At 42.8% G+C, this 115,343-nt stretch carries 78 protein-coding genes, 25 pseudogenes and 1 other annotated feature (2 of these 104 only partly in view); of the genes and pseudogenes, 61 read left to right on the forward strand and 42 right to left on the reverse strand.

The window, feature by feature from the left end; translation table 11 throughout:
- On the reverse strand, nucleotides 1-1,086 hold the 5' portion of the coding sequence (locus N4T56_RS02515; RefSeq protein WP_261732109.1) for an NAD(P)/FAD-dependent oxidoreductase. Its footprint begins 222 nt before the window's first position; the window shows 1,086 of its 1,308 coding nt (coding positions 1-1,086); its start codon is at nucleotides 1,084-1,086; the stop codon falls past the left edge of the window.
- Between the two features lie 246 nt (nucleotides 1,087-1,332).
- Between N4T56_RS02515 and N4T56_RS02520 the strand changes: the two genes are divergently transcribed.
- The 16 genes and pseudogenes from N4T56_RS02520 to N4T56_RS02590 all read left to right on the forward strand — a co-directional run bounded on the left by N4T56_RS02520 (nucleotide 1,333) and on the right by N4T56_RS02590 (nucleotide 22,357).
- A complete protein-coding gene (locus N4T56_RS02520) occupies nucleotides 1,333-1,881 on the forward strand; it encodes a cupin domain-containing protein (protein ID WP_261732110.1) in 549 nt (182 codons plus the stop codon).
- Nucleotides 1,882-2,332: 451 nt separating this feature from the next.
- Nucleotides 2,333-3,097 carry a gamma-glutamyl-gamma-aminobutyrate hydrolase family protein gene (locus tag N4T56_RS02525; protein ID WP_261732111.1) on the forward strand — a complete coding sequence of 255 codons (765 nt, stop codon included), beginning with the start codon at nucleotides 2,333-2,335 and terminating at the stop codon, nucleotides 3,095-3,097.
- Between the two features lie 2 nt (nucleotides 3,098-3,099).
- Nucleotides 3,100-4,455, forward strand: a complete 1,356-nt coding sequence (locus N4T56_RS02530) for a glutamine synthetase family protein (RefSeq protein ID WP_261732112.1) — start codon at nucleotides 3,100-3,102, stop codon at nucleotides 4,453-4,455.
- 119 nt (nucleotides 4,456-4,574) lie between these two features.
- Nucleotides 4,575-5,327, forward strand: coding sequence for an aminotransferase class III-fold pyridoxal phosphate-dependent enzyme (locus N4T56_RS22335; RefSeq protein WP_315902997.1), 753 nt, complete (start codon nucleotides 4,575-4,577; stop codon nucleotides 5,325-5,327).
- Between the two features lie 43 nt (nucleotides 5,328-5,370).
- The gene (locus N4T56_RS22340) at nucleotides 5,371-5,961 is read left to right on the forward strand and encodes an aminotransferase class III-fold pyridoxal phosphate-dependent enzyme (RefSeq protein ID WP_315902998.1); all 591 of its coding nucleotides are present in this window, start codon (nucleotides 5,371-5,373) and stop codon (nucleotides 5,959-5,961) included.
- A 264-nt stretch (nucleotides 5,962-6,225) separates the two neighbouring features.
- Nucleotides 6,226-7,326 carry a polyamine ABC transporter substrate-binding protein gene (locus tag N4T56_RS02540; protein WP_261732113.1) on the forward strand — a complete coding sequence of 367 codons (1,101 nt, stop codon included), beginning with the start codon at nucleotides 6,226-6,228 and terminating at the stop codon, nucleotides 7,324-7,326.
- Nucleotides 7,327-7,476: 150 nt separating this feature from the next.
- Nucleotides 7,477-8,613 (forward strand): polyamine ABC transporter ATP-binding protein, encoded by a 1,137-nt coding sequence (gene potA / locus N4T56_RS02545; protein WP_261732114.1) that lies wholly within the window; start codon nucleotides 7,477-7,479, stop codon nucleotides 8,611-8,613.
- A complete protein-coding gene (locus N4T56_RS02550; protein WP_261732115.1) occupies nucleotides 8,610-9,509 on the forward strand; it encodes an ABC transporter permease subunit in 900 nt (299 codons plus the stop codon). Before potA ends, N4T56_RS02550 begins: the two co-directional genes overlap by 4 nt.
- A pseudogene (locus tag N4T56_RS02555) lies at nucleotides 9,506-10,320 on the forward strand (ABC transporter permease subunit). Before N4T56_RS02550 ends, N4T56_RS02555 begins: the two are co-directional and overlap by 4 nt.
- Nucleotides 10,321-10,503: 183 nt before the next feature.
- Nucleotides 10,504-11,790, forward strand: a complete 1,287-nt coding sequence (locus N4T56_RS02560; protein ID WP_261732116.1) for an NAD(P)/FAD-dependent oxidoreductase — start codon at nucleotides 10,504-10,506, stop codon at nucleotides 11,788-11,790.
- A 72-nt stretch (nucleotides 11,791-11,862) separates the two neighbouring features.
- Nucleotides 11,863-13,310 (forward strand): annotated as a pseudogene (gene gabD / locus N4T56_RS02565) (NADP-dependent succinate-semialdehyde dehydrogenase).
- A gap of 11 nt (nucleotides 13,311-13,321) precedes the next feature.
- Complete coding sequence (gabT, locus tag N4T56_RS02570; protein ID WP_261732117.1) at nucleotides 13,322-14,596, forward strand: 4-aminobutyrate--2-oxoglutarate transaminase; 1,275 nt, start codon at nucleotides 13,322-13,324, stop codon at nucleotides 14,594-14,596.
- 127 nt (nucleotides 14,597-14,723) lie between these two features.
- Complete coding sequence (locus N4T56_RS02575; RefSeq protein ID WP_261732118.1) at nucleotides 14,724-16,841, forward strand: methyl-accepting chemotaxis protein; 2,118 nt, start codon at nucleotides 14,724-14,726, stop codon at nucleotides 16,839-16,841.
- A gap of 84 nt (nucleotides 16,842-16,925) precedes the next feature.
- The gene (locus N4T56_RS02580) at nucleotides 16,926-17,585 is read left to right on the forward strand and encodes an RluA family pseudouridine synthase (protein WP_261732119.1); all 660 of its coding nucleotides are present in this window, start codon (nucleotides 16,926-16,928) and stop codon (nucleotides 17,583-17,585) included.
- A 74-nt stretch (nucleotides 17,586-17,659) separates the two neighbouring features.
- Entirely contained in the window at nucleotides 17,660-18,382 is a 723-nt protein-coding gene (locus tag N4T56_RS02585) for a DUF599 domain-containing protein (protein WP_261732120.1), read from the forward strand.
- 1,134 nt (nucleotides 18,383-19,516) lie between these two features.
- Nucleotides 19,517-22,357, forward strand: coding sequence for an FAD-binding and (Fe-S)-binding domain-containing protein (locus N4T56_RS02590; protein ID WP_261732121.1), 2,841 nt, complete (start codon nucleotides 19,517-19,519; stop codon nucleotides 22,355-22,357).
- A 744-nt stretch (nucleotides 22,358-23,101) separates the two neighbouring features.
- Here N4T56_RS02590 and rpoD read toward each other — a convergent pair.
- The 4 genes from rpoD to rpsU form a co-directional block, all read right to left on the reverse strand.
- A complete protein-coding gene (gene rpoD, locus N4T56_RS02595) occupies nucleotides 23,102-24,943 on the reverse strand; it encodes an RNA polymerase sigma factor RpoD (protein WP_229786295.1) in 1,842 nt (613 codons plus the stop codon).
- 151 nt (nucleotides 24,944-25,094) lie between these two features.
- The gene (gene dnaG / locus N4T56_RS02600; protein ID WP_261732122.1) at nucleotides 25,095-26,822 is read right to left on the reverse strand and encodes a DNA primase; all 1,728 of its coding nucleotides are present in this window, start codon (nucleotides 26,820-26,822) and stop codon (nucleotides 25,095-25,097) included.
- An 89-nt stretch (nucleotides 26,823-26,911) separates the two neighbouring features.
- Nucleotides 26,912-27,355 carry a GatB/YqeY domain-containing protein gene (locus N4T56_RS02605; protein ID WP_188916897.1) on the reverse strand — a complete coding sequence of 148 codons (444 nt, stop codon included), beginning with the start codon at nucleotides 27,353-27,355 and terminating at the stop codon, nucleotides 26,912-26,914.
- Between the two features lie 7 nt (nucleotides 27,356-27,362).
- Nucleotides 27,363-27,578 carry a 30S ribosomal protein S21 gene (gene rpsU, locus N4T56_RS02610; RefSeq protein ID WP_006080725.1) on the reverse strand — a complete coding sequence of 72 codons (216 nt, stop codon included), beginning with the start codon at nucleotides 27,576-27,578 and terminating at the stop codon, nucleotides 27,363-27,365.
- A 309-nt stretch (nucleotides 27,579-27,887) separates the two neighbouring features.
- Between rpsU and tsaD the strand changes: the two are divergent.
- Nucleotides 27,888-28,901 (forward strand): annotated as a pseudogene (gene tsaD, locus N4T56_RS02615) (tRNA (adenosine(37)-N6)-threonylcarbamoyltransferase complex transferase subunit TsaD).
- Nucleotides 28,902-28,942: 41 nt separating this feature from the next.
- On the opposite strand, the pseudogene plsY reads toward tsaD, so the two are convergent.
- A pseudogene (plsY, locus tag N4T56_RS02620) lies at nucleotides 28,943-29,546 on the reverse strand (glycerol-3-phosphate 1-O-acyltransferase PlsY).
- Nucleotides 29,547-29,814: 268 nt separating this feature from the next.
- Here plsY and folB point away from each other — a divergent pair.
- From folB to N4T56_RS02640, 4 genes and pseudogenes are all read left to right on the forward strand, one after another.
- Nucleotides 29,815-30,166, forward strand: a pseudogene (gene folB, locus N4T56_RS02625) (dihydroneopterin aldolase).
- A 40-nt stretch (nucleotides 30,167-30,206) separates the two neighbouring features.
- Nucleotides 30,207-30,732, forward strand: a pseudogene (folK, locus tag N4T56_RS02630) (2-amino-4-hydroxy-6-hydroxymethyldihydropteridine diphosphokinase).
- 26 nt (nucleotides 30,733-30,758) lie between these two features.
- Nucleotides 30,759-31,557, forward strand: a pseudogene (locus N4T56_RS02635) (undecaprenyl-diphosphate phosphatase).
- 96 nt (nucleotides 31,558-31,653) lie between these two features.
- The gene (locus N4T56_RS02640; RefSeq protein WP_261732123.1) at nucleotides 31,654-32,493 is read left to right on the forward strand and encodes a putative RNA methyltransferase; all 840 of its coding nucleotides are present in this window, start codon (nucleotides 31,654-31,656) and stop codon (nucleotides 32,491-32,493) included.
- A gap of 272 nt (nucleotides 32,494-32,765) precedes the next feature.
- Here the strand turns inward: N4T56_RS02640 and N4T56_RS02645 are convergent, their stop codons facing one another.
- Nucleotides 32,766-33,032, reverse strand: coding sequence for an Lpp/OprI family alanine-zipper lipoprotein (locus tag N4T56_RS02645; RefSeq protein ID WP_124017059.1), 267 nt, complete (start codon nucleotides 33,030-33,032; stop codon nucleotides 32,766-32,768).
- A 278-nt stretch (nucleotides 33,033-33,310) separates the two neighbouring features.
- A pseudogene (locus tag N4T56_RS02650) lies at nucleotides 33,311-34,542 on the reverse strand (multifunctional CCA addition/repair protein).
- Nucleotides 34,543-34,672: 130 nt separating this feature from the next.
- Here N4T56_RS02650 and N4T56_RS02655 point away from each other — a divergent pair.
- Together N4T56_RS02655 and N4T56_RS02660 are read left to right on the forward strand one after the other, a co-directional pair.
- Nucleotides 34,673-36,349, forward strand: coding sequence for an ExeA family protein (locus tag N4T56_RS02655; protein WP_261732124.1), 1,677 nt, complete (start codon nucleotides 34,673-34,675; stop codon nucleotides 36,347-36,349).
- Entirely contained in the window at nucleotides 36,349-37,350 is a 1,002-nt protein-coding gene (locus N4T56_RS02660) for a general secretion pathway protein GspB (RefSeq protein WP_261732125.1), read from the forward strand. Before N4T56_RS02655 ends, N4T56_RS02660 begins: the two co-directional genes overlap by 1 nt.
- Nucleotides 37,351-37,424: 74 nt before the next feature.
- Here N4T56_RS02660 and nhaD read toward each other — a convergent pair.
- The 4 genes and pseudogenes from nhaD to N4T56_RS02680 all read right to left on the reverse strand — a co-directional run bounded on the left by nhaD (nucleotide 37,425) and on the right by N4T56_RS02680 (nucleotide 43,618).
- A pseudogene (gene nhaD, locus N4T56_RS02665) lies at nucleotides 37,425-38,671 on the reverse strand (sodium:proton antiporter NhaD).
- A gap of 325 nt (nucleotides 38,672-38,996) precedes the next feature.
- Nucleotides 38,997-40,283 carry a glutamate-1-semialdehyde 2,1-aminomutase gene (gene hemL, locus N4T56_RS02670; protein ID WP_261732126.1) on the reverse strand — a complete coding sequence of 429 codons (1,287 nt, stop codon included), beginning with the start codon at nucleotides 40,281-40,283 and terminating at the stop codon, nucleotides 38,997-38,999.
- 26 nt (nucleotides 40,284-40,309) lie between these two features.
- Nucleotides 40,310-41,329, reverse strand: a complete 1,020-nt coding sequence (locus N4T56_RS02675; RefSeq protein WP_261732127.1) for an aspartate carbamoyltransferase — start codon at nucleotides 41,327-41,329, stop codon at nucleotides 40,310-40,312.
- 549 nt (nucleotides 41,330-41,878) lie between these two features.
- A complete protein-coding gene (locus N4T56_RS02680) occupies nucleotides 41,879-43,618 on the reverse strand; it encodes a chloride channel protein (RefSeq protein ID WP_261732128.1) in 1,740 nt (579 codons plus the stop codon).
- 50 nt (nucleotides 43,619-43,668) lie between these two features.
- On the opposite strand from N4T56_RS02680, the gene N4T56_RS02685 reads away from it, so the two are divergent.
- Both N4T56_RS02685 and erpA read left to right on the forward strand, forming a co-directional pair.
- Nucleotides 43,669-44,442 carry a DUF6776 family protein gene (locus N4T56_RS02685; RefSeq protein ID WP_261732129.1) on the forward strand — a complete coding sequence of 258 codons (774 nt, stop codon included), beginning with the start codon at nucleotides 43,669-43,671 and terminating at the stop codon, nucleotides 44,440-44,442.
- Nucleotides 44,443-44,463: 21 nt separating this feature from the next.
- A complete protein-coding gene (gene erpA / locus N4T56_RS02690; protein WP_055024237.1) occupies nucleotides 44,464-44,814 on the forward strand; it encodes an iron-sulfur cluster insertion protein ErpA in 351 nt (116 codons plus the stop codon).
- 55 nt (nucleotides 44,815-44,869) lie between these two features.
- Here the strand turns inward: erpA and N4T56_RS02695 are convergent, their stop codons facing one another.
- The 4 genes from N4T56_RS02695 to N4T56_RS02710 form a co-directional block, all read right to left on the reverse strand.
- Nucleotides 44,870-45,331, reverse strand: coding sequence for a hypothetical protein (locus N4T56_RS02695; RefSeq protein WP_261732130.1), 462 nt, complete (start codon nucleotides 45,329-45,331; stop codon nucleotides 44,870-44,872).
- Between the two features lie 24 nt (nucleotides 45,332-45,355).
- The gene (locus N4T56_RS02700) at nucleotides 45,356-45,742 is read right to left on the reverse strand and encodes a DUF2750 domain-containing protein (protein ID WP_188916871.1); all 387 of its coding nucleotides are present in this window, start codon (nucleotides 45,740-45,742) and stop codon (nucleotides 45,356-45,358) included.
- A 91-nt stretch (nucleotides 45,743-45,833) separates the two neighbouring features.
- Complete coding sequence (locus N4T56_RS02705; RefSeq protein ID WP_261732131.1) at nucleotides 45,834-46,949, reverse strand: anhydro-N-acetylmuramic acid kinase; 1,116 nt, start codon at nucleotides 46,947-46,949, stop codon at nucleotides 45,834-45,836.
- Nucleotides 46,950-46,986: 37 nt separating this feature from the next.
- Nucleotides 46,987-48,519 (reverse strand): peptidoglycan DD-metalloendopeptidase family protein, encoded by a 1,533-nt coding sequence (locus N4T56_RS02710; RefSeq protein ID WP_261732132.1) that lies wholly within the window; start codon nucleotides 48,517-48,519, stop codon nucleotides 46,987-46,989.
- Between the two features lie 125 nt (nucleotides 48,520-48,644).
- Here N4T56_RS02710 and tyrS point away from each other — a divergent pair, with 125 nt between their 5' ends.
- Nucleotides 48,645-49,841, forward strand: a complete 1,197-nt coding sequence (tyrS, locus tag N4T56_RS02715) for a tyrosine--tRNA ligase (protein WP_261732133.1) — start codon at nucleotides 48,645-48,647, stop codon at nucleotides 49,839-49,841.
- A gap of 59 nt (nucleotides 49,842-49,900) precedes the next feature.
- Here the strand turns inward: tyrS and N4T56_RS02720 are convergent, their stop codons facing one another.
- The 14 genes and pseudogenes from N4T56_RS02720 to N4T56_RS02785 all read right to left on the reverse strand — a co-directional run bounded on the left by N4T56_RS02720 (nucleotide 49,901) and on the right by N4T56_RS02785 (nucleotide 65,551).
- Nucleotides 49,901-50,377 carry a nuclear transport factor 2 family protein gene (locus N4T56_RS02720; RefSeq protein WP_261732134.1) on the reverse strand — a complete coding sequence of 159 codons (477 nt, stop codon included), beginning with the start codon at nucleotides 50,375-50,377 and terminating at the stop codon, nucleotides 49,901-49,903.
- 1 nt (nucleotide 50,378) lies between these two features.
- Entirely contained in the window at nucleotides 50,379-51,005 is a 627-nt protein-coding gene (locus N4T56_RS02725) for a trimeric intracellular cation channel family protein (protein ID WP_261732135.1), read from the reverse strand.
- Nucleotides 51,002-51,394 (reverse strand): DUF2721 domain-containing protein, encoded by a 393-nt coding sequence (locus N4T56_RS02730; RefSeq protein ID WP_188916859.1) that lies wholly within the window; start codon nucleotides 51,392-51,394, stop codon nucleotides 51,002-51,004. The genes N4T56_RS02725 and N4T56_RS02730 overlap by 4 nt, the downstream gene beginning before the upstream one ends.
- A gap of 308 nt (nucleotides 51,395-51,702) precedes the next feature.
- Nucleotides 51,703-52,599 carry a cobalamin biosynthesis protein gene (locus N4T56_RS02735; RefSeq protein WP_261732136.1) on the reverse strand — a complete coding sequence of 299 codons (897 nt, stop codon included), beginning with the start codon at nucleotides 52,597-52,599 and terminating at the stop codon, nucleotides 51,703-51,705.
- A gap of 117 nt (nucleotides 52,600-52,716) precedes the next feature.
- Complete coding sequence (locus tag N4T56_RS02740) at nucleotides 52,717-53,409, reverse strand: 5'-methylthioadenosine/adenosylhomocysteine nucleosidase (protein WP_261732137.1); 693 nt, start codon at nucleotides 53,407-53,409, stop codon at nucleotides 52,717-52,719.
- 168 nt (nucleotides 53,410-53,577) lie between these two features.
- Nucleotides 53,578-54,666: a methyl-accepting chemotaxis protein gene (locus tag N4T56_RS02745; RefSeq protein WP_261732138.1), complete on the reverse strand. Its 1,089-nt coding sequence runs from the start codon at nucleotides 54,664-54,666 to the stop codon at nucleotides 53,578-53,580.
- Nucleotides 54,667-54,835: 169 nt separating this feature from the next.
- Entirely contained in the window at nucleotides 54,836-55,648 is an 813-nt protein-coding gene (locus N4T56_RS02750; protein WP_261732139.1) for a sterol desaturase family protein, read from the reverse strand.
- Complete coding sequence (locus N4T56_RS02755) at nucleotides 55,645-56,307, reverse strand: CDP-alcohol phosphatidyltransferase family protein (protein WP_261732140.1); 663 nt, start codon at nucleotides 56,305-56,307, stop codon at nucleotides 55,645-55,647. The genes N4T56_RS02750 and N4T56_RS02755 overlap by 4 nt, the downstream gene beginning before the upstream one ends.
- 71 nt (nucleotides 56,308-56,378) lie before the next feature.
- Nucleotides 56,379-57,044, reverse strand: coding sequence for an ATP-binding cassette domain-containing protein (locus N4T56_RS02760; protein WP_261732141.1), 666 nt, complete (start codon nucleotides 57,042-57,044; stop codon nucleotides 56,379-56,381).
- A gap of 8 nt (nucleotides 57,045-57,052) precedes the next feature.
- A pseudogene (locus tag N4T56_RS02765) lies at nucleotides 57,053-58,707 on the reverse strand (ABC transporter permease).
- A gap of 50 nt (nucleotides 58,708-58,757) precedes the next feature.
- The gene (locus tag N4T56_RS02770; RefSeq protein WP_261734737.1) at nucleotides 58,758-59,984 is read right to left on the reverse strand and encodes an ABC transporter substrate-binding protein; all 1,227 of its coding nucleotides are present in this window, start codon (nucleotides 59,982-59,984) and stop codon (nucleotides 58,758-58,760) included.
- Nucleotides 59,985-60,036: 52 nt separating this feature from the next.
- Nucleotides 60,037-60,880 (reverse strand): annotated as a pseudogene (locus N4T56_RS02775) (DUF547 domain-containing protein).
- 143 nt (nucleotides 60,881-61,023) lie between these two features.
- Nucleotides 61,024-63,178 (reverse strand): annotated as a pseudogene (locus N4T56_RS02780) (FAD-dependent oxidoreductase).
- An 11-nt stretch (nucleotides 63,179-63,189) separates the two neighbouring features.
- A pseudogene (locus N4T56_RS02785) lies at nucleotides 63,190-65,551 on the reverse strand (TonB-dependent receptor).
- Nucleotides 65,552-65,787: 236 nt separating this feature from the next.
- Here N4T56_RS02785 and N4T56_RS02790 point away from each other — a divergent pair.
- Entirely contained in the window at nucleotides 65,788-66,141 is a 354-nt protein-coding gene (locus N4T56_RS02790; protein WP_261734738.1) for a hypothetical protein, read from the forward strand.
- Nucleotides 66,142-66,470: 329 nt separating this feature from the next.
- Nucleotides 66,471-67,049: a flagellar brake protein gene (locus N4T56_RS02795; protein ID WP_261732142.1), complete on the forward strand. Its 579-nt coding sequence runs from the start codon at nucleotides 66,471-66,473 to the stop codon at nucleotides 67,047-67,049.
- 215 nt (nucleotides 67,050-67,264) lie between these two features.
- Here the strand turns inward: N4T56_RS02795 and N4T56_RS02800 are convergent.
- Together N4T56_RS02800 and gltB are read right to left on the reverse strand one after the other, a co-directional pair.
- Nucleotides 67,265-68,672 (reverse strand): annotated as a pseudogene (locus N4T56_RS02800) (FAD-dependent oxidoreductase).
- Between the two features lie 2 nt (nucleotides 68,673-68,674).
- Nucleotides 68,675-73,124 (reverse strand): annotated as a pseudogene (gltB, locus tag N4T56_RS02805) (glutamate synthase large subunit).
- Nucleotides 73,125-73,643: 519 nt separating this feature from the next.
- Here gltB and N4T56_RS02810 point away from each other — a divergent pair.
- The 3 genes from N4T56_RS02810 (at nucleotide 73,644) to oxyR (ending at nucleotide 76,262) form a co-directional block, all read left to right on the forward strand.
- The gene (locus N4T56_RS02810) at nucleotides 73,644-74,609 is read left to right on the forward strand and encodes a TIGR01212 family radical SAM protein (protein ID WP_261732143.1); all 966 of its coding nucleotides are present in this window, start codon (nucleotides 73,644-73,646) and stop codon (nucleotides 74,607-74,609) included.
- Nucleotides 74,610-74,825: 216 nt separating this feature from the next.
- Nucleotides 74,826-75,191 carry an Hpt domain-containing protein gene (locus N4T56_RS02815; RefSeq protein ID WP_261732144.1) on the forward strand — a complete coding sequence of 122 codons (366 nt, stop codon included), beginning with the start codon at nucleotides 74,826-74,828 and terminating at the stop codon, nucleotides 75,189-75,191.
- 147 nt (nucleotides 75,192-75,338) lie between these two features.
- Nucleotides 75,339-76,262 carry a hydrogen peroxide-inducible genes transcriptional activator OxyR gene (oxyR, locus tag N4T56_RS02820; RefSeq protein WP_261734739.1) on the forward strand — a complete coding sequence of 308 codons (924 nt, stop codon included), beginning with the start codon at nucleotides 75,339-75,341 and terminating at the stop codon, nucleotides 76,260-76,262.
- A 5-nt stretch (nucleotides 76,263-76,267) separates the two neighbouring features.
- On the opposite strand, the pseudogene N4T56_RS02825 reads toward oxyR, so the two are convergent.
- Both N4T56_RS02825 and mutH read right to left on the reverse strand, forming a co-directional pair.
- A pseudogene (locus N4T56_RS02825) lies at nucleotides 76,268-77,290 on the reverse strand (adenylate/guanylate cyclase domain-containing protein).
- Nucleotides 77,291-77,522: 232 nt separating this feature from the next.
- Nucleotides 77,523-78,191, reverse strand: a complete 669-nt coding sequence (gene mutH, locus N4T56_RS02830; protein WP_261732145.1) for a DNA mismatch repair endonuclease MutH — start codon at nucleotides 78,189-78,191, stop codon at nucleotides 77,523-77,525.
- Between the two features lie 820 nt (nucleotides 78,192-79,011).
- On the opposite strand from mutH, the gene rppH reads away from it, so the two are divergent.
- From rppH to N4T56_RS02845, 3 genes and pseudogenes are all read left to right on the forward strand, one after another.
- Nucleotides 79,012-79,530: an RNA pyrophosphohydrolase gene (rppH, locus tag N4T56_RS02835; RefSeq protein ID WP_238102616.1), complete on the forward strand. Its 519-nt coding sequence runs from the start codon at nucleotides 79,012-79,014 to the stop codon at nucleotides 79,528-79,530.
- 24 nt (nucleotides 79,531-79,554) lie between these two features.
- Nucleotides 79,555-81,793 (forward strand): annotated as a pseudogene (ptsP, locus tag N4T56_RS02840) (phosphoenolpyruvate--protein phosphotransferase).
- Between the two features lie 65 nt (nucleotides 81,794-81,858).
- Nucleotides 81,859-82,659 carry a sulfite exporter TauE/SafE family protein gene (locus N4T56_RS02845; RefSeq protein ID WP_261732146.1) on the forward strand — a complete coding sequence of 267 codons (801 nt, stop codon included), beginning with the start codon at nucleotides 81,859-81,861 and terminating at the stop codon, nucleotides 82,657-82,659.
- 346 nt (nucleotides 82,660-83,005) lie between these two features.
- On the opposite strand, the pseudogene N4T56_RS02850 reads toward N4T56_RS02845, so the two are convergent.
- A pseudogene (locus N4T56_RS02850) lies at nucleotides 83,006-83,856 on the reverse strand (thymidylate synthase).
- A gap of 205 nt (nucleotides 83,857-84,061) precedes the next feature.
- Between N4T56_RS02850 and nhaA the strand changes: the two are divergent.
- From nhaA to N4T56_RS22640, 5 genes and pseudogenes are all read left to right on the forward strand, one after another.
- Entirely contained in the window at nucleotides 84,062-85,246 is a 1,185-nt protein-coding gene (nhaA, locus tag N4T56_RS02855) for a Na+/H+ antiporter NhaA (RefSeq protein ID WP_261732147.1), read from the forward strand.
- Nucleotides 85,233-85,619 carry a hypothetical protein gene (locus N4T56_RS02860; RefSeq protein WP_261732148.1) on the forward strand — a complete coding sequence of 129 codons (387 nt, stop codon included), beginning with the start codon at nucleotides 85,233-85,235 and terminating at the stop codon, nucleotides 85,617-85,619. Before nhaA ends, N4T56_RS02860 begins: the two co-directional genes overlap by 14 nt.
- A 119-nt stretch (nucleotides 85,620-85,738) precedes the next feature.
- Nucleotides 85,739-86,661, forward strand: a pseudogene (gene nhaR, locus N4T56_RS02865) (transcriptional activator NhaR).
- Between the two features lie 89 nt (nucleotides 86,662-86,750).
- A pseudogene (locus N4T56_RS02870) lies at nucleotides 86,751-86,998 on the forward strand (FAD assembly factor SdhE).
- Nucleotides 86,979-87,458, forward strand: coding sequence for a protein YgfX (locus tag N4T56_RS22640; protein WP_390904002.1), 480 nt, complete (start codon nucleotides 86,979-86,981; stop codon nucleotides 87,456-87,458). Before N4T56_RS02870 ends, N4T56_RS22640 begins: the two are co-directional and overlap by 20 nt.
- Nucleotides 87,459-87,745: 287 nt before the next feature.
- On the opposite strand, the pseudogene nadB reads toward N4T56_RS22640, so the two are convergent.
- Nucleotides 87,746-89,364 (reverse strand): annotated as a pseudogene (gene nadB, locus N4T56_RS02880) (L-aspartate oxidase).
- 233 nt (nucleotides 89,365-89,597) lie between these two features.
- Here nadB and rpoE point away from each other — a divergent pair.
- The 12 genes and pseudogenes from rpoE (at nucleotide 89,598) to N4T56_RS02940 (ending at nucleotide 99,859) form a co-directional block, all read left to right on the forward strand.
- Nucleotides 89,598-90,177, forward strand: a pseudogene (gene rpoE / locus N4T56_RS02885) (RNA polymerase sigma factor RpoE).
- 26 nt (nucleotides 90,178-90,203) lie between these two features.
- The gene (locus N4T56_RS02890; RefSeq protein WP_261732149.1) at nucleotides 90,204-90,812 is read left to right on the forward strand and encodes a sigma-E factor negative regulatory protein; all 609 of its coding nucleotides are present in this window, start codon (nucleotides 90,204-90,206) and stop codon (nucleotides 90,810-90,812) included.
- 39 nt (nucleotides 90,813-90,851) lie between these two features.
- Nucleotides 90,852-91,784, forward strand: a complete 933-nt coding sequence (locus tag N4T56_RS02895; protein WP_261732150.1) for a MucB/RseB C-terminal domain-containing protein — start codon at nucleotides 90,852-90,854, stop codon at nucleotides 91,782-91,784.
- Nucleotides 91,785-92,036: 252 nt separating this feature from the next.
- Nucleotides 92,037-92,459, forward strand: a complete 423-nt coding sequence (locus N4T56_RS02900; protein WP_261732151.1) for a SoxR reducing system RseC family protein — start codon at nucleotides 92,037-92,039, stop codon at nucleotides 92,457-92,459.
- Between the two features lie 208 nt (nucleotides 92,460-92,667).
- Nucleotides 92,668-94,458 (forward strand): translation elongation factor 4, encoded by a 1,791-nt coding sequence (lepA, locus tag N4T56_RS02905; protein ID WP_188916804.1) that lies wholly within the window; start codon nucleotides 92,668-92,670, stop codon nucleotides 94,456-94,458.
- Nucleotides 94,459-94,646: 188 nt separating this feature from the next.
- Nucleotides 94,647-95,561: a signal peptidase I gene (lepB, locus tag N4T56_RS02910; protein ID WP_261732152.1), complete on the forward strand. Its 915-nt coding sequence runs from the start codon at nucleotides 94,647-94,649 to the stop codon at nucleotides 95,559-95,561.
- Nucleotides 95,561-96,241, forward strand: a complete 681-nt coding sequence (gene rnc / locus N4T56_RS02915; RefSeq protein WP_261732153.1) for a ribonuclease III — start codon at nucleotides 95,561-95,563, stop codon at nucleotides 96,239-96,241. The genes lepB and rnc overlap by 1 nt, the downstream gene beginning before the upstream one ends.
- Nucleotides 96,238-97,242 carry a GTPase Era gene (gene era / locus N4T56_RS02920; RefSeq protein ID WP_188916798.1) on the forward strand — a complete coding sequence of 335 codons (1,005 nt, stop codon included), beginning with the start codon at nucleotides 96,238-96,240 and terminating at the stop codon, nucleotides 97,240-97,242. Before rnc ends, era begins: the two co-directional genes overlap by 4 nt.
- A 45-nt stretch (nucleotides 97,243-97,287) precedes the next feature.
- Nucleotides 97,288-97,998 (forward strand): DNA repair protein RecO, encoded by a 711-nt coding sequence (gene recO / locus N4T56_RS02925; RefSeq protein ID WP_261732154.1) that lies wholly within the window; start codon nucleotides 97,288-97,290, stop codon nucleotides 97,996-97,998.
- 94 nt (nucleotides 97,999-98,092) lie between these two features.
- Nucleotides 98,093-98,830 (forward strand): pyridoxine 5'-phosphate synthase, encoded by a 738-nt coding sequence (pdxJ, locus tag N4T56_RS02930; protein WP_261732155.1) that lies wholly within the window; start codon nucleotides 98,093-98,095, stop codon nucleotides 98,828-98,830.
- On the forward strand, nucleotides 98,830-99,210 hold the full coding sequence (acpS, locus tag N4T56_RS02935; protein WP_261732156.1) for a holo-ACP synthase: 381 nt from the start codon (nucleotides 98,830-98,832) through the stop codon (nucleotides 99,208-99,210). Before pdxJ ends, acpS begins: the two co-directional genes overlap by 1 nt.
- Before the next feature lie 127 nt (nucleotides 99,211-99,337).
- Entirely contained in the window at nucleotides 99,338-99,859 is a 522-nt protein-coding gene (locus N4T56_RS02940) for an Mpo1 family 2-hydroxy fatty acid dioxygenase (protein WP_261732157.1), read from the forward strand.
- Nucleotides 99,860-99,934: 75 nt separating this feature from the next.
- Here the strand turns inward: N4T56_RS02940 and N4T56_RS02945 are convergent, their stop codons facing one another.
- Together N4T56_RS02945 and N4T56_RS02950 are read right to left on the reverse strand one after the other, a co-directional pair.
- Nucleotides 99,935-101,221, reverse strand: a complete 1,287-nt coding sequence (locus tag N4T56_RS02945) for an HlyC/CorC family transporter (protein WP_261732158.1) — start codon at nucleotides 101,219-101,221, stop codon at nucleotides 99,935-99,937.
- A gap of 150 nt (nucleotides 101,222-101,371) precedes the next feature.
- Nucleotides 101,372-102,160, reverse strand: a complete 789-nt coding sequence (locus N4T56_RS02950) for a cytochrome C assembly family protein (RefSeq protein ID WP_261732159.1) — start codon at nucleotides 102,158-102,160, stop codon at nucleotides 101,372-101,374.
- Between the two features lie 295 nt (nucleotides 102,161-102,455).
- On the opposite strand from N4T56_RS02950, the gene ffh reads away from it, so the two are divergent.
- The 8 genes and pseudogenes from ffh (at nucleotide 102,456) to N4T56_RS02990 (ending at nucleotide 109,707) form a co-directional block, all read left to right on the forward strand.
- The gene (gene ffh, locus N4T56_RS02955; RefSeq protein WP_261732160.1) at nucleotides 102,456-103,829 is read left to right on the forward strand and encodes a signal recognition particle protein; all 1,374 of its coding nucleotides are present in this window, start codon (nucleotides 102,456-102,458) and stop codon (nucleotides 103,827-103,829) included.
- Between the two features lie 229 nt (nucleotides 103,830-104,058).
- Entirely contained in the window at nucleotides 104,059-104,310 is a 252-nt protein-coding gene (gene rpsP, locus N4T56_RS02960) for a 30S ribosomal protein S16 (protein WP_160053063.1), read from the forward strand.
- A gap of 25 nt (nucleotides 104,311-104,335) precedes the next feature.
- Nucleotides 104,336-104,866, forward strand: a complete 531-nt coding sequence (gene rimM, locus N4T56_RS02965; protein WP_188916774.1) for a ribosome maturation factor RimM — start codon at nucleotides 104,336-104,338, stop codon at nucleotides 104,864-104,866.
- Nucleotides 104,867-104,881: 15 nt separating this feature from the next.
- Nucleotides 104,882-105,629, forward strand: a pseudogene (trmD, locus tag N4T56_RS02970) (tRNA (guanosine(37)-N1)-methyltransferase TrmD).
- A gap of 33 nt (nucleotides 105,630-105,662) precedes the next feature.
- Complete coding sequence (gene rplS / locus N4T56_RS02975; RefSeq protein ID WP_261732161.1) at nucleotides 105,663-106,016, forward strand: 50S ribosomal protein L19; 354 nt, start codon at nucleotides 105,663-105,665, stop codon at nucleotides 106,014-106,016.
- 985 nt (nucleotides 106,017-107,001) lie between these two features.
- Nucleotides 107,002-108,092, forward strand: a pseudogene (locus N4T56_RS02980) (3-deoxy-7-phosphoheptulonate synthase).
- Nucleotides 108,093-108,103: 11 nt separating this feature from the next.
- Nucleotides 108,104-109,243, forward strand: a complete 1,140-nt coding sequence (gene tyrA, locus N4T56_RS02985) for a bifunctional chorismate mutase/prephenate dehydrogenase (RefSeq protein ID WP_261732162.1) — start codon at nucleotides 108,104-108,106, stop codon at nucleotides 109,241-109,243.
- 116 nt (nucleotides 109,244-109,359) lie between these two features.
- Complete coding sequence (locus tag N4T56_RS02990) at nucleotides 109,360-109,707, forward strand: hypothetical protein (protein ID WP_261732163.1); 348 nt, start codon at nucleotides 109,360-109,362, stop codon at nucleotides 109,705-109,707.
- A 395-nt stretch (nucleotides 109,708-110,102) separates the two neighbouring features.
- On the opposite strand, the gene pheA is transcribed toward N4T56_RS02990, so the two are convergent.
- Complete coding sequence (gene pheA / locus N4T56_RS02995) at nucleotides 110,103-112,046, reverse strand: prephenate dehydratase (protein ID WP_261732164.1); 1,944 nt, start codon at nucleotides 112,044-112,046, stop codon at nucleotides 110,103-110,105.
- A gap of 57 nt (nucleotides 112,047-112,103) precedes the next feature.
- Nucleotides 112,104-112,225, reverse strand: a sequence feature (Phe leader region).
- A gap of 115 nt (nucleotides 112,226-112,340) precedes the next feature.
- Nucleotides 112,341-112,694, reverse strand: a complete 354-nt coding sequence (gene hpf, locus N4T56_RS03000; RefSeq protein ID WP_261732165.1) for a ribosome hibernation-promoting factor, HPF/YfiA family — start codon at nucleotides 112,692-112,694, stop codon at nucleotides 112,341-112,343.
- 457 nt (nucleotides 112,695-113,151) lie between these two features.
- Between hpf and N4T56_RS03005 the strand changes: the two are divergent.
- Nucleotides 113,152-113,819, forward strand: a pseudogene (locus N4T56_RS03005) (cytochrome b/b6 domain-containing protein).
- 362 nt (nucleotides 113,820-114,181) lie between these two features.
- On the opposite strand, the gene N4T56_RS03010 reads toward N4T56_RS03005, so the two are convergent.
- On the reverse strand, nucleotides 114,182-114,631 hold the full coding sequence (locus N4T56_RS03010; RefSeq protein ID WP_188916757.1) for a c-type cytochrome: 450 nt from the start codon (nucleotides 114,629-114,631) through the stop codon (nucleotides 114,182-114,184).
- Nucleotides 114,632-114,851: 220 nt separating this feature from the next.
- On the opposite strand from N4T56_RS03010, the gene trpR reads away from it, so the two are divergent.
- A complete protein-coding gene (trpR, locus tag N4T56_RS03015; RefSeq protein ID WP_188916755.1) occupies nucleotides 114,852-115,130 on the forward strand; it encodes a trp operon repressor in 279 nt (92 codons plus the stop codon).
- 28 nt (nucleotides 115,131-115,158) lie between these two features.
- Here trpR and N4T56_RS03020 read toward each other — a convergent pair whose 3' ends face one another.
- Nucleotides 115,159-115,343: the end of a hypothetical protein gene (locus N4T56_RS03020; RefSeq protein ID WP_261732166.1), read on the reverse strand. The gene runs 193 nt beyond the window's last position; the window shows 185 of its 378 coding nt (coding positions 194-378); its start codon lies beyond the right edge, outside the window — the gene reads right to left on this strand; its stop codon occupies nucleotides 115,159-115,161.

The raw sequence follows: 115,343 nt of genomic DNA on the forward strand, positions 1-115,343 counted from the left end.
TAATCGGCCAATTTGTGGCATACGGTTAGCACCGATGCCCATCATGCCACCCCATTCATAATCAATCTTAATGCCTTTTAGTTGTGGGAATACCTTTTCAAGATTTGGCCTTAAGGCGGCTTCAATGTCTTTAGGATCTTTACCTGAATAGGTACATAAACCACCGAATAATAAACGGCGATCGGCAGATAAGTGGAAATAATCTAAGGCAACGCGCATGTCGGCAAAAGCCATATTTTGCGGAATGATACTGGCACATTGCTGCTCAGTTAATGGCTCTGTGGCGAGTAAATAAGTGCCTGTTGGTAATACTTTACCGCCTAAATAGGGGCTGAGTTTATTACCAATGTAACCATTGCCTGCCATGACCAAATAATCGCAGGTCACCTGACCTTGTGCGGTGATGACTTTGGGTTTATCACCTTTGACTATTTTTTCTGCCGCGCTGTATTCAAATAATTGGGCTCCTAGGTCTCGTGCAATTTTTGCTTCGCCTAAGGCTAAGTTTAGCGGGTGTAAATGACCACTGCCCATGTCGACAAGTGCGCCTTGGTAAAAGTCAGAGCCAATCACCTTACCCATTTGGCTTCGATCAAGCAGTTTTATCGGCTTTTGATAACCTTGAGATTTAAGATCTTGATACTCTTCAGCTAACTCATCCATGTGTCTTGGCTTTACGGCTAAATCGCAATAACCCATTTGCAGGTCGCATTCAATGTTATGCTCGGCAATGCGCTCGGTGACAATATCAACCGCTTCAAAACCCATTTGCTGAATTGACTTAACTCCTTGCTCGCCAATTTCATTTTTAAATTGTGTTGCATCATGGCCAATACCACGAATAAGTTCGCCGCCATTTCGGCCAGAGGCGCCCCATCCGATACGTTTGCCTTCTAATAATGCGACGCTGTAGCCGCGTTGTCTGAGTTCAATTGCGGTGTTAATCCCTGTAAATCCGCCGCCCACAATACACACATCTACTGTGATATGTTCTGTCAACTTTGGGTGTTCAACCAATCCATTCGCGCTGGCAACATAGAAGGAGTCTGGATAGTGCTGGCTATGGATAGGGGATTTTACTGACATAATGACTCCAGATTATTGAACAATGCGATAGTAATAGCGCTAAACGATAGGTATAGAGCTTAACTCAGCCCAAAGTGTGCATTTTATTTAACACTCATTTGATGTAAAATACAATTTCTTTGATTTAAACGTATAACGTGATTAATTAATTTTACATGTTGTTTATATGTTACATCTTGTATATAAATAATTGTCGTCAACACTCATTATATTAAGCCACTGAGTTATCACTCTAGGAGAATGAATTTGGATATTGGTGCAAGCCTAAAAGCGGTCCGTAAATTAAAAGGTTTATCTCAACGAGAGTTGGCTAAGCGGGCAGGTGTGACCAACAGTACAATTTCAATGATTGAAAAAAACAGTGTCAGTCCTTCAGTGAGTTCACTTAAAAAAGTGCTTGGCGGGATCCCGATGTCGCTAGTCGAGTTCTTTTCAATTGATGACGGATCCATTGGCGATCAAAAAGTGGTATATCGTGCTAATGAGCTACTTGATATTGGCACTGGCGAGTTAGTTTACAAATTAATTGGCCGTGATTACCCTAACCGAGCCATGTCGTTAATGAGTGAAATGTATCCTGTTAACGCAGATACTGGTGCTGAAATGCTGCAGCATGAAGGCGAAGAGGGTGGGGTGATTGTTGAGGGTAAATTAGAAGTCACCGTGGGTGAAGAAGTGTTTATCTTAGAAAAAGGTGACAGTTATTACTTTAATAGCCAACAACCACATCGATTTCGTAACCCGTTTGATGCGCCATGTCGCCTAGTCAGTGCGACTACTCCTGCCGATTTTTAATCTACAACCTTACTTTATAATAGCGGGATGCATTACTTGGTTTAGTTGAATGTGTCCCACGATTGACTCTTTAACTCCTTTTCTGAATGTCTATTTTTCTGCTATGTGCAGATTAAGCGAACCTTCAACAGACCCTAGCAAGCTTTAACTATTCTGTGTAGTGCTTGTGTAAATAATATAAAGCATAAATTTCACTTTTATTGTGCAACTGTTGCCCTAAATTGGTGCGAGTAGATTGCTTTTTAACCACTCTCAAGGTCAGTATCGCTTTTTATTCTTACTGCATGATTATTGTTTAAATCATTGTTTTAAATCTATTTTGTTTGTTTTTTGATAAAAGTTGTTTTTATCATCAGTTATCCTCTTGCCTAGGTAAAAAATTCCGTGTAGTGTGTGAAAAAATGAACACGTAAAACAATAAGTTCATCACACTATTGGCTAAAGGTGAGATATGTCTCAATCAGGTCTTCCCCTCATCGGGGTAGTAGCATGCAACAAACAACTCGGCCAGCATCCATTCAATATCGTGGGCGAAAAATACCTACTGAGTATCGTCAATGGTGCCAAAGGCTTCCCGCTAGTGATTCCATCGTTAGGTATTGATTTACCAATAAAAGATTTACTTTCACGCCTTGATGGCATCATGTTTACTGGTTCGCCATCGAATGTTGAACCCCATCATTATCAAGGTAGTCCTAGTGAAGAGGGGACTCACCACGACCCTAAGCGTGACGCCACTACATTGCCACTAATTAGAGCGGCGATCGATATGGGAATTCCGTTGCTGGGCATTTGTCGTGGTTTTCAAGAAATGAATGTTGTCTTTGGCGGCAGTTTGCATCAAAAACTCCACGAGGTTGGCACGTATATTGAACATAGAGAAGATAAAGAGGCACCTTTAGATGTGCAATATGGCTTATCGCATCAAGTTAACCTTGTTGCCGGCGGACTTCTTCACGATGCATGGGGCTGTGACACTGCAGAGGTTAACTCTGTTCATACTCAAGGCGTGGAGCGTCTAGGTGAGGGGTTACAGCCAGAAGCATATGCTCCAGATGGATTAGTGGAAGCATTTTCAGTGAAAAATGCCAAAAATTTTGCATTAGGTGTCCAGTGGCATCCTGAATGGAAAGTCACCGAAAATGCGTTTTACAGCGCTATTTTCGAGGCATTCGGGCAAGCCTGTAGACATCATGCAGCAACACAAGTGAGATAAAAATGGATAAATTAATCGCTTTTTTGAAAGACAATAAAATTACTGAAGTTGAATGTGTTATCAGTGACATGACCGGGATTGCGCGTGGAAAAATTGCGCCTGTAGACAAGTTCATTGATGAAAAAGGCATGCGCTTACCTGAAAGTGTTTTATTACAAACCGTTACGGGTGACTACATCAATGACGAAATTTTTTACTCATTGCTTGATGACGCAGATATCGATTTTGTTTGTGTACCCGATGACAGCGCAGTGTTTATGCTGCCCTGGATCGTAGAAGCAACGGCACAAGTGATTCATGATTGTTACGACCGCATGGGCAATCCAATTGAACTGTCTCCGCGCAACGTACTCAAAAAAGTATTAAAACTGTACGAAGACAAAGGTTGGGAGCCTGTTATTGCCCCTGAAATGGAGTTTTATCTTACTAAGCGCTCTGACGATCATGACTTACCACTTAAGCCACCTATAGGGCGTTCTGGTCGCCCTGAAGCTGGACGCCAATCATTTTCAATTGATGCGGCTAACGAATATGACCCATTATTTGAAGACATGTACGACTGGTGCGAAGCTCAAGGTTTAGATATCGACACCTTGATCCATGAAGATGGCTCCGCCCAAATGGAAATTAACTTCAGCCATGGTAACCCCTTGGCTCTTGCTGACCAAGTGTTTGTGTTTAAGCGCACATTACGTGAAGCCGCACTAAAACATGATGTTTGCGCCACGTTTATGGCTAAGCCCGTTACTGATGAGCCTGGCAGTGCAATGCACATTCACCAAAGCATTGTGGATAAGAAAACCGGTAAAAATATCTTCACTAAAGAAGACGGTACCCAAAGCCAATTATTTTTAAATTACATTGCTGGCTTGCAAACTTATATTCCTGAGTTATTACCGTTAATGGCACCTAATGCCAACTCATTCCGTCGTTTTCTTCCAGGCACTTCAGCACCGGTTAACTTAGAGTGGGGTATTGAAAACCGCACTTGTGGTCTACGCATTCCAGAGTCATCGCCGCAAAATCGTCGTATTGAAAACCGTATTCCTGGCGCAGATGCCAATTGCTATTTAGCCATTGCCGCCAGCTTATTGTGCGGGTTTATCGGGATTGAGAAAAACCTACGTCCTTCTACACCCGTCAGTGGCCGTGCAAATGAAAGCCGTACCAATAATGATAACTATTTGCCAGTGACATTAGAAGAAGCGCTAATGGCTATGCAAGAAAGTGAAGCGGGTATTGAGTATTTAGGCCAATCATTTATCACTGCATTTGTGGCGGTAAAACAGGCTGAACTTGAAAACTTTAGACGTGTAGTGAGCTCCTGGGAACGTGAGTTTTTACTACTTACTGTTTAACTAAGCCCCTAGCCCTGTCGTGATTAAAATGCAGTGCAATGGTTTGCCATAGCACTTAGGTCGTGGATAAACAGGCAGCAAATATCCAATGTTTGCTGTCTGCTTGAAAGGATAACAGTATGCAAGATGCATTAACTCAGCAACAACAAAAACTCGATAGTTTACAAACTGCCGACAAGCAGCATTTTATCCACCCATTTACTGACTCAAAAGGCTTAGCAGAAAAGGGGACTCGGGTTATTGAGCGTGCAGAAGGCGTTTATTTATGGGACGTCATGGGCCATAAATTACTCGATGGCATGGCGGGTTTATGGTGCGTGAATGTGGGCTATGGTCGCCAATCTATTGTTGATGCTGTTGCAAAGCAAATGCAACAGTTGCCATTTTACAACAGCTTCTTTCAGTGCTCACATCCACCGGCCATCGAACTGGCGCAAAAAATTGCATCACTTGCTCCTAACCATATGAACAATGTGTTTTTTACTGGTTCAGGCTCAGAGTCTAATGACACCAATTTACGCATGGTAAGACGCTACTGGGATCTTAAAGGTAAGCCAAGCAAGAAAACCATTATCAGCCGCGATAATGCTTACCATGGTTCTACTGTTGCGGGTGCGAGCTTAGGCGGCATGTCGGGTATGCATGAGCAGGGTGATTTACCTATCCCCGGAGTGGTGCATATTGTGCAACCTTATTGGTACGGTGAAGGTAAAGGCTTATCACCTGAAGAATTTGGTTTGCAAGCAGCTCAGGCTCTTGAAGCTAAAATTTTAGAAGTGGGCGAAGACAATGTCGCGGCGTTTATTGCTGAACCGTTCCAAGGTGCGGGTGGGGTGATTATTCCGCCGTCGACTTACTTGACTCGAAATTAAACGTATTTTAGCTAAATACGATATCCTATTTATTTTAGACGAAGTGATCAGTGGTTTTGGTCGCACCGGCAAATGGTTTGCTGCTGAATACTTTGATTTACAACCCGATTTAATCTCTATTGCCAAAGGCATGACCTCAGGTTATGTGCCAATGGGCGGCGTGATAGTGTCAGACAAAGTGGCTGATGTCATCAAGCAAGACTGCGGTGAGTTTACCCATGGTTTTACTTATTCAGGCCATCCTGTAGCGGCTGCAGCGGCATTAGAAAATATTCGTATTATTGAGCAAGAGCAACTTATAGAGCGTGTTGAATCTGATACGACCCCTTATTTACAGTCTCGTTTACAAGAACTTGCCGAACACCCTTTAGTGGGGGAAGTGCGTGGCTTAGGCATGGTTGCAGCAATTGAGCTGGTACAAGATAAAGCGTTAAAGCAAAAGTTTGACTCTAAAACCGGCGTTGGCACGTTTTGTCGTGACGCCTGTATAAAGCATGGTTTGGTGATGCGCTCTGTGGGCGACACCATGATCATTTCACCACCGTTAACAATGACTCACAGTGAAATTGACGAGTTAGTGGCTAAGGCAACGTTGGCGCTCAATGACACATATCAGTATGTTCAAGGGCAATAACTACTACTTTTTTAGGTGAATGAATATTGTAAAATAGTGATTTTTTAACCAAAAGCATTTCAATGTCTAGTAATCGAATATGTTTTTGATAAAATCCGCAAAATTATGGGAGCGCATGCCGTTGCTGTAATCATACCGATGCATAGTTAAGTTGTAGCATTGGATAATTTCTTTCAATAGAAAGAAGATTTTACACGCTGGTATAGCTAGCGAAAAAAACTAACGTCAGCGTCGCTCTGACCATTATCCAAAAAGGGAGAAAGTATGAAGCTACTAAACAAACTATCCACATTGGCTCTCATTACAGCAAGTGTGTTTTCAAGCACTGCGCTTCAGGCCGAGGAAGTGGTCAAAATGTATAATTGGTCAGATTATATCGCCGAAGATACATTAGCTAACTTTGAAAAAGAAACCGGCATTAAAGTCATTTATGACGTGTTCGACAGCAACGAAGTGCTTGAAGCTAAACTGTTGTCTGGCCGAAGCGGCTACGACATTGTGGTGCCTTCAAACCACTTTATGGCAAAACAAATTAAAGCCGGTGCATTTCAAAAGTTAGATCGCGCTAAATTGACTAATTATGCCAACTTAAAAACAGATTTAATGAAGCAGTTAGAAAAAGCCGATCCAGGTAATTTATACTCAGTGCCTTATTTATGGGGGACTAACGGTATTGGTTACAACATCGATAAAGTGAAAGCGGCCATTGGCGAAGATGCTCCGTTTGATTCTTTAGAGCTTATTTTTAACCCTAAATACGCTGAAAAAATTGGTTCATGTGGTTTTGCAATGCTCGATTCAGCAGACGATATGTTGCCACAAGCGTTGATTTATTTAGGACTAGACCCTAACAGTAAAAATGTTGCTGACTATGAAAAAGCCGCTGAAGTATTAGCTAAAGTGCGTCCTTATGTGACTTACTTCCATTCTTCACGCTACATTTCTGATTTAGCCAATGGTGACATTTGTGTTGCGTTTGGTTTCTCGGGTGACGTATTCCAAGCTGCCGCTCGTGCAGATGAAGCCGGAAACGGTCACAAAATTGGTTACTCAATCCCTAAAGAAGGCGCTAACTTGTGGTTTGATATGTTAACCATCCCTCAGGATGCCACTAACGTTGACAACGCCCACAAGCTAATCAACTACTTGCTACGTCCTGATGTGATAGCACCTATCAGTAACTATGTTGCTTACGCTAACCCTAACGTTCCTGCGCAAGAGCTTGTTGACGATGCAATTCGTAACGATCCAGCCATTTACCCACCTCAGTCGGTAATTGATAACCTATATATTGGTGACATTCGACCTTTAAAAGTGCAACGTGCGGCTACTCGTGCTTGGACTAAAGTGAAGTCAGGTCAATAGCTTCACAACGAGGGCGGGGACACTCGCCCTTACTTTTTACATTTGTTTATCTACTTTTGATGGCTAATTTAGCCACTATAGAACGGTTAAGTGTGCGCATAACAGTGTCATCGTTGTGATAGTCATACTTCAAAAAGGCGGAGCAGTATTATGGGAAACACCTCAGGCGTCACGAATAAACCAACCACAAAGACGCAAGATGAAGTCCTGGTCAAAATTGAGCGCGTAAGCAAGCTGTTTGATGATGTGCGTGCGGTAGATGATGTGTCACTTACCATTAATCGTGGTGAGATATTTGCTCTGCTAGGTGGTTCAGGTTCTGGTAAGTCAACATTATTACGTATGCTGGCCGGATTTGAAAAACCCACTGAAGGACGTATTTTTCTTGATGGTGTCGACATTACGGATATGCCGCCATACGAACGTCCAATTAACATGATGTTCCAGTCTTATGCGTTGTTCCCGCATATGACAGTAGCGCAAAATATCGCTTTTGGGCTAAAACAAGACAAAATGCCAAAAGCTGAGATTGAAGTACGTGTCAAAGAAATGCTTAAACTGGTGCACATGGAAAAATACGGTAAACGTAAACCGCATCAGTTGTCAGGTGGTCAGCGTCAACGTGTGGCGTTGGCACGGTCATTGGCTAAGCGCCCTAAATTGTTGTTACTTGACGAACCCATGGGCGCGTTAGACAAAAAACTGCGTACTCAAATGCAGTTAGAAGTGGTCGATATTTTAGAGGCGGTAGGCGTCACGTGCGTGATGGTGACCCACGATCAAGAAGAAGCCATGACCATGGCCGATCGGATCTCCATTATGCATGAAGGTTGGATTGCTCAAACCGGCAGTCCAATGGACATTTATGAGTCGCCAGCGAGTCGTTTAGTGGCCGAGTTTATTGGTACGGTGAACTTATTTGACGGTGAAATTATTGCCGATGAAGTGGACCACGCTGTGATTAAGTCAGCCAGTCTAGAACGTGAGTTTTATATCGGCCATGGTATTTCAACCAGCTTAGAAAACAAAAACATCTTTTTAGCGCTGCGCCCTGAAAAAACCATTATTACCCGTGAAAAACCTGATTCTGAATACAACTGGGCCCACGGTGTTGTGCACGACATTGCTTACCTTGGTGGCCTGTCGGTGTATTACATTAAGCTGAAAAACAAGCAAATTGTACAATGCTCGATGATTAACCGCGAACGCCGCGCTGACCACCCAACGTGGGAAGACGAGGTGTACATCAGTTGGGAAGACAGCAGCGGGGTTGTATTACACTCATGAAGAATCCACTTAAAATAATCAAAGGTCGTTATTTGACCATGGGGGTACCTTACCTATGGTTATTGATGTTCTTCGCGCTGCCATTTGCGATTGTGTTAAAGCTGAGTTTTTCGTCTGCGGCGATTGCGATTCCGCCATACGAAGCGACCTTTAGCTACGCAGATGAAATGCTTAATATTGCACTGAATTTTGGTAACTACTTATTGTTACTGCAAGATTCGATGTATTACATGGCTTATCTCACTTCGCTTAAAATGGCCTTTGTGGCCACCTTAGGTTGTTTAATTTTGGGCTTTCCGATGGCATATGCCATTGCGAGGGCACCTGCAAGGCTGCAAACGGTACTTTTACTGTTGGTGATGTTGCCGTCTTGGACTTCATTTTTAATCCGCATTTATGCTTGGATGGGGATTTTAAGCAATAACGGCTTAATCAATAACGCCTTAATGTGGTTAGGGGTTATCTCTGAGCCGATTCAAATGCTCAACACCAATTTTGCTGTGTATATTGGGATTATCTACGCGTACTTACCGTTTATGATCTTGCCGCTGTACGCCACCTTGGTGAAATTGGACTTAAGCTTAATAGAAGCGGCTTCAGATCTTGGTTCGCGCAGTATTAATACCTTTTGGAAAATCACCTTACCTTTGTCAATGGGGGGCGTGATTGCCGGCTCGATGTTGGTGTTTATTCCTGCGGTAGGTGAGTTTGTTATCCCTGAATTATTGGGCGACTCAGATTCACTCATGATTGGTAAAGTGTTGTGGCAAGAGTTCTTTAATAACCGCGACTGGCCTGTAGCGTCGTCATTAGCGATTGTGATGCTCGCGCTGTTGATTATTCCGATAACCTTATTCCACCGTTATCAGTCACGTAATATGGAGAACGCCGTATGAAGAAGTTCAGTTTCTCTAAAGTGATGCTGTGGTTTGGCTTACTGTTTTTGTATGCGCCGATGTTTATTTTGGTTGTTTACTCGTTTAACGAATCAAAATTAGTGACGGTGTGGAGTGGATTTTCACCTAAATGGTATGGCGAGTTATTTAAAGATACCCAAATACTCGAAGCCGTGTAATCAGTTTGCGTATTGCATTCTACAGTTCAACCATGGCGGTGATTATCGGCACCATGGCAGCATTTGTGATGACACGTTTTCGCCGCTCTTGGGCAAAGTTAACACTGTCTAACATGATTACCGCACCACTGGTTATGCCAGAGGTGATTACCGGTTTGTCATTGTTATTATTGTTTGTCGAAATGGCTGATTTACTTGGTTGGCCAGCAGAGCGTGGCATGGTAACCGTATGGATTGCGCACTCCACGTTTTGTGCGGCTTACGTTGCTGTGGTGGTGTCATCACGATTGCGAGAGCTTGATTTGTCGATTGAAGAAGCGGCGATGGACTTAGGTGCAACGCGATTTAAAACTTTCTTTTTAATCACAGTACCTATGATTTCACCAGCATTAATAGCAGGTTGGTTTTTGTCGTTTAGTTTGTCATTAGATGACCTAGTGATTGCCAGCTTTGCTTCTGGACCGGGTTCTACCACGTTACCTATGGTGGTGTTCTCATCGGTGCGTTTAGGGGTTTCACCTAAAATTAATGCTTTAGCCACCATTATTATTCTGAGTGTGTCTTTGGTTGCGTTCTTGTCGTGGTATTTAGCCCGACGCTCAGAACGTAAAGCTAAAGAAGCAATGGAGTAAGCTGAGCTAACCGTTGCTAAAGCCACGCTTATTAAGTGTGGCTTTTTTTACTACAACAATGTTTAGGGTGTTAAATATATTCTACAAAGTGTCAAAAATTACACTTTAAATGCTAGTTTTTAAATATGCTTAAGTGTACGATGATCAGGTTGTATTTCGTCTTGAACCTATAAAGGAAGCGCTATGTCCGCCACACCTCACGCTAGTTCATATTATGCTGCGTCGGCTAATGATAAAGTCGAACGCCCACGCTTAGAATCTTCAATAGAAACGGATGTTTGTATCATTGGTGCGGGATATACAGGGTTGTCATCTGGGCTGCATTTATTAGAAAGCGGCATGAAAGTGGTTATCCTCGAAGCGGCTCGCATTGGTTGGGGCGCATCGGGGCGAAATGGTGGGCAAATTGTTAACTCATTTAGCCGCGACATCGACAGCATCGAAAAGGTGGTGGGTAAAGAGCAAGCCAAACTGTTTGGTCAAATGGCATTTGAAGGCGGACAAATTATTCGTGATCGTATTGCCAAATATAATATCGATTGTGACTTAAAAGATGGCGGTGTGTCTGCGGCGATGAATGCCAAACAAATGGGCCATTTACAGTCGCAAAAAACCTTATGGGAAGCTCATGGGCATCACAACCATTTAGAGATGCTAGACAAAGATGGCATTCGAAATGTGGTGAATACCGACTTATATGTGGGCGGTTTGCTTGATAAAAGCGGCGGCCATATTCACCCGCTTAATTTAGCATTAGGCGAAGCCCGTGCGGTTGAATCATTGGGTGGACAAATTTTTGAAGACTCTGCTGTGATTAAAGTTGATGACGGTGAATCTCCGGTGGTGCATACCGAAAAAGGTCAGGTTAAATGTAAATTTGTGGTGGTAGCGGGTAATGCTTACCTTGGTAAGTTATTGCCAGAGCTACAAGCTAAGTCAATGCCATGCGGTACTCAAGTGGTGACAACAGAGCCTTTGCCCGATGACATCGCCGCGAGTTTATTACCGCAAGATTATTGCGTAGAAGACTGTAATTACCTGTTAGATTATTACCGTTTATCTGGTGATAAACGCTTAATCTTTGGTGGCGGGGTGGTATATGGCGCTCGCGATCCTGCTAACGTTGAAGCCTTGATTATGCCTAAATTATTAAAGACATTTCCGCAGTTAAAAGGCATTAAAGTGGATTATGCCTGGACCGGTAACTTTTTAATGACTTTGTCACGTTTACCTCAAGTGAGCCGAATTGGGCATAACATATATTATTCTCAAGGCTGCAGTGGTCACGGGGTTACCTATACTCATTTGGCGGGCAAATTAATTGCCGAAATGCTCAATGGTCAAGCGACCCGTTTTGATGCTTTTGCTGCTTTACCTCATTATCCATTCCCCGGTGGTCACGCTTTACGAGTACCGTTTAGTGCGTTAGGGGCTTGGTATTACACCATGCGCGACAAGTTTGGTATTTAATCTTACCCAGTCACTGAGTTGAGATTATTTACAGGGAATTAAGTTGTTAATCAAATTGAGTAGGAGTGCGTTGTGATTTTAAATGATCCCAGCTTATTGCACGAGCAATGCTATATCGATGGTTTGTGGGTGAGTGCTAACAGCGGTGAAACCGTTGCGATTGCCAACCCTGCTACACAAGAGTTAATTGGCCATGTGCCAGTGATGGGCGCGGCTGAAACTCAAGCGGCAATCACTGCAGCCAATAAAGCGCTGCCAGCTTGGCGTGCGCTGTCGGCAAAAGAGCGTAGCCAAAAGTTACGCCGTTGGTTTGAATTGATTAACCAACATGCTGATGATCTTGCGCTCATGATGACCACAGAGCAAGGCAAGCCTCTCGCTGAAGCCCGAGGCGAGGTGACTTATGCTGCCTCGTTTATTGAATGGTTTGCTGAAGAGGCCAAGCGCATTTATGGCGACACGATTCCAGGACATCAAGCTGATAAGAGACTGACAGTAATTAAACAACCTGTTGGCGTTACTGCGGCCATTACGCCGTGGAACTTCCCCGCAGCAATGATTACCCGTAAAGCGGCGCCAGCACTTGCTGCGGGTTGCACTATGGTGGTTAAGCCTGCACCGCAAACGCCCTTTACCGCATTAGCGTTAGCAGAACTTGCCCATCGCGCGGGTATTCCTGCGGGGGTATTTAGCGTAGTGACAGGTGATGCCATTGCCATTGGTAACACCTTATGTGATAGCCCCATCGTTCGTAAGTTATCGTTTACGGGCTCAACAGCCGTTGGCATAAAGTTAATGGAGCAATGTGCGCCGACGCTAAAAAAGCTGTCGCTTGAACTAGGCGGCAATGCACCGTTTATCGTGTTTGACGATGCCGATATTGACGCCGCAGTCGAAGGTGCCATGATTGCAAAATACCGCAATGCCGGCCAAACCTGTGTATGTGCTAACCGCATTTATGTTCAAGCGGGTGTGTATGAGCAATTTACTCAAAAATTTGCTGCAGCTGTTGCTAAGCTCAGCGTCGGTAACGGCGCAGATGACGGGGTGAATATTGGCTCGTTAATCAATCAAGATGCTGTGGCAAAAGTGCAAAGCCATTTAGCGGATGCAGTCGCAAAAGGCGCCAGTGTTGTAACGGGGGGAAAGCCCATAGCTTAGGCGGGTTCTTTTTTGAACCCACCATTTTACGCGATGTTGATAAGTCGATGTTGGTGGCCAAAGAGGAAACTTTTGATCCATTAGCGCCGTTATTTAAATTCGACACCGTTGATGATGTGATTAAGCAGGCCAACGATACCGAGTTTGGTTTAGCTGCGTATTTTTACGGCCGCGATATTTCGCTGGTTTACAAAGTGGCTGAAGCACTTGAGTACGGTATGGTGGGGGTGAATACCGGATTAATCTCGACCGAAGTGGCACCCTTTGGTGGCATTAAATCCTCAGGATTAGGTCGCGAAGGGTCTAAGTTTGGTATCGAAGAATACCTTGAAATGAAATATATCTGCATGTCAGTTTAAGAGAGTGGGCAATGACTAAAACAAATGATGGATTAATGGCGCGTCGCCAGGCCGCAGTAGCTCAAGGTGTAGGACAAATTCACCCAATCTTTACTGAACGCGCTGAAAACGCCACCGTTTGGGATGTAGAAGGTCGTGAATATATTGATTTTGCCGGTGGTATTGCGGTACTGAACACGGGGCACTTGCACCCTAAAGTTAAAGCGGCAGTGGCAGAACAGCTAAATGCCTTTTCGCATACTTGCTTTATGGTATTAGGTTACGAAAGCTACATTAGTGTATGCGAAAAGCTTAACCATCTAGTGCCCGGTGATTTCGCCAAAAAGACAGCGCTATTTACCAGTGGTTCAGAAGCCGTTGAGAACGCCGTAAAGGTCGCTCGCGCTTACACCAAGCGCGCAGGGGTGATTGCCTTTACCTCTGGATATCATGGCCGTACGATGGCGGCATTGACTCTAACCGGTAAAGTTGCGCCGTACAGTAAAGGTATGGGGTTGATGTCGGCTAATGTGTTTCGTGCAGAGTTTCCGTGCGAAATGCATGGCGTATCTGAAGATGATGCGATTGAGTCAATTGAACGTATTTTTAAAAATGATGCAGAGCCAAGTGACATAGCGGCCATTATTTTAGAGCCTGTGCAAGGTGAGGGTGGTTTTTACGCTGCGACGCCATCGTTTATGCAACGTTTACGCGAACTATGCGACAACCATGGCATCGTGCTTATTGCCGATGAAGTGCAAACCGGCGCAGGGCGTACCGGCACCTTTTTTGCCATGGAGCAAATGGGTGTTGCTGCTGACATTACCACTTTTGCTAAGTCTATTGCTGGCGGTTTCCCACTATCAGGTATTACTGGTAAAGCCGATATTATGGACGCGGTTACAGCTGGTGGCTTAGGTGGAACTTATGGCGGCAGCCCATTAGCGTGCGCAGCAGCACTTGCGGTGATTGAAGTCTTTGAAGAAGAGCAATTACTAGCAAGAGCCAACGAGGTGGGCAATAAGCTTAAAGCGGCATTAACCGATATGCAGGCAAAATATTCGCAAATTGCAGATGTGCGTGGTTTAGGTGCGATGATTGCTATTGAGCTCATGGAAGACGATCAGCCTGCGCCACAATACAGCGCTAAAATTTTGGCGGAAGCACGTAACCGTGGGCTGATTTTATTGTCTTGTGGTACTTACGGTAATGTTATCCGCGTACTCGTGCCGTTAACGGCGCCTGATGCGCAAATTGATGCAGGTTTAGCTATTATGGACAGTACTTTTCAAGCTGTGTTTAGCTAAGTCTGAATATCGCTGATAACCCTAAAATAAAATCCCGCAGCGAGCGGGATTTTTTATGTGGCTTTGCAATATACCTTTAAAGCTGACTACACTTAAAAAGTCGAATAAACACTGGGAGTTGAATGGCATGAAAGCATTATCCATTAGATCAAAATTGTTATGGATCACCTCGGCATTATTTATTGCTACCGTTATTACCCTTTCAATCAGTTTATGGATAGTGCTTAAAGATAAAAATAATAGTTTAGCAGCTGAAGTGGAAGTGGCTTTACAGCAAGAGATTAACGAAAAGTTATCTGCTAGAGCCGGTGAGTACGGTGAACGTGTCGCAGGCTTTATTAATGAGGCGTATCGTATCCCGTATTCATTTACCGGTTTAATTGAGCAGACGTCGAAACAAGATCCGCTCACGCGTGAGCGTGTCGAATTATCACTGGCTGCCGTATTACAAAAAAATGCTCAAATTTCGTCAATGTATGCCCAGTTTGAGCCTAATGGTTATGACAATCTCGATGATCTTTATCGTCAGGGAGGCAGCCACAGTGTGCCAAAAGCAGGCACCTTAGAGATTTACTACACCCGCAACAGCGATGGTACGGTTGAGCAACAATCGGTTGATGACGCCGCAGAAAAATACATCGATACTCTCAATGAGTTTGGCGTACGTGAAGCGGAATGGTATTTGTGTGCCAAAGATGCAAAAAAACCATGCCTAATGGAGCCGTATTTATACGAAATTACCCCCGGTAATACAGCATTAATGACCTCACTCACTGTACCTGTGCTAATCGATAATCAGTTTAAAGGTTTAGTGGGCGTTGATATAAACCTTCCGCAGTTTCAAACGATGATTATGCAACTGTCTCAAAGCTTGTACCAGGGACAAGCTAAAGTCACGTTAGTTAGCGAAAAGGGCTTTGTGGTAGCGGCAAGTCATTATAAAAAGTTTGCACGCCCACTAAGTGAGTCTGTAAAACCTGAGCTGGCTAAAAAATTATTAGCATTAAAAAGTACATCCGGTTTTGTTAATGAGCCAGACAACATTGCGGTAGGGTACCCCATTGCGATTGAACTGGCTGATACCACCTGGTCGTTAATTATTGAGGTACCTAAAAGCCAGGCTTTTATGGCGGTTAATCAAATGAATGATGCCATGAGCGCAATGGAAGTCTCACTGGGGAGTTTGTTACTGATTATTGGCATTGCGGTCACGGTGATTGCCGTGATTATTATCAGTTTGGTTATTCGCAGTATTATTGCGCCGTTGCATATGATTCAAACGCGGGTTGAAAACTTGGCTAGCGCCGAAGGTGATTTAACCCAAACGATTGAGGTTGACGCGCATGCCGAGCTGATTGCACTCGGTGGTGGCATTAACGCCTTTATCGCTAAGCTGCGCCATTTGATTGCGGAGTTGAAAATATTGGCCGATAGCTCGCAACAAGAAAGTATTAAGTCGGCCGATATTGCTAAACATACTCGCGAAAGTGTTAACCGTCAGTATAGCGAGATTGAAAGCGTCGTTACTGCAGTGAATCAAATGAGTGCAACAGCGCTTGAAGTGGCTAAAGCCTCAGAACAAACTGCGATGGAAACCGAGTCGATGACGGTGAATGTTAGAGAAGGTGAGTCTCGACTAACAAATGCCATGACATATGTTGAAGATATGTCAAAAGAGTCAGTGCAAGCCCAACAAGCCGTTGCTCAAGTGTCGCACAGTAGCACAAATATAAGCAGGATTTTAGAGGTGATCAGCGCCATCGCTGAGCAGACTAACCTACTGGCATTAAATGCCGCAATTGAGGCGGCTAGAGCTGGAGAACAAGGGCGAGGTTTTGCTGTGGTTGCTGATGAAGTCAGAACCTTAGCATCAAGAACCCAGCAATCTACTGATGAGATCAGCACCTTGATTGAATCATTACAAAAAGAAGTGAAAAATGCATCGAACATTATTGATAAAGGGGCGCAAGGGGCGAACAAAGCCGTTGAGCAAACTCAGTTAGCATTACAGTCATTAAATGCCATCGTGTCACAAATTAATGAAGTATCAAGCCAGGTCACTCACATTGCCACCGCAGCAGAGGAGCAAAGCGCAGTTACCGAGGAGGTGAATCGTAATATCACTGGGATTTCTGATTCAGCATCGGAATTGTCACAACTTGCCGATGACGCTCAACAAAGCAGTGATAGCTTAGCGGAATTAGTACGCCAACAACACCAACAGCTTGGTCGTTTGCGAACTTAATCAATGATGATTAACTTAAGGCAAAGGTGGCTTGTCGTTACCTTTGCGATTATTATCCGTGCATGATTTGAAGATGAAGATTGTATGGCTGAATTTATTGCGCCACCCTGTGATGGTGTTATCGAGATATTATACCAAGATGAACACCTACTGCTGATTAACAAGCCCTCTGGGCTGCTTAGCCTGTCGGGTAAAAATCCACTCAATAAAGACTCTGTGCATTACCGTCTAGTGCAAGACTTTCCCACTGCCACCTTACTGCATCGACTCGACTTTGGCACTTCTGGCATTATGCTGGTGGCGTTAAATAAACAGGTTAATGGGTTGCTCACTCAGCAATTTCAACAACGTACCATTGGTAAAACTTACACTGCAGTGTTATACGGTGACTTGCTCAATGAGCAGGGGGAAATCGATTTACCCATCGCCAAAGACGTTGAACATTTTCCGTTGATGAAAATTTGTCACGACACAGGCAAGCCTGCGAAAACTCATTACCAGGTGATAGAGCGGCATCCTCAAAGGTTATCAACCCGAGTGCGCTTTACCCCCATAAGTGGCCGAACACACCAGCTACGTATTCACAGCCAGCAAATTGGCCATCCTATACTGGGTTGTGATTTGTACCATAATCAGCAATCCCAACCGCTGGCATCTCGATTATTATTGCATGCCACAAGCCTGAGGTTTATTCACCCGATAACACTTGAGAAGATGAATTGTATTTGTTCAAGCCCGTTTTAAACCAAAAACTGATTTAAGGATGATGAAAACTGATGCATAATCAACCCATTAATATATGTTAAAAGGTTATTAACATGATGGTTGCCTGGATAGATTCGTTAGCCTTTATTGTGTTTTTTATTGCTTGGGTCGGCTATACCAATTTTGCACGCCGCAAAGCAAAGACGACCAATTGTATTGCAAGGGTAATGCATCAGCAGCGTATTATGTGGATGTCGCAAGTGATTGGTAAAGAAAACCGAGTAGGTGAGGCTGCGTTATTGGCTAACCTTGAACGAAATATCGCTTTTTTTGCCTCAACGACATTACTGGTTTTAGCGGGTGTGCTGACGTTATTCTCACAAGTCGAAAAGCTTGAAACCGTAATCGCCTCTATCCCTTTTGCCGCACCACCCAATCACGCTTTAGTACAAGTAAAACTGGGCTTGTTGGTTGGCATTTTTGTATTGGCGTTTTTCCAGTTTACTTGGTCAATGCGCCAGTATGGTTTTGTTAATGTGATGATTGGTGCTGCACCACTCGATAAGAGCGGCACCGACAAAAACCTTGTTGCCTATGCCCGCCAAATGGCCGTTGTGCAAGACCAAGCTGCACATTCGTACAATTATGGTTTACGTTCATATTATTATTCGATGGCCGCTTTGTGTTGGTTTTTCAACCCATGGATGTTTATCGTAGCCAGCTTGTTTGTGGTGTACACCTTGTATCAACGTGAATTTAACTCAAAGGCCGTGGTCGCTATCACCGCCGCCCAAAGCCATTTAGAAAAAAGCCCACTGCACATCCACAAAGATTAGCTTGTCTCGCTATGCCCGCGCCATGTTGAGCATGGCGTGGGGACATCATCTCGATAGTCCAAAGCTCATGTTCGTCGCTTATCAAAACCCTAAACTCCAGAGACGAAAAAGCCGCAGCAATGATACATTGCTGCGGCTTATCTGAATTGGTGGCCTCACAGACTTGAACTGTGGATCCTGACGATTATGAGTCGTATGCTCTAACCAACTGAGCTAAGGGGCAGACTTAAGCTAGTCGTCACTAACAAAAGCGGATGCAGTATACGAAGTTTATTTCCGCTTGTCACCTCTGTTTGTACATGAATTTAGCTTAAATGACTCAAGTGGTTATCTGTTAATCAGTCTCCACATTACTTGCTATATGTTTGTGGGTTATGACCTTTGTTCAAGCTTAAGTATTTTACTCATCGTGAAGGTGAACATATGAAATGGCGAAACCTGAATATCTTTGCTTGTTATCCGTCATTGGCGAATGAGTGATTGAGGTTAATTACTAACGAGAACCGTTATCAGTTTCGATAACATTAGTACCACAATATGGGTTGTGGCGATATTGCTCAATTGCGGGGGTGTTTAATCACTAATTTAGCAAGTTTTTGTGATTTACCACCGTGATCAAAGTGGTTTTTATTTGTCATTATGTGAGGTTGGGCAGTGTGAGGTCGCTTTGATTTGGGCGGTTGTTCACGTTAATTGTGTGAATTTTGAACTGATTTAAAGATTAAGAATAAGGGCTGTTGTGTTTGCGGTATGTTGAGAAATTATCTGCTACAAATACAACTGAGGTGTGATTGTGTCAGTCAATAAACTTATGTGCAACCCCCATTATATAACGTACTAACTAGCTTGTGGGTTCGTCTGCTGTTTATGAATAGTTTATCGTCTTAGCGAAGCTTGGGCTTGTATTAGATAAGAAGTATGACAAGCGTGGGCAATAAAGATTAATAGAAACTGTTTAAAGATTGATATTTGCGCAACATCCGTGTGCATGATGAGCATACGACATGTCTGGTCAATAAACTCACCTTGAGATATGCCTAGATTTCCCTACTAGGGGATAGCATCGGCATAGCGTTCTTCAGATGGAGCTTATCGAGCTCTTCTCACATATTGATGACATGAATGGGGATTCACATGTTGCAATCTAATTTGACAGTTCTTGCAGATAAATTAGGCCAGTATCTTGAGCCTTCACGAGTTTATACCGACTACCTCCGCCGTATCGCTTGGGGTACTGATGCTTCTTTTTATCAAAAACGTCCACAAATTGTTGTCCATCCTAAAACTGAAGCTGAGGCTTCTAACGTTTTATCACAATGCCATCAAACTAATACGCCTGTGACATTTAGAGCTGCCGGTACCGCACTTTGTGGTCAGGCTATTTCAGATTCGGTGTTAATGGTTGCTGGTCTGCATTGGAATAAATTTAAGGTGTTGGACGGCGGGAAAAAAGTACAAATGCAGCCTGGGGTTATCGGCGCTAAAATCAATGCCGCATTAGCGCCATTAGGCTGGAAGTTTGGCTCTGACCCAGCAACTATTGCCTCTGCAATGGCTGGTGGGATTGTCTCTAACAATGCTTCTGGTATGAACTGTGGTACTCACCATAATTCATATAAGCTAATTGATTCGGCCAGAATCGTTTTTGCTGACGGCTCTATTTTAGATACGGCAAGTGAGCAAAGCCGTGAGGCGTTTAAAAAAGAACACCCAGAAATGGTGCAAGCCATTGAGTCTATTCGCGATGACATTATGTCTGACGATGCTTTAGTGCAACGTATTAAGCGTAAGTATTCAATTAAGAATGTCACCGGTTTTGGTATGAATTCTTTTGTTGAACACCATGATCCTATCGACATTATTTTGCACCTTATGGTGGGCTCAGAAGGTGCACTGGGTTTCCTTTCTGAAATCACCTTGAACAGTGTAGAGAAAAAAAGCCATTCAGCTTCTGCGATGGTTTACTTTGATTCATTGCGTGGTGCTTGTGAGTCAATTGTTGAGCTACGTAGAGAAGCCTTTAACGAGACAAATGCGGCAGAGTTGTTAGACAATTTTGCGCTTAAAGCTGTTGCTGGGTCTAAATATGACACACCCGATTTCTTGAATGATGTGCATAAAGATGTCACGGCAGTATTGTTTGAAACCTTTGGCGATAACCAAGAGCAGATTGATGCTAACGTTGCCAAAATGTCTGCCATTATGAAAAAACATGGCCTATATCGCGATGTTGAATTTACTCAAGATGCCGCTGAAATCACTAATATGTGGGCTATCCGTAAAGCGATTTTCCCATTAGCGGGCTCAATGAGACCTGTCGGAACATCGTGTATTATTGAAGATATTGCGTTTCCAATTGAAGTGTTACCTCAAGCGACAATCGATTTACAAAACTTGTCATTTAAACACGGTTATGACGATGCGGTGATTTATGGTCATGCGCTAGAGGGTAACTACCATGTTATTTTTGCTCAAGACTTTTCAACTCAAGCTGAAGCCGACCGTTTTGATGGCTTTATGCAAGCAGTTGTTGACCTTGTTGTAGGGTATGACGGTTCACTTAAAGCTGAACACGGTACTGGCTTTGGTATGGCTGCATTCGTTGAGAAAGAATGGGGCACCGAAGTCTACGACTTGATGAAACGAGTGAAAAATGCCCTCGACCCAAGTGGTATTTTAAACCCTGGGGTGATTATCAATGATGATCCATTCTGTCATGCCAAAGGCTTTAAACCTATGCCGGCCATACACGACATTGTTGATAAATGTATTGAATGTGGCTTCTGCGAACCGCACTGTGTCGCCCATGGTTTAACCCTATCACCTCGCCAGCGTACTGCTGTTGCAAGGGTAATGAAAACGTTAGAGACAACTGGCAAAGAGCCTGAAGTTCTGGCCGAGTTGAAAAAGAACTATCCATACTACGCCATTGATACCTGTGCGGCGGATGGGTTATGTAAACTGGGTTGCCCAATGGGCATTGATACCGGTAAATATGTGAAAGTACTGCGTGCTGAAGGCGCTAGCAGTATGGATAAGAAAATCTCAGACTTTACTGCTGATCGTTTTGGCACCATGGAGTCAGTCGCTCGATTTGCTTTAGGGGCAACAGACATTTCTCGCAAAGTTATCGGTGAGTCTGGTATGGGAGCAATCACTAAGGTTGTTCGCAGTATTGCGCCGGGTATGCCTGTGCCATTATGGACAGAAGGTATGCCTACACGTGGTAAAGCATTGCCAAAAACTAAGACTCAGGGAGACATAAAAGCAGTTTATTTCCCAGCTTGTTTGAACCGTATGATGGGCACCAGTGCTAAGCATGACGACCAACGCTCACTGCCTGAAACGATTGTGAGTCTATTTGAAAAGGCCAATATCGAAATGGTGTCTGGCGAAAAACCTAAGGGCTTATGTTGTGGCCAGCCTTGGGAGTCTTATGGTCATGATGAAGCAGCTGATCGTAAATCTGATGAGCTTTCAAAGTGGTTATTACAGGCGTCAAACAATGGCGAATATCCTATTTTGGTGGCAACAACAGCGTGCCTTGAAAGAATGCGCCGTGCTTGCGATAGCCGTTTGAAAATGTACGATCCTGAAGAATTTGCTTTTGAGTTTTTGGTTGATCGTCTTTCAATCAATAAAATCGTCGATAAAATTGCAGTGCATCCAACCTGTACAACTCGAAAGTTAGGCATGGCAGAGAAACTGGCAGATTTAGCCCGTTTGTGTGCTACAGATGTTGTGGTGCCAGAAAAAGTGGGCTGCTGTGGTATGGCGGGTAACCGTGGTATGAATTACCCTGAGCTCAATGAGCACGGTTTACGTCACTTAAAAGAGGAAACAAAGGATAAAGGCTGTACCCATGGCTATTCTGTTTCAGCGACGTGTGATGTTGGGTTAACCACCCACTCGGGTATCCCGTATAAAAATATCTTAACGTTACTCGATAAAGCATCGAGCAGAAAGCAACTGTAATAGGTTGATTTTATAGCAATCTTAATTAGGATTTGCTCTTTTTACGAAAGTTATCAGTGAGGTATTTGAGGCAGCCTTTTGAGGGCATAGTGCACTATGTTAAGAAAGGCTAACAAAGAATACCACGCTGATAAATTCGCCCTTCGGGGCTGCGTCACAAACCCCATTACGGCTTCAAATGACTTTGATGTAGATGGTTACACCTGCAGTCATTTTCATTGTACTGGGTCTAGTGACGCAGCCTAAAATAGATCACATACTAACAAGGATTGGTATCTATTACCGCCCACGCCATTGCGTGGGCTTTTTTTGGCTTATACCATTTCCATTAATTATGTGACCAATCAGAGTCGCTCAGACTGTTCAGTTTGAGGCGCATTGTTGAAAGAATGGTTATTCCCTTCTAAGGCAATGCAACAAAGAAATGGACAGTCTGAGCGCCTCCTGCAAGGCGGGTTTCTGTGCCTTCTATGCTGCTTAATAGTATTTTTACGTACGACTGCATGGATGCAGGAGGTAGAGCAACGCAGGAGCAGTTGCCGACGACTGCATGGACGCAGGAGGTAGAGCAACGCAGGAGCAGTTGCCGAGAGCAACTATGCCTACAATCCTATTACTTGCCTAGAAGGCACAGAATTACCGCTGAATGACCAGATAATTAGTGGAATTGGTATTACACGCAATAAAAAACCCAGCAATTTAGCTGGGTTTTTTGATGTTGTCTTTGCAGACTATGATGATGATTTATTCGTCTAGGAAAGACTTCAAAATCTCTGAGCGAGAAGGGTGGCGTAACTTACGTAACGCTTTAGCTTCAATCTGACGAATACGCTCACGTGTTACGTCAAATTGTTTACCCACTTCTTCTAGAGTGTGGTCGGTGTTCATGTCGATACCGAAACGCATACGCAGTACTTTTGCTTCACGGGCAGTTAAGCCGGCGAGTACTTCGTGAGTGGCGTTCTTTAGACTTTCGCTTGTGGCTGAATCTAATGGTAGCTCGAGGGTTGTGTCCTCGATAAAATCACCTAAATGCGAATCTTCATCGTCACCGATTGGGGTTTCCATTGAGATTGGCTCTTTAGCGATTTTAAGTACTTTACGGATCTTATCTTCAGGCATCATCATACGTTCTGCCAATTCTTCAGGAGACGGCTCGCGGCCCATTTCTTGAAGCATTTGACGTGAGATACGGTTCAGCTTGTTGATCGTTTCGATCATGTGTACCGGAATACGGATTGTACGTGCCTGGTCAGCAATCGAGCGAGTAATCGCCTGACGGATCCACCAGGTTGCATAAGTTGAGAACTTATAACCACGACGATATTCAAACTTATCTACTGCTTTCATCAAACCAATGTTACCTTCCTGGATTAAGTCCAAGAACTGTAAACCACGGTTGGTGTACTTTTTAGCAATAGAAATTACCAGACGTAAGTTTGCTTCAACCATTTCTTTCTTAGCACGACGTGCTTTGGCTTCACCAATTGACATACGACGGTTAATGTCTTTAATGCCTGCGATGGTTAAATCGGTTTCTTCTTCAATGGCTCCAAGCTTGCCAACGCAACGTGCTACGTCATCTTCGATCATACGAAGACCTTCAGCGTAAGGCTTGCTGCTGGCTTTTTCGGTTTCAAACCAAGTTAGGTTAGTTTCGTTACCGGTAAATGCTTTAATGAAGTTTTTCTTCGGCATTTTAGCTTGTTCAACACATAGCTTGATCACTAGACGTTCTTGAACTCGTACGCGATCCATCATGTTGCGCATGCTTTTCACTAAGCGGTCAAACTGCTTAGGTACTAGACGGAACTCTTTGAATAGCTCACCAATAACAAACAACGAACCGATGGCTTCAGGGTGGTCACGGCCTTTTTCAGCAATAATGCCTAAGCTTTTTTCGTAAGCTTCTCTTAATTGAGTAAACTTCTCTTTAGCTTCTTCAGGATCCGGACCTTTGTTGCCTTCTTCCTCTTCTTCGTCATCGTCATCATCATCGTCATCATCATCGTCGTCATCACGATCATCTTCAGAGAGTTCAGAGCCGATGTTTGTTGCTGTTGGTGCAACATCGTCTTCGTCAGGATTGATAAATCCAGAGATAATATCAGACAAGCGTAATTCTTCAGCTTCATACTGGTCGAATTGCTCTAAGATCATTGCAATTGCTTGAGGGTATTCACTCACAGAACTTTGTACTGTGTTAATACCTTCTTCAATACGCTTAGCAATAACAATTTCGCCTTCGCGAGTAAGTAGCTCAACTGTACCCATTTCACGCATGTACATACGCACAGGGTCAGTGGTACGGCCTAACTCACTTTCTACGGTTGCGAGTGCTGCTGCAGCTTCTTCTGCAGCATCTTCGTCTGTGTTGTCTTCCGACATCATCATGTCATCGGCATCTGGCGCTTCTTCAAAAACGCGGATACCCATGTCATTTATCATCTGGATAATATCTTCAATCTGATCAGAATCGACCATGTCTGCTGGTAAGTGGTCGTTCACTTCAGCATAGGTTAAGTAACCTTGCTCTTTACCTTTAGCGAGCAACAGTTTGAGTTGCGACTGCGGAGTGTGATCCATAGATATCATCCAAGTTTGGGTAACTGATAAAACGATAGGCCATTTAGCCGAGCTAAAGTGGCGCGCAAATCGTCAATTATAACTGTGTGGACTAATCTTAGCTAGTCCATGGCAGCGTTTTGTACGCAGATTGTGAAACAATCAATGAGTACTATGTTGCCTTGCCTTTTATTATTGCAATTAGCTTTGTAAGTTGAAGCTTTTCAACTTTTGTCAAAGTCTGCTTAAGGCTTAGTTCCTGATAAAGCTGTTCAATTGATTGATTGTATAACCAAATCAGGGTTTGTTTAAACTCTAGCAATACGTTTTCATCCGCCACTTGATGGTCCCATTGGGCTAGCTTTATTAGAGTGCTTTTTTGTTCATGCTCTCTATGCAGTTCAAGTAGTTGTGCGCTGTTTAACGATTGTTCACGAGTTATTTCTAACAAGTGCCCAAGTAAATCTACTCCGGGCATTTTTAGTCGTTTTAATGCAGCTTGCTCTTTTAGTCCAAATCCTAAATGAGGATGTTGAATAAGTAGCGCAATGGCTAACCTTAATGGTGTGCCACGGCCTTGTAAGCCTTTTGCATTAAGAGGTTGCGCTTTATTAACCGCAAAACCTAATTTTTTCTTTAAATCTTCGCTACTGTTCATGCCTAATTTGTGTGCTAGGTTTTCTAGCAACAAATTTTGTAGGACGGTATCTTGTACCTTTTCAATTAGGCCAATGGCTTGCTTGGCTAATGCCCCTTTGTCGGCGCCATGGTTGTTACTTAATGTCTCAAATAGAAACGCTGGCAGTAACATAGCTTGTTGCATTAATGCTTCAAAAGCATCTTTGCCAATTTTTCTGACCATAGTGTCAGGGTCTTCACCTTGAGGTAAAAACATAAACTTGACCTGGTCACCAGGTTTGAGCAATGGCAGGGCGGTTTCTAGTGCTCGCCATGCGGCTTCTCGACCAGCTCTGTCGCCGTCATAACAACAAATCACTTGCTTGGCACTACGCACTAATAACTGAAATTGTTCAGCAGTGGTGGCCGTGCCAAGTGAGGCTACCGCATAATCTACCCCAAATTGCGCCAGGGCGACTACATCCATATAGCCTTCAACAATTAAAACGTGCTGTGGATCGCGGTGTTTTTGTTTGAGCTCATATAAACCGTAAAGCTCATTACCCTTATGAAATATGGGCGTTTCTGGAGAATTCAAGTATTTTGGGGTACCGTCACCCAAAACTCGTCCACCAAATCCAACAACGCGACCTCTGCGATCACGAATTGGGAACATTAATCTGTCACGAAAACGGTCATAGCGTTTACCGTTATCGTTGGCAATAAGCATGCCTGCTGTCAGTAATTTATCTTGTGCTGCTTGATTTTGGCGGTAACGTCCGAGTAAACCGTCCCAGCCATCGGGGGCAAATCCGATACCAAATTGTTCAACAACGTCGTTTGATAAGCCTCTAAACTCGAGGTAATCAATTACTTTTTGTTTATCTTGGTGTTGTCTTAGCTGGCTTTGGTAGAAGAGATTGGCTTCTTCCATCAATTGGTATAAATCGCGGCTTAAGCCTTGGTCTGGTCTTTTGCCTGTACCTTGCTCTCGCGGAACGGCTATTCCGAGTTGACCTGCAAGTTCTTCAATGGCATCAACAAATTCGAGGCGATCGTATTCCATGACAAAGTCAATGGCATTGCCGTGGGCGCCGCAGCCAAAACAATGGTAAAACTGTTTATCTCTGCTGACGGTGAAAGAAGGTGATTTTTCGCTATGAAAAGGACAACAAGCCGAGTGGTTTTTACCGGCTTTTTTCAAAGGGACTTTGCGATCAATTAGATCGACTATGTCTATGCGAGCTATTAGCTCATTGATAAAATCACGAGGTATCGCCATTGATTGCTATTGTTCTCGAATTTACTTTATCAACTGATTTAAACAAACAAGCCGTGCAAGTGCACGGCTTATTCAACATTAAAAAGCGATTATTTCAATTTAGCGCGTATCATAGTGCCAATAGCACCTAAATCTGCACGACCTTGAACTTTCGATTTTAATGCTCCCATTACTTTACCCATATCCGCCATGGATGCAGCACCAACTTCAGCAATAGTGGCATCGATAATCGTTGCGACTTCTTCTTCAGTTAATTGTTGAGGTAAAAAAGCTTCAATAACTTGAATCTCTTCAGCCTCAGCTGCGGCTAACTCCGGACGACCGGCTGCTTCATATTGAGCAATCGAATCGCGACGTTGTTTGACCATTTTGGTTAATACAGCTATTGCTTGTTCATCCGTTAGAGATTCGCGGGTATCCACTTCAATCTGCTTGATGGCGGCAAGTGCCATACGAATAGTCCCCAAGCGCACTTTTTCTTTAGCGCGCATGGCTTCTTTCATTTGGTCTTTTAGCTGATCGGTTAAGTTCATAATGAGATTAGTATAAACGTACGCGACGTGCGTTTTCGCGAGAAAGCTTTTTAGCTAAACGCTTAACTGCAGCAGCTTTTGCACGCTTACGAGCAGTAGTTGGCTTCTCGTAGAATTCACGAGCACGCACGTCAGCTAAAATACCAGCTTTTTCACAAGAGCGCTTGAAACGACGAAGAGCTACGTCGAATGGTTCGTTTTCACGTACTTTAATAATTGGCATACGCCATCACCCCTTAGGTGTAGTTATGTTGGTTGGCTAAGTCTACGGTTTAATGTTGTCTGACATCAGTTAATAACAAATGACAGCGAGTAAACAGTAAGGCCTCAACTCAATCCAAAGGCTATTTAAAATGGTGCGGAATTTTACACCGACCAGCAACCATTTGTAAACCCCTGATTGAGTTTCTCTTTGATAATGAGGTAACACTTTCATTTTCTGATATTTATCGGCTTTAATGCTGAAATGTTGGAGTATTTAGGCTGACACGGGTAGAATTAGCGGCCTTATTTTTAATGAAGACGAGAGATTATGCGGGTTATAGGTATAGAAACATCTTGTGATGAGACTGGGATTGCGGTGTATGACGATAAGTTAGGCTTAATGTCGCATGTACTATACAGCCAAGTTAAATTGCACGCCGATTACGGCGGTGTAGTGCCTGAGCTTGCATCTCGTGATCATGTTCGTAAAATTGTGCCATTAATAAAGCAGGCTTTAAGCGAGGCTAACTCAAGCTTAGACGACATCGACGGTGTTGCTTATACCAAGGCCCAGGTCTTATTGGTGCTCTGTTGGTTGGAGCCTGTGTTGGCCGCTCATTAGCTTATGCCTGGAATAAACCTGCGGTGGGTGTTCACCATATGGAAGGTCATCTATTGGCGCCTATGCTAGAAGATGATGCGCCAGAGTTTCCGTTTATCGCACTGTTAGTGTCTGGCGGCCATTCTATGTTGGTGCAAGTTGAAGGCATTGGCCGTTATCAGGTATTGGGTGAGTCGGTTGATGATGCTGCCGGTGAAGCGTTTGATAAAACCGCTAAGTTAATGGCCTTGATTACCCTGGTGGCCACGCTTGGCTAAATTGGCTCAAGAAGGCTTACCCGCAGGCTATAAGTTTCCTCGGCCGATGACAGACCGACCGGGTTTAGATTTTAGCTTTTCTGGCTTAAAAACCTTTACCGCCAATACCATTGCTGCCGAACCTGACGATCATCAAACCCGTGCCAATATTGCCCGTGCTTTTGAAGAGGCGGTAGTCGATACCTTAGCGATTAAGTGCAAGCGTGCATTAAAGCAAACTGGCTATAAGCGGTTAGTCATTGCCGGCGGCGTAAGCGCGAACACGCGTTTACGCGAATCACTTGCTGAGATGATGACGAATTTAGGTGGGCAAGTGCACTACCCGCGTGGTGAGTTTTGTACCGACAATGGTGCAATGATTGCGTTTGCAGGTTTGCAACGTTTACGCGCAGGACAAATTGAAGATTTAGCGGTTAAAGGTCAACCTCGCTGGCCATTAGATAGTTTGCCTGCGGTTGATTAATACCATATATGGTATTAGTTTTAGCTTAGCGAAATGAAAACCTAACTCTTAGTTGTGGAGTTAGGTTTTTTTATGGATTTTTTTCGGGAGACTTTCGTTTCTTCACCTATACGTAGACGACCAATATTGTCTTTATGGCGAATGAGAATCAGGGTGGAAAGCATTGCTACTGGCAAAATAAATCTATCGTCGAGCCACCAGGTATAAAAAGGTGCCAACGTTGCCGCAGCCATTGCCGCAACAGAGGAATAGCGAGTGATTAACACAAACACCACCCAGGTTAAAATAAGGCACAGTGCTAAGTCGCCACCAATGGGTAGCCATTGCGCCAAAGGCTGTCGCAACACCTTTACCACCTTTAAAGCCAAAAAACAGTGGGAATATGTGTCCAAGACAAGCACATACTGCAATAAAACCGAGTGACGCCGCATCCAGACCAATTTTATAACCAAGATATGAGGGTAGCGCGCCTTTTAGCATGTCAAAAAACAGCACTAACCCTGCTGAACTGACGCCACCGATCCGCAATACGTTCGTGGCTCCAGGGTTGCCAGAACCGCTGGTTCTTGGATCAGGTAAACCTCTAATTTTACAGACCAATACGGCACTTGAGATCGAACCCGCTAAATAAGCGGCAATGATCATCAATATTGTGACAATAACGGTGTTCAAATTGGTTTCCTTAGTCTTCTTAGGGTATCATCGCGCATTGATTTGCATGACAGCAATGCATCGTGCTGTCTTATGGCAAATTCGCATCAGTTAAAAGATGTTAATTGCACAATAGCGCTATCCTACTGCTTTAATTCATTAGGAAAAAGGTTAAATGTGTATTATTAGGCATATAATCGGTAATAAAGTTTGATTAGGATGATCTTAGGGTCTTTTTAAGTCGTTCAAGGTGGGTAGTTACATGGATAAAGTGCTTATACGTCAGTTAGCCATAGAAACCGTGATAGGTATTTATGACTGGGAAAAAACTTCATCAAACGTTATTAATTGATTTAGATATGGCGTGGGATAACCGTCTAGCGGCTGCCAGTGATAATTATGAACATGCGTTGTGCTATGAAACCGTATCAAATCGTTTAACGGCTCTGATCACTGAGAAACCAATTGAATTGATTGAAACCGTAGCAGAAATGATTGCCGAATGCCTGCAAGATGAATTTAATGTGCCCTGGGTCAAAGTTGTCGTGATGAAACCCGGTGCAGTGCCGCATGCCGCATCTGTGGGTGTTGAGATTGAACGTGGCCGTATTTAATAGTGTTTCTTTTTATCGTATTAGCAATTTAGGTTAGCCAATGGCACGTATTTACATCAGCTTAGGGACGAACATCTCGCCTGAGCAGCACCTTAAAGCTGGCTTATTAGATTTACAGCAATATTTTGGCTACTTTGGAGTTGTCGCGGGTATTTGAAAGCGAGTCGGTTGGCTTTAAAGGCACCAACTTTTTAAATATGGTGGCAGTGGCTGAAACCGAACTCAGCATTGCTGAGGTTGTTGCAACGTTTAAGCTTATTGAACAGGCTAACGGGCGAATTAGAGGTGAGAAAAAGTTTAGCCCGCGTAGTCTAGACATCGACTTACTTTTGTATGACGACACGGTTTGTGACGAGCCGGTTGAACTGCCTCGTGGCGAAATTTTATTTAATGCCTTTGTACTATGGCCTCTTGCTGAAGTTGCCCCTAACTTGAACCATCCGGTAGCACAAAAAAGTTATCATGCACTTTGGCAAGCTTATGACAAACAATGTCAAAGCTTATGGCCGATAGCGTTTGAGTTCCCAGCTGAGTTACAACCCAATATCAAGTTATCAACCCTTTAAAAAGTGAATCTTCACAAGGAAAAAATATGGAAACGCTTCAAGTTATTCTGCTGGCATTAATTCAAGGTTTAACCGAGTTTTTACCGATTTCTAGCTCGGCACATTTAATTTTACCGTCGCAACTTTTAGGTTGGGCAGATCAAGGTTTATCGTTTGATGTCGCGGTGAATACTGGCTCTTTATCTCGCGGTAGTGATTTACTTTCGTCACGATATTGTTGCCTTAGCTAAAGCCTGGTTTATGAGCCTTACCGGCAACTCTAGCCAAGGAAGTAAGCTGGCTTGGTGGATTATTTTAGCGACAATCCCTGCAGTGATTGTCGGTTTTACGGCTAAAGACTTTATTGAAACTCATTTTAGAAACACACTCGTAATCGCAACCACCACCATAGTGTTTGGTTTGTTGTTATGGTTTGCCGACAGAATGTCAAAAGCGCAATTAACCGAGTTTCAAATGGGCTGGAAAAAAGCATTATTGATTGGTGTTGCTCAAGCAATGGCGCTTATACCTGGTACATCGCGCTCTGGTGCCACGATGACCGCCGCACTTATGCTAGGTTTAACCCGCGAAGCTGCTGCACGATTTTCGTTTTTAATGTCGATACCAGTGAGCTTTGGTGCTGCGTTATTGGTGACTAAAGATTTAGTTCAAAGCCCTGCGGCAATAGACTATCAAGCGCTTGGATTAGGTGTTGTGGTATCGTTTGTGTCGGCTTATTTATGTATTCATTACTTCTTAAAGTTTATTAGCCAGATTGGCATGACCCCATTTGTGATTTATCGCCTATTATTAGGGGGGATATTACTGGGGATGCTTTACCTTTAGGCCATTTTTAGGCTGTTGTAAGATTTTATAAAACGGGTATAAGACCCGTTTTTTGTTTTTATTTTAGATAATCGAATTTTCGAGTAAAGGTCAACAATGACACTACCGCTATTATGTCCAGTGTGCGCTGCACCCCTCAAACAACATCAAGCATCGCAAGGTTTTTATTGTGACAATAAACACCACTTTGATAAACATGCGCAAGGCTATTGGCCATTATTGAGTAACAGTAAAACTAAGCCTCAAGTGTTATCTCGTCAGCAAATGCGTGGCCGCCATTTTTTACTCGAGTCAGGGCTTTTTTCTCCGCTTATTGAAGCGTTGCAAACACTGTTATTACAGCGGGTTAATTTGGCTCAGCAGGCTGATTTTCACTATCTCGATTACCAATGTGCAGACGGCTATTATTTACGCCAGCTGGTGCCAGCATTAGACAGTGCACAAAATGATTGTCAATTTTTTGGGATTACTGATGCTGAAAACGCTATTTTTGCTGCAGCTAAAGCACAAACTCCCGCAAAACTCATTTTAGCCGGACTTAAAAAATTGCCTTTTGCGAGTCAATCTATCGATTTAATTACCGTACTCGACTCACCGCTAAAAGGTAAGGAGTGTATTAGGGTATTAAAAGATGATGGCCACATTGTGATACTGCAACCGGGTGTACGTCATTTGTGGCAAATTAAACAACAAGTGTATCCCGAGCTTGTCGAAAAGCCGCTACAACTGAACTTACCTAATGACCTGGTTATTGAAGACCAACAGCAAGTGAGTTTTACCCAGGCTGTGAGTGGTGAGCAAGCGTTAACGCTATTAGACATGTCTGTTTTTGGCTGGCGCGCTAATGATGAATTAAAGCATCAGATTAAATCGAATAATATAGAAGCGTTAGAGTTTGATTGGCACATTATTACTGTTAAAAAAGCTAAAAGCTAAAAGCTAAAAGCTAAAAGCTAAAAGCTAAGGCGCTTTGCTGTTAGAGGTCAAGGTTAACAACTTAATAAGCTTAGGCGTTGTAATAAAAATGAAAAAAGGTTGCTGAGGGGAAGTTGTTGATGTTTTTCGTTTGATGCCGCGTATCCGAGATAATCAAAAATAGATAATCAAAAATAATTAAGGCTTGACGTTGAAGGCTACCTAAGTAGTTTATCAACAATCAAGCCCTAATAATCAACCTATTAATATAAGCTAATTTTTAATAGCAATTCTTACTTTTTGTAAGAAGAAGCCATGTTGTCTAAACGGTCGTTAGCACGTTTAGCTTCGGCTTGTGCGTCCATAGAAGCAGCTTTAGCGCCTTTAACATCAGCAGATAGCTTGCTTTGCTCAGACTTTAAAGAACCAACTTCTGCTGATAGTTGATCAACTTTGTTTCCTAGGTTTGCTACGCTTTCTTCTAAAGCAGTAGTGTTAGCACAACCACCTAATAAAGCAGTCATCGCAACACCAGCAATCATCAGTACTTTTTTGTTCATGGGTAAATCCCTTAATATATAGGTTGTTAAATAGTGCAACGGCGTCTGCCTTTGCAACGGCGTAATTATGTCACAGTTTTTTTATTTGCTATAGGCAAATATAAGATTATTAATCTAAAATAACGAAATAAATGAAAATTGCAAGTCTACTGACTTAAAACTACTCTTTTTTATCGATTTTATATAAATCTTAGTGATTTATTGCTTATTCACCGCTAAAAATTGCATTTTTTCGCTTTTTTACTATCAAAGTAGTAAAGATAGTTGTAACACGAATGTTATTTTTTAAGCAATTGTAATTTATACTCATTAACACGTTCTGTGCGTTTTAGTTGTAATTGGCTTTTTATTGCCGCGCCTTGGTGCCCTTCAGCGATAATCGATTGCACATCAACCTGGTTTGCCAGTTGCAAGCAATGCTGTAAATACTCAGCCTGTGGATACTCTGCTTCTTCAAACCCTGTACGGCCTCTTATGTCGCCATGACAACATAATAATAAGTCGGTTAGCCGCTGAGGTTTACGCCAAAAGTCAGCCTTATCGAACAGTTTGATTATGGTCTCAGCTCTAAGTTCAAACGCATTATGAATATTTTGGTGCTGGTCGCTCACTAATAACGCTAAATCACGGTATTCATTAGGGACTCGTATTCGTTGGCATAGTTTTTTGATTGCGGCTAAGCCTTTTTGTCCATGGCCATGATGTTTTGGCCAATCTTGTTTAGGGGTGAGTGCTTTACCTAAGTCGTGCACTAATGCTGCAAAACGGACTGCTTTGTTTGCGCTCAATTTACTGGTTTGTTCCAGCACCATTAAGGTATGTACGCCGCTATCTATTTCTGGGTGCCATTTTTCAGGTTGTGGCACACCAAATAAGGCATCGACCTCCGGAAATAATACTTCTAACGCTTGGCATTCTCTTAATATTTCAAAAAAATTTGTGGGCTTTGGCTCGCTAATGCTTTATCGCATTCTTGCCATACGCGTTCAGGGGTGAGGTGCTCAAGTTCGCCATTATTGGCAATCTCACGCATCAACTGTAATGTTTCTGGTGCGATACTAAAGCCTAAATGATGAAAACGTGCAGCAAAGCGTGCAACACGTAATACCCGTAAAGGATCTTCTGTAAACGCATTAGACACATGACGCAACACCTTAGCCTTGATATCGTCAACACCATGGTAAGGGTCGTACAGGTTGCCTTGCTCGTCTTGCGCGATGGCATTAATGGTTAAATCACGACGTAGTAAGTCTTGTTCAAGGGTGACTTGCTGGTTGGCGTCACAACTAAATCCCTGGTAACCATTACCGGTTTTTCGCTCCGTTCTGGCTAGGGCGTATTCTTGTTGTGTTTTGGGGTGTAAGAAAACCGGGAAGTCTTTGCCAACTTGCTGATAACCAAGCGCTAGCATTTGTTCAACACTGCTACCCACAACCACGTAATCTTTGTCGACCACAGGTTGATTAAGAAGGGAATCGCGCACGGCCCCGCCTACTAAATAAATCTTCATGGCGTACCACAACGTGTAATAATAAGTAGCATAAATATTACCAGAGTTAGATTTTTACGGCTAACTTTTGACAAGCTGTGATACAAGCATTAACGTGAGCCGTCAGTTTCAAATAAGGATTTTTGGTCGAATGTATAAAGCCTTCTATGGATTAAATGATAATCCGTTTTCAATTGCGCCTAACCCTCATTATATGTTCTTAAGCGACCGCCATCGTGAGGCGCTAGCCCATCTAACTTATGGGTTAGGAGAAACCGGCGGTTTTGTGTTATTAACGGGAGAAGTTGGGACGGGTAAAACCACCGTTTCACGCTGTTTATTGCAGCAAATACCTGATAATACCGATACTGCTTTTATTCTTAATCCTTCTTTAACCGAGCTAGAGCTATTAGCCACATTATGTGATGAGCTCGAAATTAGTTATGGTGAAAATCCAACCTTAAAACAGCTGACAGATCTCATCAGCATGTATTTACTCAATAATCATAAAAATGGCCGTAATACGGTGCTGATTATTGATGAAGCACAGCATTTGCGCTCGGAAGTGTTAGAGCAGCTGCGCTTATTAACAAATCTAGAAACCAACACCAAAAAGCTATTACAGGTTATTTTAATTGGTCAGCCTGAATTGCAGCAATTATTGAAGCGCCAAGATTTACGCCAGTTAGCTCAGCGTATCACTGCTCGATATCATTTATTGCCGTTAAATAGAGAAGAAATTGCTTTATATGTGTTGCACCGGTTACAGGTGGCTGGACGTCATGAACCTTTATTTACCCGTAAAGCAATAGCGGCATTGCACAAGCACTCTGGCGGTATTCCTCGGTTAACTAACTTATTATGTGAGCGTGCGTTAATGGCCGGTTATGGCCAAGGCAAAGTGCCAATTGATCATAAGATGGTTAACCAAGCCGCGATTGAAGTGTTGGGTGACATCGATGAGTCTAATGAAAAGCGCTGGCCGTTTGTGGCCGCTGCGGCGTTGGTACTGGCATTTGGCTTATCATTTTATTTGTTTAATCGCACAGCGATTGACGAAAACCTCAGTGCTACAACTGCATTGCCTCAAGCTCAAGCTCAAGCTCAGCAACCCGTAGATGAACCCATCACTACAATTACTGCAAATAAACCGCTTATACAGGTGCAACAACCACAAGCACCTGCGCAATCAACACCTGCTGTTAATGCAGAACAGCAAATATTACGTCAGGCAATGCTGCAAAGTAACAGTATCGATAATGCTTTTGCTGGGTTGTTTGGTTTATGGGATAAGCAGCCCATCATTGGTTTATCTGCTTGTCAGGCTGCACAACAACAAAACCTAGCCTGTTACCAACAACAAGGTAATTGGAACAGTATTATGCGCCTCAATTATCCTGCCGTGGTTTATTTGCAAGATGCACAAGCTAATGTGTTTTATGGGGTGATTGTCGAGCGTCAAGTTGATCAGATATTACTGCAGTTAGGTGAGCAACAATTTTGGGTAAATAAAGATTGGTTTGATCGTCACTTTAGCGGCACTTTTGAGATTTTATGGCAGCCAGACAGTATTTTACCCCGTGAAATCGGCCAGGCATCCAGTGTGGCAGAACTGCAGTGGTTAGAAAATAGTTTAGCCATTGTGAGCCAACGTCGCGCTCGTTTGCTCACTCAATTTGACAGTGAGTTAGAGCAACAACTTATGCAGTTTCAGCGTCAGCATGGTTTAAAACCAGATGGCATTGCCGGTAATCAAACCCTAATACAACTTAATTTATATTTGAGCCAACAAGGCTCTAGATTAAGCGCTTCTGAGGAACGTCGTTAATGTCGATTTTATTGGATGCCGTTAATCGCAATAAACAACAGCAAGGCAATGTGGCCGATTTAATGTCGACCCCTCCACAGTATTCATCGCCGCCGAATAAACCTACCTCGCTAAAAAAGTACGGTTTACTGGCAACTGCAGTGTTAGTTGGAGTGGGTGCTGCTTGGGGGATGAGTTTGCTGCTTGTGCCGCCTTCAACGCAGTCTATTGAGCCAGTAGCTCCAGCTCAAAGTTTGCCAAAACCGGCAGTCGTTAACCCGTCAGTATCGAAGGTTGAAACAGCAATGGCTCCGGTATCTGATGATGTTCGCTTAGCGGGTAAAGTTGCGCTGCCGCTAGCAAAGCCTTTTAATCAAACGGCGATGTCTGTGCCGGCAAGCAATTACCGAGACTCTGGCTCTGCAAATGTTTCACAGACTAATGCAGCTCCAGTAAACTCGCAGCAATATTCGCAGCAACAATCAACGCCTGCACAAACTAGTTCTCGCCAGCAAACGCAATCTTATGCAGAACCATCACAACAAGAGCCGATAGTTTTAGGGGCTAATGCTAACCGTCGTGGACTCGCTGAACTTGAAGCGTTGCGTATGCAAGTGAACGCTGCCGCTCAAGAAGTCGATTTTGCGTCAGTGAAAGCGCCGTCGATTGATGAGCAAAACAATTTATTGGCCGCGTTTGAAACCGCACTTAAAGACGTCGAGTTTGAGGAATCCGTTAATCAACGGATGACAGAGGCTAAGCTTGATCCGATCCCTACGCCGAGTAACCGCCAAATCCCTAAATATGGCGATTTACCCGCAAGTGTGCAATTACAGGTGCCAGAGTTTAATGTTAACGCACATGTTTATGCCACAGATCCAACGAACCGTTGGCTAAATGTAGATGGTGCAGAGTTTCAGCAAGGTGACATGATTAAGAATAAGCTGACGATCATTGAGATCCGCCCAAGAGATATTATTTTGGATATTAATGGTGAACAATTTAGGGTGCCAGCTATCTAATCGGTATCACGTTGGCTAAAAACAACAAAGGCGCATAATGCGCCTTTGTTGTTAGTGAGTATTAGAGGTGAGATTTAACCGTGAATATGGTTAGCTAAAAACAAGGTTAATACATAGCCCAAGCTGTAGCATAACAACAACGCAGGTACGTATTTTAAATAACTCACAAAGGTCAGTTCTTCTACTTTGCTCATGGCAATAATGCCTGATGCTGAACCGATAATTAACAACGATCCACCCACACCCACAGCGTAAGTTAAGCCTAACCATTGCACTGTGGTTAACACTGGGTCTGCTTTTAATAACGCAGCCGTGAGTGGTACGTTATCTAGTAATGATGAGCCAACACCGGTGAAGAAGTTAGAAATACTTGGGTTATACATACCGTATACGTCGGTTAATAAGTTAAGCGTACCAATTTCTTTAAGCATACCCACCAGTAGTAAAATCCCTAAGAAGAATAGTAAGGTGTCGAATTCAACTTGGCGAATATATTCTAATACCTGTAGATCTTCGGTTTTACTCTTGTCTGTGCGGCCAACTAAGAACATGACCGACAAACCAAATAAGAACGTCAGCACAGGTGGAACCCCAAACAGTACGTTAAGTGCCATGGTTAAAATAATTGTGGCAAAGAAGATTATCCCTATCACGATATCAACCGTATTGTATCTTTGTTCGATTGGCGTGGTGCTCACATGGCCTCAGCTTTCAGTGAGAACAACACTGCTAACAAGCCAACACTTATCCCAGCAGGAATGAACAATACCAGTAGCTCAGAGATATGTACTTTACCAGCTAAGAAAATCATTAATGTGGTGACATCGCCAGTAATCAAGGCAACACCACCTGAGTTAACCGCAAAAATAATCAATACCGCCATGCGGCGACGCATTTGATTGTCTAGGTTAAAGGTGGTTAGCAGTACCAAAGACACCAAGGTTGCGGTGACGTTGTCACAAAATGTTGATAACACTAAAGCGAACAAACCAACTTGCAGCATTAACATGCGTACAGAGACTTGCTGCGGAAATATTTTTTGCACTAAAACCTGGATCATGCCTTTAGCGTTTAAATAAGCGACAAAGGTCATGGTCGACATTAAAAATAGCCATAATGTGGCAATTTCTAATAAGTTTTCATTGAGTTCTTCGCCAACCAGTTTACTGTTTTCTGGACTGCCAGAGGCAATAAACAAAGTTATCCAGGCGATACAGCCAAGGAATAAAGTGGTTTTTGCTTTGTTAATATGAGTAACTTCTTCGAGCACGATACTGAGCAGCGCGAGCACCGCAAGCGAGATAAGAAAAGTATGTAGCATGACTGCAATTCCAACTTTGTGTTGTAGGTCATTAGGCGCTGTTGATCGTTCAAGCTTGTTTCAAAAGCCCTAACATTATTACCGAGAATTTATGCTCACTTAACCCAACCTCATTTTAAGGTTCAATTAAGTTTTCTATTTGCGGCGCGATCACATCACATAAATGGACGTTCCGCAACTCAGATCACAGTTTTTGTGCCAAAATAGACCAAAGTTGAGCAAGGTTTGAACACCAAGACGGGAAGTAGAAGGTGAGTGGGTTTATAGAATGAAAAAAGGATAACCAACTAAGTTGATTATCCTTTTTTTCTAATGGGTTGAGCGCTTACTTCATCGCAGCAAAAACACGGTCAACAGCAGCTAGAGTGTAGTCAATTTCTTCATCGCCATAGGCCATTGATAAGAAGCCGGCTTCATATGCGCTTGGAGCTAAGTACACGCCTTCATCTAACATTGCATGGTAGAAGTGACGGAAATGCTCCATGTTGCACTTGGTCACTTGAGTAAATGAAGTCATTGGTGCTTTATCTTCAGTAAAGAAGAAACCAAACATACCACCCACACAAGTGATGCTTAATGGAATACCGTGTTTGTCTGCTGCAGCTTTAAAGCCTTCTGCAACGCGTTTGGTTTTGGCTGCGAGCGCTTCGTATAGACCTGGTTCACATAACGCATCCATTTGCGCAAGACCTGCAGTCATTGCAATTGGGTTACCTGATAGGGTACCAGCTTGATAAACTGGTACTGTAGGTGCAATAAATTGCATCACTTCTTTACGGCCACCAAATGCGCCCACTGGCATGCCGCCGCCAATCACTTTACCTAGAGTGGTTAAGTCAGGTGTAACGCCGTAATGCCCTTGTGCACCGCTCATTGATACACGGAAACCGGTCATGACTTCATCGATAATCAATAACGCACCAAATTCATCACAAATAGCACGTAAACCTTGTAAAAAGCCTTCTACAGGTGGAATGCAGTTCATGTTGCCGGCAACGGGCTCGAGGATGATACACGCGATATCATCTGGGTGCTGCTCGAAAATAGCACGCACAGAATCAAGGTCGTTATAGGTTGCTGTTAACGTGTGCTTAGCAAAGTCTTCTGGAATACCAGGCGAGCTTGGCTGGCCAAGAGTGAGTGCACCAGAACCGGCTTTGACTAATAAGCAGTCTGCATGGCCGTGGTAGCAGCCTTCAAACTTTAAAATGTTGTCGCGGTTAGTAAAGCCACGAGCTAAACGGATGGCACTCATGGTGGCTTCAGTACCTGAACTCACCATACGAACCTGTTCCATTGATGGCACCATTGAAATCACTTTTTCAGCCATTTTGACTTCAAGCTCTGTCGGTGCACCAAATGACAAACCATTTTCAACGGCATCTAAAACCGCTTGACGAATTTTAGGGTGGTTATGGCCTAAAATCATCGATCCCCATGAACCAACATAGTCGATATATTTTTTACCGTCGGCATCGAAAATATAAGCGCCATCGGCTTTTTCGATAAATAACGGTGAACCACCAACACCATTAAAGGCACGAACAGGTGAGTTAACGCCACCTGGAATGGTTTGTTTAGCCTGTTCAAATAAGACTTCGGAGCGGGTCATGTCTAATCCTTAATTTTGTATGCCAATTATCTATCGGCTTTACGTGAATACCAGTTTACTGGGCACTCATACTTTTCGAGTTGGTTTTCAACTCCAAGTGTTAATGCAAAAAGTGCCATACGGATAAGTAAGCCGTTGTCGGCTTGTCTAAAAATAGCCAAACTTGGATGGCTGTTTAAATCATTGTCGAGCTCGTTTGCTTGGGCGCGCGAGTCTCGTGGTAACGGGTGCATAATCACTGTATTTGATTTGCAATGCTGCGTGTAAATATTGTGATTTAAGCGAAACTTGCCGCGATACTTGTTGGCTTCTTCTTGTGACGGAAAACGCTCTTCTTGAATGCGGGTTAGGTACAATATATCTGCCTGATGCAAATTACCTTCAAGTTGTTCTGTTATTGTGATCTTATGCCCAGCATTTTCAATGTCGGCGATCACATAGTCAGGCATTGCTAGCTCACTGGGTGAAATCAATGTGAACTGAATGTCTTTATGCATGCAAAGTAAGCGCGATAAAGAATGCACTGTGCGGCCATATTTTAAATCACCTACCATCGCGATGTGCATACCATCGATGCCCATGCCTGCGTGGCTAAGTTCTTTCTTAATGGTAAATAAATCAAGTAATGCTTGAGTGGGGTGCTCATTAGAGCCGTCGCCACCGTTAATCACAGGTACACGGCTACCTTCAGCAAACTCTTTTACTGAGTAGGCATCTGGATGACGCATGGCGATAACGTCTGAGTAGGTCGATAGCACTCGGGCAGTGTCGTATAAAGACTCACCTTTTGATAATGACGACGACGCCATTCCTGTGGTTTCACGTACATGGCCACCAAGCAAATTAAAGGCACAGCCAAAACTAACGCGTGTACGGGTGCTAGGCTCAAAAAACAGGTTGCCTAAAATCGCGCCATCTAACACATTGGTGCGTTTTTCACGCAAAGCGTAAGGGGTCATTTTAGTGGCAACATTAAAAATAGTGTTAATTGAATCCAGATCTAACTGGTTTACGGAGAGGATATGTGAACCTTCGAACTGCATCATCAGCCTGATTTCCAAAGTGTAGGGTAAAATATTCACCAGAACAGCATGCTATTTCACCGATATTTTTATAGGGTATTTTGTGGTTTTATTACTATATGGCTGAGGCAAAATTGTAGCAGAAAATAAACAGCAGATAAATATGCCCGACAAGATTCACTTGCTTTGAAATAGAACAACCTAGTGAGAGTTATGTCTCCATATCAAAGGGTAAGTTATACCAATTCCACTAATTATCTGGTCATTCAGCGGGAATTCTGTACCTTCTAGGCAAGTAATAGGATTGTAGGCATAGTTGCTCTCGGCAACTGCTCCTGCGTTGCTCTACCTCCTGCGTCCATGCAGTCGTACGTCAAAATACTATTAAGCAGCATAGAAGGTACAGAAACCCGCCTTGCAGGAGGCGCTCAGACAGTCCATTTCTTTGTTACATTGCCTTAGAAGGGATAACCATTATTTCAACAATGCGCCTCAAACTGAACAGTCTGAGCGACTCTGATTGGTCACATAATTAATGGAAATGGTATTATTGGTCGCTCATCAATAAAATGATTAAATTTGGCCTGAGCGGATCTCTTGCAATAAGTTAGTCCAGCTTATCACCCCAACGACTTTTTGATGGTTCGGGCTATTGGGACTTAATCGATAAATATACACTTCACCTGAGCGTTTAGCGACCAGTGCTTCATAGGCTTCGTTTAATGTGGCGCTGTCTGGTAGTCCAGGCATTGGGTGTCGTGACAAGGTGGTCGAGTCTTCAAACGATTGCATCTCGAGTCGTAACATTTCTATTTGGCCTTCACTATTACGCACTAACACTGGACGCCCCTCAGCCCGCTTTAGTACTTCAAGCAGCAGTTCATCGTCATCGTTTACAATCACAAAGCGCCGGTCCATTAACACCCTAACACCTTTATTTTGTAAGCCCTGGTTTAATGGGGCAACTTTATAGCCTAATCCCATAATATCTAATTGCTTTAAGAAGATAGAGTTGGTGTTAAAGCCCTGGTATGCAATCAAATAGGCCGGAATGGTCACAAACATTGCCGGTAAAATAATGGCGGCATCATTGGTTAATTCCAGTAGGGCAACGAGTGCAGCTAAAGGTGCACTTAAACATACCCCCATCATGGCGGTCATACCGATAACCGTATACAAACCAATGTATGGCGCAATTGATGGAAACAGCAAACTGCTGATGATGGCTAAAATAGCGCCTACTAAGTTCCCAATTCCGTATAGTGGGTCAATGATCCCACCCGGTATACCAAACCCAATGGCGGCTACCGTCGCAAGCATTTTTGCGAGTAATAATCCGATTAAAAACAACAAGCTTGGGTGCTCGCTAATGGCTTCGTGAATCGCAAAGTCTCCCGAGCCTAAAGCTTGCGGCATCACGAGACCAATCGAAGTAGTAATCACTGCTGCAATCAATAAGCGGTAAATTAAAGGCCAGTTTTGCCCTTTAGCGGTGACATTTAACAGCGAAAAATTAAATAATGCGGCCACGCAACCCAGTACGACACCGCCAATAAGCAAAATAGGGTAATGGTCGAGCGGGATACGGATAACATTAATCAGTTCATATTCGTGAATATTACCAAACGCTAATTGGCTCGACACCGCGCCACAAATGGCCGACAACATAATGGGGAAGAAGTAATGGATTTTATATTCGCGAACGATCACTTCAAACACGAAGAGTACTGCAGCAAGTGGCGCATTAAAGATGGCGGCAATCCCTGCGGCAATCCCGCTGGCGCACATAATACGCACGCTGTTGTCCGGTAGGCTGAATTTTTCCGCCATTACGCTGGCGCTAACGGCCCCTAGATGAATGGCGGGGCCTTCTTTGCCGACCGAAAAGTTAGTCATTAAGGCGATTAATGCTTGTGAGAATTGCCCCGGAGCCGACTGCAGAGGCACTTTACCGTAATGGAGTTTAAATCGGTGTAGCACATAGGCGATACCCATACGACGATAACGTTTCGAACCGATTAACGACAATAGCCAAATCAGTGCCGCACCCATCAAAGGCAGATAACTTCGCCAATCTGATAAAGTAGAACTAATGGTATTCGTGTCAGAAAGCAGATATTGTTCGGCCCATAATAAAATCAGTCGGAATAAAATAATCACCAATGAGGCAATAATTGCAAACAGCAGCGCCAGCGCACAAAGTTGCACACTAATTTTGGCTTGAGATAATTTATCTCTAAATTCGTTATGCAGATATTTGCGCGCAGCTCTTTTGGCGTGAATAATAGCGACTTTATTTATTTTAAATTGCACTGTTTGGCTCTAGGCTCATTGGCATTTGTATTTTAAAGGGTTGTTACCTAATGTTAAATTATCACCGTTGGTTAGACAGACTGCAAGTTTTACAACACAAAAACCGGACGTCGAGCAAATACTTAATTAGCTTAATGTTAGTGTCTTTTTTATTAGGTGCGTTAAGTTATAATTTATGGTTATCGTTTGCGCCAGAAACCACCACCAATAGTGCCAGTGGTAAACGAAAATTATTGCAACAACTTGATGAACAAGCACAGGTGTTGGCCAGCCGTAATTTGGCGTTAAGTATCGCTGAAAATGCCAATAAAGAAATGCAAGATATGTTTAGTCGCCAACTTGCAGACCAAAAAGCATTGGAAAAAGAGTTGGCATTTTATCGCAGTGTTATGGTGACCGATGCCGACGTTGAAGGTGTGGCGATTAATGCTGTTGAATTAACACAAGGCATTACCGCTGAGCAGTTTACATTGCGTATCGTGTTAACCCAGTTACAAAAACGCAAAGCAAAAGTAAAAGTGCAAGCTGAAGTAATGTTAATTGGGCGACAAAATGGCCAAACTAAAGAGTTGTCGTTAGATAAATTACTTAATAAAAAGTTAGACTTTGAATTTAATTATTTTCAAATCATGGACAATGATATTGTTCTGCCTGACGGCTTTAACTTGCAACGAATCGCCGTTAAGGTGAAGGTGAAAGCCAGTCGTGGAGTGAAGGGCGGCGAGATTGAACAAGTGTATAATGTACCTGAACTATTGCTGGGTGAAAAAGAACTGCGGGTAATACTTGAACAAAATAGTCAGGTAAAGGATAATTCTCAGTAGAAACCGAAGTAAGAGGTAGTAATGACTGAACAAACTGATGCAGCAATGCCGATCCAATTTACCGATGCTGCAGCGACTAAGGTAAAAGGGCTGTTAGAAGAAGAGCAGAATCCTGAATTAAAACTGCGAGTATATGTTACCGGCGGTGGTTGCTCTGGGTTTCAGTATGGCTTTACGTTCGATGAAAAAGTCAACGAAGGTGACTTCACTATTGAAAAACAAGGTGTACAGCTTGTCGTTGATCCTATGAGTCTTCAATATCTAGTGGGTGGAGAAGTAGATTATACTTCGGGTCTTGAAGGGTCTCGCTTTTTTGTAAAAAACCCTAATGCAACAACAACCTGTGGTTGTGGCGCAAGTTTCTCGGTGTAATATTTTTATAACGAGCCAATAAAAAAGCCGTCTAGCGACGGCTTTTTTGTGCGTATTAACTGGCAATAATATTGAAATTAACTCGCGGCTTAAACCAGGCTTTTACCTTGCCATTAAAGCTTATCCACACTTGCAGCATACCCAAAGCGATAAAAACACTATAGATAAGCCACTCGGGAACCACACTTTGAAACAAACCAAAGTCCATAGTGGTAGAGCCGCTATCTAGGTTTTCTGGGTCATACATAATGATTGGCATCAAGCTGTATAGCACCAATTGCAGCAGGCTATAAGTTCGTAATAAATAAAGCGCCGCTTTTTGTCTACCCACAATACCTAGCACTAACATTAGCGTTAATATACAAAGCATTGCACTGAGTTCAGATATCGACTGAGCTAACATTAAGCCCATCACAGAGGCAATGACATAAACCAGCATTAACGCAATTAACCGCTTAGGCAATTGAGGTTTTATGGCATCTGGTGCATTGTCTGGTTGAGGTTTTTCTTGGGTCATTATTGTGTACTCATAGGGTACAGATTAATGTTTAGCTTGTGACTTTGGCGTTAAGCGCTCATTCACTTCGTAAGGCGGTACAACGACGCCTAAATCTTCTTGTACAGGGAACACCGCAATAAACAAGTCGTCATCTTCCATGCCGCTAACCCAGCGCTCTTGAAATTCAGATAACGGAATGGCCAATGGCTCGCACTCTTTCCATTCATCAACAGCCCATAGCGCAGCGGTCTCTTCTGATGGCCACATCGGAATGCAATCTTCATCTTCGGTGGTCAACATGACGCAGCCATCTTGATCTTGCAGGGTCCAAATAGTTTTCTCGGCTTTAATTTGCTCAACCATGTAATCGTAACGACCTTCAGGAGTTAGATTCATTAGTTCTGATACACTTTTGGCTTTGTTGCTCATATTGACTCTCATTATTTAGTAAAGGTTTTGCCAACCCAAAGAGCTGCGCAAATTTGCGGTCATCATAACATTGCGACTCGCGTTGAAAAAGTTATCTTGCTTTAAAACGTCCACCTAATACAGCTTGGCGCGATGCACCCGTCACTGCGGGTAAGTTAGCTGGCAGGTCATGATGATGACGCATTGCCAACCAAGCGAAGGCGATGCCTTCTACCCATTTAGCATCAACACCCAGGCTTCCTGTGGTATCGACCTTGTAACCCGCAACTAATGGTGTCAAACGACGGACTAATTCGCTATTTAGTGCACCACCACCGCAAATAAACAACTCACCAGTGTCCGACAATTTATTAATGTCGTTGGCAATGCTATGGCAGGTTAGGTCGAGTAACGTCGACTGAATGTCTTCCTGGTCTAGGTGGCTATAGTCGGCGAGTTGTTGTTCAAGCCATGCCTGGTTAAACAGCTCTCTGCCAGTACTTTTAGGGGCGGCTAAGGCAAAGTAAGAATGGGACAACAACTGTTCAAGAAACGCTGGATTGGTTTTACCTGATGCAGCCCATGCGCCGTCTTCGTCAAATGGTTGCCCGAGGCTTTGATTAATAAAATAATCAATTAAGGTATTGCCTGAGCCGGTATCAAAGCCAAGCACATCATCACAGTTGCCCGGTAAATACGTAATATTAGCAATACCGCCAATGTTTAAAATCACTCGGGTCTGTCCCGGCTTGGCAAATACTTGCTGATGAAACGCTGGTACTAATGGCGCGCCTTGGCCACCGAGTGCAACATCTTTACGTCTAAAGTCGGCAATGACATCGATGTTGGTTTCAACTGCAATGGTATTGGGGTCACCAATTTGCAGGGTAAAGCCGATTTCTAAATTAGGCATGTGGCGCACAGTTTGTCCATGCGATCCTATAGCGATGATTTGCTCTGCGGTGATATTGGTTTTTGCGAGTAAATGATTCACGGCTTGGGCAAATAATTTACCGACACTGCGGTCAAGGCGGCCTAATCGATTTATTTCATCATCGGTTGCTGCTTGACATAATCGCTGTAAACCTTTTAACAAATGGCTCGGAATTGCTTCGGTATGGCCGGCAATTAATTTAGGTTGCTCAGCTGTAAAATCAACTAACACGGCATCGACACCGTCCATACTGGTGCCCGACATCAGGCCGATAAAATATTCTGGCTTAGACATGAAATGCTCTCTGTTTGATGTTGCAAACTAGCAAGCGTTAATTGCTTGCCAATTGCTGCTGTTGATTTGATTTTAATTGCGCCATTAACTGCTTGCTTAAAGACGTAAATTTGCCTTTTTCATTACGATTAATTGGCATTGATTTAGGCAGGTCTATGGTGCGAGGGTTGCGATGAACCCCATTAACGATAAATTCATAATGTAAATGAGCACCGGTAACGCGGCCTGTTTTGCCTAAGGTACCAATAATTTGGCCTTGTTTTACGCTGTCGCCACGTTTTACTTTACGCTTAGTTAAATGCAAATATTTAGTGGTGTAGGTATCATTGTGTTTAATGAATACATAGTTACCATTATATTGATTGTAACTTGATTCTATCACTCTCCCTTTACCGGCAGCTTTAATTGGCGTGCCGATAGCGGCAACATAATCTACGCCTCGGTGGGCTTTAACTTGACCGGTTACAGGGTGTAAACGGCGTGGATTAAAGTTAGAGCTAACGTATTTAAAATCAACCGGTGAGCGTAAAAAAGCCTTACGCATACTGTCACCGTTTTCAGAGTAATATTCGCCATCGGTATAACGTACTGCAGTATAGCGCTCACCCTGGTTAATAAACTCGGCGGCTAAAATCTTGCCGTTACGTAAAAACTGGCCGTCGGCGTACTCTTGATCAAACAGTAATGAAAAATTATCGCCTTTGCGTATATCTAGGGCAAAGTCGACGTCCCAGCCAAAAATATTGGCCAGTTCCATAATATGATTCCCCGACAAGCCTGCGTCTGCCGCAGCATTCCAAAAATTGCTTTTAATGGTGGCGGTAATAAATGAGGTGCGGCTTTCAACTTTTTTGGTATTAACCACTTCTTTATAGTTATCGTTAGTATGGCTAATCACCAAGGTTGATACCTTGTCCATGCGGTAGCTCAGCTCTTTTAACTCACCTAAATCATTTTTGCTGATGGCAATTTCTTCGCCTGGCATAATTTTAAGTAAGTTCTTTTTCGCTAAAGGCAGTTGGGTGATGTCATACACATCTTTAGCGCTTAACCCTGCGCGACTAAAAAGCCCACCTAAGGTGTCGCCTTTTACGACTTCATAATACTCAACCGTATAATCATCGTTGCCTGCTTGCTGTTTTAGCCGTGCTTTTTGTTGAGCAATTTGTTCGTCAAGTTCGCTAATCACGCCATCTACACCGTTAGGGCGAGTTTGTAACAAGGCTAAATGTTTGGCGAATGCTTCATCGTCAGCAGTGGCCTGGCTGTTGTCATCTGAGCCAGTTTGAAGCGATTGAGTCGAGTCATCAGAAATATTGTCAGCGGGCACTTCAGTGATGGTATCAGCGCCTGGGGCTAAAGGCGTTCTAAAAGCCAATGGCACGGCATAACGTGTGTTGGTTTCGATGGTCTTTTGAGCGTTGGACTTATCAACTAAACCGGTTTGTTTAGAGGCTTGCGCGTCTTCCGATGGAAACATCAGAATAATCGCGGTCAACATCACTAATAAAGACAGTGTGATTTGATGTGCTTTTGGCAACAATGTGAATAATGTAAGAAGCTTTGCCATTGACTCAGGTACCAATTTCTCTCTCGCGTTATTATATGCTAAGTGTACACTCTTTCATTTGCCGTGGCTAACAAGTAACATAGGCCTCTTTATTTTTTGTGCAAGCCCTAGGAGTTGCAGTAGCGATGGCGAATTTAGATCAAGTATTGGCAGAAATTAAGCGTGGTACCGACGAGATATTACTTGAAGCGGATTTGCTTGAGAAGCTCAAAGAAGGGCGTCCTTTACGCATCAAATTAGGTGCTGATCCTACCGCTCCAGATATTCATTTAGGCCATACTGTTATTTTAAACAAAATGCGTACCTTTCAAGAGTTAGGTCATGAAGTGATTTTCTTGATTGGTGACTTTACTGGTATGGTTGGCGACCCAAGTGGTAAAAACAGTACTCGTCCGCCGCTAACTCGCGAGCAAGTACTTGCTAACGCCGAAACCTATAAAGAGCAGGTTTATAAAATTTTAGACCCAGCTAAAACACGTATCGAATTTAATTCTAGCTGGTTAGAGCCACTAGGCGCAGCCGGTATGATCCGTTTAGCATCGCAACAAACCGTTGCCCGTATGATGGAACGTGACGACTTTAAAAAGCGTTATGCGTCAGGCCAGGCGATCGCGATCCACGAGTTTATGTATCCATTGCTGCAAGGTTATGATTCAGTCGCGTTAGAAGCAGACGTTGAATTAGGCGGTACAGACCAAAAATTTAATTTATTGATGGGTCGTGAGTTACAAAAGGCAGAAGGGCAAAAGCCACAAACCGTAGTTATGATGCCACTGCTTGAAGGGTTAGACGGCGTTAAGAAAATGTCTAAGTCGGCGCATAACTATATTGGCGTGAGTGAGCCTGCTAACGAAATGTTTGGCAAAATCATGTCTATTTCAGATGACCTCATGTGGCGCTACCTTGAGCTATTGTCGTTCCGTCCACTTGAAGAGCTTGCCCAGTTCAAGTTAGATGTTGAAAACGGCACGAACCCACGCGACATTAAGATTTTATTAGCTAAAGAAATCATTGCGCGGTTCCACGATGAAGCACAAGCGCAAGCTGCTCATCAAGCCTTTATTGATCGTTTCCAAAAAGGTGCTATCCCAGATGATATTGAAGAAGTGGTATTAGAAGCGGGCGATGGCTTAGCGATTGCTAACTTACTAAAAAATGCAGGCCTTGTGGGTTCAACATCTGACGGTATGCGGATGATTAAGCAAGGTGCGGTAAAAATGGACGGTGAAAAAGTGGAAGATAGCCGTCAAAGCTTTAATGCCGGTCTTGAAGCGATATTCCAGGTTGGCAAACGTAAGTTTGCTAAAGTGATTTTGAAGTAACATGTTAATCACCCATAAAAAAACGGCTTTATAAGCCGTTTTTTTATGCCTGCGATTCACTACTGCGACTCAAGTTGGTCTGACATCGTTTGATAATCCATCAGATCCATTTGTTCAACTAAACGTTGAGTATTATTATCAAATTTTAGTGTGGTTACTCCCGGAACCGCAAGGTCAATGACTTTGCCGGGTTTGCCATACTGGTCACCAGAGTCACGTAAACGGTAGCTGCCAATAATCACGACTAATGAGCCGGTATTAAACATATGTTCTATGTTTAAGCGATATTCAAGTACGCCCTCATGAGCTCGTTGTAAAAATCCAATAATTTGGCGACCGCCGGTATAAGTGGTATTGGCGGTTTTGTCGTAAAAAACGGTTTCGCGAGAATAAAAACGTCGTAGCGCAGAGTAGTCGTGATCAGTTAATGCTTCCATGTACTTCATGGCCAATTGCTGCTCTTTCGGCATGTCGCCTATATTGGCATGGGCTGAAAAACTAAATACTAAACAACACAGTAACAAGATTATTCGCACATTAAATTCTCTTTGTTTTTAAGTCGAAAGCCGGTAATGATAAATGCCAGCGGATAGCGCTTAAGCGGATGATTAACGTGCTTATCATCGCAATAAACATCGATGTAATAGTGTCCATTCCGACAACTAAGCTTAAGGTATAACAGATCCCACCAACGATGGAAGCAGTAGCGTAAATTTCTGTTCGTAATACCATAGGAACCTGACGACACAATAAATCACGAATAATCCCACCACCGACACCGGTAATTAACCCCATAACGACTGCAATCATGCCTGATAACCCCATTAGCAAGGCTTTTTCTGCCCCAATAACGGTAAACAAGGCTAACCCCAGAGCATCGGCCACGGGTAAGGATATTGCAGGTAACTTATGGGGTTTACGTACCAATATTAAGCAAGCAACGACAGTTGCTAAAATAACGATGATGTAATTAGGGTCGCGGATCCAAAATACCGGTGTTGCGCCGATTAATGCATCACGAATACTGCCTCCGCCAATGGCAGTTACTGAGGCCAGTACAATGACGCCAAACGGATCCATGCGATGTTTTCCCGCAGCGAGTGCGCCAGAAAGGGCAAACACTGCGGTACCACATAAATCGAAAATGTAGATCCATTGACTCATTTACTTAACTCTTTGAGGTGAATATTGAGCGCATCAACTGAGATGCGAATTTCAATCACCGATAAAATCAATGAGTAGAGTAATAACAGCAAGCTAAGGCCAAACACAATTGAACCAGTTTGGTTAAAACCGGTGTAAATCAAAATCATGCAAAATACACACATGGCAAAACTGCTAACACCCGCTTCTTGCATTTTGCGAATGATAATAATCCGTTGGCGCAAGTTTTTAATTTGTTCATCTTGTACCGGTTTGTCATTACTGCTGAGGTTACGAATGAGTGCTGCAAGAGAGAAAAAACGGTTAGTGTAAGCCAGTAATAATAAAGAAATAGCCGGAAATAATAGTGCCGGAGTGGTTAACGATACATGTAAGTTATTGAGTAACATGGTATTCCTAAGCAGGTTTCACGCTGGTAATAATCAACAGTTGCTGACTAAAGAGGGGTGACGATTACAGCGATGTCAGCCATTAGCCAGATGTTTATATTAACAAAGGCTTAAGACGTTACATCGCGATGCGTCTTTAACCGTAATTTTGAGCTATTATCGCTAAATATTAACGCGTTTAAAACAGGATTTACATGTTTTAAAGAAATCTTAATCCTGCCCAAATTAACGGCAGTAGCAAGGTTAAGCATATCCAAAACAGGTTAGCCGTTTGCGTGATGGTTATGGCTTGGCTTATATGGCGATGATCAGGCAGTGGGCACAGCTTTTACTTTGGCTAAATCCACTCGGATGCTGGTGCCGTTTTCAATAAACTGTTGTGGCATTTCCAATTCTATTTTTAATAAATTAGCCGCTAAAGCATAACTACCAAACTGATTATTAAGTTGTTGGCTATTGGCGGGGGGAAGGATTGAGCTCCAAACTGATTTGAAGCCGAGCTGTCCAAATTGAATCGCCAATGAGCAATGCCATAGCAAGGTAGGGATAAAGAAGATTACCCGATTGAATTGGCAGATAAAACTCGAAAACACTTGAAAATGAGGATGATAAGGTGGCCAACTGTGTTCAAGCTGTCTGAGCATTCTCACCACTAAGGTCATCGTGGCACCGCCAAGGGCAAAAAATAAAATAGTGGCTATAGTGCCATATATTGGGGTGGTAAACAGTTTTTCGATAGTGGCTTTACTCAGCCCAACCTCAGAGAGCACCTTAGTGTTTTGGCTAGTCCAAGGAGCCAGTAACTGTTTAGCATCTTGTTTATGTCCAGATTTTATGGCGTCAACGACCTTTTCTGCTACGGGTTTAAAAGCGGAATCACACAAACAAAAATATAAAATAATTAGCTCAAAAAACCATGGGTAAGCGGCTAAATTCAGTAAAAAGCTCACAATAATTCCGCAAGGAACAATAAGGATGAGAGTGGCGAGAATACCAGCGGTAAGTTGTTGGCTGACGGCTCGCTCTGGGTGATTGACCTTAGTCGCAATTAAAACGGCTATGCGATTAAACCAAAGTAATGGTTGCAGATCGCGTGGAATAGGAACAAAGCGAGCCAATATTAACGCGCAAAACAAGATACAACAGCTATGCAGTAACCCACCGTCCTGGCTCAACAATTGCGGATCGAATAATTGATTAATCATAGAGACTCGATATTTGGGCTACAAGTGCAAGTGGATAAAGGCGCTGTCGTTTATTTTAGTGGTTAAGCCATGGATTCAACGACTCTTATAACCCGACGTTGAATCCATGTGAAACATTTATAACTGTTGTAACAGTGCTATCACCATCATAGCGGAGTGCATACCCGCTTTAATGATGTACGAGTCAAAATCCACTGGCGAATCATTATTAGCATTGTCTGACAGTGACCGAATCACTACAAATGGCACCTTAAACTGGTGACAAACCTGAGCAATGGCTGCCCCTTCCATTTCACATGCCGCCATAGTTGGGAAGTTTTCGCACATCACTTTGGTGCGAACAGGATCGCAAATAAAGCTGTCGCCGGTACAAATTAACCCTTCGATGGCGTTCACTTCCCCTAACTCTGCAACGGCTTGTTTAGCGGCATTGACTAATGTGCTCTCAGGTAAAAATGCGGCCGGCTGTTGTGCCATCTGGCCAATCTCGTAACCAAAAGCGGTAACATCAACGTCGTGGTGGCGCACCTCTGATGAAATTACAATATCGCCAATGGCGAGTGTATCGACAAAACCACCAGCTGAACCGGTATTAATCACATGTGTTACTGCAAACTTTTCAATCAGTAACGTTGTGGCAATACTGGCGGCAACTTTACCAATACCAGAGCGTGTCACGACCACTTGTTTATCGCCGATATTACCGCTAATAAATTCGATGCCTGCGATAGTTGTATGCTCGGGCTCAACAATGGCTTGTACTAAATGAACAACTTCTGGCTCCATAGCGCCAATAATACCGATTTTCATGGATAAACCTTAACTGATTAAACAAATTCGAATGGGCGCTAATATAGCATGGGCGCGCGATTTTGTGAAAACTCAGAGGAGATTTTAGTGATGAGTGTGGTGTGACACAATTCGTTAGCTAGGCGTTAACAGGCTAACGAATTTTAAGCGAAGACAAAACTAAAGTGTTTATTGTTGCTGGCTTTGTGCCAATAATTTATCAATTGCGTGTACTACACTAATACTGGCATTTTCCATGGTTTCAAGGTGAGATAAAATCTCGGCCTCTTGACCAGATTGCATCGCAGCGACAGCCGCTTTTCCAGCGCTATGAACTGCTGTATGTGGTTGTTCAATGGCTTTAAAGCTCGACAAGCTTGCATATTGTTGGCCTTCACCATGGTAATACCATTTTCCGAGACGGCATTCAGTGTGGCTATTGACGCTAGCATTACGGTCTTTATTAGCTAATATACTGTAAACGTTGCTTTTCCAGACGCTGTGGTCTAACTTCACAGTGGTTAAAAAGGCGGTCATTGATGCTTCACCAATGACACGCTTCATGACTCCTGAACTTTTGAGCACTTCGGTGACGACTTGATCAATTTGTTCAGAAGAGGCTGCAATATCACTCGAACAAGTTTGGTTTGTAATGACAACTTGTTTAATTTGCTCGGTTTGATCAATGACCGTTGCAACTAACTTTTCGATATTGGCGCTGGCGTCATGGGCATTGCTGGCTAATTGCCTTACTTCGCTTGCCACTACCGCAAACCCTCTACCCGCATCTCCTGCACGCGCCGCTTCAATGGCGGCATTGAGTGCCAGTAAGTTAGTTTGTTCTGAAATCTGTTGGATCGATGACACTAAATTACTAATGCCATTGGCTGATTGACTTAATTGAGCCGCAGTCGCCATGCTCTTTTCTGCATGATCATTTAAATGCCCCGCACGTTCTTTCAAATTACCGATAGCGACTCGTGTCTGACCGAACAGTTTATCGACTTCAGACAACATGTGTTTTTCTTCATCGAGCTTGATTGAGTTTGCGAGGGTGGTATCTCGAATATCATTAAGCATCGTTGCACCTTGCAATTGCAAATTGGCGCGTTGAGCATCGTATTCGGATTGATTATCAGAGTCTGCTAATTGCTGAGTTAATTGTGCAATATGCTGATGCAATTGAGAGAGCTCATCTGCATGCAGCTGTTTTGTTTTGTTCAGCTGTTGCTTTAAATCGGCAATGTCTGCTTTCAAGCTCTGAGTAAAACCGATCATAATATCTCTATTGGTTATTTATACATTAGTAATATAGTGAGTAAGTTTGCTTTTTTAATCAAACTCTCCAAGTGTTATACATCACAAACAACAATAATAAAAATATGACACTTTGATAGTTAAAATGCATTAAAAATGACTTTAACTTGAGAGCAGAGTGGCCTTATGGCTATTTTTTGCGGGCAAAAGGCATCCACAATAAACCGTTTAACCAGGCATTTTGTTTTGCGTTAGGGTATTGGGTTAAACCAATATCAATTTGAGTGTCTGGTTTACTGGCCTGTGCGGTGTACGTGCCAAACAGTTTGTCCCACCAAATAATACTAAAGCCAAAGTTGCTGTTACTTTCACTCATCAGTTGGCTGTGATGAATACGATGCAATACCTGAGTGATCAGCACTAAACGGGCAAGGTTTTCAATTTTTGCGGGTAAGCGAATATTGGCGTGGTTAAAAATAGCAAAACCATTGAGCAATATCTCAAACAAGATGACAGCTTCAGCAGGGATACCCAATACCACAATTGCAAGCGCTTTAATGCCAAGGCTGGCAATGATTTCGATGGGGTGAAACCTCAGTGCGGTACTGCTGTCGACATGACGGTCAGCATGATGCACTTTATGTAATCGCCACAATAATGGAATGCGATGAAATAATCTGTGCTGCCAATAAATCAACATATCAAGCAGCAACACGCTGACAGCAATATTCAGCCAATCTGGCAAGCTTAAATAGTGTAATAGCCCCCATTGTTGCGCACTGACATACAGGGCAAAACCGGCCAATCCTATTGGTAGAATCAACCTTGCAATAACCGATGAAATAATTAACAAGCCAAAATTACCCAACCACCGTGTAGCCATTGAGGCTGACTGGGGACTTTTAATGAGTGTTCTAGCAGGAAACAAGACTTCGAGGCTCATCATTAGCGCTAAAATGGTTAAAAATACTCCGAGTCGAATTGCTGCCATATCATCTATCATGTTTTAGGCTCCTCAACGATATTTGTTCTAGTTTGCTGGTTACTTGAATGGTTTTTTAAGGTGTTATAACCGCCATGAATACGGGTAAAAATAGTAATAGCCCCTAAAAAAGCAAACGTGTAAGCCAGCTCTGAAAAGTAAGCTGGCCACAAACAAAACGCCACAAAAAAAGCAATAGTTTCAGTGCCTTCGGTAAGTCCGTTTAAGAAGTAAAAACTCTTATGGGCAAACTGTGGCCTTGGTAAATGAAGTTTTTCGGCTGGGATTGCAAACGCTAAAAAACTCGAGCCTGTACCGATAAATACCGTAAGTAATACGGCAGCGGCTAAAGCGTTTTCATTGGGACTTGCCAATGCAAACCCCAAAGGAATGGCAGCGTAAAACAAAAAATCGAGACAGATATCTAAATACCCCCCAGCTGGCGTAGTGTGTTTTTGATGACGGGCAAGGGCGCCGTCAAGTCCGTCAATGATACGGTTTAATACGATAAAAAATAATCCCATATACCATGCTTGTATGGCTAAAAATGGCACAGCTAACATACCCACCACAAAACCTATGAGTGTTAATTGGTCTGGCTGTACTTGTTTTTTATCCAGTAATAATACAATTGGTTTAAGCATCGGCTTAATCACCGGTGTAATAAATCTATCTAGCATTTATAGTTTCCAATTAATTGATACACTTGTTGTTTATGTGTATTGAATAATCTTTGCTGATTAAATCCAGGCTAAAACAACGAAATAATTTTACCCTGAGCTGCGTCAGCATCGCTTTGATCATGGGTGACCATAATCGCGGGTAGCTTGTGCTGACGAATTTGTTCAAACACCAACTGCCGTGTTTCTTGGCGTAATTGGCTATCAAGCTTACTAAAAGGCTCATCAAGTAAAATGGCTTTGGGCTGACTTAATAATACCCTCAGCAGTGCGACTCTAGCTTGTTGCCCACCCGATAAGCTTTGTGGGTTGCGATGCTCTAAACCGGCTAACCCTACTTGAGATAATGCCTGGCTAATATCAGCTTGGCGTTGTGCTTTAGCTCCGGCAGGCATGGCAAAGCTAATATTACCTGCGACAGTGAGATGCGGGAACAGTAAAGGGTCTTGATATAATAAGCCAATACGGCGCATGTGGCTGGCAGTGTCAGTGATTGACTGTCCATTTAGATATAAATTGCCTTTGGCGCTGAATCCTTTAGGCAGCATTCCCGTTAGCCAATTTAATAATGTTGATTTACCGCTACCTGATGGCCCCATAATCGTCAGGATATCACCACCGGCAATAGTTTCGTTTAATGATAGCAACACCTGTTGTTGCCGTTGTATGGTTAACTGCTCAATCACCAACGAAGAGGTGTTTGAGTTTGCCGCGCTTATTTGCTCGTGTTTTTGCATGTTTATCCTTATTCGCGGTGTGTTAACAGCATTTTAGGCAGTGCCCATGCGAGCAGAAAACCAAGTGCTGGAAGCAACATTTGGACTAACGCATAAACCGCACTGGTGCGTCTGCTTGCGCCATTAGCTAGCGATACTGCCTCAGTGGTAATGGTGTTGATACGCCCACCTCCAGCCAATAATGTCGGTAAATATTGGCTAAAACTAATGGCTAACCCTAGCGCCACAGCAATAAAAATGGGCGCCAATAACATGGGTAATTTTATTTGCCAAAATATTTTTGCCTGGCTGGCGCCTAAACTGGCGGCAACATAACTAAAGCGCGGATCTAAACGGCGGTAACTGCTTGCAAGCGATAAAAATACATAGGGCAGCACAAAGAGTAAGTGGGCTAACACCACGTTAATAAAGGTATGGTGACTGCTCATTTGCTCTAATACCCACACCAGGCCAAATAAAAACGCAATGCTGGGGATCAGTAACGGTAGGTAAATGATCACACTGGTTAATCTTGAGATGGCTTTACTGGTATGTTGCTCAGACTCTAGCGTCAGTAAGGTTAGCACTACGGCTAATCCTGTCGCACAAACGCCAATTAACAGTGTATCGACAAGCGGCGTGCGCATTTGTTGTAACGCCGATTGCCAATGCTGAGTCACAAACGTGTGAGGCAGCAGATCAGGATAAGCCCAAAAGCCCGCGAAAGACCACAACACCATGCCAAGTAAGGCTAAGCCGATAACCGTTAACATCAGCACGGTAATCACGTGAGTGATGTTTTGTATGATGGCACCGGCATATTCGCGCTTACCATTAACCAGCATAGATTGAGACAGTTTTTTGATGAGCTTTTCTGCCTGCCACCAGCCAAGCAATAAGAGTAACGTCAGGGCTATTTGCACAATGGCGCCAGCCGAGGCTTTAATGCGCAAGTTTAAATCCACATCGTGAAACCATTGCATAATGGCCACGGCAAGCGTTGGCGGACTATTAGGGCCTAAAATTAACGGGATCTCTACACTGGCACTGGCATAGGCAAGTACCGCTAAAATAGGTAAACGTAAAAATGGGTATAAGCTGGGCAAGACCACTTTGAAAAAAGCGGTCATCGGGCAATAACCTAGGCTTAATGCCACGCGATGTTGAGCGCGCAATGTGTGGCCTAACTCGGGCTGTGCCAGCACACCCAGGTAGCCATCAACAATAAGAAAGGGAGTTCTTTGAGGGTTAGGCCTAAAATAATACTTAGCCCCATAGCATCATGTGGGAATAACCAATCAGGTGGCGTATCCCAGCCGCTTAACCAGGGGGAAACCAGCCGAGAAAACATCCCTGACGGGGTAATTAAAAAGCCTATGGCAATCGCCGCTGCGGCATGAGGGATAACTAAAATTGGCCCTAACAAGCGTTGAATATAGCCTAGCCAAGGGCTGGTAAAGTAACTGGCCAAAATCAAAATGGTAATGACAAAAGCCAGTAAGGTGCTGATAAAGCTGGTGGACACACTGAGCAGTGCCATATACCCAATACCGGGTGTATGCCATAAATCCACAAAGCCACTGACATTAAATTGAGTGTGACCAAGTACCGGAAACCAGCCAAAAGCCGGTAACACCACTGCAATCAAGCCACCAATAACAGGCAGCACGAGCAATGCCATCATTAAATAGGGACTGCTGCGAACCAAGGTGTTGAAACCACTTTTTGCTGTTATCACCGTATCACTCCATAGCGTTGCAACCACTGCGTTGCAATGACGTTTGTCCAGCTTGGGTGGGGCTCACTTAATGCGGGGCTACTGTCTAGATTAACGATATTGGCACTTGGGTGTGACTGTAATGGTGGCTCAAACCAAGCCTGTTGCTTTGCTGGCAATTGCGATAACGCAAGCACGCTGGTGTCGCCCCACACTTTTGCTTGTTGCTTTTTTGCCTGAGCTTTTGGGCTGAGTAAAAAGTTAACCACTAATTTGGCGCTATCTGGGTGGGCGGCATTGTAAGTCATGGCAATAAAATGGATGTTGCTTAAACTGCCGTCACGCATACGATAACTACGGGTGCTGTCTGGCAAATCAAAACGCGCGACAGCCGCGGGCACTTCGGCGGCTGAAAAGGTAAATGCCAGTGCCAGCTCGCCATCGCCCATTAATCGGCGCAGTGCTAAGCCGCTAGACATAAAATGTTGCCCTTTACGCCATAAGTTTGGATGCAAATCATCTAAGTATTGCCAAAGTGGTGGTAATAATAATGCCTGGCTTTGAGCGCTAGCGGGTTGATAAAGCCTGTTTTTAATGGCATCAGGCTGACTGTTGTTAAGGGCTATTAACGCATATTTTAAAAAGCTCATGGCTAAAAAGTCAGGCGGCTTAGGGTAACTAAAACGCCCCGGATGTTGTTTTGCCCATAAGCTTAATTGTTGCAGTGTTTGTGGTGGCGTTTGGGTCAATAAGCTGTCGTAATAAAACGTCAGAGCCGCTTTGCCCCATGGCGCCTCCATGCCTTGAGTCGGTACGCCAAAATCGCGTGTCATGGCGGGGTTATTATCTGGATCGGTTAAGGCAAAGTTGGGCAATTGCATAACCCAGTTTGGCGCCAATAGTTGATGCTTTGCCATCGCAGCAAAGTTTTCGCCATTGATCCATACTAAATCGACTTTACCGTTATTATGGTTATTGGCAGATTTCTCTGCCAATACTCGGCTAACGGCTTCGCCTGTGTCGGTGAGTTTTACATGGTGTAATGTGATTTGGTATTGCTGCTTAACTTGCTCGGCAACCCACTGAATATAGCGATTGATTTGCGGATCGCCGCCCCAAGCATGAAAGTACACATCTTGATTTACACCACGCGCTTCAATCTGTTCCCATACCGCAAGCTGCTTGGTTTGTGCGTAAGCCACGCTGGTCCAAAGGCAGGCGTATACACTGATACCTAATGCCATAGCCGCGACAATATGCTTTTTTATGTTACAGATTTTACTGGAGAACATTGGCTTATCGAACCGCATTTAACGACCAGTTATAATCGAGAAAGTCGATATCTAATTGTTGTTTTTTTGCTGCCGCTTGCTGAACAGCATTGAGTTGTAATGTGTTAGGGTACAACAAAAAAAACGCTTCAATAGAATCCGCCCCGGCAAAGCCTTGAGTAAAGTCATCGCCATACCATTTAAAAATGGCAGACAAATAAATCGTGTCGCCTTTGGCATAATTACGACTAGTGTCAGCTAAAAAACGCTTGGTTTGTGCATCGAGTTGCTGCTCGAGCTTAGCACCGGTATAGGCTTCTTCTAGCAGGGCTGGGCAGCCAATACTTGCACAATTTACCGCAAAATGAATTCTCGGGTCATTGTATCTGTCGCTGCCGCAGAATAAGCTTGTGCTCAATGTCATTGAGGCTGCGGGTTTTGCCAAGCAAAGGAATAAAGCTTTTGTCCCAAGGCGAGCTAAAAAATCCGCCGAGATCTTTTATCGATTCAATATCTGGATATTTAGTTAAGATGAGCTCAACGGTCCAGGCGTTGTAGGCATTGATGAGCATGGCCAATTGTGTTGATTTATCCCATGCATCAAATTGCGTCTGACTGATGCTGCTCAACTGCTTGAGGTAGCTTTGCAGTTGAGTGCGTTGCAGCTGCATTGCTGCATAATCTACCGCGCTACTACTGCCATGATTAATCGGCTTTACGTGCTGACTCACCAGAGCTTGCCATTGTTGGTGTAAGGCCTGCTCAGTTGTTGCTGGAATTGCATCTGCAGCCATACTGATTTGACTGAATAGTAAGGTGCTAAAGAGTAGGGGTGCAATGACAACACTTTTGATAAATGCCTTGAATATTGTGTTCATTTTATTTGGCTCTCTTACTGCGATTGGCATCATCCCTTGCCGGGCAGTTTGCTATTGATTCACGCGTGTTTCATTAAATATGCGTCAGTTAATCAGGGTTAACTGACGCTATCATTGTGTCGTCTTTTAAGGGATTAACCACGGCGCCATGTGTGGTATTTTTCTAACCAACGCAACACAGTTGCTGGGGCATGGTTACGTTTCCATTCTCCGGCAGCGTACTTGTTGCCTTCGGCTCATGTTGGGTAACTGTGGATGGTGCCTAAAATCTTGTTAAGCCCTAGGCCGTGTTTCATCGCTAATACAAACTCAGCAATTAAATCACCAGCGTGCTCTGACACCACGGTGACGCCTAAAATTTTATCTTTCCCCTTAGGCGTAATGACTTTAATAAACCCTTCGGTAGCACTGTCGGTAATGGCACGATCAAGCTCGGCAAAATCAAAACGAGTCACTTCGTAATCAATACCTTGTTGCTTGGCTTCATATTCGTTTATACCCACGCGCGCCACTTCTGGATCGATAAAGGTGGTGCCTGGAATAACGCGATAGTCGACTTTAAACTTTTTCAGGTGCCCAAATAGTCCATTTACTGCAGCGTACCAGCCTTGATGTGCTGCCACATGGGTAAATTGATATGGCTTCAACAATGTCGCCAGCGGCATAAATATTAGGATACAAGGTTTCTAAATATTCATTGGTTTGAATGGTGCGGTTGGTTTCAATACCTAACTCTTCTAGTCCATAACCACTTAAGCGTGCACTACGACCGACGGCACATAAAAGCTGGTCGTACTCTAACGCTAGTTCTTGCTCTTGATGTTTAACGATAAGGTATTTTTTACCTTCGCGCAGTTCACAGCGCAGCGCTTGGTGTGAGGTTAAAATATTAACGCCGCTATTACGTAATGCTTGGGTAGCAAACTCAGACACTTCAAGATCTTCTTTGATCATGATGCGCTCAGCCATTTCAACTTGAGTGACTTGTGAGCCTAAACGGGCAAAGCTTTGGGCAAGCTCAGAGCCAATTGAATCGCCGCCAAGTACCACTAATTTTTGTGGTGCAGTATCGAGTTTGGCAAACTCGTCCCATAAGGTGTCACTGGTAACATAACCGACTTCTTCAATGCCCGGTAATGGCGGCACAAATGGTCGAGCGCCGGTGGCTATCACAATGCTACGCGCGGTTAAGCGAGTGGTGTTCCCGTCTGGGTAGGTAATTTCGACTGTCCATGGGTCGATTAACTTGCCGTACCCCTTAACAACATCAACCCCTAAATTGGTGTAACGCTCAACACTGTCGTGTGGGGCAATATCGGCAACCACTTGGTGTACTCGAGTCATGACTTTTTTAAACGAAAACTCAGGTGTGCTGTCTTCTAAGCCGTAATGATGGGCATTACGTATTTGCTCGGCTATTTTGGCACTCTTAATAATGGCTTTACTGGGCACACAGCCATAGTTTAAGCAGTCGCCACCCATTTCTCCGGCTTCAATTAAGGTCACCTTAGCTTTTACAGCGGCGGCAATATAACTGGTGACAAGACCGCCCGCACCTGCACCAATCACAATCATATTTCGGTCAAATTTAGTGGGTTTAGTCCAGTTGCTGTACACGCGACGTTTTTTAATCATATTGACGATGGCCTTAGCGATAAGTGGGAATAAGCCTAATAGGGCAAATGACACAATTAGGTTGAACGATAAAATGTTAGACAGACTGTCGATTTGCGCTAATTGAGTCCCGGCATTGACGTAGACGAAGGTGCCTAAAAACATACCGACTTGGCTTACCCAATAGAAAGTCCACGATTTAAACGCAGTCACGCCCATCAGCATGTTGATTAAAAAGAACGGGAAAATAGGCACTAACCGTAGAGTGAATAGATAAAAGCCACCTTCTTTTTCAATTCCGGCATCAATGGCCGCTAAACGCTCTGGAAAGCGTTGTTTAATGGAGTCGCGTAATAAGTAACGCGACACTAAAAAGGCGAGTGTGGCACCAATGCTTGATGCAAATGAGGCAATAATTAAGCCTTCGACGATGCCAAATAACGCACCTGAGGCGATGGTAAGAATCGCCGCGCCAGGTAAGGACAATGCAGTGACTGCCACATACAATGCAAAGAAGCCACCGATGACTAATACCGGTGATTCTTGGCGCAGTTGGCTGAATTGCTCCATTGAGCCTTTAAGGCCATCAAGTGTGAGCAATTGGTTTAAATTAAAGTGGAAAAATAACCCCACCAGTGTTGCTGCAATAATTAGTAATACGATTTTTTTCAACATGTTTTATAGCCTTAAAATGAATGCTGCAATGTCAGGGTGGCATTAATCGGTAACTCAGGGTAAACCAAGGTAGAACCAAAATAACCGCCTTCAAATACAGGGCGCCAGTTCTTTTGGTCTGTGACGTTATTCACGTCAAGTCTTACACTGGTTTGTTCGCTAAAGTCATAACGAGTATTGATATTGAGCGTGTATTGATCGCGAATATACACAGTCGCTAAATAGTCCAATGGATAACTCTTGGTATATAGACCGGAGAAACCGGCTTTCCATTTCTCAGTAATGGCAATTCCGCCATTAATTGTGAGCGATTGTTCAGGTAAACCTTGTACGCGGCTATTTGATGGCGCGAATGAGGCAAAATTGGGTGCGCCTATTCCGGTGCCTGCAATGATATCTGGACGTGAATTATCAAAGGCATCGGCGACTTGAACCGTATCTTGGCTACTGGCTGAATTATCATAACGAGCATCTAAATAACTGTAACCCGCACTAAACCAATAAGGGTCTGCATCATAAAAGGCTTGTGCTTCAAATCCTTTAGTGCGAATACCTGTATTGCTGCCATCACGATTTCGCAAACTGCGTTTTTGATCAAACACTGCTGCATCGACATACCAGGCACTATCGTTTGGCGAATATTTAATTCCCACTTCGGTTAAGGTGTTTTCGGTAGCAAAGTTTTGACTGCTAATTTGATTATTGGCGCCTAATGTGGTGCCGCCCGCCATGCTGTTTGAGGTGGATTCGTTATAACTGGCACTGGCATAAGTGGTGATAAAGTCGCTCAGTTGATAGCTAATACTAATTTGCCCAGATTCGAGCATTTCATTAATTGAATCACTGGCGGCGATTTGCCCTTGGGGTGCTAAGGCATCTCGAGCCTCAACATCATAAAAGTCGGCACGATACCCTATGCTGGTCGATAATTTATCGGTCCATTGACTATTGTGTTGAATGGCTAAGCCTGTTTGCCAGCTGGTTGAGTCTGTAGTGTCTGATAATGAATAGTCGCCGTTGCCATCACCATCAATGTCGTATTGTGCCCCCGGTGACACAAACACCCCTGGGCGCAGTTCAACTAGCCTGGTTTGTTGTTCTGCAGTCAATGGGATTCGGCGATTTTCAATTGAGTACTGTTAAATCGATGGGTAAATCGGCTTCGGTGGTAAATTGGCTGTAACCTAACACCTTGTTGTAGCGTATGTCGGCGGCAACAATAGTGCTTTGATCATTATTCCATTGATAGGCTAGCTCAACTCGGTTTTGTGCAGTGTCAGCGCCATCGATGATTTCAACAAAACTGTTTTGGGCAATTTCTTCACGTTCTAAGTGCTGATAGTAAGTGATATTTTTAAAGGTGGCTTTATCGCTTAACTCACGCACGTAGGTACTGTGAACGATAAACGTTTGCGCGTTATTGATGTTGTCAGGATCGGTCAGTACCTGGCTGCGATCTATTTTTACTAACCCAGTCGGTGACACAATGGCATTAGCGCCTGGTATGGTGCTGCCATTAGGTTGAACGCCTTGACCAGTCACATATAAGCCATCATCAATTAATGCTTGGGTTGGGCGGTTTATCCCAGCGTTGTCGGTAAAATCGACATCATAATATTCGACATTGATGTCCCAGGTGCTGGCATCGTCTGGTAATAGGCGAAATGCTGCAAAAATACTGTCGCTTTGAAAACCTGAGTAATCATAATAGCTGCCATTATCGATATGCTCGACACTTAACCGCACGCCACTTTGCTCTTCGACGATATCTGTTGCTACATCTAATTGAGCACGGTAATGATCCCAACTGCCGGCAGAAGCGGTAAGGTTAGCAAATTTGTCATTAGTGGGTGCTACTTTTGAGTGTACATTAACAAAGCCACCGTTACGTTGGCTGGTGCCTAGCAATACGGGTGGCGCACCTTTTACCACATCTATTTGATCTATGGCATTAAAGGACATAGGAATGCCGAAACCATTATTTCCTGCTTGGCGACGCACACCGTCTTGGTATAACTCACCTAACTGACCACGAATAGTCGGCAAGCTTGATGCGCCAAAGCCGCTAGCCGAATAACTATTAGGGCTGACTTTTTGAATATCTGACAAGTCGATGATATTAAGCTGTTCAATCATCTCGCTGGTGATCGGGGTGACCGAGCGGGCAATATCTTTAAGCGCAATCCCATCACCAAATGAGCCATCAACGGTGCTGTTTTTAGGTGATAAACCTTTATCGTTAATCGCTTTGCCTGAGACATGAATAACTTCGATAGCTGAAGTGTCATCAGCGACGACAGTTAACGAAGAGAATAAGGCTAAGCCAACAGCCAATGCTGTTAATGAGCGGTTTGGATAACGATAAATAGGCATAATTTTTTCTGCTTTAATGAACATGGCCTAAAAGACCCACTAACGACGGTATTTATTACAACAATCTTATGCCAAATAAAGTCAGTTTAGAATTAAATGGAATAAGTGGTTGTGCAACATAATTTTGCTTGGCTCGGTCAATTAGGCGCAGATTAACGCGTTAATCTGACAGGGTTAGTCTAGCTTATTAATCACTCAGCAGAATGAGTTTTATTTATATTTTTTAAGGAATTATGATGCAAACAACACTAAATAGCGACGTTCAAAGTAAATTGCAATGGTCGTTACTGTCTCTTCGTCTTGGCGTTTTTATCGTGATGCTAGTGTGGACATTGGATAAATTTGTTAATCCTGGCCACAGCATGAAGATATTTGAGAAGTTTTACGGAATAGGCGGGGTGAGTGAAGTCGCAGCGTATGTCATGGGTGGATTACAATTGCTATTGGTGTTTGCCTTTGTACTTGGGATTAAAAAACGCATCACTTACGGTGTGATTTTCTTAATGCATGGTGCTTCTACATTATCGGCATTTAATCAATATTTTGATGCATTTAATAACTTATTGTTTTTTGCAGCATGGCCAATGTGAGCCGCATGTTTTGCCTTGTACTTGCTAAGAGAGCAAGACACTAAGTTTACGGTAAAATAACCATGTAGTTATTCGTATTTCAGGCCAGCATTTGCTGGCCTGATGTGTTTTAGTGGCTTATTCCCAGCGATTTGACGCTATCCTATAAGCTTGTGCTGCATACTATGCCAATTGCACCTCGCTGAACAAAACAACTTTTGCTCACAAAGAGTGATAAGCTATAAGAAGTACAATACGAAATCTGTTATCTTTATGTTAATGATGATATTTTGGATCAATAAGTTGATGAAACAGAGCGCTATCACGTCCACTTATAGGGTGAAAGTTCTATGATAAAAACACCAGTGAGCGAGTTGCTTGACGATTTGCGCTTAATTGATATTGGCATGGAGTTGTTTGTTGAGATCCATTTTGCCAATGGTAAAAAAGTCCAATCTCGCTCGAGTTTGATTGGATTTCAAATCAATCGCTTTCTTTTGATTGAATATCCCACTAAAGATTTTTCTGAAGCATATCAGCATATGTTAGCCAATGCTGAGATAGTGGTGAGAGCGATGACCAACAGTGGTTTTAAAGACATCATTGCCTTCAAATCGACTATTTTGTCTGTTGTTAATCTCCCTGTGCGCATGCTGTGTTTGAGCGTGCCAAAATCGATTACTAAGAAAAAAGTTAGGGAGCAGTTGCGAGTCGATATTGAGCAAGATGTGTTTATTATGCACAACGACAATAAAATCATTGCAAAAATGCTCGATTTTTCTTTGACGGGTTGCTTTGTCACTTTAGCACCTAAATCAATGGCTCTTGAACAAGATGCAGAGATAGATGTGGCCATTTCTATCGATGAAAACTTGTCTGGCATTTTAACCGGACCGCGGTTAAGGTGCAGCAGTTTGACGCTGAGATGACGGTAGGGGTTAAGTTTTCAGATGAACACCCAGAATTAAAAAATAAACTGTTTAGCCATTTTTTAGTGAGCACAGCGAATAAATAATTACCGCGTTTAGGGCAAAAAAATGCGCATCATATAAATGCGCTAAAATTCACAAGCAAACTCGGGACATTATTTGATTTATTAGCCTACGATGAGTCACTCAATCACAGGCTATATTGGTTTATCTCATTAATCTAAATAGTTTAAAATCCCCATAGCGGCATCACGACCTTCAGCAATAGCGGTTACGACTAGATCTGAACCTCGCACCATATCGCCGCCAGCAAACACTTTAGGGTTAGTGGTTTGGAATGGGTTATCGTCAACTTTAGTGGCTTTAACTAGGTCCCATTCGTTGGTTTCGATACCAAAATCGCTAAACCAAGGTGCAGGGCTTGCTTGGAAGCCAAAGGCGATAATAAGCGCATCAGTTTCTAGCACTTGCTCACTGCCAGCAATCACTTCTGCACGTTGACGGCCACTGGTATCTGCTTCACCCATTTGGGTTTCCACACATTCAATACCTACCACTACACCATTTTCAGCTTTAATGGCCACAGGTTGGCGATTAAATAAGAAGTTAACGCCTTCCTCACGCGCATTTTGCACTTCACGGCGCGAACCTGGCATGTTGGCTTCGTCACGGCGGTACGCACAAGTTACGCTTTTTGCGCCCTGGCGCACTGCTGTACGCACGCAATCCATAGCAGTGTCACCACCACCTAGTACCACGACGTTTTTGCCTTCAAGGCTTAAATAGGGTGTTGAATCGTCTTGTGTACCCATTAAGTGATGAGTGTTACCAATCAAGTAAGGCAGTGCCTGGATAACGCCTTGGGCATCTTCGTTGGGTAACTTGGCTTTCATTGCGGTGTAAGTCCCCATGCCAAGGAACACGGAATCGTATTCATCTAGTAGGCTTTGAAAGCTTACATCTTTGCCAACGGTAACGCCCATTTTAAACTGAATTCCCATACCTTCTAGTACAGAGCGGCGCGTCGCCATAACATCTTTATCTAGCTTAAATGATGGAATACCGTAAGTTAACAAACCACCAATTTGCGGGTATTTGTCATACACTACGGCTTGTACGCCATTACGGGCTAAAATATCCGCGCAACCTAAACCTGCAGTAGCCAGCACCAACAATGGCCACTCGCTCTTTACGCGGCGTGACTTTACTCATATCTGGACGCCAACCTTGAGAGATAGCCGTGTCGGTAATGTACTTTTCAACATTACCAATGGTTACCGCGCCAAAGTCGTCATTTAGGGTGCACGCGCCTTCACATAAACGATCTTGTGGGCATACTCGGCCACATATTTCTGGCAGGGTGTTGGTTTCGTGAACCAAGTCTGCTGCTTCCATAATGCGACCTTGTTCAGCCAGTTTTAACCAGTTTGGAATGTAGTTATGCAGTGGGCATTTCCATTCACAATAAGGGTTACCACAGTCAAGACAACGATCGGCTTGTTGTTTCACTTCAGGCTGAGTAAACGGCTGATAAATTTCAATAAATTGTGTAGCACGTTTTTTGGCTTCATGTTTTACGGGGTCAGCACGACCCACTTCTACAAATTGAAAGTCATTGCTCATGATTATCCTGCCTTTACAACTAATTCCGGACTCTTCTGCTCAATTTTAAGCAGGTCAGCAACGGCAATATTCTTTGGTTTAACGAGTACGAAACAATCTAACCAGTTTTCAAAATCACTTAAAATCATATGGGCATGTTCACTACCGGTTTCAGCATAGTGAGTTTCAATTAACCCTTTCAAGTGTTGCTGGTGGATGGTCGACTCTACTTTTTGAGTATCAACCATTTCAGTGTTAACACGGCGATTAAAACGACCAAATTGATCGAACACGTAAGCAAAGCCACCAGTCATACCGGCACCAAAGTTCACCCCAGTTTTACCCAGAATAACCACGATACCGCCGGTCATGTACTCACAACCGTTATCACCCACACCTTCAACTACAGCAATCGCGCCTGAGTTACGAACACCGAAACGTTCGCCTGCTTGACCTGCGGCAAATAATTTACCGCCAGTGGCACCATACAAACAGGTGTTACCCATAATGGCACTGCGCTCGCTTTGGAACGGACTGCCAATGGGGGGGTGTATCACAATCTTACCGCCAGACATGCCTTTGCCGACATAGTCATTGGCGTCACCGCATAGCTTAAGCTCTAGCCCAGGGCTATTCCATACCCCAAAACTTTGACCTGCACTGCCGTTAAAACCAAGATTAATCAGCTCTTTTGTGCCTTGTACGCCAATCTTAGTGGCAATAAAGCCAGACAATGCTGCGCCTACAGAGCGGTCGGTATTGTTAATTGAGTATTGGTATGAGTACGGTTCACCAGCCTCCACCGCAGCGGCACAATCGGCAACGAGGGTTTGGTTAAGCTTACCTACATCTGATGGAGGATTTTTTTCTTTCCAGGTCAATGCTGAGTTTGGCTGTACTTTAGGTTGATATAGAATCGGTGCGAGGTTTAAACCACGTTGTTTGTCGGTTTGGCCTCAATAGCATGTAACCAATCGCTACGACCTACTAAGTCTTCAAATTTGACTACACCTAATGCCGCCATCCACTCACGCACTTCCTGAGCGACAAACTCAAAGTAAGTCATTACGCGTTCTGGTAGGCCGTGGTAGTGTTTTTCACGTAAGTTTTTATCTTGAGTTGCTACACCTGTCGCACAGTTATTTAAGTGACAAATACGTAAATATTTACACCCTAATGCAATCATTGGCACTGTGCCAAATCCAAAGCTTTCAGCGCCCAGTAATGCTGCTTTAATTACGTCAGTACCGGTTTTTAAGCCACCATCCACTTGTAAGCGAATTTTATGGCGTAGGCCATTTTCAACAAGAGATTGATGTACTTCTGCTAAACCAAGCTCCCAAGGAGAACCGGCATATTTAACAGACGTAATAGGGCTTGCGCCAGTGCCGCCATCGTAACCTGAAATGGTGATCATATCTGCATAGGCTTTAGCAACACCTGTTGCGATGGTGCCCACACCTGGTTCTGAAACCAGTTTTACAGATACAAGCGCTTTAGGGTTGATCTGCTTTAAATCGAAAATAAGCTGGGCTAAATCTTCAATTGAATAAATGTCGTGATGCGGTGGCGGTGAAATTAAAGTTACCCCAGGACGAGCATGACGCAGGCCTGCAATTTCAACACTGACTTTATGTCCCGGTAGCTGACCACCTTCACCCGGTTTTGCACCCTGAGCGACTTTAATTTGCAGTACATCTGCGTGGATCAAGTAATGCGCGGTTACGCCAAAGCGGCTTCGAGGCAATTTGCTTAATGGCTGAGTTACGTTCGCTGTTAAAGCGATTAGCGTCTTCTCCGCCTTCACCTGAGTTAGAGCGGCCGCCTAAACGGTTCATGGCAACAGCTAATGCTTCGTGAGCTTCAGGGCTTAATGCGCCGATACTCATTGCTGCACTGTCAAAGCGTGGGTACAAGGTCTCTACGCCTTCGACGTTGTCGGTATCAACGGGGTCAAGTTGGCCTTTAATCCCAATTAAGTCACGCAAGGTAGCAATAGGGCGATCATCAACTAGGCGAGCAAACTTCTTATACTCGACATAATCTTGGTTTTTAAGTGAGCTTTGCAATGTGTTAACGACATCTGGGTTAAAGGCATGGTATTCGCCGCCCTCAACATATTTGAGTAATCCACCTTGCGGTAATGGTATATGAGCACGGTAAGCTGCGGTATGCAGTATTTTTTGATCATTGGCGATATGTTCAAAGCTAACACCTTCGATGCGGCTAATCACACCTTTAAAGCATAACTCGATTACGTCGCGTGCCAGTCCCACTGCTTCAAACTGTTGGCTACAACGATATGAACCGACAGTACTGATGCCCATTTTAGACATGATTTTGCGTAAGCCCTTTTCAATGCCATAACGGAAGTTAAGCATTAATGGGGTGACGTCTTCTACCTGGTGTGATTTGGCCATTGCTGAAATCGACTCATACGCAAGGTATGGGTAGATTGCTGTTGCGCCAAAACCCAGTAACACAGCAAAATGATGTGGATCACGAGCGGATGCGGTTTCAACAATAATGTTAGTGTCACAGCGCAAACTCTTATCCACTAAACGAGTTTGCACTGCGCCGACAGCCATCGCTGCAGGGATTACCTGGGCATTTTGTGCTACAGCACGGTCAGATAGCACTAATAGCGTTGTGCCACTGCGTGCTAAACGTTCTGCTTCATCGGTAATACGATGAATAGCCTGCTCTAAGCTTTCATGTGCGTCGTAGTTTAAATCAACAGTATTTGCACGATAGTTAGTGCTGTCTAAACCGAGTAATTGGTTAAAGTCACTGAATAATAAAATCGGTGAATTAAACATCACTCGGTAAGCGTTACCTGTGGTTTCGCTAAATAAGTTTTGTTCACGGCCAACACATGTGGCTAACGACATGACGTGTTTTTCACGTAGTGGATCGATAGGCGGGTTAGTGACCTGGGCAAATTTCTGTCGGAAATAGTCATATAATGAACGTGACTTTTTCGACAATACAGCCATAGGCGTGTCATCGCCCATTGAGCCGATGGCTTCTTCCCCTTTGCTGGCCAAAACCCAAATCACTTGCTCTAACTCTTCACGAGTAAAGCCAAATTGTTTTTGGTACTGCAGTAACGTTTTTGAATCAAAACCACTTTCACCTTGGCGAGAAGGGTCAATATTTTCTGCCGGAACCAGTGTTTGGCTGTTTTTCGACATCCATTCTTTGTATGGGTGACGACGCTTTAAGTCATTATCAATTTCAAATGATTGATATAAACGACCATTCACTGTGTCGAGTACCAGTAATTCGCCTGGGCCAACACGGCCTTTTTCAATCACTTCGTCAGCGGCGTAATCCCAAATACCTACTTCAGAGGCTAAGGTTAAAATCCGGTCTTTAGTGATGACATAACGCGAAGGGCGCAAACCATTACGGTCAACTGCACACGCAGCATGGCGGCCATTGGTCATTACGATACCCGCAGAGGCCATCCCAAGGCTCCATATGCATAGAGTTAAAGTCATAAAAGGCTTTAAGCTCATCATCCATTTCTGGGTTGGATTGCCATGCAGGTGGAATGAGCAAACGCATTGCACGGTATAAGTCCATGCCACCTGATAACAACATCTCAAGCATGTTATCTAATGACGATGAATCAGAACCTGTTTCATTCACAAACGGTGCGGCTTGTTGTAAATCAGGTAATAAGGGGGAATTAAACTTGTAGGCACGTGCACGCGCCCACTGACGGTTACCCGTAATGGTATTGATTTCACCGTTGTGCGCTAAATAGCGGAACGGTTGTGCTAATGGCCATTTTGGCGATGTGTTAGTTGAAAAGCGCTGATGGAATAAACAAATAGCACTTTTTAAGCGAATGTCAGCAAGGTCTGTATAAAATGAGGGCAAGTCTGCCGGCATCATTAAGCCTTTATAGACTATTACTTGACCAGATAAGCTGGCGACATAGAAATCTTTGTCATCGGTAATCTGTTGCTCAAGACGACGACGCGCCATATATAAGCGACGTTCAAGATCCTTTTCACGCCATCCCACTGGCGCATTAATCAGAACTTGATAAATTTGCGGTAGACTTGCTCGGCCAATCTCCCCCAGAACATCTGGATTAACCGGAACCTTACGCCAACCTGCTACACTCAGTGTTTCTCTTTGTAATTCTTTTTCTAAAATAAATTTAGCTTCATCAGCGCGTTGTTCATCTTGGCTGAGAAATAGCATACCTACGGCAAACTTTCGGCTTAAATGCCAATCATTTTCTGCGGCGATAGCTTCAAAGAAAGCAGTCGGCATTTGCATTAATAAACCACAGCCATCTCCTGTGCGTCCGTCAGCTGCAATACCACCACGATGCTTCATTCGATCGAGACCATGAATTGCGGTGCGCACAATGCGATGACTTGCGTCACCGTCCATTTGTGCTATTAAACCAAATCCGCAATTGTCACGCTCGAAACTGGGATGATACAAGCTCATACAAAAAACCCCCTAAACCTCTACTAGATACGACTCGGGGTAAATGTGAAACATTCCATAGATATGCACCCGAACCATTCAAATTAAACCGAGAATGCATAAAGGTCAAACCAAAAAAATGCAACAAACTGAAATATAATTACCAAAAAAATGGATTTACCCATTAAACTTACGTTAACGTAAACTGTAGATTTGGCGCTATAACCTTATGAATAAAAACAATTTAAATATTATTTCAAACATATAGCTACTTTTTAGCAACAAAAGCAGAGGATTGTTTTTGAATTAAAAATAGTGAATTTTATTTCAAATACAGTTGCTGGGTAAAAAATTACTCTAAATGAGTAAATATTCATTTTTATTAATTTATTTCATGTTGGGATGTTTTAAACATTTTTGCGACATAGCGCAGAGTTTCGTGTTTGCTGAGTTTAAATGGAGGTTTTATTGATTTAGCACCGAGACAGGTGTTTAAGTGATCCATAAACTAGCGCCCTTTTAGTTGGAGAGGGGAGCCAGATGGGCTTGGATGACTACGTTAATACATTTGGTTCTTATTGCAAGCGTCAATATGGTGAAAGAATAAAAAAACTGACCATTGATGCTGAATTTACCTGCCCTAATCGAGATGGCACATTAGGGCTTGGAGGCTGCACATTTTGTAATGTGGCGTCTTTTAATGCTCAGCAAGGGCAAACTTTGTCGATTCCAGTGCAACTTGCTGATGGTAAAGTGCGTGCTCACTCGAAAGCTCAATGTGCTAATCAGTCGCGACCCGCCCCAGTCTCATCAAGTAAATACATTGCTTACTTTCAAGCTTATACCAGTACATACGATGAATTTAATCACCTAAAGCAAAAATATGACCTTGCAATTGAAGATAAGCATGTGGTGGGATTACACATTGGTACTCGGCCTGATTGTGTCCCTGATGAGGTTCTCGACTTACTCGTTGAATATCAAAAAAGTGGCTTAGATGTATGGCTAGAACTAGGTCTGCAAACCAGTAACAATCACACACTGAAAAAAATTAATCGTGGTCACCAGTTGACGGAGTATCGTCAAACTGTGATAGCAGCGAGATCGCGGGGGATTAAAGTGTGTACCCATTTGATTTTAGGTTTACCCGGCGAAACCACTACAGACTACTTAAACAGCTTAAAAACGGTACTCGGCATTGGTGTCGATGGCATTAAGCTTCATCCATTACATATTGTTGAAGGGAGTACCATGGCCAAGCAGTGGCATTATAAGCCAATGCCTTTATTAACATTAAATGAATATGCCTCTGCAGCCGCAATGCTTATTCGTCATACGCCTGAACACATCATTTACCACCGTGTTACCGCGTATGCGAAAAAGCCAATGTTGCTCGCTCCAGACTGGTGTGCATTTCGCTGGGATGGTTTAGTCGCTATTGTGGATGAACTTAGAGAGTATGGTGGCCAAGGAAGTGCGCTCAATGGTGCATATAAAACGGCTTAATGTACATTATTGGTTGTTTAACATTCGACTTGGTTGAAAAAAATCAAAATGAGTTCTTTTTAAACATAGGTAATACCAGTGAAAAAGTGGTGTTAATAGGTTGTTATTATTTGAGATAAAAGTGGTGCTATTCATGTTCAAGCCTTGCATAGGCTATTTTACTCGGTATTATGTTTTGTAATTTTATAGAGTTAGAATTCTTACAGAGGTGCCACAATGGCCACAACGCAGTTAGACTCAATATTGGATCTCAACACCCTTGAGCAATATATCAGCGCGATCGGTGCTGGGACGTTATTAAAAAGCGTAGTGCTATTTGAGCAGCTAATGCCTGAATATGTTAGCAGCTTAGTGAAAGCTGAAGATGTAAACGATAAAGATACTTTATGTGCAGAAGCGCATAAGTTTAAAGGCGCAGCAGGTTCTGTTGGCTTAAAACGTATTCAACGTTTTGCTCAGTTATTACAACACAGCGAAGACGCAAATTGGGATGCCGACCATAAAACCTGGTTAGCAGAAATCGTTGAACATGCCGCTAAAGATTTACAACAACTTAAAGCATACCTAGAGGCAAAAGCTTAATCGCCCTTTAGTTTGCTTAACCTAAAAAGCCTCTATTAATGAGGCTTTTTTTATGGGCGTATGTCGCATTTATACTTATCTGTCACTTGTTATTTTGCCGTATTTAATTCATTATTTGAATCAACATCGGTAAGGGTAATCGTTAAAATGAAAAATCTTCCTAGCCTTAAGAATCTCTATTATTTAGTGCATTTACATCAAGAGCAGAACTTTAATCGCGCTGCAAAAATGTGCTTTGTGAGTCAATCAACCTTGTCTAGCGGTATACAAAACCTCGAAGAACAACTCGGTTATCAATTGATCGAACGGGATCATAAATCATTTATGTTTACCGCAATTGGTGAAGAAGTCGTTGAACGTGCGAGAAATATTTTGACCAACGTTGATGACTTAGTTGAGTTGGTTAGAAATCAGGGTGAGCCAATGACGGGCGAGATCCGTTTAGGCTGTATTCCAACGATAGCGCCATTTTTACTGAGCCGCGTAGTGAAACTGTGCCAGCAAGATTACCCCAAATTAAGCTTGTTATTAAAAGAAGACACCACAGAAAGGCTACTTGATGCGTTAGCCAAAGGGGAACTCGATTTATTGATTTTGGCCTTACCTGTGGACACGAATGGCTTTCACAGCATGAAAGTGGGCATCGACCCATTTAAGATGGTGATGCATAAAGAGTTATCGCAAGATGTAATACAACCAATCGATTATCAAAAAATGCCTGATGAAAGTATTTTTTTATTGCAAGCTGAACATTGTATCACTGGCCATGCGATTACCGCTTGCCAATTAGGTGACAGCACTAAGGTTAATCCTTTTGCTGCAACCAGTTTGCATACGTTAGTGCAAATGGTAAATAGCAAACTGGGCACGACCTTTTTACCGCAAATGGCCATCGATACCGGTATATTAAATGACACCGATTTAATCGCGATGGAGCCTCCGGGTGAAGCACCTTATCGTGATATTGGTTTAGTTTGGCGTCAAACAACCAGCCGTATTTCTACCTTTAGAACTTTAGGGTTAGCAATACAGAAAAAGTTGCTTGCTCAAGAGTTACCAAGCAAAAAATAAACGAGTTATGAGTGCGTCGATTTGATAGGAGCAGCGCCAAAGACTTCAATGGGGTGCTGCTTACCTTTTAATACAATCGAGCCTAAGTTGATTAAGTCATACTGACTGTTTTGCAGCTCAAGTCGATGGACAACATCCCCAGATAACAACATTCTTTGACCTAATGGATTACATTGGTCTTGAAGCCTTGCCAACGTATTCAGTACATCACTAAAGAAACTAATCTCTTGTTTGTGGACACCCACTACAGCTGCTACCACCTGGCCACAATGTGCAGCGGCTTTAAATTTAGGTACAAAGCCATATTGTTGTTCAAAGTACTGGCTCTGCCACTTAAGTTGCTTACAAAACTCGAAGTAAATGTTCATGCAACGGTCGTGTTTGATGCCTTGTTCTAATGGCCAATGAATCAATACTGCATCACCCATATAACGATATATCTCAGCTTCGTTGTCTGTCACCGTGTCAGCCAGCATACTAAAGCTGTCTTGAATAAGTCGGCTAAAACGGTAATCACCTAGGGTTTCTGCATGGGCAGTTGACGATACCATATCAATAAATAGAAACAGTTGATGCTCATATCTTGGTTTATGATATTTTCCTAAACCGATATTAAATAACACTTTATAGCTCTACCAAAAGTGCCATCTGCTCAATAAAGGCCAAGCTAACCCGCACCACGACTAAATAAACGATCAATGCCTGAAATGATGGACTATAAATAATATGCACGCTGAGCATTTGTCGTAAGGTGATCATGTGGTTGTCTATACCTACATGTTTAAAAACTGAGTCACATAAGCAAGCGTGGTTGCGCCAAGTAATAAGAACAAGCCTTTAAAAACCACTGAAAACAAATAAGGTAGGCGGCTAATTGCACTAAAGTCAGAAATGAGATTCGACATCCAGTGAAGGCCACCAAATATAAAACCCATAAATACTGCCAACGTGGCTAAGTCTGCGTTTCCAACAGCCCAATCAGGAAGCTGCGAGGATTGTGAATAGCGGAAAAACACAAATGACGCCATGGCGACGCTCCAAGCAAACACAGCGAACAATAGTTTTTGAGTCTGACGGCGCGCTTTCAAGAGAATTAAGATGTCCGAATAGCTGAGTAATAAGCGATGTAGTTTATAGAAATTCTGCTCAATAGGGATAGTTTATTTGTGATTTAGATCAAGATAAGTGCAGAAAAATGTGGCCTAGTGCAAAGTTTTGCTTAGTCGATGGAACTGATTGTATTAACGCTAAAATGTTAATTTAGCCAAAAGCATTATTTAAAATTTGTTGGGTAAAATCGATTTTTAAATAAAAACCACGCGGATTAGATAATTGGATACTGCCGTCTTCTGCAATGCTTTCAGTTAATGCTTGGCTATTGGCCGCTTTTGGGCGCAGTTGTAATACTTCTCCGTGTCGGGCTGTAATTTTATCGACTTTACCCAAAGCGATTAACTCCATTATTTCTTCCCAATCTTGCTGGAGTTGATGTGCTTGTTGCACATTGGGCTGCCATAAAATGGGAGTGCCGACACGTCTTTCGCCGACAGGAATACTGCGTTCACCTTCGACGGGTACCCACAATACTTGTTGTAACTTGTGATACACCACGCTGTCTTGCCAGGTTAGCCCTTGAATGTTGACTAGTGGAGCGACTGTGACATAAGTGGTTTCAAGCGGTTTACCTCTACTATCGATAGGGATGGTTTTTAACTCAACGCCTAAATGAATAAAGTCTTGCTGTGGTTTTGAGCCTGCCAGAGCACCTAATTCAGACTCAATAAGTTGGCCAACCCAACCTTTATCACGCCTAAGGTTGTCGGGCACAACGATTTGATTGTCCATCGCAATGTCAGCAAGACGGATCCCGGCCATATTATGTGCTCTTAGCATTAATTCATTAATGTCTTTAGGCGAGGATTTAGCCATGTCACTTCCATTACCTTTAATCGATGTTATGTAGCCATATTGCATTGTTCTTACATACTGATTGGTTAATGCAGCTGCGAATGACATTATGGTAAGTGCGAAAATATGCGGCGGTATGCTAGCAAGTATTAGTTAATAATAACAAGTTTACTGGCATTAGTGTTAATGCTCAAAAAGTAAACGCATTATTTTTGGGTAAAACTTTTTGATTGAATAAGTTTATAACTTCATGTTTTAATTTGTTTTTATAAATCGTTGCTGTTTTTAATATTGAATTGTCCCAAGTTACTCTCGTTTTGCCCTAGTATTTCACACACAGTTATCCACAGAATTAATGGATAACTGTAAAAACAATTGTCTTTAACTGATTAAAAAGGGCAAGTCAACGCAATAAAACAGCTTTTTCTTTGGTTTATTTTAAAAAACGCCTTGTTATTTGTGTATAACTTCTGACGTACTAGAATGAGTTGTTGATCTTATTTAGAGTCGTTGTTTTTTTGTTCGATCTAAGCGATCCAGATATTACCAATATACTGAATTATTTTAAGTATATGTATTTAGTCCATTTATTGTTATTATTCGGGACGGTTTATTAAATCAATATCAGTTGGTTTTTACCCACTAATTGAGCTTTACCAAAGTTTCGAACAGAGATATCCACAGATTTTGTGGATAATCTACAGGAGAAAACATAACAACTGTTGATAAATAAGCTTTGTTAACATTGTTATTCAATTATCCACAATAAATAGAGGTTTGCCGATAGGCATGCTTTGTGAAACAATCAGACGATATAAAATTGGTTAATTTTGGAGTCCATGTGATTGATAGCGACGGCTTTCGCGCAAATGTGGGCATCATTATCTGTAATAAATTTGGACAAGTTATGTGGGCTAGACGTTTTGGCCAACATTCATGGCAGTTTCCACAAGGTGGGTTAGATGATGGCGAGACTGCAGAGCAAGCCATGTATCGCGAACTTTACGAAGAAGTGGGACTGAGACCTGAGCATGTACAAATTTTAACGTCCACTCGTTCTTGGTTACGGTATCGATTACCCAAGCGTTTGGTGCGCCAAGAAAGCAAACCTGTTTGCATTGGCCAAAAGCAGAAATGGTTTTTACTACAATTAAAAGGTCACGATAATACCATTAATTTAAATTCTTCTGGTCATCCAGAATTTGATGATTGGCGTTGGGTGAGTTATTGGTACCCTGTGCGTCAGGTAGTGTCTTTTAAGCGCGATGTATATAGAAAAGTAATGAAAGAGTTCGCATCGACGACATTAGCGCTGCAAACGCGCGAATTTAATAGAAAACGAAGCAAACAACGGAGTTAACTGATTTCAAAGGGGATTGGAACCGTGTTAAACATGCTCAGGGATATTACTCAAGCGGTTGCAAGAGCCAACAGTTTGGAGAGTGCATTAAATATTTTGGTGTCGCAAACGCGCATTGCGATGGCGACACATTGTTGTTCTATTTATATCCTTGAGCAACAAAACCTTGTGCTATCGGCCACTGAAGGGCTTGAAAAGTCCGCCGTCGGCCGAGTCAGCATGCCATTATCTGAAGGCCTTGTTGGCTTAGTTGCCCAGCGTGAAGAAGCCGTAAACTTGGCTGATGCACGTATTCACCCGCGTTTTAAACTATTCCCTGAAGCTGTTGAAGAAGATTATCGCGCCTTCTTGGCTGTACCGATTATTTTTCAAAAGTTGGTTGTCGGCGTCATTGTGGTGCAACAACCCGACGCAAGGCAGTTTAGTGAGAGCGAAGAAGCCTTTTTAATGACATTAGCGGCTCAACTTGCCGTGGTTGTTCGAAGCCTAAAACACAAAGCCGCCATTACTAATGTGCAACATCAAGTGATGTTTAATGGGATTACCGCTTCAAGTGGTATTGCGATTGCCCACGGCTTAGTGCTCGGTGGTGCTATTTCACTAGAGCAACCAGAACGTCATTGTGATGATGTTGATGTTGAATTGCTTAGACTTCAGCAAGCCATGCAACGTTGTAAAGATATGCTTTCGGCTATTTCTCAGCGTTTTGAGAGCGAAAAATCTGGTGATGTAGCGTCTATCTTTACTGCTTTTTTGTTGCTACTTGAAGACTCAAGTTTAGGCGGGGAGTATGCTCGAGAGGTCGCACTTGGTTGGCAATCTGAATGTGCTGTCAGTCGTGTGTCACTTCGCTATATCGATCAATTTCTGGCGATGGAAGATCCCTACTTAAAAGAACGGGCAAGCGACATTCGCGAGCTTGGTCAAAAAGTATTACGCCAATTAATTGAGCCAGGTCGCTTAGAAGTTGAGTCTGACAAACCGGTTATTTTAGTTGCTAAAGAAGTCGATGCCACATTATTGGCTGAGTTTCCTCGCCAAAAGCTTGCGGGTATTGTTACCGAACGTGGTGGTGTAAATGCCCATGCAGCCATTTTAGCTCGCGCATTGGGTGTACCTGCCATTGTTGGTATGGACGATGTATTGTCGACCGACATCGATCAAAAGTTATTAGTGCTTAATGCCACACGAGGTCAGCTACTCGTGTCGCCATCACCGGCTGTCATTGAAGAATATCAATTACTGCTTGATGCTGATGTTGAAAAACAAAAGCAATTTTCTGCAGAACTAAGTTTGCCATCGGTGACCACAGATGGCCAAAGGGATCCAGCTATATCTTAATGCCGGTTTACTCAGTGGCATAGCATCTGAAATTGCTGAAGGGGCCGACGGGATTGGTTTATACCGTACTGAAATTCCGTTTATGTTACATCAACGCTTTCCGAGTGAAAGCGAGCAAATTGATGTATATAAACAAGTGCTAAGTGCAGCAGGCGAGCGACCTGTGGTAATGCGTACCTTGGATGTTGGCGGTGATAAACCTTTACCTTATTTTCCGATCAAAGAAGATAACCCGTTTTTAGGGTGGCGCGGTATCCGTTTGTCACTTGATCATCCTGAATTGTTTTTAGTACAACTCAGAGCCATGCTGCAAGCAGCAGGAAAGGGCAATCAATTACAAATTTTACTGCCTATGGTGAGTAATCTAGATGAGATCGACCAAACCTTAACGTATCTTGAGCAAGCTTTTACTGAATTAAACCAAGAACTCAATACCATTTTAGTTAGACCTAAAGTGGGGGTGATGCTTGAAGTACCTGCATTATTGTATCAACTACACGATGTGGCAAAACGAGTCGATTTTGTTTCTGTAGGCAGTAACGATTTAACCCAATATTTACTGGCGGTCGACCGTAACAACCCCAGTGTGAGTTCATTATTTGATAGCTATCATCCCGGCATTTTACGCGCCCTTAAAATGGCCGTTGATGAGTGTAAACAATATGATTTAGATGTGAGTGTCTGCGGCGAGTTAGCAGGCGAACCTTATGGTGCTTTGTTGTTAGTGGCTATGGGCTACCATAAGCTCAGTATGAACCAAGCCAGTCTGGCCAGAATCAACTATCTACTCAGACGGGTATCGCAACAAGAATTATCTGAATTATTAAGTACTGTGTTATGTCAATCTAACGGCCAACAAGTGCGAACATTATTAGGCCAGTTTTTACAGCAACATGACCTAGCCGATTTGATTAATCCATAAGATGGATCAAGTCAATTAGCCAATATGTAGCATATTGTTTAAAAACTAAAAATAAGGATATCGTCATGGATAGTATGCTACAGGTTTTTATTATTTGTTTATTTCTTGGGGCTGTTGTTGGCTTCTTTGCCGGATTACTTGGCATTGGTGGCGGACTTATCATTGTACCAGCACTATTGTATATATTACCTTCTGTTGGCATTAGCGTTACCCAACTCACTCATGTTGCCATTGCGACCTCGTTGGCATCAATCATTTTAACCTCAATGTCTTCAGCAACTGCACATCATAAACGTGGCAATGTGCCATGGCAGTTATTTAAGCCCATTATGCCCGGTATTGTAGTGGGGTCGTTAGCGTCAGCATTTGTGTCAGAACAAATATCGTCAGCTAACTTACAACAAACCTTTGCGATTTTTGTGGTGTTAATGGCCATACAAATGGCGTTTCCGCTAAAAGTGAAAACCGGCGACGAAATGCCTAAGTTTATGGTGTTGTTTACGGTTTCTGTTTTGATCGCGTTAATTGCTGGCTTGATGGGGATTGGCGGCGGGGTATTGTTGGTGCCATTTTTATGTTATTGCGGTTTACAAATGCGCCAAGCTGTTGGTTTTTCGTCGGTAACCGGAATGTTTATTGCCATATCTGGCACGATTGGTTACGTGATTGCGGGCTTTGATGCTCCTAATCTACCTCCTGGGGCGTTTGGTTTTATTTATTTACCTGCCCTTGGTGGAATCATTATTAGCTCGATATTGTGTGCACCGCTTGGTGTAAAAGCGGCTAGCACATGGCCGACACCGGTATTGAGAAAGATTTTTGCCTGTTTACTCGTGGTGGTTGGCTTGAAACTGCTATTGAGTTAATTCAATGAATAAATGACGAGTAATAAGCGCCCTTGTTAGGGTCTGTTGATCTTTGCTGTTTGAATTTTGTTCGAGTTAAAAACGTTTTAATCGAGGCGAATGGATTGATGCCTAGTCATCTAAGCAAAATCCATTCAACAAAGAGTAAAACGTTTTTAGCCGAACCCTTTGGGCAGCGTTTGTTGGCCATTTTTACTGCGTTATCGACTTTTTATGTAGAATAACTACACTTCAAAGTCTCTGCCGCGCAGTTGTATATGAGTAATGACCAACAATTCGCTGCAAAAACAACCTTGAAAGATCAACAGACCCTAAGTTATAACAAGGGCGTTGACTTTTAGTCTATTTATACCGCAAATGGGTATTGAATGGCGTCATGGTGTTGATAACCTTCAACACTAAAATCATCTAATGTGACCCAGGTTTCAATGTCTTTTAAGCTCTTTATCTCTGGATTAATGATTAACTTTGGTGGATCAAATGGCTCACGGGTTAATTGAATATCACGCATGAGGCCAATTGATCTTCATAAATATGCGCATTAACAATTTTATGATAAGCCTTACCAGGCTTATGGCCGGTTATTTGAGTCATTAATGCCAACAGTACATACACTTGCACCATATTAAAGTTTAACCCTAATGGCACATCACAGCTGCGTTGAGTACTGTTTAGGTATAAGGTATCACCTAGGAGCGAAAAATGATGTTCGTACATACAAGGACGTAAACAACCCAGATCGAATGCGCCAGGATGGTAAAAGGTTAATATTTCTCCACGGTTATCAATGCCATTGCTCAAATCCTCTACAATTTGTTTAAGCAGATCGACATGACCGCCACTAGGCTTAGGAAAAGCGCGTCCAAGGGCACCATATATTAACCCCATGTCGTCTTGACCTTTGCGATTAGGATTATTTAACCATGCTTGGTTGTCGTTAGCGTTAGCGTCCCATGTTTTGGTGCCAAGAGCTCTAAAATCAGCTGCATTTTGGTAGCCGCGTAAATAACCTAGAATTTCTGCAATGGCAGATTTCCAAAAACTTTTGCGGGTAGTAACCAGTGGGAATTGATTGTTGCCAACATCATAAGTTAAATCGGCATTGATTACCGTGAGACACTTTTTGTTGGTGCGGGCATTATTGACCCATTGTCCTTCGTCGACGATGCGTTTACACAGATCTAAATACTGTTTCATTTGTTTCAATTCCTTTTTTTGCTTAATGTGATTATACCTAATCAAGGCGTTCAAATCTGTAAACAAGAAATGTTTAATTGTGAGGTGTGTTACCTTAAAAATTATCAATACCTCGGAAATACCGAGTTTAAGGTGAGAAACAATCGATTATTATTGTTTGAATGGATGCGATAAAGTCAATCTATTGTTCATTTAGGAGTGTCATATGGAGCGTGCAATTAGAAACTTTTTAAGCCAAGAGTCTGCCGGTGGTATTTTGTTAATGGTCGCGGTGGCCTTGGCAATGATATTGGCAAATTCGCCTTTAGCTGATTTGTATCAGGGCTTATTGAGTACAGGAGTTCAATTACGTGTCGGCGAATTGGATATCAATAAACCATTATTGTTATGGATTAATGATGGCTTAATGGCGTTATTCTTTTTATTGATTGGACTCGAAGTTAAACGTGAGTTGTTAGAGGGGGCACTGTCGAGTGTTGCTAAAGCTTCTTTACCGACGTTTGCGGCGATTGGTGGGATGGTATTCCCGGCGCTATTTTACTTAGCATTTAATTATTCTAACCCAGAAACCCAAGTCGGCTGGGCTATTCCTGCAGCAACAGATATCGCGTTTGCTTTGGGGATTATGGCATTGCTGGGCAATAGAGTACCTGTGGCGTTAAAGGTGTTTTTATTGGCCTTGGCAATTATTGATGATTTAGGTGTTATTGTGATTATTGCGCTGTTTTACAGCACTGATTTATCAATGACCAGTTTAATTATTGCTGCAGTGTCTATTGTTTTGATGGTGGCGCTGAATCGAAAAGGGGTAACCTCTATAACGCCATATGCCTTAGTTGGATTTATCTTGTGGGTTGCAGTATTAAAGTCTGGTGTTCATGCTACCTTAGCTGGTGTCATCATTGCATTTTGTATCCCGTTACGAGCAAAAGATGGCACATCACCATCAGGACATTTAGAACACCAGCTACATCCGTGGAGTACGTTTTTAATTCTTCCGGTATTCGCATTTGCTAACGCAGGTTTGTCATTGACCAATATGTCATTCGAATCGTTTGCAGAACCGATTACTCTGGGGATCATTATGGGCTTGATGTTAGGTAAACCTATTGGAGTATTTTTATTTAGTTATGTGGCGGTAAAACTGAAGTTAGCTGAATTACCCCCCGGTATTGGCTGGAGACATATTACCCCTGTCGCAGTGATGTGTGGTATTGGGTTTACTATGTCGGTGTTTATTTCGTCATTAGCATTTGAACATTCACCTGTAGAGTTTGGTGATTATGCAAGGTTAGGTATTTTAACAGGTTCGTTATTTGCAGCGCTGATTGGTTATTTTTGGTTAGCCAAAGTACTGCCTAATTCAGGAGGAAGCCATGAAACTAATTAAATTATCTCTAGGATTATTGTTGAGTGTTATTGTTATTCCAGCGTCGGCAAATTCATTTGATGTTTGCTTGGAGTCTGCAGAATCTGCAACATGCCAAAGTTATCTTGAGGGCGTGGTTGATGGCGCATTGATGTATCGTGACAATCAGGCTAAAAAACGTATCGATCCGAATAATTATGAGTCTCGAGCCCTTAAATATCGTGCAGGTAAGCGTTACCAAACTGCCAATGTTAATTACTGCTCTAGCCATATACTGGTTAAGTCAGAAGTGGTATCGGCACTAGCGGAGCAAGTGGCGTTGAAAAATGTGAGTAACAGTGATGAGCTAGAAAGCGTTATTACAACAATATTAGATTGCCCACGCCCCAAATAACTATCGAGTTATCAAAACGCAGCCTTTTGGCTGCGTTTTTTTATGTCAGTATTTTTAGCGTGGGTTCGGTGAGTTATTTGTTATAGTAGATTAATAATTTTTTTAGGTTTCTGAATGGTATGCAGCATTTAAATTATAACCACCTGTATTATTTTTGGATGGTACAAAAAAAGGCTCAGTGACCAAAGCCGCCGAAGCATTATGTCTTGCTCCGCAAACGATTACAGGGCAAATACGCGCCTTAGAAGAACGTTTAAAAGGGAGCTTGTTTAAACGAGTTGGGCGCAATTTAGAAGCGACAGAGTTGGGTGAGTTGGTGTTTCGTTATGCCGATAAAATGTTTAGTTTGAGTTATGAAATGCTCGACTTACTCAATTATCAAAAAAATAACTCTTTGTTGTTTGAAGTCGGCATTGCAGATGCGTTATCGAAAGCACTCGTGAGCCGAGTGTTATTAACGGTGATCCCAAGTGATGGTTCGGTACACTTGGCCTGTTATGAGTCTACACACGAAAGCTTAATTGAGCGCTTAAGAGGGCATAAATTAGATATGATTTTATCTGATTGCGCCGGTGGCTCATTAAAGTTTCCTGAGATTTTGTCAAAAAAATTGGGTGAATGTGGCATCAGTTTTTTTGCGGCGCAACCATCAACGCTGCCATTTCCTGCATGTTTAGAGGAGTATAAATTACTTATTCCGAGTAAACGCACCTCACTTGGACAACAATTACATGGCTGGTTTGCTGAAAAAAACCTCGATGTGAATATTTTAGGTGAGTTTGATGATGCCGAAATGATGAAAGCATTTGGTTATTTTAACCGGGGCATTTTTGTCGCACCGTCTATTTATCGTCATGATATACTGTCGCAAGGAATGGTTTTACTTGGTGAAACGACCGATATTAAAGAAGAATATCATGTGATGTTTGCCGAACGAATGATTCAACATCCGTCAGTTAAATCGTTACTGGCGACTGATTTTGATGACTTGTTTGCGGGTAAAGATCGCCAAGTACAAGATTTTGAACACCGTATAAACTAATACCTATCGGGATCTTCTCTGGCCATTTTTACGCTTTAGGCTGTTAATATGATTGGTATATTTGTGATATAGACATCAGGAGATTTGTGTTGGAATTAATGAATATTGCTCGTGTACGCTGGGCATGCCGTCGCGGAATGTTAGAGTTAGATGTCTTGTTTCAACCTTTTGTTGAAGCGCACTATGAAGCATTAGCTGATACCGACAAGCAAACATTTATTCGCTTGTTAGAATGCGAAGACCCAGAGTTATTTGCTTGGTTTATGGTCATGAACAATGCCCTGATCAGCAGCTTGCCGCGATGGTAGTTAAAGTCCGTGGTCGAGCCGAACCTTAAGCCCGTTCCAGTCTCTAATTTTTCTCCCCGCACTCATCTTCATCAATTTGGGTTGAGTGCGTCGTTTTTGTCCCGCTTAGCCCTCGTGTGTTTTTTTGCTGTGATACTGTGCAGTTTTCTTGCGTGGCCAAACCTGGAATCATCATTGTTGGTTTATGCACAATTATTCCTCGTTTTATTGACCTTATGCCTAATGGTTTATTGTTGGCGAAAATTAACCCGCTGGCAGTGTATTTTTAGTCTTGATAAACGTGGCTCAGCTCAGATTGTTGAGCATTCATCGCAAACTTATCTTGTCGATTTTTGTCGTCGGGCGCTAGTGAATCCTTTATTTTGCATGATATTTTTACAAGATATTCATTCGGGAGATCGGCGAATATTGTGGGTATGGCATGATATGTTAACCGACACAGAATATCGCATTCTGTGCCGGTTATTATTACAACTTAAGATTACCTAGGGTCTGTTGATCTTTGCTGTTTGAATTTTGTTCGAGTTAAAAACGTTTTAATCGAGGCGAATGGATTGATGCCTAGCAATCTAAGCAACTCTTTATTTGCAAAGAATCATTCAACAAAGAGTAAAACGTTTTTAGCCGAACCCTTCGGGCAGCGTTTGTTGGCCATTTTTACTGCGTTATCGACTTTTTATGTAGAATAACTACACCTCAAAGTCTCTGCCTTGCAGTTGTATATGAGTAATGGCCAACAATTCGCTGCAAAAATAACCTTGAAAGATCAACAGACCCTAGCGTCCAGGCTGTAAAATGGTTGGTTTAGGGTTGTCAAATTGCTCTGGGTAATCGATGTTATAATGTAACCCACGGCTCTCTTTGCGATCCATCGCGCAGCGAATGATCAACTCAGCTACTTGAACTAAATTACGCAACTCTAATAAGTTATTGCTGACACGGAAGTTTGAATAATACTCTTCAATTTCTTGTTGCAGCATTAAACAACGCCGTAATGCGCGCTCTAAACGCTTATCAGTTCTCACAATACCAACGTAATCCCACATAAATAAGCGCAACTCGTGCCAGTTATGGGCAATGACCACTTCTTCGTCCGAGTTACTCACTTTACTTTCATCCCATGCCGGTAATGTGCAAGGCGCAGCAATTTTATGCAGCTGACTTTCAATGTCGTGTGAAGCGGCGCGCGCAAACACTAAACACTCTAATAATGAGTTGCTGGCTAAGCGATTAGCACCGTGCAAACCTGTGTAGGCGACTTCACCAATAGCGTACAAACCGTTGATGTCGGTTTGACCATGTAAATCGGTCATCACACCACCACAGGTGTAGTGAGCGGCAGGTACCGCAGGGATGGGGTCTTTCGTCATATCGATACCTAACTCAAGGCATCGCTGATAAATGGTTGGAAAGTGCTTAATAATAAAGTCCGCAGGTTTGTGGCTAATGTCTAAATAAACACAATCTGCACCCAAACGCTTCATTTCATAATCGATAGCACGAGTTGCACAATATCGCGAGGCGCCAACTCTGCACGTTCATCAAAGTCTGGCATAAAGCGGCTGCCATCAGGGCGACGTAAATAAGCGCCTTCACCACGTAATGCTTCTGTGAGGAGAAAGTTTCTGGCATTAGGGTGGAATAAACACGTTGGATGAAATTGATTAAATTCCATGTTGGCAACACGGCATCCTGCACGCCAGGCCATGGCAATTCCATCACCACTGGCAATATCCGGGTTTGAAGTATATTGATATACTTTTGAGCTGCCGCCAGTGGCTAAAGCAACAAATTTTGCTTTGACCGTTTCGACATGCTCTTCATCTCTATTCCAAACATAAGCACCTAGTACGCGGTTGCCTGGCCGGTGTAATTTGCGTGTAGTGATTAAATCGATGGCGTTATAACGCTCTAGAACAGTGATATTGGGATGAGCTAATGCACACTCTTGCAAAGTGGTTTGTACCGCTTTACCCGTAGCATCGGCAGAATGTAAAATACGTCGATGACTGTGGCCTCCCTCACGTGTAAGGTGATAAGGCATTGAAGCAGAGCTATCAGCAGTGTTATTTTCTTCTTTATCAAATGCAACGCCGCAATTAATGAGCCATTGCATGGCACCTTTGGCGTTTTCAGCTGTGTAAGTCACGACTGATTTGTCGCATAATCCAGCGCCAGCAATCAGAGTGTCACTGACGTGAGACTCAATTGTGTCGCCTTCATCAAACACAGATGCGATTCCGCCTTGTGCATATAAGGTCGAACCTTCTGATAAAGGCGCTTTAGAAAGAAGAATTACTTTTGATTTTTCAGCTAAATGTAATGCTAAAGTCAGTCCTGCAGCACCGCTGCCGATGACCAAAATGTCAGATTGGTGTTCAACTGCTTGTTTCATCAGGTATCATGGTATAGCCAAGTGGTTTGATAATAGTAAATCAAATCACCTTAACTGGGTACTTTTACAGCGAGCTTTATTGAGGTTTTAACGAGATATTTTATTTTATCTCAAATTAATTAACTTTTTTTAATTCAACATCGAACTTTTTTCATATCAGTGAGTCTACTTATATGAACAGGATTCGAGCGACTGAGAAATCAGTATTACAGATTTAGGAGTAGTCGGCTCGGATGAGTGGACAATATAGTGATCAACAATTAGTTGAGCGAGTACAGCAAGGCGATAAAAACGCATTTAACCTGTTAGTGCTGAAGTATCAAAATAAAGTGATGAGTTTGATTTCTCGTTATATTCGCAACCAAGCGGATGTGCAAGATGTAACACAAGAAGCCTTTATTAAAGCATATAGAGCGTTAGCAAATTTTCGTGGTGAGAGTGCATTTTATACTTGGTTGTACCGCATTGCGGTAAACACCGCAAAAAACCATCTTACTTCACAAGGGCGCAGAGCACCTGCAAACGATGTGGATGTTGAAGATGCAGAATATTACGAAGGTAGTGATGCGCTAAAAGAGTTTGCATCACCAGAGCGTTTATTAATGAAAGATCAAATGAGTAAAGTGATCTTTGATACGCTCGATACATTGCCTGAAGAATTAAAAATGGCGATATCGCTTAGAGAACTAGACGGTATGAGTTACGAAGATATTGCCAATATCATGGATTGTCCGGTCGGAATGCGTTAGATCACGTATCTTCCGCGCTCGTGAAGCAATCGACAAACAGCTCCAGCCTTTGCTGGAAAAGTAACTGCCTTAACGCTAAATAGGTGAATAATGCTTAAATCAAGTCAAGAGTGGGTATCTGCAGCAGTTGATGGTGAAGCCGATGATAAAACATTAGCGCAACTCTCTGCTGACGTTGATTCACATGAACAATGGCAACGTTATCACATGATTGGTGATACGATGCGCGGCGAATTGCCTGAGGCCATTGACTTAGATCTTTCTGCTAACATCATGGCAGCAATTGACCTTGAACCAACAATTATTGCCCCTAAAACTCAGCAAACTGAGCTAGCGGAACATGTTGCCCCAGCAGCTAAAACCAGCAATGTAGTGCCATTTTTCAAACAGTTTGGCCAATATGCTATTGCCGCGACAGTTGCTATGGTCGCGATTGTGGGTGTGCAGTCTTACAATCAAACGAATGATGCAGAGTCACCATTACCGGTATTAACCACACGTCCTTTAGTGGGTACAGTGTCTCCTGTAAGTTATCAAACCGGTACGGTGCAGAATCAGCAGAATTATTCAAACGATCAAGTCATTGAACAACGTCGTCGAATTAATGCTTATATTCAGGACCATATGTTGCAACAGCGCTTGAATCCTGGTGTCGTTATCGACGAAAATAGCAATCAAGATGCTGCGATTAATCCATAATCTGCAGCTAAACCTTGGCTTATCAATTTAGGAGTTAGCTTGCGCCTTATCCTGCTAGCACTGTTAGTTTTAACCTTTTCTACACACGCTGAAGAAGATTTATCTGCAAAAGCTTGGCTTAAAAATTTGAGCCAGGCTATGCGAGATAAGCAATTCAAAGTTTCTATTATTCAACTCCAAGCTGATCATATACGCCCGTTGGTGTATATCCATGGTATTGTCGACAATCAAGAGGTTGCATTGCTTGAATACCTTAATGATCCGCCTAAAAACGCCATTCGTGTTGGTAGTCGAGTTACCTTTATCGAACATGATCAACCCGCGTACAGTGTCAGTGCTCCGCGTATACAAGGGGTGTGGCCTGCGGCTTTAGCTGGCGATATTAGCCAACTGGAGCAAGGTTATCAGTTTGTTATTGGTGGCCGTAGCCGAATCGCTGGACGCCCTGGACAAATGATCCGCTTACTGGCAAAAGATGAAAATCGTTACGATGCGCAAGTTTGGGTCGATATGGAAACATATTTACCGTTACGATTTGACACTTTAAACCAAGAAAAGCAACTGCTTGAACAAACTATGGTGGTTGAGTTATTTGAACTGTCTGAGCCGGCTAATATTTTAATCGAAGCCGCTAAGCAAGATTGGCCAGCAGTGATCAATCAAGCTGAGCGTACTGACGGTAAAAATTGGCAGTTTACTTGGTTACCGCAAGGGTTTGACGTGGTTGTTCGTGACCATCATCGATTGATTGGCATTCATGAACCGGTTGAATATATTGCCTTAACCGACGGTTTAGCAAATGTATCAGTTTATGTTGCTCGCTCCGGCGAAAACCCTTTGCCTAATGAATTACTGACCCGTAACGGTTTATCAATGGTTGTAGTGAAAGTCGGGGGGCTTGAGGTCGTTGCCATTGGCAAAGTCCCCTCTGAAACGCTAGAGCGAATAGCCAACAGTTTGGTATTAAAATAGCCTACCTAAATGGTTAAAGTATGATGGTTACCATGATGCTTTAACCCATTATTTCTTTTTATACTTCCTTTCTTTTTGTCTGCCAGATACCGGCCTAGGTTACTCAAAGGCGCTACGGTGTTATTTCACTTTGTGTTAATATTGAATTATCTCAAGCAATAGGTTTTATTTATGAGCCAATCAACAGCGCCACAATCATCAATGATGGAAGAAATTGCCCGTGTGGTTGATTATCAACAAGGCTGAGCTACTGTGGAAGTTGAATTAAAAAGCGCCTGTAATCATTGTGCGAGTAGCGAAAATTGCGGAACCTCAACCATCGCCAAAGCGTTTTCAGTAAAAACTCAGCGCTTTTCATTACCGGCAAATAAACCTTGCCATGAAGGCGATTTACTTAAAATTGGTTTACCTGAAAGCGTTATCATCAAAGCTGCGGCATTAGTGTATCTATTGCCTTTACTCGGCTTGTTTGTGTTTGCGGCGTTTGGTCACCTCCTTGCGCTAGGATTAGATATAAATACCAATACATCAGCTATGGTGTTTGCGGTCATCGGTGCTTCAATTGCATGGATTATCGGAAAGCGCCTAGCCGCAAAGCTAGAAGCTCAAGCGTCGCCTGTGATCATCGCCTATTTAGGCCAAGAAGTGGGTGTTATTAGTGCTAATCATGGCTAAATAAGCCCTGAGTTAGACTAGTTAACCATAAAATCTAGCTTTAACTAATCCCCGTTCGCACTATAATTACCCCCATAAACATCGTATTTTAACCCTTCTTAGGAGCAAAATAGAGACTATTGCTGAATCTGATTGGTATTGCCACCCTAATCAGGTACAATTTGCCACCTTAATTTTAATCAAATTTAGTAGTAGTCATTGCAGCATAATGAAACACATTAGAAACTTCTCGATTATTGCCCATATCGACCATGGTAAATCAACTTTATCCGATCGCCTGATCCAGGTATGTGGCGGCTTAACTGACCGTGAAATGGCTGCACAGGTTTTAGATTCAATGGATCTAGAACGTGAGCGTGGCATTACGATTAAAGCCCAAAGCGTAACACTTGATTACCATGCAAAAGATGGTAATACCTACCAATTAAACTTTATTGACACTCCAGGCCACGTTGACTTCTCTTATGAAGTATCACGTTCGCTTGCTGCCTGTGAAGGTGCATTATTAGTGGTTGATGCTGGTCAAGGTGTTGAAGCGCAAACATTAGCGAACTGTTACACCGCACTAGACATGAATCTAGATGTTGTACCCGTCCTCAACAAAATCGACTTACCGCAAGCCGAACCTGAGCGTGTTGCCGCAGAAATTGAAGACATTGTTGGTATTGATGCCAAGGATGCTGTGCGTTGTTCAGCTAAAACCGGTATTGGTGTTGATTTAGTTTTAGAAGAAATTATCGCTAAGATTCCTCCACCTGAAGGTGATGAGAACGCCCCTTTACAAGCCTTAATTATCGATTCATGGTTTGACGCATACCTAGGTGTAGTGTCGTTAGTACGCATTAAGCACGGCGTATTAAAGAAAGGCGACAAATTTAAAGTGATGTCGACCGGCCAAAACTACAACGCAGACCGTGTAGGTATTTTTACGCCTAAACAGCAAGATGAACCTGAGCTACGAGCTGGTGAAGTAGGTTATGTGATTTCTGGCATTAAAGAAATCCATGGTGCACCTGTAGGTGACACCTTAACCCATGCTAAAAATGGCGCTGAAAAGCCGTTACCTGGTTTCCAAAAGGTTACGCCACAGGTTTATGCGGGTGTTTTCCCAATCTCTACTGATGAATACGAAAACTTTCGCGATGCGCTAAACAAGTTAAGCTTAAATGATGCATCACTGTTTTTTGAACCTGAAACATCAAGTGCACTTGGTTTTGGTTTCCGTATTGGTTACTTGGGCTTACTCCACATGGAGATTGTTCAAGAGCGTCTAGAGCGTGAGTATAACCTTGATTTAATCACTACAGCGCCTACCGTAGTCTACGAAGTCGTGATGACCAACGGCGATATCGTTTATGTTGATAATCCATCGGATTTACCTGCACTGAACAATATTGAAGAACTGCGTGAGCCAATCGTTGAAGCCAACATCTTGGTGCCTAAAGAGTACTTAGGTAATGTGATCACGCTTTGTGTTGAAAAACGTGGCTCGCAAACCAATATGGTGTATCACGGTAATCAGGTGGCCGTGACGTATCACTTGCCAATGGCTGAAGTGGTTATGGACTTCTTTGACCGTCTAAAATCAACCAGTCGTGGTTATGCATCACTTGAGTACAACTTTATTCGTTTTGATGCTGCCGACATGGTGCGTTTAGATATTTTGATCAACGGCGATCGTGTTGATGCGTTAGCGATGATTATTCACCGCTCTAACATTCGTCACCGTGGTTTAGCACTTGTTGAAAAAATGAAAGAGTTAATCCCGCGCCAAATGTTTGATATCGCGATTCAGGCTGCTGTTGGTAGCCAGATTATTGCTCGCTCAACCATTAAAGCATTACGTAAAGACGTCACAGCTAAATGTTATGGTGGCGACGTGTCGCGTAAGAAGAAACTGCTTAATAAGCAGAAAGAAGGTAAAAAGCGCATGAAGCAAGTCGGTAACGTTGAAGTGCCACAAGAAGCATTCTTAGCGGTACTTAAATTAAACGATTAATAATAATTAATTGATTTAGTTTTTCTAATAACGCCGCGTATTGCGGCGTTATCGTTATTTTTACTATATATTTTGTAACACTCAACAGGGTGAATGTTTGCAAGTGAATCACCATACTGGATTGAGTAACATTGGGTAATTAGCCCGAGCAATGCAAACACCAACATCCTGCAGGAGATAAATCAGTAATGGCAGCCTATTTTTCGCTTATTCTAGTGCTCGTAACCTTAGGTAGTGGTCTTATCTGGTTAATTGATGTGGTCTTTTTTGCGCCGAAACGCCGTGAGAAGCTCGTGTTAGCTCAAGCCAATGCAAGTGAGTTAAGCGAAGATGCCATTGACAAAATCGTTCGTGAACCCATTTTAGTCGAAACCGCCCATTCTATTTTTCCTGTTATCGCGTTTGTGATGATATTACGTTCGTTTATTTATGAGCCATTTCAAATCCCATCTGGCTCAATGATGCCTACACTGTTAGTGGGTGACTTTATTTTGGTTGAGAAATTCAGCTATGGTTTACGCGATCCGGTATGGCGCAGTAAATTAGTTGAAACTGGCGAGCCTGAGCGCGGTGATGTATTTGTATTCAAATACCCTGAAAACCCGAAAATTGACTATATTAAGCGGGTTGTAGGTCTGCCAGGCGACAAGATTATTTACCGTAATAAACAGTTAATGATTCAAGAAGCGTGTGATACGGGCAAAGATTGTGCCGAGCCAAAATTGATTGAACATACAGAGCTTAACCGCGGTGAGTTTAGCCAAAATGACGTGCCATTGATCCGCTTAAATGAGCAATTAGGTGAGGTTAATCATGATATTTTAATTAACCCATCACGCCCTGATTTTAGACAACATTTTTATCCTCAACCAAGCATGCCTGCGGGTGAGTTTTTGGTGCCCCAAGGTATGTATTTTGCCATGGGCGATAACCGAGATAATAGTACTGACAGCCGTTTTTGGGGATTTGTACCTGAAGAAAACCTCGTAGGTAAAGCGGTTGCTATTTGGATTAGTTTTGAATTTGAACGCAGCCCTAATGATTGGCTACCCACTTGGACTCCTACTGGTGTGCGTTTTGAAAGAGCAGGTGGAATACATTGATGGAACCCATAAAAAATTTGCCGCGTTTAAGCCGCACTTTAGGGTATGAGTTTAACAACATTGAGTTGTTGACACAGGCGTTAACACATCGCAGTGCAGCAAATAAGCATAATGAACGTTTAGAATTTTTAGGTGATTCGATTTTATCGATAGTCATTTCTGATGCGTTATATCACCAGTTTCCCAAAGCCACTGAAGGCGACTTAAGTCGTATGCGCGCCACCTTGGTGAAAGGTGACACGCTCACCTTAATTGCAAAAGAGTTTAAACTGGGTGATTACTTATATTTATGCTCTGGTGAGTTAAAAAGTGGTGGCTTTAGACGTGAATCCATTTTAGCGGATGCCGTAGAAGCTATTATTGGCGCCATATACCTTGATGCCGACCTTGAGGTCTGTCGTAAGTTATTACTGACTTGGTATGCCGAACGTTTAGCTAAAATAAAGCCAGGAATTAATCAAAAAGATCCTAAAACGATATTACAAGAACATCTTCAAGGGTTTAAAAAACCATTACCAGACTATCAAGTTGTGGCCGTTGAAGGTGAAGCGCATGATCAAACCTTTACCGTTGAATGCAAAATTAGTGAATTAAACGAGGTTGTCACTGGTGTGGCAAGTTCTAGAAGAAAAGCTGAACAGCTTGCTGCTGCTCAGGTATTGGAGTTACTGAATAAATGACCAAAAAAACAGACTTGCCAGCGGGTACTGAACAAGAACCTAGCTTAGATGAACTGCTGGCAAGGATGAACCAAGCAGCGCCAACTGCCGCCGCACAATATGATGTCACTTATTGTGGCATGGTGGCGATTGTCGGTCGGCCAAATGTGGGTAAATCGACATTATTGAACAAGTTGCTTGGTCAAAAAGTCAGTATCACCTCTAAAAAACCGCAAACGACGCGTCACCGTATTATGGGGATCCATACCGATGGCGCTCAACAAATTGTGTTTATTGATACACCCGGTTTACACATTGAAGAAAAACGTGCCATTAACCGCTTAATGAACCGCGCAGCAGCGAGTTCGTTAGCCGATGTTGCCATGGTTATCTTTGTGGTCGACGGCATGACCTGGACTGCTGACGACGATATGGTATTACAAAAGCTTCAACACCGTAATGACGATCGTAAAATTATCTTAGCCATCAACAAAGTTGATAACATCAAAGATAAAGAGTCCTTGTTCCCATATTTAACTGAATTAGCGAAAAAGTTCGACTTTGACGAAATATTGCCAATATCAGCAAGCAAAGGCACTAACGTTCAGCGTATTTTAGATATGGCGCGCGAGTCGTTACCTGAAGCGCCATTTTACTTCCCTGAAGACTATGTTACTGACCGCTCACAGCGTTTTATGGCCTCTGAAATTGTCCGTGAAAAGCTCATGCGCTTTTTAGGTGACGAGCTGCCATACGATGCGACCGTTGAGATTGAGCAATTTAAAATGATGGATAACGGTGTTTATCAAATTAATGCGCTGATCCTCGTTGAACGTGATGGTCAAAAACGTATGGTAATTGGTAATAAAGGTGAGCGTATTCGCACGATCGCTACCCAGTCACGTCTTGATATGGAAACCCTATTCGACAATAAAGTATTTCTTGAAGTGTGGGTAAAAGTGAAGTCTGGCTGGGCTGATGATGAGCGCGCCCTAAGAAGCTTAGGTTATGGCGAAGACTAAGTCGCCAACCTTGCTGTTTAGCGTTATGTTGTAGGCATGGCCACCATGAAACGTGGCTATGTATTACATCACCGTCCTTTTCGCGAATCGAGTGTGATTGTCAATTTATTGATAGAAGGCGTTGGCCGTGTCGATGCTATAACACGGGTTGGCACAGGTAAGCGCTCAATCAAAAGTATTTTACAACCTTTTCAACCTCTCATTATTCAGTTCAGTGCCCAATCAGAAGCCAAAAATCTCGGTTTAAAAAACATTACTCAAATCGAAGCTGCAGCTCCTGCAATGCCGTTAGTGGGCAATAGTTTGTATTCTGGCTTTTATTTAAATGAGTTATTGGTGCGACTGTTGTCAGTAGAACATCAAGCTGAAGGGTTATTTATAGATTATCACCGCGCACTGATGTCACTTGCCAAAGGTTTTTGCTCTAGTCACTTACGTTATTTTGAAATGGCATTGTTGCTTGAATTAGGCGCTTTTCCCTCACTAAGTTATGACACATTGGGTCATGCATTAGCTACCGATTGTCACTATCGCTTTGTCGCCGAAAGTGGTTTTTTACCTGTGGTACAACATAAAGAAGGTTTTACGAATGGTAAAGGCCAGTTAAGCGGTGCAATGTTAACAGCATTAGCCACACAGCAATTGCAAACAGAGCACCTTAATCAAGCTAAAGGTTTGATGCGTTATTTATTAACCCCTTTACTGGGTAACAAGCCGCTGTTAAGTCGGCAGTTATTTACCAAAAATGCGCAATAAGCTTTTCGTATTATGGCATTAACCAAGTACAATTCATTTTGTACAAGTTAACTCTAAGCTTATCTCTTCGTTTATTAATTTTAAGGAGCTCGGTGTGAGCGGAATTCTATTAGGTATTAACATCGATCACATTGCTACATTGCGTCAGGCTCGTGGCACTAACTACCCTGATCCAATACATGCAGCAGCAGTAGCTGAACATGCCGGTGCCGATGGTATTACGATTCATTTGCGTGAAGACCGTCGTCATATTCAAGACCGCGATGTTTACTTATTAGCTAAAACCCTTAAAACCCGTATGAATTTTGAGTTTGCTGTTACCGAAGAAATGATTGCTATCGCTTGCGAAATTAAACCCGCATATGCCTGTTTAGTTCCTGAAAAACGCGAAGAGCTCACCACTGAAGGTGGTTTAGATGTTGCCGGGCAATTAGACAAAATTTCCTCTGCTGTGACTCGTTTAGCCGCAGAGGGGATTAACGTGTCGTTATTTATTGATGCAGATAAAGCCCAAATTGATGCCGCGGTGGCTGTTGGTGCTCCGTACATCGAAATTCACACAGGCTGTTATGCAGATGCACATACCGATGCAGAACAAGCCCAAGAGTTAGCCCGCATTACTGAAATGGCTAAATATGCGCACAGTAAAGGTTTAGTGGTGAATGCTGGCCATGGTCTGCATTATCATAATGTTAAAGCTATCGCGGCCATTCCGGAATTATACGAGCTTAATATCGGCCATGCCGTGATAGCGCGAGCTGCGATTGACGGCTTAGAAACCGCCGTGCGTGATATGAAAAAGCTGATGTTAGAAGGCCGCAGAGGCGAGTAATGGCAATCGTTGGGATTGGTACCGATATTGTTGAGATAGCGCGGATACATGAGCAGCGTGAACGTTTAGGCGACAGATTAGCTAAGCGGGTACTGACTGTGTCTGAACTGGCGATATACCTGCAGTCTACGCAAGCAGAGCGTTTTTTAGCAAAGCGATTTGCCGCAAAAGAAGCCGCTGCCAAAGCATTAGGCACGGGCATTGGCCGAGGAGTGTCGTTTCAGCATATTCATATTGATAATGATGCTAATGGTGCCCCAGTTATTCGTTTTTCTGATGGCGCACAGGCGCGATTAGTACAACTTGGCGGTAGTAAAGGCTTTATTAGCATTGCAGATGAGCAACATTATGCGGTTGCTACAGTGGTGCTAGAAACCTAAACCGCTTTACTCTGCCATCTTGATTATTTGATTAAAGGCGCATTAGCGCCTTTTTTTGTGCCTTTTAAAAGCAGCTAAACTAGGTTAAATTAACAAGATAACAACAATTAATATAACGAGACTCAAAATGAAATCGGCGGTAGAGCAATTATCAACCTATAAAAGTGTCCACTTAAACCCTAACAATATTCGCACCCATTTTATTGGGGTTCCTATGATTATTTGGTCTGCGTTTTTAATGTTAGGCACGCTAAGAGTCGCGTGGCAAGATTATCAGATCAGTTTGGCAATGGTCGTCACCGTCGTTGTGCTAGCTTATTATATGATGCTACATGTCCGTCTTGCATTAGGCCTAGTACTGTTTATTTTACCGGTTTTGTATACCACTGAACGGGTAGTGCATAGCGCACATCCCTTTGTCATTGCGATTAGTATTTTTGTGATTGGTTGGGTTATTCAGTTTGTTGGCCATAAATATGAAAAAGCCAAACCTGCTTTTATGGACGACTTAAATCAGTTATTAATTGGTCCGTTTTTTCTTATGGCGGAGTTGTACTTTATGTTTGGCTGGGAGAAAAACTTAGAAGCTGAGATTAAACCGATTGCACGCGATAAGCGTCGCGCACTTGAAGCTAAACTTCGTGGCTAGTTTGAACTTAATAAAACAAAAGGCGCATTAAGCGCCTTTTGGGTTTTACTGGGTTAAGTTTGACGATAAAAATGGTTATTCATCGTCATCTTCTACAATAACGTCGAGGTTGCCAGGTAACACCCTGACGGCTTTAATCATATTGTCAGCAACTTCTACGACTTCAATTTGATACCCGGCAATATGTAAACTGGTGCTGGCAGCAGGAATGTCTTCAAGGAACTCGATGATTAAACCATTTAATGTTTTAGGACCATCGATGGGTAGGTTCCATTTCATTTCTTTATTGAGGTCACGGATGTTAATGGTCGCATCAATCAAGAAACTGCCATCTTGTTGTATGTTAATGTCTTCACTCGGGGTCGTGATCATTGAAGTGGTAAAGTCACCGACAATTTCTTCTAAAATGTCTTCTAAGGTTACTAGACCTTGAATATCACCATACTCATCAACCACTAAGCCAATACGCTCTTTATTATGCTGAAAGTTAGATAACTGCACGTTTAACGGTGTGCCTTCTGGAATGAAGTACAGCTCTTTTACGGCGCGCAACAAAGATGATTTACTGAATTGTTCTTTAGACTGTAAGCGCAGAGCATCACGCAAATGAATAAAGCCTACAGCATCGTCAATATTGTCACGGTACACCAGTACGCGGGTGTGAGGGCTTTGTATAACCATTTTATTAATGAGCTTAAAATCATCACTAACGTTAATGGCGTAGATGTCAGCACGCGAAATCATAATATCTTCAACGGTGACTTTTTCTAAATCAAGAATAGACAACAGCATCTCTTGGTGACGCTGAGGGATGAGGGCACCAGCTTCATGCACTACAGTGCGTAATTCTTCCTGGCTAAGTGCATCACTGGTTTTTACTGTTTTAATGCCCATTAAGCGTAAAAAGCCCGAGGTAATTAAATTGATTACCTTAACTAATGGCGACAACAGTACTAATAACCAACCTAATAAAATACTAGATGGAAACGCGATACGTTCTGGATGCAATGCCGCAAAGGTTTTTGGCGTCACTTCAGCAAAGACTAATACCACAAGGGTAAGCACACCAGTTGCAATTGCAACTCCCATATCGCCAAACAAACGCATCCCTACAATGGTCGCAATTGCAGAGGCCAAAATGTTGACAAGGTTATTACCAATAAGAATTAAACCAATGAGTCTGTCGGGGCGGTCAAGCATCTTTAACGCACGTTGAGCACCTTTGTGTCCATTACCAGCAAGATGCCGTAAGCGGTATCGGTTCAGGCTCATCATTGCCGTTTCAGAACCAGAGAAGTAGGCAGAAATCACAATCAATACGAAAAGAAAAATAAGGAGTGCGCTGGTAGATATAGCGTCCAAAAAAGGCCCATTAAAGTACAGTAAAATTAGTGAAAAACACCAATGTATATAATCCTAACAGCCATTATTTATGAATGGCTGTTAGTGTCAAGTTATCTTATTGATGATTCAATGAGATGCGAGTGGTTATCTCAATATTAAATAGCTTAATTAGTTTAATATCAGCTCTTTAACAATCCTTGCGCCAAAGTAGGCTAATGAAAGCAACCCTGCGCCAGATAAACTGTAGATAACCGCGGTACGGATTCTACAGCCTACGGTATATTGTTGCCACAACATAATGGCATAAACGACCCAAGCAACCATTGAGAGCACGGCTTTATGGCCTTTACCGTCAACAAACATATCTTCTAAAAACACAAAACCAGTGATTAACGACAAGCTTAATAATACAAAGCCAATAATAATCAGATGATAAAGCTGCTTTTCTACCGTCATTAACGGTGGCATTGCAGGGCTCATCATCAATTGTTTCTTTTTAAGTTTGTTTTGAATAAACCAAAGTTGAATGGCGTATAACGCTGCAATCATCATGGCGCTATATGCCATCAATGACAATACGACGTGGGCGAGTAGTTCAGGATGTAAATCAAAGTGAGTAATAAACTGCGGCGGCAATAGCCAGAGTAGGGCAACCGACAATACCGAGCAGGCATAAACTACAGGTACCACAACAATCACTTTAAGGCGTGGCATGGTGATGGTAAATGCAAGCGCGATAATCCAGTTAACCAATGAGATAACATTCGTTAGGCTGAAATTTTGTCCATCGAGGGTAAAAATAGCGTTAGACAGTGCAAAGCCATGAAGCACGACGGCAATGCTAGACGCGACCATGACCGCTTTACGGTTTGGACCTTGGGCATGAAACAGCCTACTGGTGACCAAAATTAATGCGACACAATAAAAAAACATCGCTGCAGCTGAAAAAATAACCATTTTAAAATCAACCTATCAAAGTGGTGAACGCGTCGTTGAAAACAGTATATGAATTAATAAAAGCAATAAAATAGCGATCAGAAACTGTAATCCCATTATTTGTCTTAGATTAACATGAACAGAGCCTATTATGGCAGTGACCTGAGGCTCAAAATTTAACAGTATCTTACCCTTAGCGGCAAATAATTTACGTAAACACGATATCAGTTGGCGTTCTTGTGGTCGCAAGTATCGTAATTTAGAGTGGCTTGGGTATAATAGCCACAATTATCGATATGCTTAAAAGAGCTGATCAATGTTTGAGAATTTATCCGACAGACTGTCACGCACACTAAAAAATATTAGTGGCCGTGGTCGCTTAACAGAAGACAACATTAAAGAAACCCTGCGTGAAGTGCGTATGGCGCTGCTTGAAGCAGATGTCGCTTTACCTGTTGTTAGAGAATTCGTCAACAGCGTAAAAGAACGCGCTGTGGGTCAAGAGGTGTCAAAAAGCTTAAGCCCTGGGCAAGCTTTTATCAAAATCGTTCAAAGTGAGCTTGAAAGAGCCATGGGCGAGGCAAACGAAGCCTTAGATTTAGCTGCAACACCGCCAGCTGTGATTATGATGGCCGGTTTACAAGGTGCGGGTAAAACCACCTCTGTTGCTAAACTAGGTAAATTGCTGCGTACACGCCATAAAAAATCGGTGTTAGTGGTGAGTGCTGACGTATATCGCCCTGCGGCAATTAAACAGCTAGAAACCCTCGCGACAGAAGTCGATGTTGAATTCTTCCCATCTGACGTAAGCCAAAAGCCGGTCGATATCGCTAAAGCGGCCATTAGCCATGCTAAGCTGAAATTTATTGATGTGGTGATTGTCGATACCGCAGGTCGTTTGCACGTTGATGAAGCCATGATGGACGAAATCAAGGCGCTGCACGCAACGGTTAACCCTGTAGAAACGTTATTTGTTGTTGATGCAATGACGGTACAAGATGCGGCTAATACAGCTAAAGCATTTAACGAAGCGTTACCTCTAACCGGTGTTATTTTGACCAAGGTTGACGGTGATGCTCGTGGCGGTGCTGCGTTATCAATTCGTAACATTACGGGCAAGCCTATTAAGTTTTTAGGTGTCGGTGAAAAAACTGACGCACTAGAACCATTCCACCCAGATCGTATTGCATCACGCATTCTAGGCATGGGTGACGTATTGTCACTGATTGAAGAAGTTGAGCGCGGCGTCGACAAAGACAAAGCCATGAAGCTCGCTTCTAAAGTTAAATCAGGTGGCGGTTTTGATCTTGAAGATTTTCGTGAGCAATTACAGCAAATGAAAAACATGGGCGGCATGATGAACATGCTGGAAAAATTACCTGGTGTGGGTCAATTACCACCAGAAGCCCTGGCTCAAGTTCAAGACGGAAAAATGACTGGCCAAATGGAAGCCATCATTAATTCGATGACAGCCAAAGAGCGTAAAAATCCAGATTTGATCAAAGGCTCTCGTAAACGCCGAATCGCATTAGGTTCTGGCACTCAAATCCAAGACGTTAACCGTTTATTAAAGCAGTTTACCCAAATGCAGAAAATGATGAAAAAGATGTCTGCAAAGGGTGGCATGAAGAAGATGATGCGCGGAATGAGCGGAATGTTACCTCCTGGAATGAAGTTTCCTGGAAGATAATTAAGTCATCTTTTAAGCATAAACGCAGTTAATTAATTCATACATCAGTCGGTTAGGTTATATCTTTGACATTAAGGCAACAAAGTCGGTGAACTAAAAAACATCAGATTTGGTTGCAATAGTTCAAAAGTCAGGTAAAATCTTCCGGCTTTCTTTCTGGGACTCTTCGCGAACACGGAGTTCCAGTTTTTATTTTTGCTTCTAGCAAATCATTAGAGGAATAAAACGCATGGTTACCATTCGTTTAGCTCGTGGCGGCGCAAAAAAGCGTCCATTTTACAATATCGTTGTTGCTGATAGCCGCAATGCTCGTGACGGTCGTTTCATCGAACGTGTTGGTTTTTTCAATCCATTGGCTCGTGGCCAAGAAGAAACTTTACGTTTAGATCTTGATCGTGTTGAGCACTGGGTTGCTACTGGCGCTGCAACATCTGAGCGTGTTGCAAAACTGATCAAAGACGCGCGTAAAGCTGCTGCTTAATTGCGTATTTAAAAGGTATAGATAGATGAGCGATAACCAACAGCCAATCGTACTGGGTAAATTAGGATCCAGTCATGGTATTAAAGGTTGGCTAAAAATCACTTCCTATGCCGATTCTGTTGAAGGTATTTTCGATTATTCGCCTTGGTTGATTAAAGAGCAAGGCGTGTGGCGTGAAGTTAAGGTTGCGCAGTGGCGTTTTCAGGGTAAGGCACTTGTGGCTGAACTTGAGGGTGTGACTACACGAGAGCATGCGCAAATGCTCACAAATTGTGAGATTGCGATTTTGCCGGAACAAATGAAAGAGCTCGCTGATGATGAATTTTATCACCGTGATCTTATCGGCTGTGAAGTAACCAATATAAACGGCTATAACATGGGTATTGTTGATCAGATCGTGGAAACAGGATCAAACGACGTATTGTTGGTTAAAGCTAACGCCAAAGATGCCTTCGGCAAAGCGGAACGTATGATCCCCTTTGTCCCCGAGCAATTCGTCAAACAGGTGGATGTGCAAGGGAAACAGATTTTAGTGGATTGGGATCCTGACTTCTAAGTCGAGGTGCAACATATGTGGTTAGGGGTAATCACCCTGTTTCCAGAGATGTTTCGTGCTGTTACAGACTTTGGTGTTACGGGTCGAGCCGTGAAAAACGGACTGCTAGAGGTGCAAACGTGGAATCCTCGTGATTTCACCCATGATGAACACAATACTGTGGATGACCGTCCTTATGGTGGTGGCTTCAGGAATGTTAATGATGGTGCAACCTTTACGCGATGCCATCCATGCAGCTAAAGCGGCTGCTGGTGATGGGGCAAAAGTGATTTATTTGTCGCCTCAAGGACGCAAGCTGGATCAGCGTGGCGTGACTGAGTTGGCTAAATCAGACCGAATGATTTTAGTGTGTGGTCGATACGAAGGTGTTGATGAACGCATTATTCAAACGGAAGTGGATGAAGAATGGTCGATTGGTGATTACGTACTCTCGGGTGGCGAGTTACCGGCAATGACATTAATCGATTCAGTGGCTCGCTTAGTACCGGGTGTACTTGGTAAGCAAGCGTCAGCAGAGCAAGATTCTTTCTCTGATGGCTTACTGGATTGTCCTCATTACACACGCCCTGAACAATTGGATGGTATGGATGTACCGGCAGTGTTGTTAAGCGGTGACCACGAAAAAATTAGACTCTGGCGTTTGCAACAAAGTATCGGAAGAACTTTTTTGAGACGACCAGAATTATTTGAAAATCTAGCTCTGACTGACGAACAAACGACTTTATTAGCGCAGTTCGTGAATGAAACGGACAAGTCCGCATAGTCAATGCTCAGTTAATTCTAGAACGGAGTAGTTATGAACAATATCATTAAAATGCTCAACGATGAGCAAATGAAAACAGACGTACCTGAATTCGGTGCTGGTGATACAGTAGTGGTTCAAGTTCGTGTTAAAGAAGGTGAGAAAGAACGTCTTCAGGCTTTTGAAGGTGTAGTTATCGCTAAGCGTAACCGTGGTTTGCACTCAGCATTCACCGTTCGCAAAATCTCTAATGGCGAAGGTGTTGAGCGTGCTTTCCAAACGCACAGCCCATTAATTGCTAGCATCGAAGTTAAGCGTCGCGGTCGTGTACGTCGTGCTAAACTGTACTATTTACGTGAGCGTTCAGGTAAGTCTGCACGTATCCGTGAAAAATTGGCAGCTAAGTAATAGTTACCGATACAGAATAAAGATGCAGTGTTCGCACAACAACCCGCCGAAAGGCGGGTTTTTGTTTCTGGCTCATAATTAATAGCAATCCGCATTATACCATTTCCATTAATTATGTGACCAATCAGAGTCGCTCAGACTGTTCAGTTTGAGGCGCATTGTTGAAATAATGGTTATTCCCTTCTAAGGCAATGCAACAAAGAAATGGACAGTCTGAGCGCCTCCAGCAAGGCGGGTTTCTGTGCCTTCTATGCTGCTTAATAGTATTTTGACGTAGAGCAACTATGCCTACAATCCTATTACTTGCCTAGAAGGCACAGAATTACCGCTGAATGACCAGATAATTAGTGGAATTGGTATTAGAATTTGCTCTTTTAGCGAAAATGATCAGTGAGGTATTCGAGGCAGCCTTTTGAAGACATCGTCGTTCTCGGCAACTGCTCCTGCGTTGCTCTATCTCCTGCATCCATGCAGTCGTCGGCAACTGCTCCTGCGTTGCTCTATCTCCTGCATCCATGCAGTCGTCGGCAACTGCTCCTGCGTTGCTCTATCTCCTGCATCCATGCAGTCGTCGGCAACTGCTCCTGCGTTGCTCTATCTCCTGCATCCATGCAGTCGTCGGCAACTGCTCCTGCGTTGCTCTATCTCCTGCATCCATGCAGTCGTCGGCAACTGCTCCTGTGTTGCTCTACCTCTTGCATCCATGCAGTTCATATTCTAATAAGGATTGGTATAAACCACCAACAATCCACTTTCAAATCAGTATAAAAGCGATTTTTTGATATTTTAAACAGTTTATATTCATCAAATTATCTGCCATCTCAACAATTTTACTTTTTTACTTAAATAAGCCTTGATCTCCGACTCGAGCGCAGGCATAGTTGCTCACAAGGTGTAATGGTGTAGCGTTACAAAAATACGCTAGGTTAACCAAATATCAATTTACGTGTGGCCTTAGGCCTGAAGTCATAAGAGAGTGATAAGCATGCAGCAAGATACCATCAATAATGTCCACATAAGTTCAGAACAAGTATTAGTGACTCCTGCAGAATTAAAGCAAGAATTACCGTTGTCGACTCATGCATACCAATACATCCTCAATGCCCGTAAACAGGTAGCTGATATCGTTCATAAGCGTGATAACCGAGTGTTAGTCGTTACTGGTCCTTGTTCAATTCACGATATTGATGCCGCAAAAGAATATGCATTAAAACTTAAAAAGCTTCATGACGAGCTCAGTGATGATTTTTACATCCTTATGCGTGTTTACTTTGAAAAACCACGCACAACCGTTGGCTGGAAAGGTTTGATTAACGACCCTGATATGGACGAATCATTTGATGTTGAAAAAGGCTTAAGAATGGCGCGTAAACTCATGATTTGGTTAGCTGAACTTGAATTACCCATTGCCACTGAAGCGCTAGACCCTATTAGCCCACAGTATGTCTCAGAACTGGTGACCTGGTCAGCCATCGGTGCGCGTACTACCGAGTCACAAACCCACCGTGAAATGGCATCAGGATTATCGATGCCTGTTGGTTTTAAAAATGGTACTGACGGCAAGTTAGAAGTGGCAATTAATGCATTAAAATCAGCAGCCAGTAGCCATCGTTTCATGGGGATTAACCAAGAAGGTCAGGTGGCTTTATTGCAAACTGCGGGTAATCCAGATGGCCACATCATTCTACGTGGGGGGCTGCACCTAATTATGACGCCGCCAGCGTGGCTGAAAGTGAAGCACAAATTCACAAAGCAAAACTCAGCGCGCGTTTGGTGGTTGATTGCAGCCATGGAAATTCGTCTAAAGATCATTTACGTCAAAAAAATGTTTGTGAAGATGTATTTAACCAAATTGAAGCGGGCAATAAATCGATTATTGGTGTTATGCTTGAAAGTAACCTCAATGAAGGAAATCAGAGCTCAGATAAGCCGTTAGCAGAGCTTAAATACGGGGTTTCTGTAACAGATGCTTGCATTGATTGGGATACGACTGAAACGATTTTAAGACAAGGCGCTAACCAATTGTCTGCAGTATTACCGACACGGTTTGATTTACTGCAGGTTGCCAACGGTTAATGAATAACAAAATGAACGAAAAGACTACAGCAGATCTTGAGAACCTACGTGATTTAATTGATGGTGTTGATCAGCAACTGTTACACTTATTACGCAAGCGTCTTGATTTAGTCGCACAGGTTGGGGCGGTAAAGCATGCGGCTGGTGTACCTATTTATGCCCCCCAGCGTGAAGCATCTATGCTAGCTAAGCGCCGTGCCGAAGCTGAAAACATCAATGTATCGCCGCAATTAATTGAAGATATTTTACGTCGATTAATGCGCGAATCTTATCTTAATGAAAAAGATGTTGGTTTTAAGCAGGTTAAACAAGATTTAGGTCATGTTGTTATCGTGGGTGGTGAAGGTAAGCTAGGACAATTATTCACTCAAATGCTGACATTGTCGGGTTATAAGGTTAACAGCATTGATAAAAATGATTGGCAAAATGCCGATGCTATTTTTGATGGTGCGGGTTTAGTGATTGTGACTGTACCGATTAATGTGACCTGTGAAGTTATCGCCGACAAATTAACTCAGTTACCAGAGCACTGCATTTTAGCGGACTTAACCTCGATTAAGCAGAAGCCTTTGGCTGCAATGCTTGATGCTCACAAAGTGCCTGTAGTGGGGTTACACCCAATGTTTGGCTCTGATGTAGGGAGTCTTGCTAAACAAGTCGTGGTGGTGTGTCATGGGCGCGAACCGCAAGCGTATCAATGGCTATTGCAACAAATGGAAATTTGGGGCGCACGTATTGTTGAGGCTGAAGCTGAGCGTCATGATAAAGCGATGCAATTGGTACAGGCTATGCGTCACTTTTCAACGTTTGTTTACGGTTTAAATCTGTGTAAAGAAGAAGCCGACATAGAAAGCTTATTGCAATTTAGCTCGCCTATTTATCGCTTAGAACTGGCTATGGTTGGTAGGTTATTTGCTCAAGACCCTGAGCTTTATGCCGATATTATATTTGCCCAACCCGGTAGCCAGCACGCGATCAGTGATTATTTAGATAATTATCGTGATGCACTTACCATGCTTAAGGCCGGTAATCGTCAAGAGTTTGTGACTCAGTTTCAGCGAGTCGCAAAATGGTTTGGTGATTTTGCGCCTCAGTTCCAACATGAAAGCCGAGCCATGTTACAGTCGGTCAATGATATGAAAGCAGGTTAATCTTTTTTAATCGTTTCAATGATTGCCAAATAGTGGCACAAGGCTTATGTTTATTAATGAGACCGATTAATTTTACGCTTCATTAAATGTTGGAAGCTTGCCTTTGGAGGAATACCATGTCGATGACACCATCGCATATGCTACCTGTACAACAACAGGTTGAAGACAATTCCCTTGGGCATTTTCTTTACGGTTTAATGAGTGCATTTCCACTATTTTTTGTCCCTGTATTGTTGAGCTTATGGTTTAATCTAATCCAAAAGAATGTCAACCCTGAGTCAGTGTTAGGCAGTCATTTACGTTGGCAGCGAACAAGTATTATTGGCTTGTGCCCCTTTTTTATTGCAGGTTACTGGATGAGTCCGCTGTGGTTAAGTTTACCCATGTATCTAATGGGCGTGACTTGGTTTAGCTATCGAATCTTTAAAGGTTGGATTAGTTTAAATGATGGTTTAGCGGTTTAATACCAATCCGCATTAGAATTTGCTCTTTTAGCGAAAATTATCAGTGAGGTTTTCGAGACAGCCTTTTGAAGACAAAGTCGTTCTCGGCAACTGCTCCTGCGTTGCTCTACCTTCTGCGTCCATGCAGTCGTCGGCAACTGCTCCTGCGTTGCTCTACCTTCTGCGTCCATGCAGTCGTCGGCAACTGCTCCTGCGTTGCTCTACCTCCTGCGTCCATGCAGTCATATGTTAAGAAAGGCTAACAAGACCACTCTGATAAATTCGCCCTTTAGGGCTGTGACGCTGCCTAAAATAGATCATATTCTAATAAGGACTGGTATAACTTAACAATACAATTTAACAATAAAAATGCCGAGAATTATCTCGGCATTTTTTATTGGTGCTTTAAACACATTCTATGCCTGATATAGGCTATGAATAAGGTCTGCTTGAGATTCACCATCTTGTTTTAATAATATAATGCCATCAGCATTAAGTTGCTTCACTGCATTTGCATGGGTTGTTAACCGTGCTGGATCAATGCTAAAGCTGGTATTAACAATCACAGGTAAATGGCTTCGTGATTTAACTTCAACTAAACCTGCTAAATCTAAGCTGAGCTGCTCAGGATGAGTAAAGCTTCGAACACCAGACTCACATAAGCCCAGCTGCTGATTGCCGTGGCTAAGAATCGTGTCAGCGGCTTGTAACCAATCATCAATACTGGCCATGGTATTCCGTTCGAGTAATACCGGTAAGTTAACCGAGCCGATGAGTGCTAATAAGTCTGGGTTATACATTTGCTTGCCCGCTAAAATTAACATATCAGCGATAGGGCTAGCTAAAGCAAAGTCTTGTTCTTGGTCGATTTGCATCACACAAAGCAAGCCTGCTTGTTCAATAACTTGTGCATGCAATTTTAATTGTTGTTCATTAAGTTGATTTTTTAAATCGTTTAGCACAATGGCCTGAAATCCAGACTCTTTAATATGCTTTGCTTGGGTGGCTAACTCTGTATTATCAATCGGTAAGTTAATTTGCTGTAGCGCGCCAAATTGACCAGCCCCAATATGCAAGTTTTGACACACTAATTGGGTGTCTTGTGACTTGTAATCACGCGAATGTTTGTCCTGGTTATTTGATACGACTTTAGCTGCGATATGTTTTGAGCTGTCTGGTTCAATTAATAATTGAGCTTGAGACAATTGAGTTGGTTTGACTGTCTCACAAGGGTAGCAACCTAAGACCTTAATAAATCTTGTTAATCGCTCTAACTCTTTAATCGCTTGCTGCACTTCAGTTGTGGCTAAGTTGCCGTCGATGTCGATGTAAAACATCTCTTCCCATGGTGTACCTGGAATTGGACGTGACTCAAGTTTACTCATGTTTAAGTTATGTGCTTTTAGCACTAACAGGGCTTCGACCAAAGCCCCCGGTTTTTGGCCGGTAGCCATAATTAATGTGGTTTTTGCGGGCAGTTGTGATGGCACTGCCGAGGCTTTTCGTGCGACCACAATAAAGCGACTTTGGTTAATTTTTTGGTTAGCTAAGCCTTTTTCGATAGCCACTAACTGATACAGTGAACCGCCTTCAGCGCTACCTATTGCGGCTACAGAGTTATTATCAGCTTCGATAACCTTAGTCATCGCTTCTGCACTGCTTGAGCAATACTCTAGTTTGATGTGAGGGTGTTGGCTTAAATAACGGCTGCATTGACTAATAGGCTGCGGGTGAGCATAAATTGTTTTGATATCACTGATTTTGCTATCGGGCTTTGCCAGTAAACAATGGCCGACTTCAATGGTGGTTTCACCCACAATGGATAAGGTCGTGTGTTGCAGTACGTCATACACTTCATTGATTGATCCTGAAGAGGTATTTTCAATTGGTAAAAAGCCATAGTCAGCATGACCTGATTCAACTGCATTGACGATGTCATCAAAACTTTGGCAACCAAAGTCGATCATTGCAACCTGGCGGCGAGAACAGTAACGAGTTGCGGCTAAATATGAATACGAACCTCGAGCCCCTAAATACGCGACCGTATATTGTTGTTTTTGAGTGTCCGGGTTAGCACGGCCATGTAGGTAGGTTTGCTGAAAGAGTACAGAGTCTTCAATAATGCTTTGGTAAAGCGAAATAACAAAGTGTGCATCAAGCCCCTGTTCACGCCCTTGTTGTACTAAGCGCTCGAGGAGTTCTTTTTCTCTTTGGGTATCACGTATCGGTCTAACATCAACTTCTTTACTGCGGGCGACATTTAAGCTCAATTGACGGCGCTTAGATAACAGTTCTAATAATGATTTATCGAGTGCTGTGATCTGCTCACGAGTTTGACTTAACTCTGGTGGTTTTTGCATATTGACCTCAATGTAACGCAACAGTCTGACGTATGGTGAATACAACAGTATTTATAAGACAAAAAAGCCTCCCAAGTGGGAGGCTTTTGAATTTTCATTTTCGTTTTTACACAGAAAATCCGCCTCCGAGAGTGGGCTGAATAAAAAAGAAAATAAAAAAGCGAAATATTTTTGTGCTCATAGGGTAAAACTAAAGCCACTGAGTTAACCTGTCAATGTAATTTTACTCATCAAGGCTTAATTACAGGCAAAAGAAAGCGCACCCGAAGGTGCGCGGGTGAAAGATATTTAACATCAAGCTGCGTTTTCCTCCTTATAGACATACTCAAACTCGTCATCTGTGTCATTGGGTAATGACACATGTCGTTGAGCATGGGGTTTGTGAGTCAGGCGGTTTAGCTGTTTTTCCAGCTTTTGCCCCATTGCAGTAATCGCTGCGTATAGGTTTTCACTTTTCGCCTGGGCAAATAAATTCCCACTAGGTAATCCAACTGAAGCCTCAATTTTAAACAGCTGCTTTTCTTGGGTGATAATAATGTGCGGATTAATTAACTGAATATCGTGTCGAGATAATTTTTCTAATCTTCCTTCAATACGTTCGCGGATGAGGGCAGTGACTTCAAGTTGTTTGCTAGTGATTTTCAGCATATTTAGAACCTTCTTGTTGTTTGCTTAACTTCAGATTACCAAGGTTAGTCATAAAAAGCGTGATCTGAATCACGTTTTTGGTGGCGTTTACGTCCGACTGTCGCTTATTTGATCGCTTAGACATTTTTAACTAAAAAGTGTCAAAATGTGCTTGTATTACGTTGCAGAACAGCTCATATTTGTATGAATAAGTTGATACTAAATTATCTTTTTTGTGTATTTATTGCACTATTTACAACGTCGGGTAAGCTATCCAAATCTGCACTGTTACTGCGTTTCTTCTAACTCCTCTTGTTGATCCTCTTTTGTTTATCATATGATTTGTACGTTTATTCACCATTACGTGAATTGCGATTAGGCAATGCTTGACACTGCCTTAGTCTTTTTTGCTAAAAGCGTAAAATCTCGCCGACATTTGGTATCATCTCATTACGTAAATGGATATAGGCAGTTATAAATGAGTATAGAACAACACAAAATAAAGGTATGGGATTTTCCAACACGTTTATTTCATTGCATTCATGGTTGGTTTATTAGGTGGCTTGTGGTGCACCGCTGACATTGGTGAGATGCAATGGCATCAAGTATTGGCCTACGTGTTAATGACACTAATTTTGTTTAGATTGATTTGGGGCGTTATTGGGAGTGAAACGTCTAAATTTAGTCAGTTCTTTGTTGTAGCCTAAAAAAGTCATCAATTATGCGCTAACTAACCCAAAACCAACATCATTAGGGCATAACCCTTTAGGTGGTTATATGGTGTTTGCGTTGCTTGGTTTATTAGTGTTGCAATTAACGACCGGTTTATTTGCAACCGATGAAATTTTTACTGAAGAGCCGTTAATTCACCTGGTGTCGTCTGACACTGCAAGTTGGTTAACCTGGTTACACAAAACCAATTTCAATGTGATTTTAGGGCTAGTTGTGCTGCACGTTGCAGCAGTGATTTTGCATGTGGTTAAAGGCGACAATATTGTAAAAGCGATGTTTAGTGGCTATAAGTATGTGAGTGCCAAAGTCACTGCACCTACTTTACGTTCACCTTGGTTAGCTTTGGTTGTCGTTGCTGTATTGTTTGCTGGTATTTGGTGGTTATGGTTAGAGCCCGTGGTGAGTTTTTTGTAGATCAGCATTTTTGCGATGATAAAAATAAAGCCCATAACGGGCTTTATTTTTTTAGATTAATCTAGGGGCTGTTGATCTTTGCTGTTTGAATTTTGTTCGAGTTAAAAACGTTTTAATCGAGGCGAATGGATTGATGCCTAGCAATCTAAGCAACTCTTTATTTACAAAGAATCATTCAACAAAGAGTAAAACGTTTTTAGCCGAACCCTTCGGGCAGCGTTTGTTGGCCATTTTTACTGCGTTATCGACTTTTTATGTAGAATAACTACACCTCAAAGTCTCTGCCTTGCAGTTGTATATGAGTAATGGCCAACAATTCGCTGCAAAAACAAACTTGAAAGACCAACAAACCCTAGTACGTATTAATCTTTTTTGTAAACGTCATGACAACCTTTACAGCTTTTACCGGTGTTAGCAAAAGCTTGTTTGATTTGATTTTTGTCACTTGATTTAGCTGCAACGGCTAATGCTGCGGCATTATCTTGAAATGCTGTCATTTTGCTATCAAAGTCTGCTTTATCTTGCCAAATTTTAGCTAATGCTTCGGTGTCGCCTGTATCAGTACCATCAATGAAACCTTCATGAGGTATTTTAGAGAGCGCAGCAACGTTGTCAGCACGTGAGCTAAATACGCTTGCATCAAATGGCTTTTTACCTTTGAGCATTGCACCCATATCACCAAAGTTATATGCAATTAACCCAAACGCAGATTGACGATATTCAATCGCATCAGCTGGTTTTTCGAAATTATTAGCAAACGCAGCCGGAATAAGTATTGCGGTAGCCGCAACGGTCAATAGTAACTTTTTCATTGTAATCCTTCTTTTTATCAGTAGTGGCACTGGTTCCATAAGCACGACGTATATCTCGTTTTATGAGTATACGTGCAATCAATCACATTCATTCTACACAATTTTATTAAGACATTGCGATATGTTTTATCGATGTTTATCACTTGAGCCTTTTGCAAAGTGCCAAGGTAAGTTGATACACTTGTACTGTTTCGGCATTACTACAAAGAGAATAAAAATTATGCGTGCCAACTGGAATTTAGTTGTAGATAAAATACTCACTCATAATAATGAGGATGATTTGTCAGTGTTGTTTCAATTATTACTGACAGAAGAAGAAAGAAGTGCGGTATCGGGTCGTTTGCAGGTATTTCAAACGTTATTGGCTGGTGAGTTGAGCCAGAGACAGATAGCAGCAGAACATCAAGTGAGTATCGCGACGATTACTCGATGCTCGAACTATTTAAAAAACATGCCTGCTAGCCAAAGAGCAAGAGTTCGCAAGTTAATTTTGGACTAGTGCCCCTAACGAGTATAGCGGTACAGCCTTATTGGCGGATACCTTTTGGATATTTATGGTGTCGGTAACTTGAACGGCGTAAAAATAAATAACCACCATAAGTGATTAAGCACAATGCAAACAAAGTGCTAGAGTCTCTAGGGTAAAACCGATACAAGCTAACCGCCGTTAATACATACAAGAAAGGCATTAGACCGTAAAGCAGTTCTGGCA

Source organism: Shewanella phaeophyticola, assembly GCF_025398315.1.
In the GTDB taxonomy this organism is placed as follows: Bacteria; Pseudomonadota; Gammaproteobacteria; order Enterobacterales; family Shewanellaceae; genus Shewanella; species Shewanella phaeophyticola.

Coding starts and splice junctions, on each gene's coding strand:
- N4T56_RS02525 (WP_261732111.1), top strand. CDS start 2,333: ATGTCTCAATCAGGTCTTCCCCTCATCGGGGTAGTAGCATGCAACAAA.
- N4T56_RS02530 (WP_261732112.1), top strand. CDS start 3,100: ATGGATAAATTAATCGCTTTTTTGAAAGACAATAAAATTACTGAAGTT.
- N4T56_RS22335 (WP_315902997.1), top strand. CDS start 4,575: ATGCAAGATGCATTAACTCAGCAACAACAAAAACTCGATAGTTTACAA.
- N4T56_RS02540 (WP_261732113.1), top strand. CDS start 6,226: ATGAAGCTACTAAACAAACTATCCACATTGGCTCTCATTACAGCAAGT.
- potA (WP_261732114.1), top strand. CDS start 7,477: ATGGGAAACACCTCAGGCGTCACGAATAAACCAACCACAAAGACGCAA.
- N4T56_RS02550 (WP_261732115.1), top strand. CDS start 8,610: ATGAAGAATCCACTTAAAATAATCAAAGGTCGTTATTTGACCATGGGG.
- N4T56_RS02560 (WP_261732116.1), top strand. CDS start 10,504: ATGTCCGCCACACCTCACGCTAGTTCATATTATGCTGCGTCGGCTAAT.
- gabT (WP_261732117.1), top strand. CDS start 13,322: ATGACTAAAACAAATGATGGATTAATGGCGCGTCGCCAGGCCGCAGTA.
- N4T56_RS02575 (WP_261732118.1), top strand. CDS start 14,724: ATGAAAGCATTATCCATTAGATCAAAATTGTTATGGATCACCTCGGCA.
- N4T56_RS02580 (WP_261732119.1), top strand. CDS start 16,926: ATGGCTGAATTTATTGCGCCACCCTGTGATGGTGTTATCGAGATATTA.
- N4T56_RS02585 (WP_261732120.1), top strand. CDS start 17,660: ATGATGGTTGCCTGGATAGATTCGTTAGCCTTTATTGTGTTTTTTATT.
- N4T56_RS02590 (WP_261732121.1), top strand. CDS start 19,517: ATGTTGCAATCTAATTTGACAGTTCTTGCAGATAAATTAGGCCAGTAT.
- rpoD (WP_229786295.1), bottom strand. CDS start 24,943: ATGGATCACACTCCGCAGTCGCAACTCAAACTGTTGCTCGCTAAAGGT.
- dnaG (WP_261732122.1), bottom strand. CDS start 26,822: ATGGCGATACCTCGTGATTTTATCAATGAGCTAATAGCTCGCATAGAC.
- N4T56_RS02605 (WP_188916897.1), bottom strand. CDS start 27,355: ATGAACTTAACCGATCAGCTAAAAGACCAAATGAAAGAAGCCATGCGC.
- rpsU (WP_006080725.1), bottom strand. CDS start 27,578: ATGCCAATTATTAAAGTACGTGAAAACGAACCATTCGACGTAGCTCTT.
- N4T56_RS02640 (WP_261732123.1), top strand. CDS start 31,654: ATGACACTACCGCTATTATGTCCAGTGTGCGCTGCACCCCTCAAACAA.
- N4T56_RS02645 (WP_124017059.1), bottom strand. CDS start 33,032: ATGAACAAAAAAGTACTGATGATTGCTGGTGTTGCGATGACTGCTTTA.
- N4T56_RS02655 (WP_261732124.1), top strand. CDS start 34,673: ATGTATAAAGCCTTCTATGGATTAAATGATAATCCGTTTTCAATTGCG.
- N4T56_RS02660 (WP_261732125.1), top strand. CDS start 36,349: ATGTCGATTTTATTGGATGCCGTTAATCGCAATAAACAACAGCAAGGC.
- hemL (WP_261732126.1), bottom strand. CDS start 40,283: ATGACCCGCTCCGAAGTCTTATTTGAACAGGCTAAACAAACCATTCCA.
- N4T56_RS02675 (WP_261732127.1), bottom strand. CDS start 41,329: ATGATGCAGTTCGAAGGTTCACATATCCTCTCCGTAAACCAGTTAGAT.
- N4T56_RS02685 (WP_261732129.1), top strand. CDS start 43,669: ATGTTAAATTATCACCGTTGGTTAGACAGACTGCAAGTTTTACAACAC.
- erpA (WP_055024237.1), top strand. CDS start 44,464: ATGACTGAACAAACTGATGCAGCAATGCCGATCCAATTTACCGATGCT.
- N4T56_RS02695 (WP_261732130.1), bottom strand. CDS start 45,331: ATGACCCAAGAAAAACCTCAACCAGACAATGCACCAGATGCCATAAAA.
- N4T56_RS02700 (WP_188916871.1), bottom strand. CDS start 45,742: ATGAGCAACAAAGCCAAAAGTGTATCAGAACTAATGAATCTAACTCCT.
- N4T56_RS02705 (WP_261732131.1), bottom strand. CDS start 46,949: ATGTCTAAGCCAGAATATTTTATCGGCCTGATGTCGGGCACCAGTATG.
- N4T56_RS02710 (WP_261732132.1), bottom strand. CDS start 48,519: ATGGCAAAGCTTCTTACATTATTCACATTGTTGCCAAAAGCACATCAA.
- tyrS (WP_261732133.1), top strand. CDS start 48,645: ATGGCGAATTTAGATCAAGTATTGGCAGAAATTAAGCGTGGTACCGAC.
- N4T56_RS02725 (WP_261732135.1), bottom strand. CDS start 51,005: ATGAGTCAATGGATCTACATTTTCGATTTATGTGGTACCGCAGTGTTT.
- N4T56_RS02730 (WP_188916859.1), bottom strand. CDS start 51,394: ATGTTACTCAATAACTTACATGTATCGTTAACCACTCCGGCACTATTA.
- N4T56_RS02735 (WP_261732136.1), bottom strand. CDS start 52,599: ATGATTAATCAATTATTCGATCCGCAATTGTTGAGCCAGGACGGTGGG.
- N4T56_RS02740 (WP_261732137.1), bottom strand. CDS start 53,409: ATGAAAATCGGTATTATTGGCGCTATGGAGCCAGAAGTTGTTCATTTA.
- N4T56_RS02745 (WP_261732138.1), bottom strand. CDS start 54,666: ATGATCGGTTTTACTCAGAGCTTGAAAGCAGACATTGCCGATTTAAAG.
- N4T56_RS02750 (WP_261732139.1), bottom strand. CDS start 55,648: ATGATAGATGATATGGCAGCAATTCGACTCGGAGTATTTTTAACCATT.
- N4T56_RS02755 (WP_261732140.1), bottom strand. CDS start 56,307: ATGCTAGATAGATTTATTACACCGGTGATTAAGCCGATGCTTAAACCA.
- N4T56_RS02760 (WP_261732141.1), bottom strand. CDS start 57,044: ATGCAAAAACACGAGCAAATAAGCGCGGCAAACTCAAACACCTCTTCG.
- N4T56_RS02770 (WP_261734737.1), bottom strand. CDS start 59,984: ATGGCATTAGGTATCAGTGTATACGCCTGCCTTTGGACCAGCGTGGCT.
- N4T56_RS02790 (WP_261734738.1), top strand. CDS start 65,788: ATGCAAACAACACTAAATAGCGACGTTCAAAGTAAATTGCAATGGTCG.
- N4T56_RS02795 (WP_261732142.1), top strand. CDS start 66,471: ATGATAAAAACACCAGTGAGCGAGTTGCTTGACGATTTGCGCTTAATT.
- N4T56_RS02810 (WP_261732143.1), top strand. CDS start 73,644: ATGGGCTTGGATGACTACGTTAATACATTTGGTTCTTATTGCAAGCGT.
- N4T56_RS02815 (WP_261732144.1), top strand. CDS start 74,826: ATGGCCACAACGCAGTTAGACTCAATATTGGATCTCAACACCCTTGAG.
- oxyR (WP_261734739.1), top strand. CDS start 75,339: ATGAAAAATCTTCCTAGCCTTAAGAATCTCTATTATTTAGTGCATTTA.
- mutH (WP_261732145.1), bottom strand. CDS start 78,191: ATGGCTAAATCCTCGCCTAAAGACATTAATGAATTAATGCTAAGAGCA.
- N4T56_RS02845 (WP_261732146.1), top strand. CDS start 81,859: ATGGATAGTATGCTACAGGTTTTTATTATTTGTTTATTTCTTGGGGCT.
- nhaA (WP_261732147.1), top strand. CDS start 84,062: ATGGAGCGTGCAATTAGAAACTTTTTAAGCCAAGAGTCTGCCGGTGGT.
- N4T56_RS02860 (WP_261732148.1), top strand. CDS start 85,233: ATGAAACTAATTAAATTATCTCTAGGATTATTGTTGAGTGTTATTGTT.
- N4T56_RS02890 (WP_261732149.1), top strand. CDS start 90,204: ATGCTTAAATCAAGTCAAGAGTGGGTATCTGCAGCAGTTGATGGTGAA.
- lepA (WP_188916804.1), top strand. CDS start 92,668: ATGAAACACATTAGAAACTTCTCGATTATTGCCCATATCGACCATGGT.
- lepB (WP_261732152.1), top strand. CDS start 94,647: ATGGCAGCCTATTTTTCGCTTATTCTAGTGCTCGTAACCTTAGGTAGT.
- rnc (WP_261732153.1), top strand. CDS start 95,561: ATGGAACCCATAAAAAATTTGCCGCGTTTAAGCCGCACTTTAGGGTAT.
- era (WP_188916798.1), top strand. CDS start 96,238: ATGACCAAAAAAACAGACTTGCCAGCGGGTACTGAACAAGAACCTAGC.
- recO (WP_261732154.1), top strand. CDS start 97,288: ATGAAACGTGGCTATGTATTACATCACCGTCCTTTTCGCGAATCGAGT.
- acpS (WP_261732156.1), top strand. CDS start 98,830: ATGGCAATCGTTGGGATTGGTACCGATATTGTTGAGATAGCGCGGATA.
- N4T56_RS02940 (WP_261732157.1), top strand. CDS start 99,338: ATGAAATCGGCGGTAGAGCAATTATCAACCTATAAAAGTGTCCACTTA.
- N4T56_RS02950 (WP_261732159.1), bottom strand. CDS start 102,160: ATGGTTATTTTTTCAGCTGCAGCGATGTTTTTTTATTGTGTCGCATTA.
- ffh (WP_261732160.1), top strand. CDS start 102,456: ATGTTTGAGAATTTATCCGACAGACTGTCACGCACACTAAAAAATATT.
- rpsP (WP_160053063.1), top strand. CDS start 104,059: ATGGTTACCATTCGTTTAGCTCGTGGCGGCGCAAAAAAGCGTCCATTT.
- rimM (WP_188916774.1), top strand. CDS start 104,336: ATGAGCGATAACCAACAGCCAATCGTACTGGGTAAATTAGGATCCAGT.
- rplS (WP_261732161.1), top strand. CDS start 105,663: ATGAACAATATCATTAAAATGCTCAACGATGAGCAAATGAAAACAGAC.
- tyrA (WP_261732162.1), top strand. CDS start 108,104: ATGAACGAAAAGACTACAGCAGATCTTGAGAACCTACGTGATTTAATT.
- N4T56_RS02990 (WP_261732163.1), top strand. CDS start 109,360: ATGTCGATGACACCATCGCATATGCTACCTGTACAACAACAGGTTGAA.
- pheA (WP_261732164.1), bottom strand. CDS start 112,046: ATGCAAAAACCACCAGAGTTAAGTCAAACTCGTGAGCAGATCACAGCA.
- hpf (WP_261732165.1), bottom strand. CDS start 112,694: ATGCTGAAAATCACTAGCAAACAACTTGAAGTCACTGCCCTCATCCGC.
- N4T56_RS03010 (WP_188916757.1), bottom strand. CDS start 114,631: ATGAAAAAGTTACTATTGACCGTTGCGGCTACCGCAATACTTATTCCG.
- trpR (WP_188916755.1), top strand. CDS start 114,852: ATGCGTGCCAACTGGAATTTAGTTGTAGATAAAATACTCACTCATAAT.